Source organism: Sphingobacterium sp. JUb20 (assembly GCF_004342035.1).
GTDB classification, from domain to species: domain Bacteria; phylum Bacteroidota; class Bacteroidia; order Sphingobacteriales; family Sphingobacteriaceae; genus Sphingobacterium; species Sphingobacterium anhuiense.
Genome location: NZ_SLYV01000001.1, coordinates 346,029 through 461,371 on the forward strand (window position 1 = coordinate 346,029; position 115,343 = coordinate 461,371).

At 34.7% G+C, this 115,343-nt stretch carries 121 protein-coding genes (1 of these 121 only partly in view); 49 read left to right on the forward strand and 72 right to left on the reverse strand.

The window, feature by feature from the left end; translation table 11 throughout:
• From EDF66_RS01515 to EDF66_RS25965, 4 genes are all read left to right on the forward strand, one after another.
• On the forward strand, positions 1–407 hold the 3' portion of the coding sequence (locus tag EDF66_RS01515) for a GNAT family N-acetyltransferase (RefSeq protein ID WP_132840037.1). The gene continues 1 nt to the left of window position 1, outside the view; only the last 407 of its 408 coding nucleotides appear in the window; the start codon is cut by the window's left edge — 2 of its three bases fall inside, at positions 1–2; the stop codon is at positions 405–407.
• A 207-nt stretch (positions 408–614) separates the two neighbouring features.
• On the forward strand, positions 615–926 hold the full coding sequence (locus EDF66_RS01520) for a hypothetical protein (protein WP_132840039.1): 312 nt from the start codon (positions 615–617) through the stop codon (positions 924–926).
• Positions 927–1,157: 231 nt separating this feature from the next.
• Positions 1,158–1,364, forward strand: coding sequence for a hypothetical protein (locus EDF66_RS01525; protein ID WP_132840040.1), 207 nt, complete (start codon positions 1,158–1,160; stop codon positions 1,362–1,364).
• A gap of 112 nt (positions 1,365–1,476) precedes the next feature.
• The gene (locus tag EDF66_RS25965; protein ID WP_165902327.1) at positions 1,477–1,635 is read left to right on the forward strand and encodes a hypothetical protein; all 159 of its coding nucleotides are present in this window, start codon (positions 1,477–1,479) and stop codon (positions 1,633–1,635) included.
• 353 nt (positions 1,636–1,988) lie between these two features.
• On the opposite strand, the gene EDF66_RS01530 is transcribed toward EDF66_RS25965, so the two are convergent.
• Positions 1,989–4,169, reverse strand: coding sequence for a S41 family peptidase (locus tag EDF66_RS01530; protein WP_132840042.1), 2,181 nt, complete (start codon positions 4,167–4,169; stop codon positions 1,989–1,991).
• 1,229 nt (positions 4,170–5,398) lie between these two features.
• Between EDF66_RS01530 and EDF66_RS01535 the strand changes: the two genes are divergently transcribed.
• Positions 5,399–5,848: a GNAT family N-acetyltransferase gene (locus EDF66_RS01535; protein ID WP_132840044.1), complete on the forward strand. Its 450-nt coding sequence runs from the start codon at positions 5,399–5,401 to the stop codon at positions 5,846–5,848.
• Positions 5,849–6,135: 287 nt separating this feature from the next.
• Here EDF66_RS01535 and EDF66_RS01540 read toward each other — a convergent pair whose 3' ends face one another.
• The 3 genes from EDF66_RS01540 to EDF66_RS01550 all read right to left on the reverse strand — a co-directional run bounded on the left by EDF66_RS01540 (position 6,136) and on the right by EDF66_RS01550 (position 8,653).
• On the reverse strand, positions 6,136–6,690 hold the full coding sequence (locus EDF66_RS01540) for a hypothetical protein (RefSeq protein ID WP_132840046.1): 555 nt from the start codon (positions 6,688–6,690) through the stop codon (positions 6,136–6,138).
• Positions 6,691–7,007: 317 nt separating this feature from the next.
• Positions 7,008–7,544: a hypothetical protein gene (locus EDF66_RS01545; protein WP_132840048.1), complete on the reverse strand. Its 537-nt coding sequence runs from the start codon at positions 7,542–7,544 to the stop codon at positions 7,008–7,010.
• A 428-nt stretch (positions 7,545–7,972) separates the two neighbouring features.
• Positions 7,973–8,653: a carboxypeptidase-like regulatory domain-containing protein gene (locus EDF66_RS01550; RefSeq protein WP_132840050.1), complete on the reverse strand. Its 681-nt coding sequence runs from the start codon at positions 8,651–8,653 to the stop codon at positions 7,973–7,975.
• 1,132 nt (positions 8,654–9,785) lie between these two features.
• On the opposite strand from EDF66_RS01550, the gene EDF66_RS01555 reads away from it, so the two are divergent.
• From EDF66_RS01555 to EDF66_RS01565, 3 genes are all read left to right on the forward strand, one after another.
• A complete protein-coding gene (locus EDF66_RS01555) occupies positions 9,786–10,169 on the forward strand; it encodes a hypothetical protein (protein WP_132840052.1) in 384 nt (127 codons plus the stop codon).
• 94 nt (positions 10,170–10,263) lie between these two features.
• Positions 10,264–10,566, forward strand: coding sequence for a hypothetical protein (locus EDF66_RS01560; protein ID WP_132840054.1), 303 nt, complete (start codon positions 10,264–10,266; stop codon positions 10,564–10,566).
• A gap of 281 nt (positions 10,567–10,847) precedes the next feature.
• Positions 10,848–11,525, forward strand: coding sequence for a hypothetical protein (locus EDF66_RS01565; RefSeq protein WP_132840056.1), 678 nt, complete (start codon positions 10,848–10,850; stop codon positions 11,523–11,525).
• A gap of 604 nt (positions 11,526–12,129) precedes the next feature.
• Here the strand turns inward: EDF66_RS01565 and EDF66_RS01570 are convergent.
• Together EDF66_RS01570 and EDF66_RS01575 are read right to left on the reverse strand one after the other, a co-directional pair.
• Positions 12,130–13,032, reverse strand: a complete 903-nt coding sequence (locus EDF66_RS01570) for an alpha/beta hydrolase (RefSeq protein WP_132840057.1) — start codon at positions 13,030–13,032, stop codon at positions 12,130–12,132.
• Positions 12,977–13,756, reverse strand: coding sequence for a carboxypeptidase-like regulatory domain-containing protein (locus EDF66_RS01575; RefSeq protein WP_132840059.1), 780 nt, complete (start codon positions 13,754–13,756; stop codon positions 12,977–12,979). The genes EDF66_RS01570 and EDF66_RS01575 overlap by 56 nt, the downstream gene beginning before the upstream one ends.
• A gap of 211 nt (positions 13,757–13,967) precedes the next feature.
• Here EDF66_RS01575 and EDF66_RS01580 point away from each other — a divergent pair, with 211 nt between their 5' ends.
• The 3 genes from EDF66_RS01580 to EDF66_RS01590 all read left to right on the forward strand — a co-directional run bounded on the left by EDF66_RS01580 (position 13,968) and on the right by EDF66_RS01590 (position 16,147).
• The gene (locus tag EDF66_RS01580; protein WP_132840061.1) at positions 13,968–14,909 is read left to right on the forward strand and encodes a hypothetical protein; all 942 of its coding nucleotides are present in this window, start codon (positions 13,968–13,970) and stop codon (positions 14,907–14,909) included.
• A gap of 93 nt (positions 14,910–15,002) precedes the next feature.
• Positions 15,003–15,581: a hypothetical protein gene (locus tag EDF66_RS01585; protein ID WP_132840062.1), complete on the forward strand. Its 579-nt coding sequence runs from the start codon at positions 15,003–15,005 to the stop codon at positions 15,579–15,581.
• A gap of 56 nt (positions 15,582–15,637) precedes the next feature.
• Positions 15,638–16,147, forward strand: a complete 510-nt coding sequence (locus EDF66_RS01590; RefSeq protein WP_132840064.1) for a YfbM family protein — start codon at positions 15,638–15,640, stop codon at positions 16,145–16,147.
• 529 nt (positions 16,148–16,676) lie between these two features.
• On the opposite strand, the gene EDF66_RS01595 is transcribed toward EDF66_RS01590, so the two are convergent.
• A complete protein-coding gene (locus EDF66_RS01595) occupies positions 16,677–17,111 on the reverse strand; it encodes an SRPBCC domain-containing protein (RefSeq protein ID WP_165902328.1) in 435 nt (144 codons plus the stop codon).
• 220 nt (positions 17,112–17,331) lie between these two features.
• On the opposite strand from EDF66_RS01595, the gene EDF66_RS01600 reads away from it, so the two are divergent.
• Positions 17,332–18,156 (forward strand): hypothetical protein, encoded by an 825-nt coding sequence (locus EDF66_RS01600; RefSeq protein WP_132840067.1) that lies wholly within the window; start codon positions 17,332–17,334, stop codon positions 18,154–18,156.
• A 58-nt stretch (positions 18,157–18,214) separates the two neighbouring features.
• Here EDF66_RS01600 and EDF66_RS01605 read toward each other — a convergent pair whose 3' ends face one another.
• The 9 genes from EDF66_RS01605 to EDF66_RS01645 all read right to left on the reverse strand — a co-directional run bounded on the left by EDF66_RS01605 (position 18,215) and on the right by EDF66_RS01645 (position 25,128).
• Positions 18,215–18,940 carry a hypothetical protein gene (locus EDF66_RS01605; RefSeq protein WP_132840069.1) on the reverse strand — a complete coding sequence of 242 codons (726 nt, stop codon included), beginning with the start codon at positions 18,938–18,940 and terminating at the stop codon, positions 18,215–18,217.
• 18 nt (positions 18,941–18,958) lie between these two features.
• Positions 18,959–19,759 carry an SOS response-associated peptidase gene (locus tag EDF66_RS01610; protein WP_165902329.1) on the reverse strand — a complete coding sequence of 267 codons (801 nt, stop codon included), beginning with the start codon at positions 19,757–19,759 and terminating at the stop codon, positions 18,959–18,961.
• Between the two features lie 69 nt (positions 19,760–19,828).
• Positions 19,829–20,302 carry a hypothetical protein gene (locus tag EDF66_RS01615; protein ID WP_132840072.1) on the reverse strand — a complete coding sequence of 158 codons (474 nt, stop codon included), beginning with the start codon at positions 20,300–20,302 and terminating at the stop codon, positions 19,829–19,831.
• Between the two features lie 527 nt (positions 20,303–20,829).
• Positions 20,830–21,324 (reverse strand): GNAT family N-acetyltransferase, encoded by a 495-nt coding sequence (locus tag EDF66_RS01620; RefSeq protein WP_132840074.1) that lies wholly within the window; start codon positions 21,322–21,324, stop codon positions 20,830–20,832.
• A 100-nt stretch (positions 21,325–21,424) separates the two neighbouring features.
• Complete coding sequence (locus EDF66_RS01625; protein WP_132840075.1) at positions 21,425–21,679, reverse strand: hypothetical protein; 255 nt, start codon at positions 21,677–21,679, stop codon at positions 21,425–21,427.
• A 167-nt stretch (positions 21,680–21,846) separates the two neighbouring features.
• Positions 21,847–22,266 carry a hypothetical protein gene (locus EDF66_RS01630; RefSeq protein ID WP_132840077.1) on the reverse strand — a complete coding sequence of 140 codons (420 nt, stop codon included), beginning with the start codon at positions 22,264–22,266 and terminating at the stop codon, positions 21,847–21,849.
• A gap of 2 nt (positions 22,267–22,268) precedes the next feature.
• Positions 22,269–23,216, reverse strand: a complete 948-nt coding sequence (locus EDF66_RS01635; protein WP_132840079.1) for a hypothetical protein — start codon at positions 23,214–23,216, stop codon at positions 22,269–22,271.
• Between the two features lie 12 nt (positions 23,217–23,228).
• Positions 23,229–24,425: a LicD family protein gene (locus tag EDF66_RS01640; RefSeq protein ID WP_207898384.1), complete on the reverse strand. Its 1,197-nt coding sequence runs from the start codon at positions 24,423–24,425 to the stop codon at positions 23,229–23,231.
• The gene (locus tag EDF66_RS01645; protein WP_132840080.1) at positions 24,400–25,128 is read right to left on the reverse strand and encodes a 2-C-methyl-D-erythritol 4-phosphate cytidylyltransferase; all 729 of its coding nucleotides are present in this window, start codon (positions 25,126–25,128) and stop codon (positions 24,400–24,402) included. The genes EDF66_RS01640 and EDF66_RS01645 overlap by 26 nt, the downstream gene beginning before the upstream one ends.
• Positions 25,129–25,284: 156 nt before the next feature.
• Here EDF66_RS01645 and EDF66_RS01650 point away from each other — a divergent pair, with 156 nt between their 5' ends.
• Both EDF66_RS01650 and EDF66_RS01655 read left to right on the forward strand, forming a co-directional pair.
• On the forward strand, positions 25,285–27,468 hold the full coding sequence (locus tag EDF66_RS01650; protein WP_132840082.1) for a peptidase domain-containing ABC transporter: 2,184 nt from the start codon (positions 25,285–25,287) through the stop codon (positions 27,466–27,468).
• The gene (locus tag EDF66_RS01655; RefSeq protein WP_132840084.1) at positions 27,468–28,802 is read left to right on the forward strand and encodes an HlyD family secretion protein; all 1,335 of its coding nucleotides are present in this window, start codon (positions 27,468–27,470) and stop codon (positions 28,800–28,802) included. The genes EDF66_RS01650 and EDF66_RS01655 overlap by 1 nt, the downstream gene beginning before the upstream one ends.
• Before the next feature lie 181 nt (positions 28,803–28,983).
• Here EDF66_RS01655 and EDF66_RS01660 read toward each other — a convergent pair whose 3' ends face one another.
• Both EDF66_RS01660 and dinB read right to left on the reverse strand, forming a co-directional pair.
• Positions 28,984–31,920 carry a DNA polymerase III subunit alpha gene (locus EDF66_RS01660; protein WP_132840086.1) on the reverse strand — a complete coding sequence of 979 codons (2,937 nt, stop codon included), beginning with the start codon at positions 31,918–31,920 and terminating at the stop codon, positions 28,984–28,986.
• Positions 31,910–33,088 carry a DNA polymerase IV gene (dinB, locus tag EDF66_RS01665; protein ID WP_132840088.1) on the reverse strand — a complete coding sequence of 393 codons (1,179 nt, stop codon included), beginning with the start codon at positions 33,086–33,088 and terminating at the stop codon, positions 31,910–31,912. Before dinB ends, EDF66_RS01660 begins: the two co-directional genes overlap by 11 nt.
• Positions 33,089–33,504: 416 nt before the next feature.
• Here dinB and EDF66_RS01670 point away from each other — a divergent pair, with 416 nt between their 5' ends.
• Positions 33,505–34,968 carry an FAD-binding oxidoreductase gene (locus EDF66_RS01670; RefSeq protein WP_132840089.1) on the forward strand — a complete coding sequence of 488 codons (1,464 nt, stop codon included), beginning with the start codon at positions 33,505–33,507 and terminating at the stop codon, positions 34,966–34,968.
• A gap of 134 nt (positions 34,969–35,102) precedes the next feature.
• Here EDF66_RS01670 and EDF66_RS01675 read toward each other — a convergent pair whose 3' ends face one another.
• Both EDF66_RS01675 and EDF66_RS01680 read right to left on the reverse strand, forming a co-directional pair.
• A complete protein-coding gene (locus tag EDF66_RS01675) occupies positions 35,103–35,783 on the reverse strand; it encodes a carboxypeptidase-like regulatory domain-containing protein (protein ID WP_132840091.1) in 681 nt (226 codons plus the stop codon).
• A 570-nt stretch (positions 35,784–36,353) separates the two neighbouring features.
• Positions 36,354–36,587, reverse strand: a complete 234-nt coding sequence (locus EDF66_RS01680) for a hypothetical protein (protein ID WP_132840093.1) — start codon at positions 36,585–36,587, stop codon at positions 36,354–36,356.
• A gap of 760 nt (positions 36,588–37,347) precedes the next feature.
• On the opposite strand from EDF66_RS01680, the gene EDF66_RS01685 reads away from it, so the two are divergent.
• The 4 genes from EDF66_RS01685 to EDF66_RS01700 all read left to right on the forward strand — a co-directional run bounded on the left by EDF66_RS01685 (position 37,348) and on the right by EDF66_RS01700 (position 40,006).
• Complete coding sequence (locus tag EDF66_RS01685) at positions 37,348–37,659, forward strand: hypothetical protein (RefSeq protein WP_132840094.1); 312 nt, start codon at positions 37,348–37,350, stop codon at positions 37,657–37,659.
• 352 nt (positions 37,660–38,011) lie between these two features.
• Positions 38,012–38,461: a GNAT family N-acetyltransferase gene (locus EDF66_RS01690; protein ID WP_132840096.1), complete on the forward strand. Its 450-nt coding sequence runs from the start codon at positions 38,012–38,014 to the stop codon at positions 38,459–38,461.
• A 206-nt stretch (positions 38,462–38,667) separates the two neighbouring features.
• Positions 38,668–39,204 (forward strand): hypothetical protein, encoded by a 537-nt coding sequence (locus tag EDF66_RS01695; RefSeq protein WP_132840098.1) that lies wholly within the window; start codon positions 38,668–38,670, stop codon positions 39,202–39,204.
• A gap of 406 nt (positions 39,205–39,610) precedes the next feature.
• Positions 39,611–40,006: a hypothetical protein gene (locus EDF66_RS01700; RefSeq protein ID WP_132840100.1), complete on the forward strand. Its 396-nt coding sequence runs from the start codon at positions 39,611–39,613 to the stop codon at positions 40,004–40,006.
• A 468-nt stretch (positions 40,007–40,474) separates the two neighbouring features.
• On the opposite strand, the gene EDF66_RS01705 is transcribed toward EDF66_RS01700, so the two are convergent.
• From EDF66_RS01705 to EDF66_RS01740, 8 genes are all read right to left on the reverse strand, one after another.
• Positions 40,475–40,879, reverse strand: a complete 405-nt coding sequence (locus EDF66_RS01705; RefSeq protein WP_132840101.1) for a hypothetical protein — start codon at positions 40,877–40,879, stop codon at positions 40,475–40,477.
• Between the two features lie 575 nt (positions 40,880–41,454).
• The gene (locus EDF66_RS01710) at positions 41,455–42,426 is read right to left on the reverse strand and encodes an Rpn family recombination-promoting nuclease/putative transposase (protein ID WP_132840103.1); all 972 of its coding nucleotides are present in this window, start codon (positions 42,424–42,426) and stop codon (positions 41,455–41,457) included.
• A gap of 218 nt (positions 42,427–42,644) precedes the next feature.
• Positions 42,645–43,094, reverse strand: coding sequence for a nuclear transport factor 2 family protein (locus EDF66_RS01715; protein WP_132840105.1), 450 nt, complete (start codon positions 43,092–43,094; stop codon positions 42,645–42,647).
• 622 nt (positions 43,095–43,716) lie between these two features.
• The gene (locus EDF66_RS01720; RefSeq protein WP_132840107.1) at positions 43,717–44,667 is read right to left on the reverse strand and encodes a hypothetical protein; all 951 of its coding nucleotides are present in this window, start codon (positions 44,665–44,667) and stop codon (positions 43,717–43,719) included.
• Positions 44,668–44,799: 132 nt separating this feature from the next.
• A complete protein-coding gene (locus tag EDF66_RS01725; RefSeq protein WP_132840108.1) occupies positions 44,800–45,369 on the reverse strand; it encodes a hypothetical protein in 570 nt (189 codons plus the stop codon).
• A gap of 86 nt (positions 45,370–45,455) precedes the next feature.
• Positions 45,456–45,956: a HEAT repeat domain-containing protein gene (locus tag EDF66_RS01730; protein ID WP_132840110.1), complete on the reverse strand. Its 501-nt coding sequence runs from the start codon at positions 45,954–45,956 to the stop codon at positions 45,456–45,458.
• Positions 45,957–46,242: 286 nt separating this feature from the next.
• Entirely contained in the window at positions 46,243–46,893 is a 651-nt protein-coding gene (locus EDF66_RS01735; RefSeq protein WP_132840112.1) for a hypothetical protein, read from the reverse strand.
• Between the two features lie 260 nt (positions 46,894–47,153).
• The gene (locus EDF66_RS01740; protein WP_132840113.1) at positions 47,154–47,705 is read right to left on the reverse strand and encodes a hypothetical protein; all 552 of its coding nucleotides are present in this window, start codon (positions 47,703–47,705) and stop codon (positions 47,154–47,156) included.
• Positions 47,706–47,918: 213 nt separating this feature from the next.
• Between EDF66_RS01740 and EDF66_RS01745 the strand changes: the two genes are divergently transcribed.
• Positions 47,919–48,377: a DinB family protein gene (locus EDF66_RS01745; RefSeq protein WP_132840115.1), complete on the forward strand. Its 459-nt coding sequence runs from the start codon at positions 47,919–47,921 to the stop codon at positions 48,375–48,377.
• A gap of 321 nt (positions 48,378–48,698) precedes the next feature.
• On the opposite strand, the gene EDF66_RS01750 is transcribed toward EDF66_RS01745, so the two are convergent.
• The 5 genes from EDF66_RS01750 to EDF66_RS01770 form a co-directional block, all read right to left on the reverse strand.
• Positions 48,699–49,277, reverse strand: coding sequence for a Crp/Fnr family transcriptional regulator (locus tag EDF66_RS01750; RefSeq protein WP_132840117.1), 579 nt, complete (start codon positions 49,275–49,277; stop codon positions 48,699–48,701).
• 145 nt (positions 49,278–49,422) lie between these two features.
• Positions 49,423–50,016: a hypothetical protein gene (locus EDF66_RS01755; RefSeq protein WP_132840119.1), complete on the reverse strand. Its 594-nt coding sequence runs from the start codon at positions 50,014–50,016 to the stop codon at positions 49,423–49,425.
• Positions 50,003–50,497: an RNA polymerase sigma factor gene (locus tag EDF66_RS01760; RefSeq protein ID WP_132840120.1), complete on the reverse strand. Its 495-nt coding sequence runs from the start codon at positions 50,495–50,497 to the stop codon at positions 50,003–50,005. The genes EDF66_RS01755 and EDF66_RS01760 overlap by 14 nt, the downstream gene beginning before the upstream one ends.
• A 255-nt stretch (positions 50,498–50,752) precedes the next feature.
• Positions 50,753–51,580: a hypothetical protein gene (locus tag EDF66_RS01765; protein ID WP_132840122.1), complete on the reverse strand. Its 828-nt coding sequence runs from the start codon at positions 51,578–51,580 to the stop codon at positions 50,753–50,755.
• A gap of 74 nt (positions 51,581–51,654) precedes the next feature.
• Complete coding sequence (locus EDF66_RS01770) at positions 51,655–52,143, reverse strand: DUF6985 domain-containing protein (RefSeq protein WP_132840124.1); 489 nt, start codon at positions 52,141–52,143, stop codon at positions 51,655–51,657.
• Between the two features lie 428 nt (positions 52,144–52,571).
• Here EDF66_RS01770 and EDF66_RS25970 point away from each other — a divergent pair, with 428 nt between their 5' ends.
• Positions 52,572–52,727, forward strand: a complete 156-nt coding sequence (locus tag EDF66_RS25970) for a hypothetical protein (RefSeq protein ID WP_165902330.1) — start codon at positions 52,572–52,574, stop codon at positions 52,725–52,727.
• 586 nt (positions 52,728–53,313) lie between these two features.
• Here EDF66_RS25970 and EDF66_RS01775 read toward each other — a convergent pair.
• From EDF66_RS01775 to EDF66_RS01785, 3 genes are all read right to left on the reverse strand, one after another.
• Complete coding sequence (locus EDF66_RS01775; RefSeq protein ID WP_132840125.1) at positions 53,314–55,131, reverse strand: hypothetical protein; 1,818 nt, start codon at positions 55,129–55,131, stop codon at positions 53,314–53,316.
• Between the two features lie 290 nt (positions 55,132–55,421).
• Positions 55,422–55,661, reverse strand: coding sequence for a hypothetical protein (locus EDF66_RS01780; protein ID WP_132840127.1), 240 nt, complete (start codon positions 55,659–55,661; stop codon positions 55,422–55,424).
• 30 nt (positions 55,662–55,691) lie between these two features.
• A complete protein-coding gene (locus EDF66_RS01785) occupies positions 55,692–55,925 on the reverse strand; it encodes a hypothetical protein (protein ID WP_132840129.1) in 234 nt (77 codons plus the stop codon).
• Positions 55,926–56,322: 397 nt separating this feature from the next.
• On the opposite strand from EDF66_RS01785, the gene EDF66_RS01790 reads away from it, so the two are divergent.
• The gene (locus EDF66_RS01790) at positions 56,323–56,499 is read left to right on the forward strand and encodes a hypothetical protein (protein ID WP_207898388.1); all 177 of its coding nucleotides are present in this window, start codon (positions 56,323–56,325) and stop codon (positions 56,497–56,499) included.
• 53 nt (positions 56,500–56,552) lie between these two features.
• Complete coding sequence (locus EDF66_RS01795) at positions 56,553–57,026, forward strand: DUF1572 domain-containing protein (RefSeq protein ID WP_132840132.1); 474 nt, start codon at positions 56,553–56,555, stop codon at positions 57,024–57,026.
• Between the two features lie 557 nt (positions 57,027–57,583).
• On the opposite strand, the gene EDF66_RS01800 is transcribed toward EDF66_RS01795, so the two are convergent.
• The 5 genes from EDF66_RS01800 to EDF66_RS01815 form a co-directional block, all read right to left on the reverse strand.
• Positions 57,584–58,123, reverse strand: coding sequence for a GNAT family N-acetyltransferase (locus EDF66_RS01800; RefSeq protein ID WP_132840134.1), 540 nt, complete (start codon positions 58,121–58,123; stop codon positions 57,584–57,586).
• Between the two features lie 62 nt (positions 58,124–58,185).
• Positions 58,186–58,344: a hypothetical protein gene (locus EDF66_RS25975; RefSeq protein ID WP_165902331.1), complete on the reverse strand. Its 159-nt coding sequence runs from the start codon at positions 58,342–58,344 to the stop codon at positions 58,186–58,188.
• A 136-nt stretch (positions 58,345–58,480) separates the two neighbouring features.
• Positions 58,481–58,843: a PD-(D/E)XK nuclease family transposase gene (locus tag EDF66_RS26545; RefSeq protein ID WP_132840602.1), complete on the reverse strand. Its 363-nt coding sequence runs from the start codon at positions 58,841–58,843 to the stop codon at positions 58,481–58,483.
• A gap of 67 nt (positions 58,844–58,910) precedes the next feature.
• Positions 58,911–59,189: a hypothetical protein gene (locus EDF66_RS01810; RefSeq protein ID WP_132840135.1), complete on the reverse strand. Its 279-nt coding sequence runs from the start codon at positions 59,187–59,189 to the stop codon at positions 58,911–58,913.
• Positions 59,179–59,475 (reverse strand): hypothetical protein, encoded by a 297-nt coding sequence (locus EDF66_RS01815; protein WP_132840137.1) that lies wholly within the window; start codon positions 59,473–59,475, stop codon positions 59,179–59,181. The genes EDF66_RS01810 and EDF66_RS01815 overlap by 11 nt, the downstream gene beginning before the upstream one ends.
• Positions 59,476–60,006: 531 nt before the next feature.
• Here EDF66_RS01815 and EDF66_RS01820 point away from each other — a divergent pair.
• The 11 genes from EDF66_RS01820 to EDF66_RS01870 all read left to right on the forward strand — a co-directional run bounded on the left by EDF66_RS01820 (position 60,007) and on the right by EDF66_RS01870 (position 70,050).
• Positions 60,007–61,983, forward strand: coding sequence for an ATP-binding protein (locus EDF66_RS01820; protein WP_132840139.1), 1,977 nt, complete (start codon positions 60,007–60,009; stop codon positions 61,981–61,983).
• 343 nt (positions 61,984–62,326) lie between these two features.
• A complete protein-coding gene (locus EDF66_RS01825; protein WP_132840141.1) occupies positions 62,327–63,010 on the forward strand; it encodes a GNAT family N-acetyltransferase in 684 nt (227 codons plus the stop codon).
• Positions 63,011–63,058: 48 nt separating this feature from the next.
• Positions 63,059–63,586: a hypothetical protein gene (locus EDF66_RS01830; RefSeq protein ID WP_132840142.1), complete on the forward strand. Its 528-nt coding sequence runs from the start codon at positions 63,059–63,061 to the stop codon at positions 63,584–63,586.
• A 445-nt stretch (positions 63,587–64,031) separates the two neighbouring features.
• A complete protein-coding gene (locus tag EDF66_RS01835; protein ID WP_132840144.1) occupies positions 64,032–64,673 on the forward strand; it encodes a hypothetical protein in 642 nt (213 codons plus the stop codon).
• Positions 64,674–65,222: 549 nt separating this feature from the next.
• Positions 65,223–66,017 carry a sensor histidine kinase gene (locus tag EDF66_RS01840; protein ID WP_132840146.1) on the forward strand — a complete coding sequence of 265 codons (795 nt, stop codon included), beginning with the start codon at positions 65,223–65,225 and terminating at the stop codon, positions 66,015–66,017.
• 3 nt (positions 66,018–66,020) lie between these two features.
• Positions 66,021–66,698, forward strand: a complete 678-nt coding sequence (locus EDF66_RS01845; protein WP_132840148.1) for a response regulator transcription factor — start codon at positions 66,021–66,023, stop codon at positions 66,696–66,698.
• Positions 66,699–66,832: 134 nt separating this feature from the next.
• Complete coding sequence (locus EDF66_RS01850) at positions 66,833–67,786, forward strand: DUF2589 domain-containing protein (RefSeq protein ID WP_132840150.1); 954 nt, start codon at positions 66,833–66,835, stop codon at positions 67,784–67,786.
• Between the two features lie 12 nt (positions 67,787–67,798).
• Positions 67,799–68,548, forward strand: coding sequence for a hypothetical protein (locus EDF66_RS01855; protein WP_132840152.1), 750 nt, complete (start codon positions 67,799–67,801; stop codon positions 68,546–68,548).
• Positions 68,545–69,078: a DUF2589 domain-containing protein gene (locus EDF66_RS01860; protein ID WP_132840154.1), complete on the forward strand. Its 534-nt coding sequence runs from the start codon at positions 68,545–68,547 to the stop codon at positions 69,076–69,078. Before EDF66_RS01855 ends, EDF66_RS01860 begins: the two co-directional genes overlap by 4 nt.
• Before the next feature lie 5 nt (positions 69,079–69,083).
• Entirely contained in the window at positions 69,084–69,299 is a 216-nt protein-coding gene (locus EDF66_RS26230) for a hypothetical protein (RefSeq protein ID WP_132840156.1), read from the forward strand.
• A 13-nt stretch (positions 69,300–69,312) separates the two neighbouring features.
• Positions 69,313–70,050 (forward strand): trypsin-like serine peptidase, encoded by a 738-nt coding sequence (locus EDF66_RS01870; protein ID WP_132840158.1) that lies wholly within the window; start codon positions 69,313–69,315, stop codon positions 70,048–70,050.
• 427 nt (positions 70,051–70,477) lie between these two features.
• Here EDF66_RS01870 and EDF66_RS01875 read toward each other — a convergent pair whose 3' ends face one another.
• Both EDF66_RS01875 and EDF66_RS01880 read right to left on the reverse strand, forming a co-directional pair.
• On the reverse strand, positions 70,478–70,993 hold the full coding sequence (locus tag EDF66_RS01875) for a GNAT family N-acetyltransferase (protein ID WP_132840160.1): 516 nt from the start codon (positions 70,991–70,993) through the stop codon (positions 70,478–70,480).
• On the reverse strand, positions 70,986–72,197 hold the full coding sequence (locus tag EDF66_RS01880) for an MFS transporter (RefSeq protein ID WP_132840161.1): 1,212 nt from the start codon (positions 72,195–72,197) through the stop codon (positions 70,986–70,988). The genes EDF66_RS01875 and EDF66_RS01880 overlap by 8 nt, the downstream gene beginning before the upstream one ends.
• A gap of 125 nt (positions 72,198–72,322) precedes the next feature.
• Here EDF66_RS01880 and EDF66_RS01885 point away from each other — a divergent pair, with 125 nt between their 5' ends.
• Complete coding sequence (locus EDF66_RS01885; RefSeq protein ID WP_132840163.1) at positions 72,323–73,207, forward strand: LysR family transcriptional regulator; 885 nt, start codon at positions 72,323–72,325, stop codon at positions 73,205–73,207.
• Positions 73,208–73,222: 15 nt separating this feature from the next.
• Here EDF66_RS01885 and EDF66_RS01890 read toward each other — a convergent pair whose 3' ends face one another.
• Positions 73,223–74,011 carry a carbon-nitrogen hydrolase family protein gene (locus EDF66_RS01890; RefSeq protein WP_132840165.1) on the reverse strand — a complete coding sequence of 263 codons (789 nt, stop codon included), beginning with the start codon at positions 74,009–74,011 and terminating at the stop codon, positions 73,223–73,225.
• A 1,074-nt stretch (positions 74,012–75,085) separates the two neighbouring features.
• Between EDF66_RS01890 and EDF66_RS01895 the strand changes: the two genes are divergently transcribed.
• From EDF66_RS01895 to EDF66_RS01905, 3 genes are all read left to right on the forward strand, one after another.
• The gene (locus tag EDF66_RS01895; RefSeq protein WP_132840167.1) at positions 75,086–76,663 is read left to right on the forward strand and encodes a hypothetical protein; all 1,578 of its coding nucleotides are present in this window, start codon (positions 75,086–75,088) and stop codon (positions 76,661–76,663) included.
• Positions 76,664–76,956: 293 nt separating this feature from the next.
• Positions 76,957–77,592: an MgtC/SapB family protein gene (locus EDF66_RS01900; protein WP_132840169.1), complete on the forward strand. Its 636-nt coding sequence runs from the start codon at positions 76,957–76,959 to the stop codon at positions 77,590–77,592.
• A gap of 113 nt (positions 77,593–77,705) precedes the next feature.
• Positions 77,706–78,497, forward strand: a complete 792-nt coding sequence (locus EDF66_RS01905) for a hypothetical protein (protein ID WP_132840171.1) — start codon at positions 77,706–77,708, stop codon at positions 78,495–78,497.
• Between the two features lie 348 nt (positions 78,498–78,845).
• On the opposite strand, the gene EDF66_RS01910 is transcribed toward EDF66_RS01905, so the two are convergent.
• Positions 78,846–79,448 carry a nitroreductase family protein gene (locus EDF66_RS01910; RefSeq protein ID WP_132840172.1) on the reverse strand — a complete coding sequence of 201 codons (603 nt, stop codon included), beginning with the start codon at positions 79,446–79,448 and terminating at the stop codon, positions 78,846–78,848.
• 143 nt (positions 79,449–79,591) lie between these two features.
• On the opposite strand from EDF66_RS01910, the gene EDF66_RS01915 reads away from it, so the two are divergent.
• On the forward strand, positions 79,592–79,897 hold the full coding sequence (locus tag EDF66_RS01915) for a winged helix-turn-helix transcriptional regulator (protein ID WP_207898423.1): 306 nt from the start codon (positions 79,592–79,594) through the stop codon (positions 79,895–79,897).
• Between the two features lie 159 nt (positions 79,898–80,056).
• Here the strand turns inward: EDF66_RS01915 and EDF66_RS01920 are convergent, their stop codons facing one another.
• The 14 genes from EDF66_RS01920 to EDF66_RS01985 all read right to left on the reverse strand — a co-directional run bounded on the left by EDF66_RS01920 (position 80,057) and on the right by EDF66_RS01985 (position 90,156).
• The gene (locus EDF66_RS01920) at positions 80,057–81,157 is read right to left on the reverse strand and encodes a glutaminyl-peptide cyclotransferase (RefSeq protein WP_132840176.1); all 1,101 of its coding nucleotides are present in this window, start codon (positions 81,155–81,157) and stop codon (positions 80,057–80,059) included.
• Positions 81,158–81,353: 196 nt separating this feature from the next.
• Positions 81,354–82,079: a hypothetical protein gene (locus EDF66_RS01925; protein WP_132840177.1), complete on the reverse strand. Its 726-nt coding sequence runs from the start codon at positions 82,077–82,079 to the stop codon at positions 81,354–81,356.
• A gap of 209 nt (positions 82,080–82,288) precedes the next feature.
• Positions 82,289–82,468, reverse strand: coding sequence for a hypothetical protein (locus EDF66_RS01930; protein ID WP_132840179.1), 180 nt, complete (start codon positions 82,466–82,468; stop codon positions 82,289–82,291).
• Between the two features lie 184 nt (positions 82,469–82,652).
• Positions 82,653–82,874: a hypothetical protein gene (locus EDF66_RS01935; protein WP_132840180.1), complete on the reverse strand. Its 222-nt coding sequence runs from the start codon at positions 82,872–82,874 to the stop codon at positions 82,653–82,655.
• 32 nt (positions 82,875–82,906) lie between these two features.
• On the reverse strand, positions 82,907–83,365 hold the full coding sequence (locus tag EDF66_RS01940) for a GNAT family N-acetyltransferase (RefSeq protein WP_165902332.1): 459 nt from the start codon (positions 83,363–83,365) through the stop codon (positions 82,907–82,909).
• Between the two features lie 41 nt (positions 83,366–83,406).
• Positions 83,407–83,814: a GNAT family N-acetyltransferase gene (locus EDF66_RS01945; RefSeq protein WP_132767847.1), complete on the reverse strand. Its 408-nt coding sequence runs from the start codon at positions 83,812–83,814 to the stop codon at positions 83,407–83,409.
• Between the two features lie 23 nt (positions 83,815–83,837).
• Positions 83,838–84,173 carry an antibiotic biosynthesis monooxygenase family protein gene (locus tag EDF66_RS01950; protein WP_132840184.1) on the reverse strand — a complete coding sequence of 112 codons (336 nt, stop codon included), beginning with the start codon at positions 84,171–84,173 and terminating at the stop codon, positions 83,838–83,840.
• Positions 84,174–84,543: 370 nt separating this feature from the next.
• Complete coding sequence (locus EDF66_RS01955; RefSeq protein WP_132840186.1) at positions 84,544–85,257, reverse strand: DUF4397 domain-containing protein; 714 nt, start codon at positions 85,255–85,257, stop codon at positions 84,544–84,546.
• A gap of 125 nt (positions 85,258–85,382) precedes the next feature.
• Complete coding sequence (locus tag EDF66_RS01960) at positions 85,383–85,610, reverse strand: hypothetical protein (RefSeq protein WP_021189215.1); 228 nt, start codon at positions 85,608–85,610, stop codon at positions 85,383–85,385.
• 114 nt (positions 85,611–85,724) lie between these two features.
• Positions 85,725–87,098, reverse strand: coding sequence for a sensor histidine kinase (locus tag EDF66_RS01965; RefSeq protein WP_132840188.1), 1,374 nt, complete (start codon positions 87,096–87,098; stop codon positions 85,725–85,727).
• A complete protein-coding gene (locus tag EDF66_RS01970) occupies positions 87,095–87,781 on the reverse strand; it encodes a response regulator transcription factor (protein WP_132840189.1) in 687 nt (228 codons plus the stop codon). Before EDF66_RS01970 ends, EDF66_RS01965 begins: the two co-directional genes overlap by 4 nt.
• A gap of 124 nt (positions 87,782–87,905) precedes the next feature.
• Positions 87,906–88,382: a hypothetical protein gene (locus tag EDF66_RS01975; RefSeq protein WP_243655972.1), complete on the reverse strand. Its 477-nt coding sequence runs from the start codon at positions 88,380–88,382 to the stop codon at positions 87,906–87,908.
• Positions 88,383–88,410: 28 nt separating this feature from the next.
• Entirely contained in the window at positions 88,411–88,821 is a 411-nt protein-coding gene (locus tag EDF66_RS01980) for a Dabb family protein (RefSeq protein WP_132767836.1), read from the reverse strand.
• 9 nt (positions 88,822–88,830) lie between these two features.
• On the reverse strand, positions 88,831–90,156 hold the full coding sequence (locus tag EDF66_RS01985; protein ID WP_132840191.1) for a hypothetical protein: 1,326 nt from the start codon (positions 90,154–90,156) through the stop codon (positions 88,831–88,833).
• A gap of 595 nt (positions 90,157–90,751) precedes the next feature.
• Here EDF66_RS01985 and EDF66_RS01990 point away from each other — a divergent pair.
• On the forward strand, positions 90,752–91,489 hold the full coding sequence (locus tag EDF66_RS01990; protein WP_132840193.1) for a hypothetical protein: 738 nt from the start codon (positions 90,752–90,754) through the stop codon (positions 91,487–91,489).
• Between the two features lie 163 nt (positions 91,490–91,652).
• On the opposite strand, the gene EDF66_RS01995 is transcribed toward EDF66_RS01990, so the two are convergent.
• The 4 genes from EDF66_RS01995 to EDF66_RS25980 form a co-directional block, all read right to left on the reverse strand.
• A complete protein-coding gene (locus tag EDF66_RS01995) occupies positions 91,653–92,759 on the reverse strand; it encodes a serine hydrolase domain-containing protein (protein WP_132840195.1) in 1,107 nt (368 codons plus the stop codon).
• A 195-nt stretch (positions 92,760–92,954) separates the two neighbouring features.
• Positions 92,955–93,398, reverse strand: a complete 444-nt coding sequence (locus EDF66_RS02000; protein WP_132767828.1) for a hypothetical protein — start codon at positions 93,396–93,398, stop codon at positions 92,955–92,957.
• Positions 93,399–94,239: 841 nt separating this feature from the next.
• Entirely contained in the window at positions 94,240–95,139 is a 900-nt protein-coding gene (gene bla, locus EDF66_RS02005; protein WP_165902333.1) for a class A beta-lactamase, read from the reverse strand.
• Positions 95,140–95,190: 51 nt separating this feature from the next.
• Positions 95,191–95,355 carry a hypothetical protein gene (locus tag EDF66_RS25980; protein WP_165902334.1) on the reverse strand — a complete coding sequence of 55 codons (165 nt, stop codon included), beginning with the start codon at positions 95,353–95,355 and terminating at the stop codon, positions 95,191–95,193.
• 423 nt (positions 95,356–95,778) lie between these two features.
• Here EDF66_RS25980 and EDF66_RS02010 point away from each other — a divergent pair, with 423 nt between their 5' ends.
• The 3 genes from EDF66_RS02010 to EDF66_RS02020 all read left to right on the forward strand — a co-directional run bounded on the left by EDF66_RS02010 (position 95,779) and on the right by EDF66_RS02020 (position 98,751).
• Positions 95,779–96,714: a ketopantoate reductase family protein gene (locus EDF66_RS02010; protein WP_132840199.1), complete on the forward strand. Its 936-nt coding sequence runs from the start codon at positions 95,779–95,781 to the stop codon at positions 96,712–96,714.
• A 225-nt stretch (positions 96,715–96,939) separates the two neighbouring features.
• Positions 96,940–98,127: a GAF domain-containing sensor histidine kinase gene (locus tag EDF66_RS02015; protein WP_132840201.1), complete on the forward strand. Its 1,188-nt coding sequence runs from the start codon at positions 96,940–96,942 to the stop codon at positions 98,125–98,127.
• 138 nt (positions 98,128–98,265) lie between these two features.
• Positions 98,266–98,751: a DUF4385 domain-containing protein gene (locus EDF66_RS02020; RefSeq protein WP_132840202.1), complete on the forward strand. Its 486-nt coding sequence runs from the start codon at positions 98,266–98,268 to the stop codon at positions 98,749–98,751.
• A 68-nt stretch (positions 98,752–98,819) separates the two neighbouring features.
• On the opposite strand, the gene EDF66_RS02025 is transcribed toward EDF66_RS02020, so the two are convergent.
• Complete coding sequence (locus EDF66_RS02025) at positions 98,820–100,049, reverse strand: hypothetical protein (protein ID WP_132840204.1); 1,230 nt, start codon at positions 100,047–100,049, stop codon at positions 98,820–98,822.
• A 328-nt stretch (positions 100,050–100,377) separates the two neighbouring features.
• On the opposite strand from EDF66_RS02025, the gene EDF66_RS02030 reads away from it, so the two are divergent.
• Positions 100,378–101,217 carry a phospholipase gene (locus EDF66_RS02030; protein ID WP_207898389.1) on the forward strand — a complete coding sequence of 280 codons (840 nt, stop codon included), beginning with the start codon at positions 100,378–100,380 and terminating at the stop codon, positions 101,215–101,217.
• A gap of 118 nt (positions 101,218–101,335) precedes the next feature.
• On the opposite strand, the gene EDF66_RS02035 is transcribed toward EDF66_RS02030, so the two are convergent.
• Positions 101,336–104,020 carry a PAS domain-containing protein gene (locus EDF66_RS02035; RefSeq protein ID WP_132840206.1) on the reverse strand — a complete coding sequence of 895 codons (2,685 nt, stop codon included), beginning with the start codon at positions 104,018–104,020 and terminating at the stop codon, positions 101,336–101,338.
• A 428-nt stretch (positions 104,021–104,448) separates the two neighbouring features.
• On the opposite strand from EDF66_RS02035, the gene EDF66_RS02040 reads away from it, so the two are divergent.
• Positions 104,449–106,614, forward strand: a complete 2,166-nt coding sequence (locus tag EDF66_RS02040) for an ATP-binding protein (RefSeq protein ID WP_132840208.1) — start codon at positions 104,449–104,451, stop codon at positions 106,612–106,614.
• A 52-nt stretch (positions 106,615–106,666) separates the two neighbouring features.
• Here EDF66_RS02040 and EDF66_RS02045 read toward each other — a convergent pair whose 3' ends face one another.
• Positions 106,667–107,749 carry an NAD(P)H-dependent flavin oxidoreductase gene (locus EDF66_RS02045; protein WP_132840210.1) on the reverse strand — a complete coding sequence of 361 codons (1,083 nt, stop codon included), beginning with the start codon at positions 107,747–107,749 and terminating at the stop codon, positions 106,667–106,669.
• 69 nt (positions 107,750–107,818) lie between these two features.
• Positions 107,819–109,258 carry an SDR family oxidoreductase gene (locus EDF66_RS02050; RefSeq protein WP_132840212.1) on the reverse strand — a complete coding sequence of 480 codons (1,440 nt, stop codon included), beginning with the start codon at positions 109,256–109,258 and terminating at the stop codon, positions 107,819–107,821.
• A 592-nt stretch (positions 109,259–109,850) separates the two neighbouring features.
• Here EDF66_RS02050 and EDF66_RS02055 point away from each other — a divergent pair.
• Positions 109,851–110,045 (forward strand): cold-shock protein, encoded by a 195-nt coding sequence (locus EDF66_RS02055; protein ID WP_021188372.1) that lies wholly within the window; start codon positions 109,851–109,853, stop codon positions 110,043–110,045.
• 246 nt (positions 110,046–110,291) lie between these two features.
• Here the strand turns inward: EDF66_RS02055 and EDF66_RS02060 are convergent, their stop codons facing one another.
• From EDF66_RS02060 to EDF66_RS02070, 3 genes are all read right to left on the reverse strand, one after another.
• Complete coding sequence (locus tag EDF66_RS02060; RefSeq protein WP_132840214.1) at positions 110,292–110,492, reverse strand: hypothetical protein; 201 nt, start codon at positions 110,490–110,492, stop codon at positions 110,292–110,294.
• A gap of 35 nt (positions 110,493–110,527) precedes the next feature.
• Positions 110,528–110,680, reverse strand: a complete 153-nt coding sequence (locus EDF66_RS02065) for a lmo0937 family membrane protein (RefSeq protein ID WP_021188375.1) — start codon at positions 110,678–110,680, stop codon at positions 110,528–110,530.
• Between the two features lie 65 nt (positions 110,681–110,745).
• The gene (locus EDF66_RS02070; RefSeq protein WP_207898391.1) at positions 110,746–111,267 is read right to left on the reverse strand and encodes a ferritin-like domain-containing protein; all 522 of its coding nucleotides are present in this window, start codon (positions 111,265–111,267) and stop codon (positions 110,746–110,748) included.
• Between the two features lie 257 nt (positions 111,268–111,524).
• On the opposite strand from EDF66_RS02070, the gene EDF66_RS02075 reads away from it, so the two are divergent.
• Positions 111,525–112,004 (forward strand): hypothetical protein, encoded by a 480-nt coding sequence (locus EDF66_RS02075; protein ID WP_132840216.1) that lies wholly within the window; start codon positions 111,525–111,527, stop codon positions 112,002–112,004.
• Between the two features lie 57 nt (positions 112,005–112,061).
• Entirely contained in the window at positions 112,062–112,277 is a 216-nt protein-coding gene (locus EDF66_RS02080; RefSeq protein ID WP_021188379.1) for a hypothetical protein, read from the forward strand.
• 105 nt (positions 112,278–112,382) lie between these two features.
• Here EDF66_RS02080 and EDF66_RS02085 read toward each other — a convergent pair whose 3' ends face one another.
• A complete protein-coding gene (locus EDF66_RS02085; RefSeq protein ID WP_132840218.1) occupies positions 112,383–113,252 on the reverse strand; it encodes a DMT family transporter in 870 nt (289 codons plus the stop codon).
• A gap of 238 nt (positions 113,253–113,490) precedes the next feature.
• Between EDF66_RS02085 and EDF66_RS02090 the strand changes: the two genes are divergently transcribed.
• Positions 113,491–114,213 (forward strand): MBL fold metallo-hydrolase, encoded by a 723-nt coding sequence (locus EDF66_RS02090; protein ID WP_132840220.1) that lies wholly within the window; start codon positions 113,491–113,493, stop codon positions 114,211–114,213.
• Between the two features lie 29 nt (positions 114,214–114,242).
• On the opposite strand, the gene EDF66_RS02095 is transcribed toward EDF66_RS02090, so the two are convergent.
• Positions 114,243–115,019 carry a tryptophan-rich sensory protein gene (locus tag EDF66_RS02095; RefSeq protein WP_132840222.1) on the reverse strand — a complete coding sequence of 259 codons (777 nt, stop codon included), beginning with the start codon at positions 115,017–115,019 and terminating at the stop codon, positions 114,243–114,245.
• Positions 115,020–115,343: the final 324 nt, after the last annotated feature.

Sequence of the window (115,343 nt, forward strand, 5' to 3'; positions counted from 1 at the left end):
TGATTATCACCCTTGCTGAACGCAGAAACATTAAATCTGAAGAAATAATTGACTTGTACCGTGCTAATGAATGGAGTGCGGCTGATAAGCCTGTGGAGCTTTGTAATGCTTTAAGTAATTCACACTCATTGATCACTGCATGGGACAATGAACGATTGATCGGTTTAGGAAATGCTATTTCTGATGGCCACCTTGTTGTATACTACCCTCACCTACTCGTTCATCCAGATTATCAAGGTAAAGGGATCGGTAAAATGATTATGGATAAGATGCAGGAGAAATACAGTTCATTTCATATGCAAATGCTAACTGCTGATGGTGATGCGACAGAATTCTACAAAAAAATGGGATTCTCGCGCGCAGGCCACACCGTGCCTATGTGGATCTATAAAGGTAATGAGCATTGAGAGATTGTTAAGATTGTGAAAAATGTGATCACAGAAATGGTTGTTTTTAACGTAGAAACTTAAGCAGAGATAAGTAAGCAAAATAAGGGGTAAAAACATTATAAATAGAAAGAGCTTAAAATTGGATATCCATACTAATTTTAATACGTATAGCCGTATCTAGGTATCGCAAGCGCTCTATATTAAACAATAGGCAGATTAAAAAGAATGGAATTAAAACAAATTATACTCAACTGCAGAAACTACCAACCAAATGACGAAATCATTTCTGTGATATTTGCGAAAAGAATCGACGGACAATTTCGACCTGTTTCTGATGCTGTTTTATTGGAGGTTGAGAAAGAGGATTGGGCAATAAAGATAACTCAGATAGCCACTACAAAATATCCAGATTATGAATACTTTTTAGAAATGGACATTGCCCAATATTATTATGAAGATTTGCTAGCAAACGAAGACTATAAATCTGATGATAAAAAAGTTGAGGCAATAATCCATTATGCTGAATTTGATGCATAAATTTTATATCAGGTTTTTGTGAATAGAAAAAAGTAATAATACCTTGTTGCAAGAAATTAAAGCAGACAACTCCTCCCTTTAACAGTTTGGCTATCGAATAGATCCAGACGAACCTTGGGAGTTGGCAAAATGGCATTTAACTAACTTCGGAGAATAAAAAACAAGAAAAAACATCTAACAAACACAATATAAACTAAAAACTACAAATTATTTATGTTTTCAATCGGAATAATGATGATATATCTTTTCTGGGGCGGCTTCATAGCAGTGATGCTATACAAAGTCTACAGAATATTGCTGGCAATACTGGACAAATATTTGTACGCAAAAAATGATCATACAGCCGCTGTTCGTGAGCAAAACGAAGTACTTAAGGAAATTGCTACTGCCATCAGAGCGTCAAAAGATAACAACGCAATACCTCCAGAAACGAGATGAATTGGGAGGAGATCAAAAATTACAAAAGTCCAATTCTAGTTGTAGGAAAAATGGGGTACTTACAATAAAGCACAGTATTACATAAGAAATCAAATCTCAAAAAACGATCATTATGGACGAGGATGAAAAAGTACAACAATTATTAAACTATGTAAATCACATAGCTGACCTTTTGGAAATTGATGATGATAAAGTTCTATATGCTTTGTCAAATGGTATAGATGATTCTAGGCTTGATTACATTTTCGAGGAAGCTTTACAAAAAGTTTAAGTGGGAAAACAGAGTATCAAAAAACTTATAATTGCATAGCTGTAGATCTTCCGTGAAACAACAGTGACGAACATAACAACTAAATCTCAAAAAACGACGCATATGATGAAATCAAAAAGTATAAAAACTTAGTTCTCCGGAAATACTGAACATGGTGTCTATTGTGATGGAACTTATTATGACGAATCATCTGTAAAAGATACTCCAACAGTAAAAATTGAGAAATCTGGCAACATGATTCTGTGGGATCAGATCCATTTAAATTCAATGGAAAAAGATCTTGCCGATGAACCGAATGAGGCTTAAAAACTGTTTGCATAGTCATGGGATTGTCGACTTCAATCCTCTTCGTTCTAGTTTATAGATTTGATATTTCGCTCTTTTGCTAAGCTGATCGCTTTTTCTAACATAGGATCTCTTCCTGATAGAATATCGTTAAGAGTATAATCGATATAATAATCTGGTTTTACCCCAATCAAATGATGTTGCATTCCGTCTGAATTTAAGACCTTGACTCCGGAAAAAGTTACAGATGTATTTCCTATTAAATCAAGATTATTAATAGTGCCATTCGCCCCAGAAGTCGGGGTGCCAATAATTTTACCAATGTGTCCATACTTCATAATATCGAGGAAAGATTCTGGTGCACTTTGTGTAGAAGCGTCTGCCAAAAAGAAAAATTGTGCTTTAGGTCCTCTATTTTCCGGTATATAGGTATCGTTATCTGAAACAAATTCTTTTTTATCGGGTGATAAAATCTGTAAACCGTACATACTTTTAGCTACAACTGTGTCACGTAATAATTTTGAGATCATAGAACTTTCCAACATCTGCATTGAAATATACCCCCTTAAATCAAAAATAACAGTTTTACTTGGGTCGTCAATAAAACGGAGCAGCGTATCGGTATAACCACTTTGGGTATAATCAAAATAATAAATATTTGAATCGACTAAACGATTATTTCGATTCTGAACAAATGTACTTCCCTGAAATATATTTTGTTCTTGAAATGTTCGCTTTGTGACAATCTCATATACGCTATTATTTTTGTGATTTCTCAGCTTGAGCGTTACATCACTCCCTTCTTTTCCACTCAGAACAAAAAATGAAGTACGTAACATACGATTGGCTTCTGAGCCAGATGTTCTATTTTTAAATTTGGCAGTGACCTCTTCTATGGGTTTATTGTCCACAGCGATTACTTCATCACCAATGGACACCTTAGATGCTAATGCTTTATCATGTATTTTTTTAATGTAAAAATTTCCTTCCAAGGGCATTACCGTGAGGGGGGCTATCCATTTATATGCTGATTCAATTGTATCCATTGAAAAGAAGATGTGTGAATCTTTATACTGCGCCAACATCTGCCAAATCGTATCATAATAATCCTCACTGCTGGAAACATTTAACATTTTGCTCAAGGTATTTCTCAACAACTGGTCTTGTTCTTGGTCTGTGAATGTGTTGTAGACATAAGCTATACGAAACACATTCCAGATCCGGATGACATTAGCAAGGCGGGCCCAACGATTATCAATGGCTTTAGAATCATTTCTACTTTGTAAACTACTTTTAACATAAGGATAGGTATCCATAGTGGCCTTCGGATAGGTATGTTCATAATCACCATATACCGCTAACGGAAAAGATGCTGTGACATTTTTTGATAGCGCGAAATGCAAGGTATCTCCTATTTGATTTTGTGCTTCAAATAATGGAGAATCATTTCCACTGATTTTCATTTGGCGCATAAAAGTTAATGAATCTGTTTGCCGGCCATCATCAAAACTAGTCAACGCGATCTTTTTGCCATCGATCATAAAAGATGCTATTTGAACACTAATTTTTTTATCCAAATCCATTAAAGCATGAATAGCAATACGACTTTGATCGGCAGGAATAGTGAACTGCAACTCAAAAGTGGAATCAGAACTTGAAAGAGGCCTTACATGCAAAGTTTTCCAATTTTTCATCAAGGCCATCTTAATCTGCTGATCTGTAACCTGATATTGAATATCAATCGTTACCTTTCTATCTTTACCATTGGAAGGAACTTCTACATTTAATATAGGCACTTCAAATAGATCAATGTCTGACATTTCGGATCTTCGATTAAGTCGGATGCTTTTAAATCCCCTCTGAGTTCCTGAGAGAAGATCTAATCCTATCTGCTGTTTGCTGATAACCAAATCGCTCTTCTGCGAATGCTCGGCATGACTCCATATCTTTTTTCCATCTGTCACGAATAATGAGGGTTCTAAAGGCTTAAATATCCGAATCAATGAGTCGGTAAACGTATCTTCATCATGCAATTTATTTGCCATTTCGATTCCATTGATATAAATATGATCCCAACCTGAGTACCGATTTGCCCATGCAACTTGATCGGTTGGAGAAAAATATTCAATATTGCCCGCAAGTTTTGCGAACATCATCAATCGATCTATAAAACGTTGATTATCCTGCGCACAAACCGTTTGCACACATAGAATAATACATATAAAGAGAGAAAATTTAGCTTTAAACATCGCTTTTCATATAATTTATTACTTTAAACTCTTTGTTAGATATATAAAGATGGCGTTAGAAATTTGTTGCCCTTACCTTAAAAACCCCCTATTAATCGCTTTCAAAGCGTCTATTTGCAAGGGTATTTTTAAAATTTTTTACTATGATCGCAAAAAAATAACATATTTTCAGAAAATTCAGTACTGCATAGCATTGGTTTATAATCTTAATTCAAACATATCAAAAATTTAACTTTCGATTTGTTAAAAAACTATAAATCAGTTCCGTCCGAAACATTAAAAAAGTGGCGGTGCTTTACTATATCAAAGGTGCTATATTTAAATCGCTAAATTTTAACACACCGCCATGATAGATTTAAACGTTTTTAGTCCGATTTTATCCCTTATCGACCGCGAATTATTCAAAGATTTGTTCGCTAAACACAAGTTAATTTTAATATCTTAATGGAGTTAATAAACCAAAAACCTGAATGATGTTTTCAATCTCAATAATGATATATGTCCACAGTACATGAAACTCAATATCTAAAAAAATCTATAAAAATATTTAGATTTTATGCCATTGGTTTATTGGTATCCATTTTTACAATTATTTTTTTTAAACCACTAAAAGAAAATTACTCATTCCTTTTTGATATCCTTGTAGGATTGCCAATCTACATTACACTATTTCTAGCTCCTAGAGGTTTATATTATAATTGGAAAAGTTACAAAGCAAAAGAAGAGCCTAGAAAAAAACGAACATTGTTCTTCATGGGACACCTTTTCTTTTGTACAGCAATAATATTATTGCTTATGTCTGTAATTAAGGATCTGTCTTCTCTTAATTGGTAAAAAAGATTGCGATATTAGCTTTAAAAGTTTGGGAAATTGAAATTTAATCGAATAAGATTATAATAAACATTAAATAAACTTGAAACGATGCTTCCTCTAGACGATGAGTTTTTAATAATATATAGCGCTTATTTCCTGCTATTTTCCTATATGGTTTACGGGATTATAAAAGGTAAAAGATTAAACAAAATAGGTTTAACCTCGATTCTATTAATAAGTTTATCTTTGAATCTATATTTATATCTTGATCCAGATAACTTTAAAGGTGGTGGATCTTTAGGTGTGTGGTTTTATTCCTGGATCATATTTTTGCTGACTCTAATTATCACCATTATCTACCAGCTTTTTGTAAACAGAAGATATAACGAGAATTTAAATAAAAGAACACAGATAAAATGAAAATAATTTCCATAAGAGAAAATCCAGAATATAAGGAAAAAGCAATCCAATACTTCCAAAACAGTTGGTCTGAAGTATTACCAATTATCTATGAAGATTGTATCTTAAACTGTATAAATGCTCCGCAATCATTACCGCAATGGTATCTGCTAGAGAAAGATAATGAAATTATCGGTTGTGCAGGCTTGATTACGAATGATTTCATTAGCCGAATGGATTTGTATCCATGGCTGTGTGCGTTATTTATTGATGAAAAGTACAGAGGCCAGAATTATGGAAACCTACTCATTGAAAAGGCTAAGATGGATACAAAAAAATTTGGCTTTCCATATCTAAATCTCTCCACTGACCATATCGGCTACTATGAGAAATTAGGATTTGAGTACATTGGGCAAGGATACCACCCATGGGACGAGGAAACTAGAATTTATCAGATAAAGGTATAGTTCTCTAGACGTTTAACTGAAGATGAGCAAAAAGGTCGAAAGAAAAAGCAAACAATATTCTATCCAAATTAGTAAAGAATTAGTTTACCTGTCTCTTAATAATTAATAGTAAAGGCGATCTATAATTCGTAAAACTGTGTTCTTTCCCTGTTTATACCTCCTATTTATAGGCAGTACTACAATCCCGAATTTTCAACTTTCCATTTTTTTATAGTCAAGCCCATCTATTATTTTATTAAAGGATTCTGTTTTTTTCACGTGTATCCATGATATTATTTTAAACAGCTTTATTTCCGGAGTTTTTCTACCTCTTTTTTTAAAGATGTATCATTCATCTCATTAACAAAAGATACAACACTCATAAGATTCATATCCATTTCAATACATCCTCCAAACATTCCTAGATAAGTAGATGGAATGTCAATATAAGAAGAGCTTCCGTCAACTTTGATCTTGTTAAAACCTTCTCTAATTATTATTTTATAATTACCATTTTTATCTGTTTGCGTTTTAAATTCTGTTCCAGAATCGTGAGTAATTAAAATGGTTGAATTAGCAACCTTCATTCCTGTTGCACAGATCTTTATTTTTCCATATAAAATTACAGAATCAGGAATTTGCTGATACTTTGTTGTATGATTAAGTGTAAAACCACTACAATTATTTTTAATTATATCATTCTCATTTCTATTAACCATTTTTTTAGTATGACATGATATCAATAATAATCCGCTTGCAATAAAAAACAAAAATCTATTTATTACAATCCAATTCACGACCTTTTTGTGTTTGTCCATTTGTATTAACATTGTTTCCATATTGTTCTGCTTTAATAATTCCATTTACTCTCATTTTATCCTGTTGTGACAATTACCCAAAGGCCTGAGTATTAGTTAGTCCCCCCCCATGCCAAATCTGAATAAAACTGATCTGAAAGCGCGTATCCCGAATTCATACCATATGATTTTAATGTATTTGCAATATATAAAAAGCACGAATAATGTAAGGCAATATTTGAATTTTCTGAAGAGGACACGAGTTGCTTTAATCTACAAAAAGTCTCTAAGATTATAAATCACTTCATCGATGATATGATTTATAATCTTAGAACAGGAAAAGTAAGAAATGTAATCCTATACTTGCAAAAAATTAGACAAAATTATTTACTTTTCTTTTTTAGATGCTTTAATTCTTTTTCTAAAGATTTATCTTTAGAAGAATCGTCAAGAACAGGTACCCGGATTAGATCAAAGTCCATCTGTATTACATTGCCATGATCACCTAAATACATATCGGGAATTTGTAGATATGAACTACTTCCTGTTATATGAATTTTGTAAAAACCTGGAATGATCTTTACCTTATAATTTCCTTTACTGTCCGCTTTAGTTTTAAATTCCTTGCCGAGTTCACCGGTAAACAATACAGCTGCATTTGAAGATTTTTCACCGGTTGCACATATTTTAATGTTGCCATATATTGAAATAGAATCAGGAAAATCAGAATATACTTGAGAATAATTCAATGTGAATTTACCACAGTTTTCCTTGGTAACATCTACATATTTTCTACCATTAATATATTGCGATTGGCAGGAACTTATTATCAGAGTGACAATAAATAGTATCAATTTATTTTTTGCAATCCAATTTTTTGCCTTTTTGAGTTTGTCCATTTGTCGTAACGTTGTTTCCATATTGTTCTGAATTTACTATTCATTGAATCCTAAGTCTATCTTGTTGAGGTAATTGCGCAAAAGCTCTTGGTACTAAGGCATAACTGTCCTTTTCACCTTACTGTTTCTTCGGTTAAAGGTTAATGAAGCCTAACGTTGGGAAAGATATCCAGCTCACTTTCCTTCGTAGATTCTAATAAATGCTTCGTCGATGGGGCTAGAATACCCTCGTTTGGAGGTAAACTTTTGCCTTCAAAACAGTCCTGTGTTGCTTCATTTTAGAAGCGTTTGAAACGGTGAAGCCCTCTTCAATACCATCGAAAAAAAACACGAATGAAAAGTCAAAGGGTGTTTTGTCTTTCATCACTATGTCTTTAAATAATTGAATATGAAAATTTTGATCTAATTATTCCGCTGACACAGTTTAAGTTACACTCTCATTTATCTACTTATTTTGGATGTTTTAACAAATCTATGTTCTTATGTGGTCTCGCACGGGGATCAGTAACAATCACCTCTCCTATTTCATGGCTTGCTTCTGTTAACTCCACCTTCAATTTAGCGTTCTTCGAAAGGTCATAAATAACCTCTCTAATATCATACCCAACATAACTAAATGATAATCTTAAAAATCTAAAATTTTGTTCATTAGAGAATTTTAAAATAAAACGTCCCTTATCATCTGTAGTGCTAGATTCCTTCGTTAATATGTTGTAGATATGTACCCCGTTTAATGGTTTACGAGACTCATCTATCACAATACCTTTGATGGTAATACTATCTTTTAAATCCTTTTGCTCATTGAAATACTCATATAGAGTATTTTCTATGTGATATTCAGCCTTTACAAATTTTGTAAACAATAGTCCTGACATGATTAATCCGAGGTGTAGTTTAGAGAAATACAACTTATTCTTCAGATTGGATTTATACGAGGTATGCGATTGGGTATTCAGTAATTTCCCGCAAACTTTTGTCTTGGATCTTTGAACATAGGTAACTATATCTTCTGTTTTCCAATCAGTAAAATCTATCACCTCAATATTACATCTTGAACATAACATCCCTTGGGAAGTATGCGACATACTATCCCAATTCTCGTCGCATTTTACTGGAATTTTAATTGACATAATTTGTGTTGTTAGCTGAATAAATAAAGTCGTTAAAAGCAAAAGAGTACTCAGTATTTCGGATCGCTAGATTTGGATTTACCGAGCAATGCTCAATGCCGAATTGCTCTTCCTACAATAGCAATTATATTAATAGCGGTTGCGCGCATAAGCACAAAAGAATGATTATAAAACTAATATATAAAATAATATTTACCTATCCAAAGTAGATCGATCTGGTTATGAAATCAGAAATACAATAAATCAAAACTAAACATTTAAACACAGAAAGTGGTAGTTTTTACGTCCTAGAAAAACGGGCTTGATTGCATTTTAAATCTGGTTATTGTCGATCAATAATGAGCCGTCGTACAAATAAATCATCCCGTCTTGCATAGCCATAGTCCATCGCTTTCCGATCCTACTTTTAGAAAGTGTAGTCTTTATTTATTCGAAAATCAATTTTGCTAAGTTCTTTGATGGGCGGGTAATGATTCTTCCAGACAGTGCCCTTAGAATGTGGCGAAGTATATATTCTTTGAGTATTTGCTTTAAATTCATCTGTATAGTTTTTTAAAATTAATAGATCAATCAGAAAACCCTTAAGAATTTTCCTTCTAACACTTCTTCTGGAACGTCTAAAATCTGCTCAATCACTACTGTCGCAGACTCTTCCTTAAATTCACTCATAAACGCTCATTTGTCGTTTACTTTTGTCGGGACAAAATGCTGTCTAACATCATCCACACTATTGTCGGACTTCAGGATATTGTATCCCTTATGCTTTAAGTCCTTCAAAATCTCGATTGTCAATGGTACATTCATCGCGATAAGTATTTATAATTTTCGCCTTTTTACAACGGGTTGACATTTCAATCTTTAGTCCCTTTACTATAAAGTGAACCTACAGAACCCTCCCTGCTTGAATTTAATATTGAACAGGATGAACACGAAAGAATGTTGAGCAACCGGTTATCTTTTAGCGCGCCCATCCTTATTCAATAACCAAAGATAAACGACAAAACTAAATATATTAGCTTTTATATACTATAAATATTAGTTTTCATCTATTTTTATTTATAACCTCTGAATACCAATGATTTATTATATTTATACTGTAATAATTATTCAGTACAAGCATAATATCACCTTTATGAGTTGGGACATCGTTTTATTTAATTCGAAACAGAAAATAACAGATCTTGAAGAAATTCAGGAAGATTTGTTAATAGATACTGATTTTTTCACTCCAATACAATCATATTTCAAAAGAATTGAAGTTAAAGATAACTGCAGCACTATCATTGGAGATGGTTTTGAAATAGATTATTTTGTAGATGATAAGTTAAGTTCAAATGAACTTTTACATCTATATGGTGAAAATGCTATTTATGAAATGATAAAACTAGCAAAATTACAAGGCTGGCAAATCTACGATTCTGGATTGGATGGAATGATAGATCTGAATAATCCATCACATAACGGATACAATAGATTTAATGAATATGTGGATGAAGTTTTAAAGAAATCAGATTGAAAAGTATGAACTAAAAAGCGTAGAATGAAATTTATATCTTCGCAAGATTATAAAACTATTCAGGTCAAATACTAATCTTAACTAAATAACTATAATGAATAATAAATCTGGTTTGTTGAATAATATCAAATGGTTTAATTTATTTGAATTATTGGAACAATTAGGCAGACAATTTTCATTAAAGAGATTAAACCATAAAATAGAAATCGGAGTAACCCTTATTCGCGAATTGGAGTCTGACTGCCTCATCATAGATGATAAAAGCGGATTCATAAAATTTCTGGATATTGAAAAAATAACGTTGTTAGGTAACAAATCATTAATCTCATTTCTCGAAGATAAAAACTATCCATTCGACACTGATCAGGATATAATAACGATTTACGGTTATAAGTAGTTATTTCAGATTATTATTACCTTTTGCACACAATTTGTTATTATAAACCAGATCACACTCACTTTAAGAAATAACACAGGAATATAAATTATGACAGATTATTAAGTATTCATACCCGAGGAATCCTATTTAGTGTTAAATTTTAAGCAAGATAATTTTCCAGGTGTGGCCATGGTCAATACTGCTTTAAGGGATTTTCGATATCTAAGAAGTGGTCATTGTTATGAAATCAAATAATGACTAGTTTTATAGAGAAAACGAATTCACTGTTAAATAAAAGTATGAAATTGACAAAAGATAAATTAATTTCCAGAGTTAAAATTTCTATAGAAAAATTAGGATATAGTTTTTTTAAAGAGTCAATAACCGGTGCGCAAGGTTTCTTTTCAAAGAAATTGGAAAATGAGTTTTATTTATCTTTAGGCCTAACTATCGATCGGTACAGTGACGATGCTTTTTGCGGAACTTATTATTATTCCAAGACGGTGAAATGGTCTGCAGTGTGGGGTGATATTCCTGATGAAAGTTATATAAGACCTGGACATTTATTATCAGAGATTGAGCGAAAGGATTATTTTAATACTAACAACAAAAATCATTACGATTATTGGTGGAATGGGTTTGACGACCTATCTATAGCCCATTTTGTTGAAATAATTAAACTGACAGAAGTACGATTGCTGAACGATAATTATCTAAAAAACAGAATTGAGGATAGTACTGATGTCACGAAACTGAGTAATTACTCCAGTGAAGTAAAAAAAACAGTAGTAAAAATTAGTTCACTAAATTCTTCTTATTCATTCATCCCCGACAATGAAATAGATCGAATTCCGATGGAATGGTTTAAAGCGGCAGAATACACATTAAAAACCCATAAAGGAATTCTAAACAAGAATACTGTAAAATCTCTAGCTGCGGATGCATTTATTCAAAACATACTTGACAATAACACCTAAATGATAAGTGGGCAAAACAAAAATAATTGTGGCAATTACAACCTAGAGCATGATAATGTATGCCCTACCAAATTTGCTTATAGAGATGAATTAGCGATTGTTTTTATATATTAGTTTGGTTAAATTTAAGTAAACAAGTTAGTCATATCCTTCCCGCAAAAGAACAAATTGCATACTGCCTAACAGAATCTCATTATCTTCGACAACAAGGATTCTCTTTTTTTGTCCCACATAGTGTATGTGTTTAGTTTTTCTTAGTGAAACAAAATTTGATAAAAAAAAGAGAATTCCCTGTAGTTCCTCAACTACAGAGCTTTCTAATCCGTTTAAACCCACTTTTTTTACAAAAAAAAAGTAAGGTGACATCAAAATGATTAATAAAAATAGTATTGTAATAATTTAACTCTTGAGTTACTGTGTAAAAATTAAACTTTAAGAATCAAAAATATCACCACACTCCTATTTGTGATTTATCGCTACATTTATCTCGATATATATCCTTTTTAATGATTGCTAAAACATTATTAATCCGAGAGATATTTTAGGATTTGCTGAAATAATTAATGTTGCTAAGCAAACATCAGCTGTACTTTCTCCAGAATATTCAGTTGGGCTGATTATATATTTTTTCCAACCCTTTTATAAAAGAGACCAGTCCTACATCCATATGGTCTAAATGTGAATAGATTTCTACATCGGTAATTACTTTCTTTATCTCAGGATCAGCTAATTTTTTTGACAAATCCTTAATGGGCTGAACAGACCATTTAGGTTCTTCCTTATCTCCTACGCTTAAAAAGACATTGACGCTGTCTTTTAGAGCCGAAGCTTTCAGAACTTGGGACAGCTTAAAAAGGTAATAATCATTATACCATATAGATGGACTAGCGGAAACAAATCCTGAGAAATCATTTCTTCTATCTTCGACTTGTGTTAAGAGCGCCAAAAGAGAGAAGTATCCGCCAAAGGAATGTCCCAATAAGGTTCTTCGATCCCGATCTACCCTGTAGCTAGAATCTATTTTTGGCAACAGCTCGTCTGTTATAAAATGATAAAATTTTTGACCTCCACCGATAGCTTCCATTTCATCGGAAGGAATGGATGCCGGAAACATAAAATCTCTTACTCTTAAAGAATCCATTAGGCTAAAGGACTTATAACCGATCGAGACCAATATTAATGGTGGCAGCAACCCTCCTCTTTCATACTGGTGCAGTATTGGCGCAAGCATAGGACTATAAAAATTGGCGTCGGTTAAAACAACAACAGGATACTTCTTTTTAATTTGTTCCTGATATTCTAAAGGCAATTGTACGGAAATGTAGAAGCTGTCCCTTACATTTTTTGAATAAATACTATAGTCTGATTTTAAATCAATTCCAGTGTTTTCACTTTTATCGATATGATTACATGCAGTGATCATCAATATGCATCCAAGCAATATGAATATTTTATTTGTCAAGCAAATGGAAACTTTCCGGCTTGTAGGTTTTGATAAATTCATCATAGCTTTTTTTGATATATAATAGTAGTTGATAGTCTGTCATTTGTTTTACTTCTTCGATAGATGGACGATATGCATTCATAAAGTCTTGAAGTGAGTCACCTTTTAAAGTAGTTATCGATTGTACTTTTTTCCTTGAAAACACTTGATCAACATATTGATATTCTTCTTCCTTTAAAAGCTTTATCTTCATTTTTGACGTAGCTGTTTTATTTTTAGTAAGTAAACTAACTACGGATAACAGATTGACGCTAACTAAAGATGAAGTAGAATTTTGAAAAGGAGAATAATGTGTAGTTGTATTAAATGACTTAGGAATAAAAATATCTTTGACTGTAGGGGCTTTGTAAGCAAAGATGGAAGCATATTCCTTTCTCCGGTTTAGAGAATCCTGAATATAATTTCGTCCTGCTTTTATAGTTACTTCTTTTAATGCAATTGGACTGATTTTTAATAAGATCACTACAGTGTCTAATTTAGAAGTATTTTTATACTTGAAATGATAAGATTCATAACCCATAATGTTAACTGTTATGGTTTCTCCAAAAGGAACATTTTTCAAATTAAAGCTTCCTGTTGCAGTGGTAAAAGTGCCGTAAGAAGATGTGGCTACTCTGGCGTTTACAATAGGTTTTTTTGTCTTTTCGTCAAGCACTAGTCCGTTTACCTGTTGCGCAAAAAGCTGATTTGATAAGTAAACAAGAAATATTAATATTATCAATTTCATACTGAAGGTACGGTTAGAGTTTCTATTTTTTTAAAACTAACAATCAATAAGTTGACTACCTAAAAGGTTAACACACTTTAACATTAAAGTAATATTCGACTTTAAAAATGGTTACACTTTTGTATCTTCGATACAGATAAGCTACTTAGCAAAATTGCCTGGACCATTGGTACCAAGATTACCGAAATTCAGAAACAGATAGAAATTAATTATGAAACAGATATTATTATTTACTATTTTTCTAATAACATTCTCAACAATTTTTGGACAAATAAAGACAACAAATGTTTTGACTGCTAAACATATAAATATTGAAGGGACAAAAATTAGTTTAATTCCACCAGACGGATTTATAAAAGCAACTAACTTTTTAGGACTACAACAAAATCAAAGCGGTTCAACAATTATGGTTTTAGATATTCCAGCTCCATTTTCCGAAACTTCAAAAGGTTTGACAAAAGAAGGGTTTTTGAGTCAAGGTGTTGATGTAAAAGAAATTGAGAATTTAACACTTAATAACTTACCCGCAGTTTTAGTGACAGGCGAACAGAATGCACACGGAAATGTTTATACAAAATATGTTTTGTGCTTTGGTACAGAGAATGAAACAATGATGATTAATGCCTCAATCTCAAACAATCTAAAAGAAATTGCAATTGCAGTGAAAAACTCAATTCTTACAAGTTTTTACGAAGCAGACAAAAAAATAAATCCATTTGTAATAATAGATTATGCTATTGACCTATCAAAAAGCAAACTACAATTTGCAAAAAGTGTGGCAAATTCTTTAATTTTTACAACAGATGGAATTATACCAACAAAATCAGCAGACAAAACTTATCTAATAGTTGCGAAATCATTTTCGACGACAGATGTTAAAGATAGAAAATTATTTTGTTTAAACAGAGTGAAACAATTGCCCGTAGAAATCACAAAAATAGAAACTACTACCGAAATTTCAATTGATGGAATTTCAGGATATGAAATTATCGCATCAGGACAGGATAAAAAGACAAGTGCGAATGAAAAAATATGTCAAGTAATCTTATTTAGTGACAATTTATATTATATACTTTTTGGTTCGACAAACAATGATTACGACAACAATATTTCCGAAATCAAAAACTTAATAATGACATTTAATCGAAAATAAAAAATACTGCCCCGGGTGGTCAATAATTCGCTAAAGCTTGTGCTTACACTTCTTAATCAGAGTAAAAACTGTAAATTAAACGAGATGATAAACATGAAAAAAATAATACTGCTTCTACTGACTATTATCACACTGAAAAGTGCATTTGGACAGGAGGACAGGCTGGGAAATCCCATATTCAACAGTGAGGTTATTAGTGAAGAAAAGTTTGATAAATTTGAGTTGACTTCATCCTATTACCTGATTGACAATAATATTTCAAATAAAGAGTCATCGGTTTATGTAAGCGAAAAACCAACGTTAACTGAATATTTGAAATTCTCTCGGGAACTTCCATCATACGGATTCGTCATTCATCAAGGTGGAGATGTGCTGTATATGATCATATTGATACAAGAAATTGAGGGTTCGAATACCACACTATCGTATAATATTGTAAATCCTAGTAACGGAAAAAGCATAAAGGTACCGTGTAAAGTATGGGGAGAGATCAGTGAAAAACGTGCAGACGAACTTTTAAAGCTTAAAATAGATAGTTCGTCAGGCACTATTGACTTTCCAAATAATGGAAAGGGATTTATATTTGGAGGCATTGCTTATAGGGTGCAGCCTTATGACCGGCTCAAAGTAGAAGTGATCGACATCGCAAAAAAACTGATGAGTCATCAGTAAAAAGAAATTTAACGTTCATTCAATACAATCAATATTGCTAAACTAAAATAAAAATCATGAGTTGTTTAGGTGTACTCTTTTCGCTTGATGAAAAGGAAGTAGAGAAATTGAAGTCATATGACGCTGATTCGGAGCGTTTGGAATATCTGCAGCACAGTATCGAAGAAATTTACTTTGAAAAATTTCCAGATAGAATTGCTGAGCTGGACAAATCATGGGATGGACTACATAGAAGTTTAACGGACGGAAAATACGGCTGGAATAATGGTGAGTTTCCTCTAAATCATGTAATATTGGGCGGAGAAATTTTATATAATGGGGATGATTATATCATGACCCTGAAGCGTCCGAAAGAAGTGCAAGAGATAGCTAAAGCCGTCAAAAATATAACCAAAGTAGTCTTGAAAAAGGGGTACGAACAAATTTCGGCTGATGATGAAGACTATGCCGATTTCATCAGTGAGGAAGACTTTCAATACACTTGGGATTGGTTCAGTAATTCAATAGCATTCTGGGAACTAGCGGCGAAGGAAAACAGATTTGTACTATTTACCGCTGATCAATAAGAATGTATTTAATAGAGTCGCTATTATTCTACTGACTATAAATTTCTATTTGTAGTCGGTTCAAACATTAGATGAAATAATTTAATAGAGAAACAACAGCAGAAGATAAATATAGGAAGAAGGAAAAAAAACTAGTTCCTATTCATCCCAATTTAAAAAAATGATTAAAATCCAACAAGCTAATATTAATGACTTAAATAAACACGGTATTATTAGTCAACCATTCTCTTCTTTAGATCTTCCAACTCCCCTGCTATCATATCTGGCCAACAAGCAAAACCTTGTCTAATAATCTCTTCCCAATCAGCTATGGTAAATGATCGGGATCAAATTTAAAATGACCAAAGAACCAACTTTATTCAAATCGGTTCTTTGGGGGAAGAAATAGTTTTAGTAAGCTTACAAGCAACAAATAATGTTTGTATATCTACTTGGATAAGCGATATACCACATAAATATCACTGACTTGTTTGCAACCTGAATTTTAATTTTTTCAGTCATTTTAGCCATGAAAGTAACTTTTAAACTTCTATTGGTTACATAATTGCTCTATGCCAGGCAAAACAAAGTTGTCCCAACCTTTAGCAATATGTTCAATTCTATTAGGATCTCCATTAAAGTTTTCAATAATAGTAGTTAAAACAGTTTGTTCTTCTTGAGAGTCCAAATGATATGAAATATGGAGATAGTTTTCAGGAATAATTTCTATTCCAAAGTTTGGATCAATTGAAGAGTATTTTAAATACTTATTGTGTATAATATCTAAGATTTTTCCACGATCCCCGCTTTCATATCCTTGAAAATTACCTTTCCAAGTTATCTCGCTTCCTATTTCCCAACTTGATGAAACCTCACAATTGAACATGTATTTTTTAGTTTCGGATGGGGTTGTTAAAATCAACCAAATTTCATGAGGACTTGCATTTAAGACTAATTTTCGTGTAACTGTGTTATTGTTCATCATGCTAATTATTTCGTTAAGATACAAATGTATAACGCAGATACGACAACTGTATGTCAGGAGTAGATAAACATTTCTCGTTTGTTCTTTGCTCGGATTGATAACGTAGCCCATATTTTAGTAAAAATCTTAATAGATTTGTCGTTAATACTTGTTCTGTTGATATACCTGGTAAATAACGAGTATAATTAGACCTCATTTATTTGAAAAGTATTAGAAATATATGATAACTAAGAGTAAGAATGTAAGCGTTGATCAAGCAATATCAAAGGGAAATCGAATGGTAAACTATCCGGTCGTTGTTATTATTTTGACCACACTAGGAATTAGCTTTTACTTATGTATCCATTTACCTTTCTGGATAGTTCCAATTGGTTTTGTTTTTGCAATTGCATTTAGTTGGCTTTGGTGGAGTATAATGATCACGAAATGGCGACTTTGGGCATTCGAAAATGTTAGAAATGTACATGAACTTAAAAAACGAGCAATACAGGAAAAATTAATTTGGCCTGATGATGTAATTTTTAATAAAACGGAAATCTCTAATGCTACAGAAAAAGAAAAGTGGAATGTACTAAAGCAAAAGTTTCAATATGAAGACATTTTTCAGGACGACTTATCGGTACCAGATGAAACAAATATCTACTTTTCTAAAAGAAAGAGCTTTTTACATTTGTTAATAATGTTAATAGTTGTAGGATGTTGTATTTTTTTAATTAACAGCTCTAATCATATCGCAGGGTACCTTATAGTTGTCTTAGGGGTATATTTTACATTCAAAGAATTTATGAAGATAATCAATAAACTACCACAAATTACGATAAATGCTGATGGAATCAGAACAATATCAACAGACTTTTATAACTGGAATGAAATAAAAAACGAGGAAGTAATTGATGAAAGTTCAGGAAAACACATCCGACATTATTTAACCTACGAACATCCAAATGGTATAGAGCAACTGTTAATTAATGACTACGCAATAGATAAATCTAGTTTGAACAAATTGCTAATTCTATATCGTGGACGAAATAATCAAAAACAATGATGCTTAATATGCATAAATCATAAAATAAATTTACCCATATTATTAAAATAATGATCCTTTAATTTATCCTTGGATCTATCCAAAATAAATCACGGAGTCGCAGTAGTTCTTCTATGTCCATCAAGTTATAAACCAGCTCATCTTTCTCTTCTAAAGGAATCGTTATTTGTTGATCCGTTTCAAGTAAAAAAATGGTTAAAATAGCATCCTTGTCATATATCGAGATATCGGATTGTACCATAGTAACATCATGTTTGCTAAACCATTCTCTTGCCTGTTCTTGATCTAGACAGATCAGGGAACGGGTTAGATCTTCAAGATCTCGCATCTCATCGATGATATGAGTGGGATAATTTACGCCAATATAAGCTAAATACAGAAGATGATTGCCTGTACGTAAGGCATAATTGCGTATTAAGACCCGCTTCGGATCGAATGAAAAAACATAATATTCTGGATTGGAGATAAACTTATACTGCTTGCCGTAAAACTGGATTTTATCCTCCAATTCTTCTAAATGATCTATTTCTATAAATACTTCTCCTAAAAGCTGCCCCTCATCTATATTGGCAAGTGCATCGTCAATGACCAATAGCGCTTGCTCTTCCATAGGAACAATGCTTCCACTACAATCTAGGTGTAACAAATAATCATCAACATCAGGTACAGTTAACGGATACCATGTTGGGTTTTCGTCGTCAACTGTATTTTTAGATGTTAAAATGTTATAACCGTTACGCTTTAATTCTAATAGTATAATTCTGCTCAGGGGGACAAACTTCATAAGATCTTACACATATCACTAAAACAAACTTTGCTGCATGGGTCCATCCTGTCCTAAAGGTGGCAGATCTGACCATTGATAGGGTTCGTACCGATGTTTCCCATCTGGCCTGTTGGGATATCCTCTTAAAGTGTAAACGGGATAATAATCCAGTTCCTGATCGGAGATTTCGTAATTGAAAATAGGTATCAGCGCTTCTTCATCTTTGGCGGATAGCCATTGATGTTCAAGTTCAGGGGTAAGGAATAAGGGCATACGTCTTTTGTTCGGTCCATCGTTATGGATCTGTCCCATAACGGTATTGGCTTCACGTGTGAGCATACCAAAGCTTCCTATTTTATGGATCTCTCCTTCCTGGTCAACAATCTCGTGCCATTGGTATAAACCTGGGATATAGAAGATTTCCCTTCCTTTCTCTCCAATGAAATAGGGTACTTTCTTTTTCCATCCGTGCACTTTGCGGTGCTCAAAGGTGCCGGATACAGGGATAAGACAACGTTGGTTTTTGAGTCTATGCCAATACGACTTGCTATCGGCAAGAATCCGTTCACTGCGTACATTGATCATATTGCGACGACGGTCTTCCTGTTCTTTGGGATCTTTGATATAGGTGGGCAATACGCCCCACTCCATTTCAAGTAAGCCCAGCTCCTCTCCTTCTTTGTCTTTGTATATAATGGGATATGCGGGAAAGGTAATGGCCTGCACATTTTCAAAATAACGGTAGTCGTAATCGAGCTGTTTGCGTTCGTCCCTTAGCTTAGGGAATGCTTTCTTGACGATTTCAAGATCGGTATGGAGTGATATGTCCCAGCACATAGTTGTTTTGATTGATAGTATGTTTCTTGTTAAACACGGTGATGTATTCATTTGTTTTGCCTGCGGCTATTAACTGATGAGTTCAATAGCCCTGACTTTCTTTTGTGTCTTACCATCGGTAATGATCGCCCATACGCGGCCATGCTCGAGGGTAAAGAGGATATCGATCGGATCTTTCCTCTTGAAGGTGGTCTGGTTACGGAGGTAACCGACAATCTTGCTTTCGTACATGCGCAACATGCGCTTGTCCCACTTTTCTTCGCGAAAGCGGTTGTTGAAGATGCGATAGCCGGAATTGGTTTCCAATAACTGCTGTATGCTATGGGCATCTGTCGGTATGTGTATGGCTTTCCCTTCCTTGGGTCCCAGTTCTGCAGCATGTGCATGTGCTTCTTCGGCTGACCAATACGGCGAAAGCAGAAAACCTGTTCCTTTTGTAACCTCGGGCCACTCGAAACGCTGCAATACAAAATCACGGTAGCCCTGTTCCAGAAATTCCTGAAAGGTACTACGGGTGAGTTGTTCAAATGGATTGTATAGCATAACGGTATCAAGTTGTTGATACGAATATAGGAAAATGACGGTTTAGTCTGCGTGTAAATTCTTCAATATAAACTTTTGATTAATATCATTTATGGATGACTCAATTGTATCTGGTTTTGAATTTAAAAGGTTTAAAAAAGATGTTAGAACTGGATCGACAATGTAGTCATTCTGGCAACAATACTTTGAAAGAGATCCCAATGGAGCGTATCTGCTACAAAGGTTATCTAATCAGTCAGACAGTGTCTGACCAATTACAAAACATTAATTTTGAAAACGATACATATCAAAAATCAGTGCATCAACAGTTTAATTCTGACCTCATAAAGTCCGAAGAATTGCTTACAAAACTATCATATTCCCATTTCTTGGAATTGATTATAACAAAGTTATCTATGATAGCTTAATAAACACTGACGATAGCCCTGTTCCAGAAATTCCTGAAAGGTAGCACGGGTGAGTTTTTCAAATGGATTGTAAAGCATAACGGTATCGCGTTGTTGATACGAATATAAGAAAATGACGGTTTAGTCTGCGTGCGGATTTTTCAATATAAACTTTTCAGAAAACTTACCATCTTCCATTCCTCTGAAATAGCTTTCAAAACCATTTTTGCAAAGTAATTTTCTTGAAGCCTCATTCTCCGGATCGATAATCGCAATCACATCCATGCTTGGGTATGAATTATTGGCTTTATAAACGAGCTGTTGTAAAATTGCCGTTCCATAACCCATTCTCCAAAATTCTCTCTTAAGGACATAGCCAATTTCAAGAATTGCAGCATCATATTTGTAGTATTCCAGTGAACAGTTTCCTATAAATTCGTTTTTCTGATTGACTACTTTAAAAAACCCTAATTTTTCCTGTTGAGTATTCATTTGCAGCATTGCATCGAACTGTATTCTTGCATCGTCTTCTGTCCAAACTATTCCGGTTATGAATCTCATTGTCTCCGCATCACTTACCATTCTTTTAAAAGAATCAAAGTCATCTTCTATATATTTGACCAGGGTTATATCCATTTTTTATTTTTTTGAAAATATAGCAATTCGTGAATATATATGCGAACAAAAACTGCATAAAGTTATCAAAGAACAATAACTAAACGCTAATTAAAATTGTTTATATACTCCTTGGATCTGGCTTAAGGGGCATCTTGGCACAGCGGATCACTTCCAGTGACGGACAGCCAAACTCCTGCACGACCTTACCTTCGATAAGATAGATACCAGCTCCTCTTAAAGGATATTGTGCCAACGTGGGTGGAAAATGCACGGTGTCGAAAAACTTGCCTTCGATATCCAGGAAGGTCCCGAATTTCATCAGTTCACCACGTTTTGTCTTCACAAACTTTTCGGCCACAAAATCGCCTACCATACTTAGGGTCTTACCGACATGACTGAAATCTCTTCTCAAAATATCAAAGAGCCCCGAAGGGCTCTACGAAACTTAATACTAACTAAATTGTCTTCTCATTTACTATCAGTAAGTAACTTTAGATAATAAAACTACTGATATTACACTCAATACAGCAAATGCTTAAGTTATTGGGGCTTTTCTTGCTTAGCTTTTAGGTCTTCCAACATCCTTTTTCGAAGTTTCTCTTCTCTAATGGGATCTATACGCTCCAAAACAATGATTCCCTGTAGATATCTTGTACTGTGATTAGTAAATTTATCAAAGACAATCTTAATATCATATTCTAAGTAATTCCAACGGGGGGAAGTTAGGCTATCAAATGGAACTGCAACCAAGGAGTCACCTTTTTCAATGTAAACATCGTCTACCCAAGTCGCCGAAGCCGTATATGGTACTCCAGATTTTGTTGCAACATCCCGAATAGTTTGATGTGTGCGCTTTACAATATCTTGTAATATGGATATTTTTTTATCTGTCTGGGCATAACTTGACATAAGCACTAATGATAGTACTGTAGTCAGAAAACAATATTTTATTTTTTGCATATTTAATTTGGATTTGATGAAACACCGTGTACTGGACAGTTACCTCCATTTCCTAGTGTTTCATATGGTTTATAAGTTGTTTCAACACCGTCTTTAGTTACCTTAATTTCTTGATTTTTTACCCAATCACTCGTTATATGTTCTGTAGAACCACCAAAAGATGAAAAACTTTCTGCGAATGAAAAAGCTTCCACCTCATCTTCAACACCATAATTTAAAAGTTTTTCATTATCAAAGGACTCAAATCCTATTCTGCCGTCTAAAAATTGCTCTACATGCTTAAGCTCGTGAACCAAAACATTATTTACTAAGGAGTTATTTAGCTCTCCTTGCTTATTCATAACAATATTGGTTCCAGGTACAAAAGTATCATTTTCATATACTAATTTTGATCTGTCCAAAGTCACTATCAGATTTTTATTATCTTGCAGGCTTGTCAGGCCATCGGAACCCTTGGCATCACCAAACTCGATAACTAAATTGAAATTACTGTCTCCAATCCGATTTAAAATAGTTTGGATACCATTCAATGTATTTTTAAAAGACTGATTTGTATCGGGATTGTTCAAATCTGCAGTGATAGCCGCAGATAAATTCTTTTCTACACCTGTAGAGTCCATTAATAATCCTGAACCCTGACCTACAATTCCTTGAGAACAAGTACATTCATCCTGCTCTTCTTCTTCATTATTGTCTCCTCCCCCGCCATGATCTTCCCAATCATCTTCGGGTTCATCCCAAGGATCTTCCTGATCATCCCAAGGATCATCTGTTCCCCAATCATCTCCAGGCTCATCGCGATCTGGAGGAGTAATTTCAACCTCCTCTAGATCTCCGCCATCAATAGTGCCATCACTATAGCCACCTTTCAATTCAAAAAGTTCATTTTCAGGCAGTTCTTCAATATTACTCGAAATATCAAAAAAGTGTAAATTTGTTTTCCTTTTCATTTTTTTATTAATCTATTTGAATCTTACAATATGTCCGCTACTACTGGTCTCAATTGGAATTGTAACCTGTTTTACGGAATGATTTTTATATTTATGTGACCATGAAAATATTTTAATAACACTTTCCCATCCTAAATACATCTTGTTCAATATATCTGTTGAAATATGGGGATGATAAAATTTACAGCCTTCGAATTGGATCTCTTTCAGAGGAAAGTAGCTTTCTTTTCTAAAGGTGTAACCATCATTAGTTTGAACTTCGTTTCCTACTTCCTGAGCCCACCAGATATCTACAAATGGAAATGTGTAGGCGTAGCCTTCAACCTTATATCCTCCTGGTTTCCATACTTTATAATAGACCTGTCCTGTCTTTTTCCAAGTCCACTCCATTACCTCATAAATACCATCTTTCTTTATTTTTTCGATTAAAGACTTAACGTCTACACCCATGACCATCAGATCCACGTCATCATCCCAAGGCATTATTCCGCCATGTCGTATTGAACCCAGCAAGGTGCCCGCATGTAAAAATATTTTCACATCTAAATTAGTTGCTACTTCAGAAATATAATGTAGAATTTTTCGAACTTCAATCAACTCATCTTCAGTCCATGCCGAATAATTTGATAGAAAATCCAGAATACTTGATCTCCTTGACAAATAGCTTGGAGATGTTGAAAAATCATAATCTATCCAATTGGTATCTGAACAGATAAAGCGAATACTTTTTTTGATCCCCAAATCCAATAGTTGCTCATCTAGTGGGTAGTATATTTTCTGACATGTAACGAGCAACTCACTTACCGTTTTTCTTGATATAAAATACGCATCACTCCCCCAAAAAAAGCCAAATCGGCTAAGTGCTATAGAAGGGCTGATCTTACGGTTAGCATTAATGAGATCATATGGGAAAAAAACATGGAAAAGAGGATCGCATTCCAGTAACATACTCTCCATAATATCTACGGTGCTGTTCCAGACAACATCTACTGAAGTAAGCAAACAAAATTCCTCTCTTGAATGATCAAGAAAATCTTGCCAGATGGCAAAATGGGTATTAAACCAGCTTACTTCAAATGGAGATATTGCTATACCATATAGATCTTTGAAATCATGATCTACTTCTAGAAATACCTGACTGGCTTTCTCTCCTATTTTATCACTGTTTTTATAATAGGTCAATTCACGCGTTACTGTATAAATATCCATTTGATGTAGCTTCTAAATCAATTAAAAAATTATCTAATCCCTGTCCTATATAGATATCTTGTGGATGGGTAATTTTTATATTTTCATAATTACCGTGGCACAATTGAATCGTATAGCCTGCTTCTTCTACAATAGTGGCGTCATCTAGAAAAACTGGGGAATATGGCAACTTGTAAGCATCCTTTATAATATCTGACCTAAAAACTTGCGGATTTTGCACAATTTTTATCTCAGCTCTATTGAGGGCTTCGTTAGCTATACCTTTTTCTATTCGTATTGTATTAACAGCATCAAAATAGGGAACTGCGTTTCCCAGTCGCTCCGCAGTTTGAAAAGTATTGGAAATTGTTTCATAGGACACAAATGGTCGTACACCATCATGAACTCCTATCAGATCATGCTTCTTTGAATCGATAGTCTCCAATGCATTTTTAACAGAATGATATCGTTGAGCTCCTCCATAAACAGTGGGTATATCAGCTATAAAAGGATACTCACTTTTTATCTGTAACCATTCCAAATGATGATCAGGATTGATTACTAACCGCAAACTTGGTGGAGGAAATAATTTTAAAAATTTGCATAAAGTTTTCACAATTATGGGGCAGCCGTTAATCTTATGAAATTGCTTACTTAAGACAGCTCCATACCTGCTCCCAACTCCACCAGCTAAGATGATAACATACTTCTTTATATATGACATAAGATCAATTAAAAAACCATCTCTACAGAAGATAAAAATTTAATACACTATAATTAATGATGAAAATTAAGCAACATTTTTATCAAAAACACAGGAAAATAGATTGTTTAACAGAAAATTAATATTCAGTTAAAGAGATAGTGTGATATTCGGGCAATGTTTAACAAATTCCCTACAGAGATTCAGTACGATAAGATGGATTGTGGTCCTACCTGTCTAAAAATAATAGCCAAGCACTATGGCAGATTCTACACCTTACACTTTCTAAGAGAATTATGTGGAAAAACCAAAGAGGGTATTTCAATTCTCAATTTGATTTATGCTGCAGAAAAAATAGGTCTTAGATCCCGGGCTGTTAAATGCACGCTAAACCAACTTCAAAACGACATTCCACTACCTGTAGTCATACATTGGAATGATTCACATTTTATGGTCGTATATAAAACCACAAAAAATTATATCTATGTTTCTGATCCTGCACAAGGTCTTGTAAAATTTCCTGCTAAATTGTTTGTTAAAAAATGGATAAAAGAAAATTCGAAGAAGGGAGTTTTAATTGGTTTTGATCCAGATATTAATTTTTCAGAAATCAATCGTGAGGATAGCCTTGTAAAACATAAAAAATTTAATTCCATATTTAGTTATTTTAAACCATACAAAACCAGTATGGTAAACTTACTGATCGTCATGTTGTTTGTGACAAGTTTACAGGCAATTGTTCCATTTATTACCAGATCTATCATCGATGTGGGCGTAAGTACGCAAAATATGAATTTTGTGAACATTATGCTTACTGCAAACATTGCTATACTTTTGGCTACGACTTTTTCAAATGCCGTTAGAGATTGGATTATTCTACATCTGACCAGCAGGATCAACATATCATTGATATCGGACTACCTTCTTAAACTAATGAAGCTTCCAATGTCGTTTTTTGAAAACAAAACGATTGGGGATATATTACAGAGGGCACAGGATCATCAAAGAATAAAGGATTTTATAATGGGTAGTTCTCTGAATTTATTATTTTCAGGGATGACATTTTTAATCTTTGCCGTTATATTAGCGATTTACAACAGTTTTATTTTTTGGGTATTTATTGCTGGAAGTGTAGTATACCTTATATGGGTCATGGCTTTTCTAGCCATTCGAAGAAGACTTGATACAAATTATTTTAGTCTGATGGCGAAAGACCAAAGTTATTGGGTGGAAACCATCTCAGGAATGCAAGATATTAAAATTAATAATTATGAAACGGAAAAAAGATGGAAATGGGAGAATTTGCAAGCCCGCCTATACAAAGTTAATTTGAAACTTCATTCTATAACGAATTATCAAAATCTGGGTGGTCAGTTTATTGATAATCTAAAAAATATCATTATTACCATCATATGTGCAAAAGCTGTAATTAATGGTGAAATGAGTTTTGGAATTATGATCTCTACACAGATAATTATCGGTATGCTGAATTCGCCTATTCAGCAATTTATCCAATTTATAACAGCGGCTCAATCTGCTAAAATATCATTTGCTAGAATAAATGAAATTCACGCACTGGAAGATGAGGAACAGATTCAGGAATTCAATGATGCAGTGCTGCCTCAAGACCGAAGTATTATATTGAAAAATGTTTATTTCCAATACGCGCCAAAGCATCCATATAGCGTTAAGGGTGTTAATCTAACTATTCCATTTGGAAAGATAACAGCAATTGTGGGAGATAGCGGAAGTGGAAAAACGACTTTAATGAAATTAATCTTAAGGTTATATGGCCTAAGTCATGGTGAAATCTGTATCGGTCCATTGAACGTAAAAAATATACCGCTAAGCTACTGGCGTTCTAAATGTGGGGTTGTACTTCAAGATGGCAAAATATTTAATGACACGGTGATTAATAATGTGGTACTTAATGATGAGGAACTTGATTTTGAAAGGTTCAAAATAGCGATCGAAATTGCCAATATTCGTCAAGAGATCGAAGATATGCCCAAAGGATACAAAACAATGATGGGTGAACAAGGCAGAGGATTAAGCGGTGGTCAAAAACAACGTATACTTATTGCCAGAGCAATATATAAAAATCCGGACTACCTGTTCCTGGACGAAGCTACAAACTCATTGGATACATTAAATGAGAAAAAAATAGTTGAATCCTTAGATAAAATTTTTAAGGATAAAACGGTTGTGGTTATCGCCCATCGCCTGAGTACCATCAGAAAAGCAGATCAGATCATCGTAATGAAAGATGGAAAAATCATAGAAGTGGGTAACCATAAATTATTGATGGATAAACAAGGCCATTATTATGATTTAATTAATTCCCAAGCCAATTTAAACTAATGAAAGATATTAATAAAATAAAAAAGGCAGAAGAAGTTGATCATATTATTAATAGGATGCCCAAAAAATTTGGTATTCAAATTACTGTTATTGTAATGTTGAGCATCTTATTGTTATTACTGTTTGGTTTCATAATATCCTACCCCGATGTACAGACGGGCACCGTCTCAATAAATACAAAAAACCCTGCTATCAAAATTATAAGTCCAAATTCGGGAAAGATTATTTTGGTTAAAAAAAATCAGCAACATGTTTATAAAGATGAAATCATTGCTTACATAGATAATCCTGCAAAAATGAATGATGTACTGCAGATAAAAGCACTTATTGAACAAATCAATGTGAGCAATAGCAATTTATTGATGGATCTGGAACCTTTACCAAACAGAATATACCTTGGCATCATTAACAATAAATATTACACGTTTTTAGATGCCTTACAACAATTTAAAAATTATCATCAAAATCGAACTTTTGATCATCAATTGAATACTTATCGAGAATTATTGCACGAGCAGAATAACATTTTAACCACAACAAAACAGAAAGCAGAGTTATCCAATAGAAGCATCAGTTACATGAACAAATTTGCGGAACGTGATTCTATTCTTTTACAGAAAAAAGTGATCAGTACAGCAGAATTTGAAAGAAATAAAATAAGCTATCTAAATGCCGCATATAGTGTTGTGAATAATAAAAATGAAGCATCACAAATTATGTTAGAACTTTTTAGAACGCAAAATGCAATAACTGAAACCCAGATCAAAAAAGAAGAAATAGAAAAATCACTATTATTAAATTTAAATTCATCGTATCACGAATTCTCAATGGCTTTAAAATCATTTGAAGAAAGCTATATTTTCAAAAGTCCTCAAACAGGGACTTTACAATACCTTAATTTTTGGAACGACAATATTTATGTTAAAGCTGGAGAACCTATTTTTTCAATTGTTCCAGCTAATAATAAAATAATAGCTCAAATATTCCTGCCCAATTCAGGGGCTGGAAAAGTAGCTCAAAATCAAAATGTAGTAATTAAATTAGATAATTACCCATATAACGAATATGGCTCGATAAAAGGAATCGTAAATGATATTTCACTAGTAACAAACACCCAAGAAACTGCCCAGGGAAGTATTGAAAGTTATCTCATTCAAGTAGAACTGCCCGATGGCTTAAAAACTAATTATGGTAAAACGCTAAATTTCAAATATGAATTAAAAGGAATCGCAGAAATTATAACTAAAGATAGACGATTAATTGAACGAATTTTTGACAATTTAAAATATATGCTTACAGATAAAAATCAGCCTCCCTCCGAGAATGTAAATTAAAGTGTATCATTAATAAAAATTAATAGTGAATAATTGCGATATTCTAATTTTATTCGCAAAGTAAAGATAAAACACAACTTGATTTTTCATGCGTGTTTTATTCTATTGGTATTCACGAGGGCTTTGCCGTTTGAAGAGTTTCATATAAGGAATATCAGTAGAAATTCTACGTCATTTACCGCTATATACTCCGTGGATCTGGCTTAAGGGGCATCTTGGCACAGCGGATTACTTCTAGTGATGGACAGCCAAACTCCTGCACGACCTTCCCTTCTATGAGGTAGATGCCGGCTCCTCTTAAAGGATATTGCGCCAACGTGGGTGGGAAATGTACGGTATCGAAAAACTTGCCTTCGATATCCAGGAAGGTCCCGAATTTCATCAGCTCGCCACGCTTTGTCTTCACAAACTTTTCGGCCACAAAATCGCCTACCATACGAACGGTCCGACCGACATGATCCATCAGTTCACGACTCTGAACATCGCCTCGAAAATCACTCCGGGCAAGATCAAACAGGGTACCGCTGACACAGAAACCTATAAGCTCCATCTCATCATAATAGTCCTCCAGGATATGGCTATCCAAAGGGGGCAAAATGGGTTTACGGCTATTGGATTCAAACAGTTCGGCACTTGGACTCGCTTTTGTATGCTTGTTCAGCAAAAGATGTGCTTCCCAAAGGAGTTCTTTCTTGCTACTACCGAAACTGCGGAATGCACCGATACGGATAAGAATGATCAACTGCTCGAGTCCTGTGCCTGTTCGCTTGATAAACTGCTCGAGATTCTGATACAACCCATTCCGTGTACGTTCTTCTATCAATCGTTCAACTTGTTTGGATTCTACATGCTGCATGCAGTCAAAACCGAGATAGATATCGCTGCCATGGATACTGGTCTGATACTCCGACCGGTTGATACAGGGCAGACAGATGGTAGCGCCCGCAACACGGGCTTCGTTGACATAGACTTTGCGGTTATAGAAACCGCCATAATTGTTGAGCACGCTGACCATAAATTCGAGTGGAAAATAGGTCTTGAGGTAGAGACTCTGATAGCTCTCGACAGCAAAGGAGGCAGAATGGGCTTTGTTGAACGAGTATCCTGCGAAACTCTCCATCTGACGCCAGATCTCCCGACTCACTTTTTCGTCATACCCTTTTGCCCTGCAGTTGTCAAAATACTTCCCCTCGATCTCGATGAGGTGGTCTTTGCTTCGGTATTTACCGGACATCATACGACGGAGGACATCGGCATCGGCCATATCCAGCCCACCGTAGGCATTGGCGATCTTCATCACGTCTTCCTGATAAACCATGACACCATAGGTTTCTTCCAGCTGTTCTTTGAATACGGGATGCGGATATACCACCTGACTGGGATCATGGTGCCGTTGGATAAAGGCGGCCATCATCCCGCTGCTCGATACTCCTGGTCGAATAATCGAGGATGCGGCAACGAGCGTAAGGTAATCGTCACAGTGCAGTTTGGTGAGCAGCTGCCGCATGGCGGGGCTCTCGATGTAAAAACAACCGATGGTATTGGCCGAGCGGAGCTGCTGGGCGATATGGGGGTCTTCGAAAAAACGTTTTGGCTGACGGGTATCAATCGTGATGCCCTGATTGGCATGCACGATCTCCCGGCAGTCTTTAATATGCCCGATACCACGCTGGGAAAGGATATCGAATTTTTCAAATCCAATTTCTTCGGCGACATACATATCAAATTGCATGGTCGGCAATCCTTTAGGCGGATAGTCGAGCGCACAATAACTGACCAATGGCTGTTCGGAAATAAGCACTCCGGAGGCGTGGATGGTCCGCTGATTGGGAAAATCGGCCATACGGTTGTAGACGCTCAAGATGGTATTGGTCACTTCATTTTTATTGAGCATATGCTCGGGCTCGTGTACCAGACGGTCAATTTCGGATTTGGGAAGACCATAGACTTTGCCAAGTTCTCGAAGGATACTGCGTGACCGAAAGGTGCTCATCGCTCCCATGAGGGCGGTATAGCCGTGCTGGTAACGATTGAAAATATAGTCGTACATATCGTCACGGTCCCGCCAACTAAAGTCAACATCAAAATCGGGTGGACTTTTCCTTTTGGGATTTAGGAAACGTTCGAAAGGCAGTTTGAGGGCAATGGGATCGACATCGGTGATACCCAAGCAGTAAGCAACTGCGGAATTGGCACCGGACCCCCGACCTACGTAATGGTAATCGCGATGGCGGGCATAACGGCAGATATCGTCGGTGATGAGAAAGTAACTGGAGAAATTGAGCTGTTCGATGATCTCCAATTCGCGTGCAATGCGTTCCCGGGCTACGGGGTCGTTCTTGGCATAGCGGTGTTCGAATCCATCTCCGGTATATTTGAGCAGGAGCTGTTTATCATTGTAGCGATTTCCGGTAAAAGTGGCCTTGTTCTTCACGCTCTGGAAATCCATCTGAAAGCGGCATTGTGCCAACAGCCGATGGGTGTTGTTCAAGAGCTGTGGCAGATCGGCATAGATTTTCATCAGCCTTGCCTTGGGTACAAAGACTTCATCTACGGGTGCTACTTGTTCGTCCGAGAGCTGCGAAATGAGCAGATTGTGATCAATGGCTCTGAGCTGACGATGAAAGGTATGATCTGCTGTACGGAACGTCACCGGTGCCAGTATAACGGCTTTGGAAAGCAGCTGCTTATCCATCAGGATGGCCTTGCTCCGCTCCGATGGACGGATACCGATATATTCGTAGTCTTTCAGAGCAAAACTGCCCATGCGCTGCAACGGGTAAATGACAAATACTTCCTTGAACTCTGGTGCCTGCAATGGAACTTTTGCGTTCTCGAAGTTGAGCTGTGTACGGTAAGCATTGATCTCGCTAAAGCCCCGTTCATTCTGCGCAATGGCGATAAAACAGCAGGTGTCGTCCTGACGGAATTCCATGCCGGCCAATATGTTGAGTCCTGCCTGCTGGCCTTTTCGGATAAAGTCTATGGAACCGGTACTGTTGTTGATATCGGTGAGCACGGCAGTATCGTAGCCATTGGCAAGCATGCCTTCCAACAGTTCGTCGAGACTGAGCGTACCATGGCGTAAGCTGTAATAGCTGTGCAGATTAAGGAGCATGGTCACCTCCTTTCCTTGATGGTGGTTCTGGAGCGCAGATGCCTTTCATCAGGTATTGACTGCCGTAGCGTAAGCGGATCTTGTCCATGGCCTGCAACAGGTTGACTTCGTCACTGCTGTCATTGAACAGATCGGTCTGATAGGCGCCGTAGATGAGGTTGGAAAACTTGATCCCGATAAGGCGGATAAGCATGCGCCGGCTGTACAGCTTTTTAAAAAGTGCCATTACTTTTTCGGTAATGAGCTTATCCGAGTTGGTGAAGGCTACCCTGACCTGCTGGGTGTGGGTATCGAAATTGCTGTAACGGATTTTGAGCGTGATACTACTGGTGAGTTTCTGATCTTTGCGAAGCTCAAATGCAAGGGTATCGACCATACCGATCAGTGTTCGGCGCAGCAGATCCATATCAATGGTATCCTGCTGAAAAGTTGTTTCCTTGCTCATGGATTTCTGCTCCCGAAATGGCAGCACAAGGGAATCATCGAGACCGTTTGCTTTTCGCCAGATGGTGACCCCGTTCTCCCCCATCACATGTTTCATGGTGAAGGCTTCCATCTGTTGCAGCGTGCCGATCTTGCTGATACCCATATTGCGGAGCAACGTATAGGACTTCTCGCCTACCATCGGAATCTTGCGTATGGAAAGCGGTGCCAAAAAGCCTTTTTCGGTACCGCTGTTGACAAACAGTTCACCGGACGGTTTGGCCTGACCCGTAGCGATCTTGCTGACGGTTTTATTGACGGACAGTCCAAAACTAATGGGTAATCCTGTTTCTTTTATAATGCGCTGCCGTAATTCCTGCGTCCACTGCCAGCAACCAAAGAAGCGGTCCATACCGGTCACGTCAAGGTAATGTTCATCGATACTGGCTTTTTCAACCACAGGTGTCACTTCTTCGATAATCTCGGTGACCATAGAGGAATAATGACTGTACAGGTCATGATCGCCCCTGACAATAATGGCTTCGGGACACATACGCAAGGCCAGCCGCATGGGCATGGCACTGTGTACGCCATACTTCCGGGCTTCGTACGAGCAGGATGCCACCACACCCCGATCGGAAGTCCCACCGATAAGCACAGGTTTATCCACCAACCCTACGTTGAGCAAACGCTCTACGGACACAAAAAATGTGTCAAGATCACAATGCACTATATTCCGTTCCATTTCCTAAAAAATCATCTCTATCCCGTCTGTTGTTTATACTTTAAAGGTATAAATACTCGATCAAATATACTAACATATTTAGCTAAAATAGGTGTTAAATTTACACAATCTGATAAACAACTGAATTACAAGACTAAAATATTTAGCCAAAGATAATGTAAGGATTGATTTTTTAAAGGAAAGATTGAGGATTTAGTGACTGACGATAAAACTGTATAAGCTGGTGGAATTTAAGAATTAGCAGCAGTGATACTTCAATGAAGTAGAATCATTTTAATTTTCATACTTTTAATCCAATAAGTGTCCTTTTACTCTATGATGCTATAGACAATTACCTTTTCGTAAGCTACAGGTGTAAATAAACGGAAAGGAAAAGTGTTTTATATTGGACTAACACTTTATAATTAAATCAACAAATGAAGAAAAAACATCTTTGGACAATCGGGCTTTTGACAATAATCATATTTTTATCTATTCCAATTTTTCATATTTTAAAAACAAAATGGAATGAAAAGGACCTTATTATTCAAATCCCAAAAGGGTTTACAAATGATGCGAGTCAACTGAACTTAACCAAAGTTGATACCATTATTCAAGTTCCGAATGACAAAAGAGAAATTGAAATTCAACTGAAAGATGTTTTGAAATATGCAAAAGAAAATAATCTAAAAATATCAATTGCTGGTGCTAAACATAGTATGGGAGGCCATACCATGTATCCGAATGGAATTATGCTAAATATGCTCCCCTACAATCAAATGGAGCTTGACACAATAAATAATATTTTGACAATCGGTGCTGGTTCTTTGTGGGAAAATGCTTTAGAATATTTAAATAAATACGATAAATCAATTGCTATAATGCAAGCATTCAGTTCGTTTTCTATTGGTGGTTCAATAAGTGTAAACGGGCATGGCTGGCAAAAAGACTTACCGCCAATTGCTGCAAGTGTAGTCTCATTTACTTTAATGAAAGAAAACGGGGAGATTATCAATTGTAGTAGACAGGAAAACCCGGAACTTTTTAAGTTGGTAATCGGAGGATACGGTTTGTTTGGAATTGTTTTAGACGTAAAGTTAAAAGTGGTAGAAAATGAAGCTTTACAATACAAATACATTCGTTTAAGTCCCGAGAATTATTTAACCTATTACAAAAAATACATTTCGGAAAATCCAAATGTAAATCTAGTTTTTGGCAGACTACGTATTTCTGACAAACATTTTTTAGAAGAAGCAACATTAAACTTTTTTGAAAAGGCTGACGTGGAAATACCTGTTTTACAAAACGGAAAAAGTAAGGAAACGCAAAGATTGGTATTTAGGGGTAGTGTAAACAGCGAATATGGAAAACGACTTCGCTGGGATTTGGAAACAGGAATGAATAAAGTTTCCAAAAATGAAATTTATTCAAGAAACGAACTTTTAAACGACCATGTTTCACTAATTGAAAACAAAGACAGTTCTTCAACCGACTTACTCCAAGAGTATTTTATTCCGGAGAGAAATTTTAATCAATTCATTAGGGATATGAAACCTATTCTAAAAAACTCAAAAATAGATTTACTCAACATAACTATTCGCGGCGTTCATCAAGACAATGACAGTTATTTAAACTATGCTAGAGAAAATGTATTTGGTTTTGTAATCTTGTTCAATCAAAAGAAAACAAATAAACAAGAGGCAGAAATGAAAAAATTGACAAACTTACTTGTGGATATTGCCTTGAAAAACAATGGTACTTATTACTTGCCTTATCGTTTACATATTGACAAGGACAAAATGAGAAAATCTTATCCTAACGCTGACCGTTTTTTTCAACTTAAATTAAAATACGATCCAACTGAATTATTTAACAATAAGTTTTACGAGCATTACAAATAGAACAGCATGCAGTAGCAGTTTTAAGAGGTTCGGAATTAGAAAACCTGTTGTCTCGCTTTGAATTTAAAGTTGCTAGTTTTCGGTTTCAGAGGCTCTTTCAACTCATGCTCATAGAGTAGCATTCATTTATCTACTTATTTTGGATGTTTTAACAAATCGATGTTCTTATGTGCTCTCGCACGGGGATCAGTAACAATCACCTCTCCTATTTCATGGCTTGCTTCTGTTAACTCCACCTTCAATCTAGCGTTCTTCGAAAGGTCATAAACAACCTCTCTAATATCATACCCAACATAACTAAATGATAATCTTAAAAATCTAAAATTTTGTTCATTAGAGAATTTTAAAATAAAACGTCCCTTATCATCTGTAGTGCTAGATTCCTTCGTTAATATGTTGTAGATATGTACACCGTTTAATGGTCTACGAGACTCATCTATCACAATACCTTTGATGGTAATACTATCTTTTAAATCCTTTTGCTCATTGAAATACTCATATAGAGTGTTTTCTATATGATATTCAGCCTTTACAAATTTTGCAAACAATAGTCCTGACATGATTAATCCGAGGCGTAGTTTAGAGAAATACAACTTATTCTTCAGATTGGATTTATACGAGGTATGCGATTGGGTATTCAGTAATTTCCCGCCAACTTTTGTCTTGGATCTTTGAACATAGGTAACTATATCTTCTGTTTTCCAATCAGTAAAATCTATCACCTCAATATTACATCTTGAACATAACATCCCTTGGGAAGTATGTGACATACTATCCCAATTCTCGTCGCATTTTACTGGAATTTTAATTGACATAATTTGTGTTGTTAGCTGAATAAATAAAGTCGTTAAAACCAAAAGAGTACTCAGTATTTCGGATCGCTAGATTTGGATTTACCGAGCAATGCTCAATGCCGAATTGCTCTTCCTACAATAGCAATTATATTAATAGCGGTTGCGCGCATAAGCACAAAAGAATGATTATAAAACTAATATATAAAATAATATTTACCTATCCAAAGTAGATCGATCTGGTTATGAAATCAAAAATACAATAAATCAAAACTAAACAGTTAAACACAGAAAGTGGCAGTTTTTACGTCCTAGAAAAACGGGCTTGATTGCATTTTAAATCTGGTTATTGTCGATCAATAATGAGCCGTCGTACAAATAAATCATCCCGTCTTGCATAGCCATAGTCCATCGCTTTCCGATCCTACTTTTAGAAAGTGTAGTCTTTATTTATTCGAAAATCAATTTTGCTAAGTTCTTTGATGGGCGGGTAATGATTCTTCCAGACAGTGCCCTTAGAATGTGGCGAAGTATATATTCTTTGTGTATTTGCTTTAAATTCATCTGTATAGTTTTTTAAAATTAATAGATCAATCAGAAAACCCTTAAGAATTTTCCTTCTAATACTTCCTCTGGCACATCCAGGATCTGCTCGATAACAACTGTAGCAGACTCTTCCTTAAACTCGCTCATAAACGCCCATAGGTCGTTTACTTTGGTAGGGACAAAATGCTGTATAACATCATCCACACTATTTTCGGACTTCAGGATATTGTATCCCTTATGCTTTAAGTCCTTCAAGATCTCGATTGTCAATGGTACATTCATCGCAATTAGTATATATTATTATCTCCTTATTCCAACAGGGTTGACATTTCTATCTTAAATTCCTTTACTATAAAGTGAACTACCAGACTCTTCTACCCTGCTTTAATTAAATATTGAACAGGATGAACACGAAAGAATGTTGAGCAACCGGTTATCTAATATCGTGTCCATCCTTATTCAATATCCAAAGAGAAACAATAAAACTAAATATATTAGCTTTTATTTGCTGCAAATTTCAGCCATATGTTTTTTTGAATAAAAAATGCATGTTAGAAATACGGTTTCCCGTAAATCTTTCTTTCCATTTTCTATTATTTTCGCAAATTAAAAGAAAATTGGAAGGCAGGAACATAAAATCAGCAATTTGATTTGATTTGTTTTTCACAAAATGTCTTAATATCTTAGATCAACCTCAAAATTATAACTTAAGACATTTAGGAATTCTAAGAAAGTTTTCGGTTTCAAAAGTTTAGATGGCTTTTTCCCAGATGCCACTCCTAAAGATGAACAAATCATCATTAGGTACAAAAAAGAACCCAAGAAGAAAGCTGATGGTAGCGATTCTAAATTAATGGATAATGTAGTCATAGAAATAGTTGTTGTCGATGGTGAAACAAAAGCAGAGGTCAATAAGGAGAATAAGAGATAAAATATTATAAATATTAAGAGCTTAAAATTAGATATCCATACTAATTTGATAACTATACGCCGTATCTAGGGATCACAAGCACACGATATTAAACAATAGGAAGATAATAAAATGGAATTAAAACAAATTATACTCAACTGCAGAAACTACCAATCAAATGACGAAATCGTTTCTGTGATATTTGCTAAAAGAATTGAAGGAAAATTTCAATCTGCTTCTGACGCTGTTGTATTGGAGGTAGAACAAGAGGATTGGGAAATAAAGATAACTCAGATAGCCACTACAAAATATCCAGGCTATGAATACTTTTTAGAAATGGATATTGCCCAATATTCTTATGAAGATTTGCTAGCAGACGAAGGCTATAAATCTGATGATAAAAAAGTTGAAGCAATAATCCATTATGCTGAATTTGACGCATAACCTGTAAACTTGTAATTGGGTATATTTCTTTTAAAACAGATGAAATAATTCAATAGATAAGCAAATAACAGAAGAAAGAAGTAAATAGCACTAATGTATGGAGGTTACTGAAGAGTTTCAAGAAAATCTACAATCCTGATTTTTTAAAACCTCTCCAATTGTATGTAGCTGCATCTAAAAATAAAAAGTAGTACTTACGAACAATTATAAAAACCGGGGAATTATGAGTAAGAATAAAAAGATTAAGGTAGAGAGCAATGAGATTACTATATTAAAAATTAAGTAGAGCTCATACTTCGCGGTTTTATGACGTTTAAATAAGATGAACTTATTTAAAATAATGATGAATAAAATGAACATAATTTCCATAAGAGAAAATCCAGAATATAAGGAGAAAGCAATTCAATACTTCCAAAACAGCTGGTCTGAAGTATTACCAATTATCTATGAAGATTGTATCTTAAACTGTATAAATGCTCCGCAATCATTACCGCAGTGGTATCTGCTAGAGAAAGATAATGAAATTATCGGTTGTGCAGGTTTGATTACGAATGATTTCATTAGCCGAATGGATTTATATCCCTGGCTGTGTGCGCTATTCATTGATGAAAAATACAGAGGCCAGAATTATGGAAACCTACTCATTGAAAAGGCAAAATCAGATACAAAAAATTTCGGCTTTTCATATCTAAACCTCTCCACTGACCACATCGAATACTATGAGAAATTAGGATTTGAATACATTGGACAAGGATACCATCCATGGGACGAGGAAACTAGAATTTATCAGATAAAGGTCTAGTTCCCTAGCGGTTTAACTGAAGATGAGCAAAAAGGTCGTAAGTAAAAGCAAACTGTATCCTTTCCAAATTAATAAATAATGTGTTGGTGAATATACCTGTTGTCGACTGTGAAACAACAGTAGAGGTGAATAAGGAGAATAAGAGATAATTACGTTAAAAAAGTAAGAATATAATCATACAATAAGTGAGCGTAAAATAAAACATTATGGCAAAATCATTACCATTAAAACTTAAAAATAGTATACTAATTCTATTCTTATTTTTTTCATTTGCTACAGCAGTAGCTCAAGAAAAAGAATCCGAATTTGGCGGTCCACCAAAACTTTCTGAATTAATTGGTTTTTGGAAAAAAGTCGAAATTCCTGATGAGGAAAAAATGAATCTAACAAACCCTTGGCCACAAAAATATCAATGGTTTGCATTTTATGAAAATGGAAAGATCTATTCAATGATGTCTGATGAGGACAGCAATTACTCAGTGAAAGAATTAAAAGAAATATTCAGTAATTTACCTGTTGACAAGACTCCTAACTACAAACTGGAAGGACAATTTTTAACTGTTGATAATAAAGAGGATAAAAACTACAAAGAGTTATGGGGAGTAAATTTATTTGCTATTGATATCAATGAAAATTTGAAAAAAGGAAATTTAATGATGACGCTGGATGGTGGAAATGACAACATCATCTATTTCAGGTTATTAAAGAAAATAGAAAACGAAGAGGTTAAAAATAAGCACTGATAATAATAGGAACCGATTATGGATGCTGTCATTGAATATTACGCTAAAACATTCTTCTACGGCTTTATTCCCACTTTAATATCAGGTGTCATCATTGGAAAGTTATTAAGAAAATGATCATCACGGCACCTACTGCAATTGCCCTTATATTAAGCTACGTAATATGAAACGTGAATCGAGTTTATTAACTTTTTTAAAACTGTATTTAAGACTCCTTATTGGATTTATTATTATTTCAATAATTACTGGTAAAATTCCTTGGAATGACTTACATGGTTTAATTAAGTTCGCGTTATACTTTAGCTTAGCTATGATTGCTATTGCTTGATATTTAGTGCGTTATACTGGATTGTTAAAATTATTAAAAGACAATAAAAAGCATAGAATTTTAGTAAACACGCGACCTATGACAGTAAAACTTTACGAGATATTTCTTGACAACAAAAAAATTGCAACAACTGAACTAGAAAATGCAGATGCTCCAATGGGTGTTGTTTATGGTCGCGTAACGTTTGATCATATTGATTCAGGTTATGACTTTTTAAAAACTTATTGCTTAACAAACAATATTGTAATCATTTCTGACTATCCAGAAGACAAATTGATTGGAACAGCGAACATTCCTAATTTAAAAGTAGTTAATCTAAATGGAATTGAAATTAAAGGCCAAGTAACAAATATTGAAGGAATGGACAGTGACGTTTTTGAAATTATAATTTGTGGTATATCATATCCCTTTTTTGAAGAAGAGTTTCCACATCACGTAAAAACATATAATGACCAATTCAAAGACATCCAATGAATATAGACAAAATTTAATTTCTTACATATTGACTGTAAATAACTAGCTATCTAAAATGGGATCTATTGGATTGTTATTAAAGTGTTTTAAAAACTAAAATCTACACCCATATACTTATATGAAAGAATTAAATCTGCTTATTAAAGAAATTCAAGCTTTTGAAAATAAAGCAGACGACATGTAAAACAAAAACTCTGATGAATATCTTTGGAAATAACTTTAGAAATAGAGTGGAAATTCAAAGTGAAAAACCTTCAAAACTACTCAAATTAGATCGCCCGCTAGTTAAGTATTTGCAATAAGCAAAAGATTAAATGTGTTGAGGGATTTTGTCACATGAGTAATTAATATAAAAGATTTTTCAAATTATTCGTTGACACAGTTCGCGTTACAGTCTCCAGTTTTTATTTGAAAATCTAGATGAAATATTTTTTTGTAAATTACCTTCTAAATATTGTATAATCTATTTTACAGTTGAATTTCATAAATTAGGCAAATTCCCGTGATAGTGTCACGCAGATATCTTGAACCTTGGTCGAAGTTGCCTCCGCCACCAAATCTTATAGAATTGGTAGATGGAATAAACCACGTTGGTGCATCATCAGGTATAGCCCAATCCTCCTTGTCTACCAAAATATTGTTTTGTTTTATAAATTCAGTCCACCACTTTTCAGTCGGTTTAAACTTTAAATACATTATGTATTCATTTGACCAATTTCCAGATTGCCAATACTGTCCTTTTAGTAGTTTTAAATCTGTCGATGGTTGTGTTCCTGACCAATATATAAAAGTTTCAAGTGCGTCATTCGAATTTTTCTCAGAACAACCAGTTAGAACAAAAAATGTTAAAAATAAAATTAATAGTCGATTCATAGTTTATTCTACTACATCATTGGGATTTTTACTATAACAGCTGTACCCTACCTTCGGTTCTCCTCTTGTCCGAAATTTCGAAACTTACCAATGAAGATATCTATTTTTAAATCGAGTGTAAAACAAAGAGTAAGATAATATCCTCAGTTTTGACTTGTATATGTTTAATTTCATTGAGCAATACGGGTGTATCGATAGCAGTGATCTTAAATGATTGGTGTTCCTTTACCCAAGAGCTCATCAATATTGACGCTGAAGCCTATTTCGGCATCTGCCCGATAGCAATGTGCATTTTGCTTTAAAGTCTCTACTACGCTCTTATTAAGCTGCTGTTTTTGTTCTCACAATTGCGGGATCGCCCACTGAAGAATCCCGAAGGAATCTGCGAAGCAAATGCAAGAAAGCTGAAACCGAATTGCACTCAAAGCATCGGCTCCAATGACAGCTGTTGCTGAAATGGGATTTTTGTACTGATCAATTTGATTAAAAAATACGGGAAGCCATAAGGATGGTATTAAACTTATACAGCCATTCTTAACAGAATGGCTGTATACGTTTTTTATATGATCTGAAATTTATTTCAGTTTTTCGATCTTGTCGATGGTAAGGCCTGTAGCTTTAGCAATCTGATGAGTAGACAGCCCCATCTCTTTCAAATTCAAAGCTGTTTCAATAGCTTTTTGGTGTTGGCCTTCAGCTTTAGCTTCAATTGCAACTTGTTTAGCCTCTATTGCAGCTTTCTTAGCCTCTTTCAATTGTTTTTCTAGTCCTCCCAATTGTTTTTCTAGTCCTCCCAATTGCTTTTCTAGTCCTTCAACTTGTTCCTGTTGATACATCCGCACTGCTTCGGCATCCCATTTTCGTTTTAAACTAATATCATACATAGTTCGTTCCTCCTTTGTCAATTTTGCGTAGCTGGCCAATTGAAAGAATCGTTGAAATACCGCCGATTTCATGATCCGTGGCAAGGTCTTTAACGTAGACATATTTTTGAGCATAAAGAATACTTTATCCAGTTCGTCTTCAACCTCAGCTTCGCTTTTAACAAAGTTAATAATTTCTAAATAGATAAACCCCAAACCCTCGTAAAAAATTTGCCCTGAATCTCTATTACACAGGCAAGTATTATGAAAATAGGTTTTATGATCACCTCCTGGCATATGAAAACCATCCATCAGGACAATGGTATAAACTTCGGGAATGGCATAACCCCAGGCTTTACGGTTTCCTTTGGGCGCTGTATCTGAAATAACCTTACTGGCATAATAAAGCATGCGTTGCTTTAGATTAGACTGGCTGCTCGTCTGCATCTCAATGATGATCTCTTCGCCTGTACTGATCTGAACTACAAGATCAAAGATAACTTTGCCGATTTCTTCGGTTACACCGATACGCTCTGTATCTCGATACGTCAGATCAACAATGGTTTTTCGACCTCGAAAGATGATGTTAAGAAAGTTGATCAGGTTGATCTTGTCTCCGAATAACCGTTTGAAGCCCTCATCGGTGGTCGGGTCAATAAAAACGGGTTGAACGTGATTTTTCATAATTTCAGCTTTTGCTTAAATAATTAATGTTGTTAAGCAAACATCAGAAAAACTAAAATTATTAGCCGGTTATTAAACGTTTGTAGTCGACAGTAGTCGTTTGTTGTCGGCTAGCTGGCAACAAAAGCATCAACTTGTTAACCTAGTCTTGCTTTCCGGACACAAAAAAAAGCCACATCTTACGACGTGGCTTCTACTTATTATATGATTAAACTTGATTACTTATAAGAATTGATCGATTGGAATACTTTCCAGTTACCTTCGTCATTTACCAGTGTCACTAGATCAGTTTTAGTAAATCCTTCAAACTGCATCGTTACTTTGGCGATCATATAGTCCGCAGATTCCTGTACGATGGTGGTGCTAGTTTTACAGTTTAACTGCTCTCCTTTTTGCTTTTTCAAGAAGGAAATAACTTCAGAACGGCTATTGGTTTTATCTTCTACTGCCTGTACTTTTTGGCTGAAGTCTGTTGTAAACAATTGCTCTACTCCTGCCGATTGTCCTTCTGTCATAACCGCAACGTAATGATCAATGGCTAGATCTGCTGTAGATAAATTGACCACTGCTTTTTTAGGGTTTGCTACCTCTGGTTTGCCTGCTACCATAGTGAAAGTAGAAACTGCGATCAAGGCTGCTGCTGCGAATGTTTTTGCTAAAGTTTTCATAATGTCTTTATTTTATAGTTTGTTAGTTCTTATTTGTTGATTCAAAAGTAGGGTGTAAATCGTCCCTACCCTATGGCAATTAGACTAAACCAACTAAAAATTCGGTGAATGAAGGAAATGAATAGGTGAAATTATTTTAAACTTTTTTGAACTATTCTATTCGACAGGTGTTCTTATTATACAAAGCGATAACAAACATACTTTCAGCATGAAAGTGTAAAACGATAAATGACGTAGTACAGTAAATAAATCCAATTGCTTGAAAACAATTTGGATGACGAAACAAAAAAGAGGAAACGATAGGAAACATAAAACTTACTGTGCAGTTAAACGCCAAGATAAAGGGTCTAATGAGAATTAGGCCCTTTTGATGTTTATTAACACCAACGGTTTGCTCCTATAACGACTGTTGCTGATATAGGATCAAAATAACGCAGGACTTCTCTCCCCTCGATGATATTGGTACTGGTAACGATCATGGTGTATGATGAATACTGTTTTAAAAGTCCGAAAATAAAGCATTTGTTTGATTAAAAAATACGGGAAGCCATAAGGATGGTATTAAACGTATACAGCCATTCTGTTAAGAATGGCTGTATACGTTTTCTATATGATCTGAGTTTTATTTCAGTTTTTCGATCTCTTCAACGGTAAGACCTGTACCTTTTGCAATATCTGCAATAGGCAAGCCCATTTTCTTGAATTCTAAAGCTGTCTCAAGGGCTTTTTTTCGTTCGCCTTTTTCAATTCCTGACTGAATTCCTTTTTCGATTCCAGCTTGGATTCCTTTTTCTCTTTCTTGTCGTTTGATTGTTTCTATTACACCCATTTGAATTGTGCCTCCTGTCACTTGATAAATGTATTGATCAAAGTTACTATTTATTTCTTTATCTCGTATAAAAAGAAAACTCTTTAAAAAAACTAAAAAGCTCATTATACGATCTTTACTATACTTATTGGTCTCGATGAGCCTTCGAGCGATTGTACTACGTTGCTCGGCGAGCTCCTGCTCTGGAATCTTATCTTCATCTAAAGCTTTCTGGCATGCCAAAACAATATACGCAAATATATTGTCCATATCGAGTAGCTCTGATTCGTCATGATCAAAAATTTGATAGCTCAAATACTGAAAGCGTAATGACGTACGGAAAACTGCAAAATGGTATTCATCAGTACATGGCTGTGAACGCCCTCCAGTAAAAACAGCAATGGTCTCCACAGGAACACGGTAACGATCTAGTAGTCTGTAAAAATACTGAAAGATACGATGTGAGAAATCGGAATCATGTCCGCCTTCAATTTCCGTATTCACTAAAATCCACTTCTCGCTTCCGTCTTTTAAATAAACCTTGACCAGAAGATCTGCCACACGCTTCCCTTTCTTACGCTCACGATAGGGAATAATCTCCAACAATTCTTTATCCATAAAAGTCAATCCACGCCCGAGATCAAAGGTAGCATCGGCATCTGGATACATAAACCGCAAAAAATCAGGAAAATTATCCTCAAAAATGGCTTTCAAAAGCTCATCATTCTTCTTAGGCGGCTTTAAACGTCTTGAATGTACACTCATAACTGTTTATCAATTGGTTAACAGTAATAAAGATACGAATAAAAACTAAATATATTAGCATTTATTTTATTAAACCATTGGATCTTTCTATAAATGTCTTGTAGCCACAACAGGGGCAAGCAAACTTTTCTGTTACCATATTTTCCACCAAGGTTTTTTATTCTCAAAATGAATAAAGCTTCCACCCGTCAAAGTTTTTGTGTCAAGGTCATACTGAAACTCAATCCATTCGTCAGCATCATTCATTGGATAAAACGCTAATCCCGATACTAAATTATTTTCAACTTTAATTTCTTTTAATCCATCACACGAAATTGGTTCTGTATTCCAATGTGTTCCATCTTGCTCAAAAATTGTCAGGTCGATCTGGTCCTGAAATACATATCTATTTTTACTTGCTTTAAAAATATTACAATAGCCAACTCCGAAAACGTCGATAGGTTTTGTGTCGTTGGGATTCATTATGTAACACGCGCCACGAGCAATTACTAACAAGTTTTGAGTTTTTTCTAGTTCTATAATTTCTGCAAAGTCTGTCCAACCTGGTTGAAAGTTCGCTACCCATTCTGTGCCGTCATTTTTATAGAAACGAACAGGAAAACCTTCGGAATAAAATGGTTCTCCATTTTCTGTTACTGACACATACATTGGTCCATAAACTGGCAAAGATGCCAATACTTCATATGCCTTTTTTGTCGTCATTCAGTTTTTTGTAGTGCAATACCTGCCGTCAAGCATATTGTCAAAACTTTTTTGTTATTTACTCCAACTCATAATTACCTTAACAGTTATTTCTTTTTGAGAACCACTTCAAGTTCAAATATTGCATTTTCCTTTATAATTGGGTCATCAACTTGTGTTAACAACTTTAACTTTTGAACTGCTTCAGGTGTATTAATTGCACTAAATGCCCATATACATTTTTTTGCTATAGCTCTCATTTCATCGTAATCAGGAACATCAAGAGCAACTTCATATAATTTGTTCACACTTTTAGGGTCTTTAATTAATTCAAGAACGGTTATAATGTCCTCTTCAGAAATGTGCCATTTCTCATCTAAAAGTTGTAGCAAAATATCTGTATAATCGCTATCTGCTCCATCACTACAAAGAACTGCTAAGGTATTAGCTAATCCCTTTTCATCTTTATTTGCAACATTGTTTTTCAGTAAAGAAAGTGTTTCTTTTTTAAACTGTAAATTTTCCCCCTCAGGGAACTTATCCCAATAATTATCGAAATGGTCATCCCTATTAAATAGTCCTTTATAAAATTTCCAAAAATTAAACATTACTTAATTACTTTAAAGCTATTAATCCAATTATTAAATATATGTGTATTAGACTGTATACTTAAATTCATTACTACTTATTCTGATTTCCACAGTAAACTTCCCGTACCTGCTCAATTGCATGCAATTGCTGCTGTTCTATGCATTACACCAACTTGATTAAAGTAATTCATTGCATCTGGCTTCATATTAAACTTAACCAATACATCATAACCTTATTCCTGTAACTGAGCTCTTGAAGAATCTGCACTGGAAGAAAAAAATCACTCTTTTATTGATCATGTGTTTAGGTTATCCTTTTCATTATTTTGTAACCGATATAGTCCTCTATTTTTTTGTAATTTGGATATCTGTAATACTCGTTCCAATAACTTGTAACTCTACTTTTTGTTTGTTCCCAATATTTTATATTATTAAATATCAACTGTTTATACTGATTAATATTGCTGCCATTTATATGCTTATCAAGTTCAAAAAGTATTTCAATAACATATTCTCCAAGTAATTGCAATTTAAAAAATATAACCCATTCGTGGTCAGAACCAAATAAGTGTTTTAGCCGCTTTTCTCTAATGTATCCATTGTGATGTCTCGAGTATATGCAATTTAGGATTTGTTTCTGCGTTTCGGTCAGTTCATTTTCAAGTTCTACACTTGGTTCCGCAAAATAAATTCTTGAAATTAAACAAATGACTTCACCTGTCGTCAATTGAATGTCTGTTAATTTTCCATGTATTCCATTTTTAACTTTATATCGTTGTTCATATGGATCACTATAAATTGGTTCTGCCAATGGCATTATAGCTAACACTTTTTCAACGTCTGAACACAAAAATTCTGGAAATAAATTTTTCAATTTTTGGCGATATTCATTCGTCAAGTCAGTTTCTTTGTTTTCTTGTCGAAAAAGTACTTTCCTATATTTTGAATTGTCCATATTATGACGGCTAAAGATGATATACTACTGTTCTTCCCCTATAAAGAATAAATCCTAATTCAAGCTGGTGACCTAACAATATTACTTCTTTTTTATTAGACTTTCACTTTTCTTAATATGGACTCTCCGTTGCCACAATAAATGACTCTGCAATAAGCAAAATGATATTTTATTGAACTTTTGATTATAAACATAATCCTCATCGTCTGTCATTTACTCCATCGCAACCATTAACAAATAAATATTGAACTAATGATCCTTTAATTTATCCTTGGATCAATCCAGAACAGATCACGGAGTTGCAGTAAGTCTTCTGTATCCATCAAATTATAAACCAGCTCATCCTTTTCTTCTAAAGGAATCGATATTTGTTGATCCGTTCCAAGTAAAAAAATGGTTAAAATAGCATCCTTGTCATATATCGAGATATCGGACTGTACCATAGTAACATCATGTTTATTAAACCATTCTCTTGCCTGTTCTTGATCTAGGCAGATCAGGGAACGGGTTAGATCTTCAAGATCGCGTATCTCATCGATGATATGGGTGGGATAATCTACGCCAATATAAGCTAAATACAAAAGATGATTGCCTGTACGTAAGGCATAATTACGTATTAAGACCCGCTTCGGATCGAATGAAAAAACATAATATTCTGGATTGGAGATAAACTTATACTGCTTGCCGTAAAATTGGATTTTATCCTCCAATTCTTCTAAATGATCTATTTCTATAAATACTTCTCCTAAAAGCTGTCCCTCATCTATATTGGCAAGTGCATCGTCAATGACCAATAGCGCTTGCTCTTCCATAGGAACAATGCTTCCACTACAATCTAGGTGACTATTAAGAAATGCTCATCACGACACCTACTCCACTTGGCTTGATAACACATTTATAAGAAAATGATAAGCTATCCATCTTTTTTAAAGTAATCACTCCTCAAAGTAAATAAGAAGTCCGTTCACAAAATGAATTCTTAGAGAAATTATTGCGTATATTTAAATCAAAGTAATTTATTTACAATGTCAAATCCGATTGAACATTTATGGTTATATAATGACTGGGCCAATAAATCAGTCATCAGTATAATAAAATCTCAAGGAAGTATAATTCCTCCCTCCTGTTTACGACTAATGAGTCATATTGTTAATGCACAAATAATCTGGTTAAGTAGATTAAATGGTGAAAAACCATACCTAGGCGTTTGGGATGAACATAGTATTATGGAATGCGAACAATACCATAATTTGGCTTCAGCTGGCTTAGGTGAAAAGATCAAAAAACACAACGATTATGACAAACATAGCATTCAATATAAAAACACTAAAAATGATAAATTTGTAAACTCCATTGAAGAGATATTATTACATACCTTTAATCACGGAACTTATCATAGAGCTCAAATAGCAACAGAGATGAGAAAGAATGGTCTTGAGCCGGTCAGCACAGATTATATTGTCTTTGTCCGAAAGCAACATTAGCATATTCACTATCGCTTTACCCTCAAAAAGATTGACCTCTGACCTCCTCTAAAAAATTTGAAAATTTTAAAAGTATAGAATTCAGAGATGAATTACTAATTCTAAATAGGAGAAAATTAGATGAAAAGATCGAAGTGGACCGAAAAATACCTGATCCTCCCCTGTTTCATTCTTCCCTTTGAATAGCAAGGGTAAAAATTCGGTCAATCGGGGCTGAGTGAATTTACAGAACCCTCTCCTGCTTTAATCCATTTATTGAACAGGATGAACAAGCGATAGTGTTGAGCAACAGAGTTTTTCACACTAACTACTGAACTCAAGTTAAAATACACGCTTGCGTATTCTGCTTAGGGCTTGTGGAGTTATTCCAAGATAAGATGCAATATCTTTTAGTGGTATAAAATTTAATACACTACCATATTCAGCCATCAACAGTAAATAATACTGCTCAGGTGAATATTTAATCAAGTCAATATTTCTTTTTAAGATTCTACTTAACAATATAGCCGTCATATCATCAAAAATTGCTTTTAAGTGGGGAATTTCTTCATAAATTTGGATTACGCTATCTTTGTCGATTCTATAAATTATACTATCTACAAGAGTTTGTACGTTGAAGTCCGATTTCTTTTTTAAGGTAAAGGATATATTCGACATGGAAAATGTTCCTTCTTTACAAAACCAAAAAGTTTGTTCTTCGCCTTTATCATTTAATGTCCAGCAGCGTGCAATTCCATCAAAAATAAAATAACTGTACTTTTCTAACTCCCCCTCCCGAATTAAGAAGCCGTTACGTTTGACAAGTATTTTTTCAAAAGAATTATCAAATAATTCTGCTTCTTTTGAAGTAAATAAGCTCGTATCAACATCAAATTCCTTAAATAATTTTTCTAAAATCATAAATTTGATAATCTAAATGTGCCAAAGGTAAAGCTTATTTTCTATGCATATAGTATAGTACGAGTTCGTTTCTTTCGCAGATTGTACATTTTTCCATTACTTACATGATCGGAAATTACTATTGATAGGTACTAATTGAATACATTTATTCCCCTAAATCTTTTTCAATAGTTTCCAGAGAATCGATAATCTTTGATATCTTTTGGTTCTGCTTTCTGATCTGTCTGGGTCTCAGGAAAAACCATACGATTGCCAACCATAAGAAAGTTGATCCATAAGCTAAAAACGCAAACGTTGTTGACATGAATAAAGCAAATTCATAAAAATAAAAGGCAAAGCCAGCACAAAGCAAAATGTAATAGATACTAATCCCTTTCGTCTGCATATAAAGCTGCTGACGCTGTAGTTTTTTTAGAGAAGAAAGGTATTCCTGATTGCTGATCGATGGATTTATTGTCCTGATCACGTTGACGTTTTGATAAGATAAATAAATGAAAAGAGCCAGCGCAATAAGAATTAATATAATTCCTAAACTGGTTGTAAACATTTTGAAATTAATGACATTCCAAATGAAAATCATTCCGAATGCTGTTGCCAAAAAACAAAGCATCATTAAAACTGTTCCGCTCAATTGTTTTTTTCTGTATTTTTCTGCAGTAGTTTTTATTTGCTGAATATTAGGAATATCTGCATTTTTATTGTTCCAAATATCTCGGAAATTGATGTTATCGGTTTGCATAATTCTTAAATTTTTTGGTTAATTTTTCTTTGATTCTGTGTATTTTTACTCTGACATTGGTAGGCGAAATCCCTAAGACTTCAGCAATTTCAGCCTGTTTCATTTCTTCCAGTTCCAGAGAGATGATGATCCTTTCCAATTCAGGTAATTCTGAGATACATTGATAAAGAAAATCGGTCATTTTATCTTGTTCCAGTTTGTTATCTTTTTCAGAATTATCTTTGATCTCAACAGGGAGCTCGCTTTTTGGCATTCTCTTGTCGATATTCATCTGTCTTAAGCAAATATTGGTAGCAATTCTATAAATCCAAGTTCCGACTGATGCTTCCTGCCTGAATTTTGGCAATTGCTGAAAAACAGCCACAAATGTTTCCTGACAAAGATCTTTTGCCGCATCATGATCATTCACATAACCCATACAAAGACGAAATATTCTCTTCCAGTACTCGTGGTATATCTCTTCGAAATTTAAAACCTGCATTGCTGTTTTTAGGATTTAGAGCATAAGAAACAGAAAATGTTACACATTTAAATAAAAAAAGCGTCTGAAATTTCATAACGCTTTGATTTTCTAATAAGTATATCTTATTTTTTCAGATCAGCTGACCGCACATGTTGTTCTGAGTTTTCATGATATTTTCTTTGCTATGAAGCACTAAAGTTCAAGTTTATAAAAAAATATCAGAGAAATATTTCAGGTACGAAATTCTTAATTCAACGTTGTGAGTTCGCTTTTTTACATCATATATTTTCCAAAATATGTATTCAGAGCTTCTTCATTATATTTGTCTTCTCCACGCCAGTATTCAACAAAAGTCCAATCGTGCTTGCCTCTACTCGGTCTGTCATAGGAAGTTGGTTTAAGAATGTTAATACAAGCTAAAATTTCAATTAATATTTTTCGCTCATCTTTCGTTGATTTCAAAACAGTAGATAAGTTTTTTTCTAATGCACTTGGATAATCGTTCGGTTGAGAATTTTTGATAATCGATAATATATTTATAAAAATCTCAACATCTTCCGTAGAAGGTTCCGGGATTTCTGCTATTTGTAGTTGTTGAAGGTCGAACAAAGTGTAAATAAGGTTTCCGTGTCTAATTCCGCCCCATTTTATTCGTTCAAAATTCAATACATTTAAGTCTTCATTGATATAATCCTTGTCTCCTATAATGCCATATTTTAAATCTCTGCAAATTCCACAAGTATAACTCTCGTGTGTTACTTCTCCATTTTCTCCAAAACTTTGTCCACTTACTGCTTTTGTATATTGATGAGGAACCAATTGTTTCGCTATAAAATAGGAAGCCAAACTGGAACGCCAATCTAAACGCCTATTGGAAAGACTACTTAAAAATGCTGTTGAAACTTTATCGATTGAAATTTTTGGAAGTATCTCAAAAATCTTGTCCAAACATTGGTCATGAGAAATGGTTAAAGGTTCAAACATCAAACCTTTTGATTTTGCATACTCAAAGTCAGCAGCATCTATTTGTATTTCATTAGCATCAATCCAACCATTTTTCCAATACGTTTTGAACAATATGTTTTTGGCTTTTTTATCCATAGATTTCTTTAAATTTTGTTTTTGTGTTCTCTTTTAAAGTGGCTCACCCCCCTTATTAGTGGAGTTTTTTATCGTTATGTTTCTGCAATTCCACCAACATCTTTTATTTGTCCACCTACAAACTTAAATTCAAGTCCATGTTCTGAATCCAATTTGTAACGAATAGATACTTTAATTGTCTTATCATCCAAAACTCTCAAATACATAATCTCTTTAATATGGTCATTATGTTTATCGGTGTTGTCAATATTCAATGCTGGTTCACCTGATTTTTCAGAATTTTCATAGAAATGTGCATATAATTTTAAATATCTTTCATAGGCTTTGTCTTGAATACTTTTGATATTCGTTTCAATATCCGCTATAAAATTTTTATAAGTTTCTGCAAATTCTGTCAGCTGATTTTCGCTCGGTAGTTCATCAATTTCTTCTCCATCTTCATCATATTCATCTCCCAAAAAAACTTCAACATTTCGGGTGTCAAAAAAAGGATTTGAGAAAGTTATGTCGGACGAAAATCCAGCCCAATCTGCTTCAACATTTCCCCAATATCTATGTGTCATATTTTTTATTCTTTATTCATTTTTCCTGTCATTGTCGTCAGTTCTATAAAAATACATTTACATTTCGGTCGGTGGCATGCCGAAATTAATTATTCTTACTGGCCAGTATTCATGAGAATACAGATAAACAATATAATTCTTTTTTCTTTTTATATCTCCTTATTGCGTTAATAATTTATGAAATCATGAAGGAAAACCCTTTCATTGACATGAGCGAGCTCTTCTAAGCGTTTCCCTCCCTCACGTCACATTCCTAAAAGGAACGTAGGGCATTACTATTCAATATGTCTTTTGCTTAGCAAAGGGATACCGTTTCTATCACCTACGCTAAGACAGATTTTTCGTGATATTTTTTTCTTTAATGGGTCTTAAAGGATTCTACTCGAAACTTCCTTACTACATGCAATTCACCATGAACTTGACTGAGCATGATTTTACCGTATAGTGGAGGAAGAGATAAAAAAGAAATAGACCCGATGACATTCCTTTATTCCAAAGAGGCTCCGGTATTTGATAAATATGACGATATCCTGCCAGAGGAGCTTACCCGAAAAGGTCTTGCCTATGGAGTTTTTACATTATGAGAGCGCTATCTATTATACTTCTGTTTTTTGTTAAAATTACTTCCTGATCATAAGCTAAACCCCTATTAGTTTTAATTTTTTGGTTAGTTATTTATGGTTGTTTTATCACCATAAATAGCAATGCAACGTTAGCTATCACTCCTGTTGATAAAAGCGGGTCTATTATTAATACGCATTTTTTCATAATCAAATTTTACTATTAATTGCTTTCAAATTGTCTGTCTTTTCTTCCAAAAAACGGATTAACTTATCGGTATGGTTCGTAGTTGTTTCATAGTTTATAAAGGTTGTTCTCAAGTAGACATTTTCGATTGTTGATTATGAGTGATGGAAAGACCAAAAGTGGTACACCAATATACTCTCCAAATGCAGCGAGTGGCTGGGTTAGCGGATTGTCCTTTGACTTAAGCAGATAAAATAAAAAAGTCACGGGAACCTGTGTTCCCGTGACTCGCTAAAAGTAAAGCATATGCATCATGATGCTATGAATAATACTTAATAGTTGTTTAAACGGCTTGACGAATAAAATATCCTGCTATTGAGCAAAGTCTTTATTTAATAAAGCAGTACATTTATAGCGATGCTCTTACTTGGTATAAACACGAACACCACGCCATGCTCCGTTTCTTTTTGAAGCTCCAAATACATCGGCTCTGGTAAATTTAAAGCCATTTTTTATCGATTTCTTAAGATTATCAAGTGTTTTAGGATCGAATTTTATGTTCGTAAAATCTGTTGATACCTTAATTTCAAAGTCCTGAATAGCAAACGCGAACTCTTTCTCGATTTTATCCTGATTATATTCTTTAGCTGCATATGGCATCAAAACACATTTAACTTTGCCATCTGCTCCTGCTGTTTCTACCTTTTTATAGATCAAGCCTAAAGTTGCTTTGTCCAGATCTACCAGTGCGACTTCTTCAATAGTCCCATCTTTAACATTGATAGTCTTCACTTTGCCACCCCCAGGGGTTTCTAGTTTTTTCTTAAGTGCATCCCACCCTAGTTTCAAAAGAGGCTTTATTGTCTTTTCATTAATCTTGAATTCTCCCGCAATATTATCGGGACCAATCGGAAAGATATTAGGAATATCATAGGGAACTAGAATCTGAAAGATATCACCGGCTTTATATACAGGAATATAATCGGGCTTATTCCAGGTAGGATCGGTAAAACTGCGCCAAGCATCTGAAGTTAAGCTCATAGGCGGAATAAGATCTAATGTCTCAAATTCTACCGCAGTCCAACCGGCAACGATTTCTTCGGCATTGACCTTACCCCAGATTCCGAGTTGAAAAAATCCACCCGCTTTTTGCTGTTTTACTTTTATTCCGACACTTCTTGCAAAGCCATAATTTCGGTTGTATAGTAAAACACTGGTTCTATAATCACTATCGTCAAAATAATTGTATTCTGTACTGTTTTCAAATATTGTTTTCAATATTTTTCCTTCAGGATTATTCATCTGGCGGGCCACTAGGTTCTCAAACATAGCAGGATCAAGCTCATTACTCGATGTGACCGGTGTTCCTGCGTTACGAGGCGGGCGTGGTGTACCGTCACCACCGCGACTTGGACGAGGACCATTCGTTACGGTAGTACCACCACCTTCACGGGGAGGACGTGTGCCACCTGTTCCATCGCCACCACGGCTTGGACGTGTAGTGCCATCCGTTCCATCACCGGAACGGCTAGGTCGTGTAGTGCCGTCATCAGGGCGACTTTCACGAGTGGGACGACCTGTATCGGCTTCATCTTCCATGAAACCTTCTAATCTATTTGGTCTTGTAGGTAAATTAAGTGATTTATCATCGACAAAAGTTGGAATAAAGCCGATATTATCCTTTAAAAAAACTACCTCATCACCAAGACCTAAATCTGCATTCTTATCCATGAAAGCAGTAAGATCGAGACGTTTATAAGAGTCATCATCTGTTGTAATGGGATAGGCAGAGGCAATTGACGCATACATTTTATTGAGGTTGTCGGTATTGTTTTTACCGGCAAAGAACGTTCCATAAGGTGTCACTTTATAAAGCACATCGCTGACAACAATTTCGCCGTTGCCATTCAGTACATCTTCCATGTAATTATCATCGATCACGGAAACAAGCATCTGCGCGTTGGGATCAGTGCTTGCCAGTGCTCCCAAAGAACTAAAACCTTCAGGTCCCCCAGAAGAAGAGGCTTTCAACTTTTTAACTCCACTCGCATCTTGACTCCTGGCATGATCGAAATAATTCTTTAATTCTGCGGTAGAAAAATTTAAAACTTGAGAAGATCTTATAGAACTGAGCTGGTTCTGATTATCTTTCAATGTTTCTACAAGTTCCTTTTTACAGGATGCTAATACAACAATACCTGCCATAAGGCAAAGCATGGTCCGGGTACTTCTCTTCATCATTTTTGTGGTTGATTTATATATTTAAATGTACAGTGGTATAAATGGTTATATTATAGTCGTACAAAACGCTGGGAAATTGTCCCTCAAGTGTTTGCACGACCTGACGACACAAATATGATGCCTAATTTTCCGCACTGATTTAAAAAATAAAGTAAAAATTAACCAATATATATAGATTAGAAAGTTCAGATAAGCCTCCCCTGCATTGTTAGTCTTTTTCTTAAGAAAATGTCATTATTCTACATAATGAAAAGTTTCTGCTGAAAACGAAAACTCTCCCATTATACATGTTAATCGACCAATCTCTTCTTGAGCAGTTCCAACTCTCCTGCTATTACATCTGGCCAACGAGCAAAACCTTGTCTAATAATATCTTCACCATCTGCTATGGTAAATAACTGAGAGATACTAAAGGCTGACTCTCGGATACCGGCAATCTGTCTAAAAGTTAGCTGTGATCTACTTTTACCTGTTCTGACAGCTGTAGGATGATTGAGTATATATTCTTGGTGTATTTGCTTTAAATTCATCTGTATAGTTTTTAAAAATTAATAGATCAATCAGAAAACCCTTAAGAATTTTCCGTCTAACACTTCTTCGGGCACATCCAGGATCTGCTCGATCACGACTGTCGCAGACGCTTCCTTAAATTCACTCATAAACGCCCATAGGTCGTTTACTTTTGTCGGGACAAAATGCTGAATAACATCATCCACACTATTGTTAGACTTCAGGATATTATATCCCTTATGCTTTAAGTCCATCAAGATCTCGGTTGTCAATGGTACATTCATCGCAATTAGTATTTATCATTTTTCACCTCATTCAAACAGGTCTAAATTTTGATCTTAAGTCCTTTACTATAAAGTGAACTTACAAAACTCTCTCCTGCTTTAACCCAATTATTGAACAGGATGAACACGCAAGAATGTTGAGCAACCGGTTATCTTTTAGCGCGCCCATCCTTATTCAATATCCAAAGATAAATAATAAAACTAAATATATTAGCTTTTACTTACTATAAATTTTAGCTTAATTGAGTTTTATTTTGTTCGCCTTGAATATCAATGATTTGTTATATTTAGATAAATTTTAGTTGCCCTCCCATATATGAAAGAAGATATTAACAACTTTAAGGTCACGGATAGAAAAAGTTTTATCGAATTCCTTAATTTATTAAAAAAGGACTTTGTGGAAAATAACGAGAGTTGGGAAAATAAATCAATACCTGACTTACTGGAAGCACTAAGTATATATGCAGAAGACATACAGGGATATTATGATAACACGAAGAAAAATAAAAATGCTGATCAAGCAGATTGGTCAACATTTGCCGATATTTTTAAAGGAGCTAAAATATACGAGTGATAGAATTCTAATGTAATGACATATTACTTGATTGATTGAATAAAATTATACTAATGGAAAGAAACTTACTTATTGCTAACCGACTTCGTGAGGTTCTACTTAATGGGCAATGGATTGCCAATACAAATTTTAAAGAACAGGTCCTAAGTCTAAATTGGAAGCAAGCAACTCAAAAAGTTGGAGAATTAAATACTATTGCGGCCATAACCTTTCATATCAATTATTATTTGAAGGGACTGTTGCATGTTTTTAATGGTGGAGAACTTAATATTAGTGATAAATATAGTTTTGACATTCCAGAGGTTCATTCTGAAATGGACTGGAAAATTCAAGTAGATGATTTTTTAAGCAATTCTGAAAAGTTTGTGGAACAGGTGGAACAATTACCTGATAATCTTTTGGACCAACCTTTTGTTGATGAAAAATATGGAAGTTATTTACGAAATATTGAAGGTGTTATTGAGCATAGCTATTATCACTTAGGTCAGGTTTCTTTATTAAAAAAGATAATTTCTAATTTTGAATAGCGATAAATCAAATACAATCAATATTGCTCAAATAAAATAAAAATCATGAGTTGTTAAGGAGTATACCTTACCATCAATTGAAGCTAAACTTTTGATTTAAAAATGCCCTGCATAACTTAATTTTGAAGCCCTCGAACGGAAAATTTCTACCTTAGCTATCTCGTATATATAGGTTTTCCTGGAAACCAATCAATTCCGTTGCCACCACATGTAAATAGAAAGTACAGCATGACAACAATGTACAGAATTATTGTTATCCGCCATACTATGTGTAGCCTTCCAGAACCTTTATCTTTCTGTTCTTTATTTTTACTCTTTATAAAATTTCGATTTTTAGTCATTATAGCAAGTTAACAACCTATATCCGGAATTAAGCTAAGTGATTCCCTTGTCTGCTCTCTTCTATCGGTCTTAATTTTAGTACAGTTTATTACATCTATAAAATCTTGCTTTTTTTCTGTGAATACTGATATATCCATTAATCTTAGATTAGAAACTATACGTTCGTTGACTTGGCTATAGACCTTTTTTTACCTGCTAAAATATTTATTAGAGATTTAACTTTTATTCGACCAATTTGTTCTTGATAATTCAAACCAATCCGTGAGGTCGCCTTCATAATCAAAAGTTTCTTGCAATTCAAAGCCTAATTTAGTTAAAACCTTCTTTGAATTTATATTTTTCGGATCTGTTATTGCATAAATTTTGTCTACATTGAGGGTTTTAAATCCATAGTCAAGTATTGCAGTTGACGTTTCGGTCGCAAAACCTTTGCCCCAATATTTTCTCTTAAACCTATAACCAAGCTCGTAGAAATTAACGTGATTATTCAAATGTTCTCTGAAATATTTTAATCCAGCCCAACCAATACATTCGTTAGTTAATTTGTCAACCACAGCCCAACGAGCAATCCCATTTTCAGCATATTGCTTTTTTAGCATTGCAATTACTTTCGTTATTTCGTCAATAGATTTAACAGGACTGTTTTCAATATACAAATGAACTTCTGGGTCAGAATCCATTTCAAACAAATCACTTTGGTCTCTATATTCTAACTCCCTTAAAATTAGTCGTTCAGTTTCTATAAATATATCCATTATGAATTGGTAAAGTTATTTTATCAGCACCTAATTTACAAAAAAAGCCAATGTGATTATGATTAAACTTTCTTGACAACTTTATCGGTTAAATTGCCACCGTCCCCCCCTTTTTCATTCATCGCTTTAAGTTTGTTTTCATAATTGCGGGAGCGTCCACCGAAGAATCCCGAAGGGATCTGCGAAGCAAACTTAACAAAACTCGATCCTACTTCTCTCAAAGCTTTGACTCCAATAACAGCTGTTGCGGATATATGATCAAAATAATGCAGGATTTCTCTCCTCTAGATGGTATTAAACAAAGAAAGCCATCCTTGACAGATTGGCTTTCTTTGTTATTTTTTTGATCTATTTGATTTATTTCAGTTTTTCGATCTCGTCGATGGTAAGACCAAATACCCGCTTATCCAAAAAATCCGGTATTCTATCAAGTTTACTCATATTTTTCAATAGATATAACCACATATCCATATCCGTCTTTATATCAGCCTCATCCTTCGTAAAATTTGGTAATACTAAGAGCTTATAACCAAGCTTTTCATAAAAAACACGATTACTCTGCTTATCGCAAAGAGCAACATCATAAAAATACTTACCGCGTTCAGTTTCTCCTAATTCAAACTCTAAGATACCAATAAAATATACTTCGGGAAGTTCGTATGTATTTCCCTTATAGCCCTTAAGTATAAGTTTATTGATCAGCCTGGATGTATAAAAAATGGTTCAATAATCAGACTGTTGATACGGGAAAGTTTACCCATCTATTCTTTTTAAAATCAACACACCACTAAAGCCAAACTCTGTTATACAAAATATCGTCTTTTTGGTTACTTAAATTATCCAGCTCTATCCAATTTTTACCATTAACGTATTGATGATTCCCTTGATATAGATTGGCGATTCCTCCGCCACAAGGATTAGATTCTTGTTTCAGATAAAACGTGACAGCTCCCTTATTTATCTTTCCTTTATAGAGAGTATTGGCCACTTGTTGTGCAACTAACGGAAAATATGGGATAGCACTGAATAGTAAAATAAATATTTTGAGCGTTTTTTCATAACACATGTTCTAAATACATAATGAATAAAAATACCACAACTAAAATGACAACTGCACTAATACTACATAATCCATAACCGATTCTACCTTTTATAAGATGATTAAGCCCTTCAATAATTAGAAAAGAAACATAAATTAAAATTAGGCAAACCGGTAAAAATTTCTCCAAGTTTGGTGACATACCATTGTTACCACTCTGTCCTTTAGCAAACATTCCTATTGCAAAAAAAAACAAAGGTGCTGCACCAATTAAAAGTCTTACACAAAAATGCTTGATTAGTTTTTCTTTCATTTGCTTTTTAATGTTTAACGTACCACTAAAATACAATTAGTTTTATTCATTTTTTAAAGAGATATCTATTCGCATGATGCACTTGATTATTCGATAGATGAAATCTTTTATTTACTAAAGCTTGACAAATATAATAACTAGCAATTCATCTAAAGTTTAGATGAATACTTTTATCAACCATTCCACATCAACAAAAAATAGTTATGCACCAACAAATATCTCGATATCCCCCACGAATAATCATCTTTCCAAATTGCTTCATTGCTAATCTGTACTTGCCATAGCTTGATCTTTGTTCAGGAAATCGAAATAACGAAAGTGCGCAGCTTGACGATATATAAATATTTGATCCTCCACTATTTCATTCATCTCTTTGAATAACAGGGATACAAATTCGGAAAGTTGAGATATGGATAAAATTCGGCTGTAGTATTGTCCATTTGTATAGATAAAGGAATAGGTCTTTACCCCAAAATAATATTTTAAAAACCAGTATATATAAATTAATTATCTTTCATATTTTTGTTTGTAATGAATTCCCAAGAAAGTCCAAATATGATTCCCTTTAGCTCTGATTTAATTATTCAGGCACTGGCATCTTCGCCTTCACCTACAGCCATTTATAGCGGTGAGAATATGATCATCCGTTTTGCTAATAAAGGAATGCTGGCTGTTTGGGGCAAAGATGCTTCGGTGATCGGCAAACCTTTGATAGAAGCAATACCTGAATTGGAAGGACAGCCTTTTTTAGAGCTGTTGCAAGAGGTTTGGCGGACTGGGAAAACGTACTCCGTTTCTGCGGCTCCTGCAAAGTTAATAAAGAACGGAAAGGAGACGCTTGACTATTTCGATTACGAATATACAGCTCTTGTTGATGACAACAATAGGACATGGTGTATACTGAATACGGCCCTGGAGGTGACCTCTCGCCATGAGTTTTTAGAGCAGATCAAACTTAAAGAAGAAAGAGAGCAGATGCTCAACGAGGAAATGGCCGCTACTCTCGAAGAATTGACATCTACGAACGAAGAGCTCAACAGATATATTAAACAACTTGCCGACAGCAGGGAATACATTCGGACAATTATAGAACAGGCGCCTGTTGGTATCGCCATGTTAAAAGGGCCTGAACATCATATTGAAATCGCCAATCCTGCGATTCTTAAGATATGGGGTCGAAAGGAGTCTGAAGTCATTGGATACCCGCACGAAATTGCCCGTCCAGAAATGCGTGGACAGCCTGTTAACAATTGGTTTAAACAAGTATACCAAAGTGGTGAGCCTAAGATAAACACTGAATTGACAGTAAAGCTGTTTGATAAAGGCGGATTGAGAGAGGCAATCGTCAATTCCATCTATCAGCCCATATTTTCTAATGACGGTACTATTTCAGGTGTTTTGGTCATCCTTGAAGAAATTACCCAGCAGATCATGCTGCGGAAGAAGAATGAAAATGATCAACAAATGCTGAACCTAGCAGTAGATGCTGGTGAGCTCGCGACCTTTTACTATCAAACTGAAACAAATCTCTTTTCCGGAAATACGCTTCTAAAGAGTTGGTTCGGACTTTCATCGGACAAAAACATGGATCTTTCTCTGGCCATCGCAGTTATTTTGCCGGAAGATCGGGATCGGGTTTCGCTGGCCATCGAGCACGTGTTAAGTAAAGATTCTGATGGTCAATATTTCATAGAATATCGGATTCAAAATAATGTTGATAAAAAAATTAGACTGCTGCAGGCCAACGGAAGAGTGTTCTATGACAGTAATGGTAATCCACTCAGCTTAAATGGAACCTTGAGGGATATTACTGAACAAAAAAAAGAGGAACAGCGAAAAGATGATTTCATTGGAATGGTAAGCCATGAACTTAAAACACCACTAACCTCTCTTAAGGCTTATCTGCAGATATTGCAACGGATGGATCTACCTACAAAAGATCCTATGTCGCAAAATATGCTGGGGAAATCTGTAAAGCAGGTACACTATATGAACACCATGATTAATGGGTTTCTTAACGTATCCAGGCTTGATTCGGGTCAGCTGCATCTAATGAAAACTGTTTTTGATTTTCAATCACTGTTTGCCGAAATTGAAGATGAAGTGCTGTCGACGATCAAAACTCATCATTTTCTGTTTAAAGCACCTGGAAAAATAATGATACATGCAGATCGTGAAAAAGTAGCGCAGGTACTCCATAACCTTGTTGGAAATGCGGTCAAATATTCGCCTCTCAGATCGACGATTAGAGTAGATTATGCTGCCAATGATAACAGTTTAAAAGTAAATGTTCAAGATCTTGGAAAAGGGATTGCAGAGGAAGATCAGCAACGGATATTCGATCGCTATTATCGCGTGAAGGAAACTAGTGGCGGCGTGATATCGGGGTTCGGTATTGGACTTTATCTTTGTAGAGAAATCATCGAACTGCATGATGGAACCATTCAGGTTCAGAGTGTAAAAAATGAAGGAAGTATATTCTCCTTTACCTTACCATTCAAGCCCTAACGCAGTCTGAAAAACCAATAGTTTTGCTTGTTAAAAGCTAACTGCATTTTGCTTTAAAGACTCCACTACGCTCTTATATAGCTCCTGTAATTTGATTTCATAATTGCGGAAGCGCCTACCGAAGAGTCCTGAAGGTATCTGCGAAGCAATCTAAACGAAGCTGGCTCCGATCCCACTCAAAGCATGGGCTCCAATCATAGCTGTTGCTGAAATGGGATCAAAATACGGATTTCTGAATATATAGATCCAGGATAACATCGGTGGGAAGAGAAATCAAGAATTTATCAAATAAAAGTATGACAGTGAGAAAATATTTTTTTAAAAGAAAGTACTATATTTAAAAATGGAAATAAATAAATTAGATAATCCAGCATGGTATTCCTTAAATGAAACTCACAAAGATTTTGTAGTTGACTATGAGAAAATAAAATTTTACGACCCTAATTATTGTCCTTTTGGAGGAGCGTTGAATGATGAAGAGACAGCATCAGGAATTGCAAAGTACGCCTCTCTTACTGACAGTTTTTTTGTAATAGGAAATAGACCTGATATCACTGATAAAGTTCGGGTGGAAAGTGAGTTAATCTGTAATCAAATGGTTCTTGACAATCGAATTGACATGGACATTCACGAAGATATTACTAAACTTCAGACAGAAATACATAAGAATGACCTATTTAAGCTTGTTAATCTTGTGCAGCCAGGCTATTTCAAAAATATGACAGCTGATCTGGGAAATTATTATGGTATCTACAAAAATCATCAGCTTGTTGCTGTTGTCGGAGAGCGGATGAAAATGGAGAGCTACACTGAACTGAGTGCAATCGTGACCCACCCTGAACATACAGGAAGAGGTTATGCTAAACAACTCATCGTACATGCTAGCAATAGGATTTTCAATGAATCCAAAATTCCATACCTGCACGTCGCTAATACTAATGTTAATGCCATTAGACTGTATGAGAAATTGGGATTTTTAACAAGAAGGAAAATAAGCTTCTGGAAATTATATGCACATGTTTTGTAAAGTATTTCTAAAATGTTGGAATCAAATATTTACATTAAAAACAAATGGATGCAATCATTGAAAATAGAAGAAAATATGAATTTAATTTTTAATAAACAGTTTGTTACCTTATCACTAATCGCAATTTTTGGATTAACAATTTTATCCTGCGATGCAGATAATAAGTCTACAAATAATGAGACAATGAACGTAAATGATTTGACTTTGGGACCAGTTGTTCATGACACATTAAATAATGACCAAATTGAAAAAATAACAAAAATTCAGATAGCCTTTTCGGAAGTCGATCCAATTACTTTAGAAGAAACAATATCAAACTTTAAGAGAGACCAAAATCCTGATAATGAAATAGCTATTTGGCTAGCGATGGCTAGGGCATATGAAAAATTCATGTTAACACATAAAGAAACTAATCTAGAAAAAAAGAAAGAAGTATTTCAACTCGTCCTGATGCGTTCAATGGATGATGAGAAAACGATACTCGCGAAAGCAAATTTTACATTATTGAACAACGAAGAAATAGCTGAAATATTCAGTTACTACAACTTCGAAGCGAAACCGATCGCGGTCAAATAAAAAAATAGCAAAGAAGAGTTTTCTTTATTAGTGAAACATTTAAAATTTTAATCCAATTTGATCAATGTAATTTGAATAACATCGCCCATGTTTTGAATTGACAACGAAAAATGGCACTATTGGTTTGGCGAAAAATAATCTTTTGACGTTACCGAAGTTATTTAGATCAACAAGCTATATAGAGTAGAGAAGAGATTGAAAAAAGAACAGTATTCGAGACAACTTTAAATTATAAGAAAAAATAGAATTGTTGCAAATGCACCCTTTATATTAATACTTTGCTATTAAACTAGAGTTTGCCTCATTGTTCCTAGATAGATGAAACTGTTAATATATTTATAATTAAAAAAATATTACAATACTATTAAAAAAGATACCTTGCTTAAGATAGATAATTTCTATATTTTTAGGACTTTAATTATAAACCTAAAGCACCAATCGAAGCATGAAATTAAAAGAAATTAAAAGAAGTTTAGCGAAGTGGGACAAATTGATCCATGACAAATCCGATCATTTTAAAAAACTTCAAAATTTAATATCGGATGTACGTTATTTCAAGTTTAAAATCAAATATTCGGATAAAACAAAATTCATACATGCCTATCCCGGTATTGACGATGGAAAACTGAAGCTATTCTTAATAGCAGATGAATATGATAAGAAGGAATATCAAGATCAATTAGAAAATTATCTACAAGTAAGCGATGTCGTCACAGCCGATCAGGTACCAAGTCTTGGGGATACTATACAACGGGACGAAGCTTTAAAAAGAATTCAAAACTGGAATAAAGATTGTAAAAAGTGGATCCCGGAACAGGCGGCTTCTCCTACAGGCTTTTTAAAATGTTACCTGATACCTATTGACGATATTAACCAAAATAATGACTGTGCTTCTCTTGCATATTTTGCATTAAAAAATGAGGATAATAAAATAGGATTTGCAGCAGATCTTATACTTAAAGATGATGATGACAGTTCATTGGAGGGTGCTTCTGAATTTTATGACACGGTAAAACTGGTGCCTCCTTTCAGCCCTATTGAAGAGATGTACCTTCTCTCTATCACTGAAAGTAATGCCTTGGATTAAATTTATTGAAAATCTAACCCTGTTAATTCCTATCGAAATAGTTTTAGGAATAGTCATTGTCCATCATGGAAATAGGAGATACAGCGGATATGCGCGTATCTTAATTCATTATTTAATCATTGCATTACTGGTCGATCTAACCAGTCGATGGCTGGGTAAATACTTCCAAAATAATCTACTTTTGGTACCTATATATGCCCTATTGGAACTATTGATTCTCTCGCAAATCTATCTACAATTTATGCTAAAAAGACGACGTCAGTTATTTCTAATATTGTCGAGAGTCTCTATACTCTATATTTCTTTGGAAATTTTATATTTAAGTTCAAGTTCAACTATAGCATTTCAATCCTATTCCCGTACCTTATGTTCTTTTATAATGACGCTATATGCGTTGAATTATTTTATAGAAGGTATTAAATTCACCAATCACAACAAAAATCTAATAAACCTGAATACTGTTTTCCTATTTTATTTTGCCTGCAATTTTTTCATTTATCTTCCCATAAATTTTTTTATAAATGCCACAACTGACACAAAATATTTGTTATGGATATTCAACTTGTTTATAATTTTCATCTACTATTTGGCAATTTTAAGAGCAATTTGGCGATCTGGCGGCAGCAAGAAACCATTGTACTATGGATCTTCCTAGCAATATTATTCGTTTGTGTAGTATTAGGTTTTTTGATAAGAATCTTCTTTTTGAGTATAAAACATCAATTTGAAAATAAACTCGCCTCTTCCAATCTTATACATGCACATGAAATACAACTGCAACTGGCAACTATCAACTCAGTAGAACATGAAAGAAAGCGCTTGGCAGCTGAATTACATGATGCCATCTTATCTCAACTGACAATCATAAGAATGAAAATCCAAATGGATACAGATCTAGCTCTAATCGATCAAAAGCTTGAATATTGCATAGAGGATACCAGAAGAATATCGCATGATCTTTTCCCTCCAATGCTCGAAGAAAAATTATTAGAAGAACTTCTGTGGGAATGCTTATCTGTTTGGAAAAAAAAATTCACGATCAGTATTAGAAATGATGTAAGACATCAAAAAATATTCGCTATGATCATAAAACTACATGTTGTCCGCATCATGCAGGAACTCTGCATGAATATTTTTAAACATGCTGACGCGTCTACAATAGATGCTCGCATTCGCATTACCGAAAAGCGAAATATCATCTATATTGCAGACAACGGAAAGGGGTTTGATACAAAAAAAGAAATTGGACTGGGATTGAAGAATATACAAAATAGAATAAAATTGATCCATGGAAACTATAAGATAAAACATGGAGGGGGGACGCGTTTCATTATAATTTTTTAACTTATGACAACACAATACATAAAGATTGGAATAGTTGATGATGATCAACTTATCGTTGAACTGCTTCGAGATTATTTAGATTTACAACTTGGATTTAATGTCATATTGAAGGCTAATAGCGGGCAAGAATGTTTAGATACACTCGCCAATGATCTTGTTAGTCATCCTGATGTTTTACTTGTTGATCTTAGAATGAAACAGATGGATGGCACTGAACTGATTAAACAAATACGCGATCTCTACCCTGTTATAAAAACAATAGTTATTTCTTCTCATTATCAAGATTCATTTTTGGGATTTATGGTCAAAAATGGAACCGCTGCATTTTTACCAAAAGGAATTGCAGCATTTGAACTCGTGAGAGTGATACGAGAGGTTTGTACAAATGGATTCTTTTTACTTCCCTCCCAGGTGGAAATTTTACGTGAACAGATCTCTTCAAGAGCTGTAAAACCCAAATTTGCTACTGATCTTTTGACTGATCGAGAAATCATGGTCATCAAATTAATAGCACAACAGAAAACTGCCAAAGAAATCGCCGATGTACTTTTTATCACACAACGTACTGTAGAGGGACATAAAAATAATCTCTTTGCTAAAACTGGTACTAAAAACATAGCGGGGTTAGTCCTATTTGCTATACAACAAGAAATCATAGATGCAAATGAATTTCCCAATTAATGGTAAAAATACCTAAATATCAAATACAGGTAATTTCTACCTAAAATAAGCTGAATTTAAGTTGAAAATTTGTTTAAAGCTTTTCAAGATGCGCGTCGATGAAAAAATTATAAACAAATTTAAAATTTAAAATTATGTCAGCAATAGACACCACACCATCAGTAGTAGCGACAAATGCGCTACAGGCTCTTCCGTTCTCTTCATTAATAGGAGGTCCATTAGATGCAGCAATTAAGGCACAGGCCATGGCTGCAAAAACAAGTTGGGAATTTATCCAACAAGTCGGATTAAATATTGACCCGGTGACTGGAAATAAGGAAGCAATCAACGTGACTTTCTTTTACAATAAAAATGGTCAAATGACCAAATTAATTGTTCCTTTATTAACGATAGTACCGATTCCATATATCGCGATAGATACTATTGATATTAATTTTACAGCTAATATTTCTGCTGCAGCTTCGAGCGTTTCTGAAAACACGGAATCTACTGCTTTAGACGCTGGAGGATCTGCTAAAGCCAGTTTTGGAATTGGCCCTTTTAGTGTAAGCGCAGAATTTAAGGCAAACTATTCAAGTAAAAAAGATTCGAAAGCATCACAAGAGTCCAAATACTCGGTCGAGTACACGATGAACGTGGCCGTACACGCAGGTCAATCGGATATGCCTGCTGGATTAGCAACAGTACTCAACATTTTGCAATCGAGCATTACTGATGCGAATGCTAAAGGTACTTTTGCACTCAGTCCGATTTCAACAATCGATGTTTCAACTTACAAGCAAAACACCCCAATCAATTTTCAAGTAAAGGCCACTGTGAAAGATGGAAATGGTGTGCTTGTCGCGAACAAGGAATTCTCGCTTACTCCTGACGATACCACAAAACCTGCTAACTTAACTTTTAATTATCCAAATTCGGGAGCAAACTTTGTTGGAAAAACCAATGATCAAGGTCAGCTTACTATTGATGTCACGGCAACAGTAACAAATGGAGACGCTATCGATGCTGCTGTATCATTTATCCTAAAAGATGATAGCGATTTGAGTACAAACGGAACTATGAATTTTATAGGAACTGCTACTAACTAAACACATTAAGAGATGACTGTAAAAAATGTTTTTACAAAATTCCTTGAAGATTTAGTCCAGGCACAGTATAATTCATATGTGTATTCGCAAAGTTTAGGTGAGCAGGGTAATTCCCTGCTCTCTATTCCTTTTGCGGAAATCAAGGAAATAACACTGGACTTAAACTATGCTTATGACGGTAACAATGCGCCAACAACATGTTTTCAATACAATATTGATAGCTTAAAAAATGAAACGTTAGCGCTATTGCAAATGAGATTGCAAAGTATCATAAAGTTAATTACTGAGGTAATAGAAGAAAACGGCATAGTTAATAATGATGAGTGGACCACAATAAAGAAGGGACTCAAATCGGAAGAGTTAAAAGATTTTTTAACTGACTCTTATAAAAATGGTTTTCAAAAAAATTTAACACCCCTTATTATGACCTGTAATGATATGCAAACGGAACTGAATCCTAATAACTGGAGTACTATGATTAATCTACTCGAATTAGATTCGTTGCAACAGGAGATATTAAGCCATAAAGATCTACAGAACTGGCTTACTCCCCGTATCAGTCAAAAGATTACAAATCAGGTAAAAGATAATCAGACAAATGATGAAACAAACTGGCTCATCTCATTAAATTTAGCAAAAGAGATCGTTCAGCAAGGTCTGAATGTGGTAGTTGATGCGGACCAGCTTAAAAAATATCCGGCAGAATCTATTCAAAAAGCAAAAGTAGTCATGCGAATGAAAAATTTAACTATTGAAAAATGAAACTCATAGCACAAAATACCGGAGCTCATAAATTGATGGAAATATTTAAAGCTCCAATGCAGGCAGTAATTGACGCAGATATTGATCTGTCTAAAAAAATATCTGATTTTATCATCAATTATGGGTTTGAATCTGACGAGCAGGATATAAGTTCTATTCGTAAGCTTAAGATGGTTAATTTTTCATACAATTTAAATGGAAGTACAGTCGAATTTAGTATGCCTGTTCTTTCTCTTATTCAATTACCATTATTACGCATCAAATCGGTAATATTTGATATGAATGTGAAACTCTTTACTGTAGAAAATATTCAGCCAAAACAAATTCCTTCTTTATTAAATATTAAACAAACACAGGATAATACTCCTGCAAATAAAATCATCGCCTACCTTGCTCCTAATAGTAATGATTCATATGAGAAAATCAAATCCAATATGAACGTCAAGTTAAACATGGTCGACGGTGATATGCCAGCTGGTATAATTCAGTTATTGGGGTTACTAAACGAATTAAATAAAGTAAAAAAATAAAAACAATGGATAGATCAACTAATTCTAGTGGACTTAGATGTCCAAACTGTGAAAAAAATATTAAACTTTCATTTGAAGATCTACTTTTTAAAAGCAAAATAGAATGCCCATTTTGCTTGATGGAGATGGATATGACAGTTCCTACAAGTATAAAACATCATCTTCAAGAAATTATGATGGCAGAACAGAATGTAAATAAATCGAAATCATTTAATCGGTAAAAAAAAACATATTATGAAAAATCAAACAATCTTTATACCTATAGATGGTAATTACCCAGAGCATGTAAAGGATACAACATTATACCCGTATAATACCGTTGGACTTTTGCGATTTAAATTTGGCGATAAGCCTTTTATGGGAACTGCAACCTTGATTAGGTTTAACTCCGACAAGGACAGTAAATTTCTCTTAACTTGTGCTCATAATCTTTATGACAAGAAACTTGGATATGCTAGAGATGTAACATTTACCAGAGCTTATAATGATCCTAAAAAACCTTTTGAACCAATAAAAGCAAAAGCTTTTTATATCCCCGAAATCTATAAAGATGTTGCACTTCCTTTATTGACGAATCCAATTGATATTATTGAAGCTGATTTAGCAGAACATGCTAAATATGATTACGCACTTATTAAATTGGATGAAAGTATAAGTTGTGATAACATCTATCAACTACAGGTTCCTTCAGATTCGGATCTACTCAACCTCATGGTTCATATCGATGGATATGGCTATTTTAAAAAAGAGATGAGCCATGCATTTGGAGTAATTAAAAGTTTTGATCAGAATAGGCTTTATTATGGTATATCAACTAAATCAGGATCCAGCGGATCCGCGATCGTAAATACAAAGTCTAACCAAATCGTAGGTATTCATACGCATGGCTTGGTTCAAAAAAAAGTAAATGCTGGTGTACGAATGACAGATGAGATATATCAGGAATTATTAGAATGGAGCACATTTGTCTAGTATAAAACCCATCATTCTAATCAGAAAAATGATTTAAAAGGAGATGTCTAAATTGACACCTCCTTTCTTTTTTAATCTTTATTATATATTAGGATTGATAGTCATGTTTCCGAAAAAACTAAACTTTAGGACTTCTAAATTGTCGTTGGCATATAAAACAAAAGAAATTCTTCTAAGCTGAGACAACCATCTGTATAAAAAAGTGTCTGTGGTTATGTAATATTATAATACTCTTGCAAGTGCTCCATCTTTAATCACTAAAGTTGAATTTTCCCGAAAATCGCTTTCTGTTAACTCAACTATCAAGCTAATTGAAATATAAATCATTGCAAGCATGTTAGTCTCTGAATTCTAATCGACTTTTCAAATATGATACAATAGACGCAAACTTACCAATGCTATAATTTCGAACACAATTTAATCTACCTTATCTTAAAATTTTCTCAAAAGCTTTTCTTGGACTTCCTCTAAATGTAACTTCACCACAATAGTGATAACACATTTTTTGCAATATCCAGAGCATGCCCGTATTATCAAAATTAGTATCAACCTTGACGCTATCAATATTGTGTTTAAGTGCAAAATCTTCGATATGCTGTAAAATCCTCTGCGCCAATCCTTGACCAAGATACTTTTCGGAAATTGCAACTCTATGGTAAACCACAAAATCACCATTAGTCAACCAAGCTCCTTTTATATTAGCATACGCTGGTTCATCATTGATCAAAATAGCACAATAACCAGTGATGATATCATCATCCACCAATACGTAACCAACACTATTCTTAATATCATTTTCAATAACAGATAGATTGGGATAGCCATCTTGCCATTGCGTACTCCCATCCTCTTTTCGTCTCTTGATCGCTTTTTCTAAAATTTTCCAAATTTCAACAGCATCTCCTGCTGTAGCCTGTCTAAAAGAATATTTTATATTATTCATGGATTGAAATTAATTTATACTGTTCTATTGATTGTTTGATGAGTGCAATTAAAAAAATATTTATGATTGCCATAAAACTGATTACACATAAAAAAAATACCATACCAAATTGCTGAATAAGATATCCTCCGAGGAAAGGAGCTGTTGCTTGTGCTAGTAACGGCATCCTTGCAAGTCTTCCAATAATCAAGGCATAATTGTCCCTCCCGTAAACCGACAATGGCAAGGTTCCTCTCAAAACTGAACGCATCCCGTTTCCTATGCCAAAAACTATTACTCCTGGTATTGCAAGTATTGGTGATATAAAAATCAATACCATACCCAAAAAAATGATTATGGTAGAAATAAAGGACATTTCAATAGCAGTCCTTTTTCCAATGATCAACTCAATAACTCGTGCCATGGCTTGGCTTGGGCCTAAAAAAGCAATTATTACTAGTACCATTGACATCTCAATCCTGCCGTGTAGTAATATTTCGATTAAGTATATGATAACGGTGGTACTTATGACCGAACCAAGAGTAAAATTTGCTGATAGTAAATAGTACAATTTAGAACGGAAGAGCTCGACTGATGATCGGAAAGTCTCTTTTTTTAAGGTGCTTTTGTTTCCTTCCTTATTTTTGAAAACATACAGATGAATCGGGAATATAGAAATTATCAGCAATATAGCATATATATAGCAAGTATTTCTCCATCCAAAACTATCCAAAATATAGCTTGTAAATATCCAAGAAACGGAAGGTGCTAAACTGGATACCAGAGTGATCCAAACGAGTGATTTTGCTACGTTAAAAATATACCTCTTACCAATTGCGGCAAACAATGCATCATATAGCCCCATTGCCATGGCTGTACCGATAATCACCCACCCTGAAGCAAACATCAGAAAATTACTTGAGCTGCCGATCACGATCAAACCTATCGCCATCACTAATCCCGAAAAAAGTAATACAGCATGACGATCAGAATGCTGTATAGTTCTACCCACTGTAGGTAACAGCAATCCTGAAACCAATAGGGCAAGTGAGAGGCAACCATAAACTTGCTGATAAGACCAGTTCATTTCCGCCATAATATCCTTTGCTAAGACAGAAAGTAAAAAATACGAACCACCCCAAAGTACGATTTGCGCTATACCCAAATTCAGAACTTTAAAAAAGTCCAACTTTTCACTTTCTATAGACTGAGATGCTGATTTCATATAATGACAAATCTCTGTCCTTTTTTCAAATCGGCAAAACGTTTTTATTCGATCACATCGATCGGTTTTTTCGATGGATTAATGATACTTTTTATACCTTTGGACGAGCAAATCATATAAGTAAAATGGAACTTAGACAACTTAAATATTTTCTTAAAGCACAAGAATTACTGAGTTTTACTGAAGCTGCAAAACGCTTAAATATCAGCCAGAGTACATTATCACAGCAAATCAAACAACTGGAGATGGAATTGGATGTATCTCTTTTTAACCGTATTGGTAAGCAAATAACGCTAACAGAACCTGGTAGATTATTTACTGAATATGCCGAACAGAGTGTCAGAAAAGCTGAAGATGGAAAATTGATGCTCCAGGATTTAAAAAAGATAAAGGCTGGCACGATTACCATAGGTGTTGCATATGGTCTTAAGGATTTTTTTGTAGAAACTTTAATAAACTTTACAGAGAAATTTCCTCAAATAAAGATTAAAGTTATCTATGAGCCATCCCACAGTCTGTATGAGAAGCTTCAACAAGCTCAGGTGGATTTTGTTTTGGCTCTTCATGAAACCGAAATAGCCCCCTATTTTACCTATAAAAATTTATTCAGCTGTCCAATGGTACTGGCAGCATTAGCGGGTACGGAAGTATCTTATAAAACTAATATTACCCTCGAAGAGATCTGCAAACTTCCTTTGGTCATTGCAACAATGGGATATGATATGACTCATACGGTTCACAGGGCGTTCTCAGCAAAAGGGTTAAGTCCAAAATTTACGATTGAAGTCAATGATATACCCACAGCGATTAGACTCGTCAACTCCGGAAATTGGTACAGTATCTTTATTAAAACAAGTGTTTTGGGAACCACTTTGGCTTCCATTGCAATCCAGGATGAGGGTTTGATAAGATTTGCAAAGATTATTTCATTAAAAGGTATTTATGAAACGGAAGCTGTCAAAGAGTTTAAAAAAATGTTAACGGTAGCTGCTAAAACTATCATGAGGTAAACGCTAGCTTAAACACTACATTTCAACCCTATATTTATTGTGTTCCGTCACAAAATCTTTTGTAATAAAACTACCAAATGCCGGATGATTGACTTCTGCCAGGTCTATATCTATAATACGCAATGACTCTTTGTTATCAGCTTTGGCTATCACTTTTCCGTCAGGACTAACAATCTGACTTTCGCCACGATATGCTTCTTCCTCTCCTTCAAAAAATTCTGTTCCTACTCTATTGCAATTGATATAAAAGCACTGGTTTTCGAGTGCGCGAATAGGAATGATGGTTGGAGTAACCTCGCCGCCAAAGTTTGCAGAGTTGCAAATAATAGCTGCACCTTGATTTCTTAGCAGGGAAGAAAGTGGAGCAAACCAAGCATCGAAACAGATGGTCAATCCCACTTTTGCATCTCCGCATTGTCCCCATATCGGTTCATTGCCTGCTGTAAAAGCTCGTTTTTCATAATCTGTGACATGAATTTTTCGGTACGATGCGGCTAATCCGTCTCGACCTACGAGGATAGACGAGTTGTAAAACTTGCCATCGTAAAGTTCTGGTATACTACCGGTGATGTAACCTCCGCATCTCTGCATCAATTGGGTGAAGAATTTTATTGTTGGACTGTTTGATAAATCTTCGCCAAAAGGAAGTAATTCTTTCCTGTCATCATAGGCATAACCACTTGTAAACAATTCGGGCAGCACTAATAGATCGAATTTCTCATCCTTTATTTTCGATTCTATATAAGATAAATTGGCATCTCTATCACGCCAAACAACTGCATATTGAAAGAAACCGACTCTCATACATCATTCATTCTATTAAGTAAAATAGAACAAAACTACTATTATTAATGCTATTTAACAATATCATCCTTTGTTATTCCAGTCTTCGCTTTTTTACTCTTTTAGTTAAAATATATTTCACTTATTTTACAGTAAACTTGACAGATTGGCTTTCTTTAGTATTTCTATTTGATTTATTTAAGCTTTTCGCCTTCTTCTCTGGTAAGTCCTGTAGCTTTGGCAATTTAATGAGTAGACTAATACCATCTCCTTCAAATTTAAAACTGTTTCAATAGCTTTTTTGTGCTCGCCTGGGGCAATACCTTCTTTTAAGCCTCGATCATGTCCAATACACTGAGCAGTAGAATAGATATTCTTTGCATCACGCTTATCTATTAAAATTGCTTTGTACGCAATCTTATCCTCCGATGTTAATTTTACGTAGTTGGCAAACTGAACAAATGTTGAAATACTTCGAAATGGATGATTCGTGGCAAGGTCTTTAACGTAGACATATTCTTGAGTTTATAGAATACTTTGACCAGCTCATCTTCACTATCAGACTAACTCTTAACAAAAAATAATCATATGTTTTTTTGTTAATGATAGAGACCTTCGAAATTCCCAGTATTTAAAAAAATGGCTACAAAATTCTATCGAACTTATATGCTTGGATTTCGTTTTTTGTGAATTAGAATACACGAAAGTATTTCATTTACTCATTTTAGCAAACTCGTAAGAATTTCCGTTCTAACAATTTTTCTGGCGCATGCAGGATCGGTTCGATCTACGGTAACAGGCTCTTCATTAAACTCACCTATGAACACCAATAGATCATTTACTTGTCACAGGACAAAATAGTGTTAACATCACTTACATTAATCTAGGGCTTCGGTATATTATACAATGGTTCACTTTTCTTATAGTAAAATAGTTAAATAGCAAGTCCGCCTATTTAAAAATAATATCATATAATTTAGACGAAAGAGTTTGTAACTTTGAGCTGTCATATAGTTAAGACTTAGTTTATCGTATCAGTAAGAATGAAAAGATAAATTCAATATATTCACACAAGAAATACAATAAAAAAAATTCATGAAAAGGACTAAATTAGCATTTTTTAGTAAGATTTTAGTTTTGATCACTGCTATCGTAGCAAGTTATAAACCTATAATTGCACAATCTAAATTTATAACATTCCATTCTAACGACGAAAAGAATTTATTTGAAAACCTTCATGTTAATGAAGATTATTTAAGACTTATACTACTAACCGAATTAACGAAAGAAGGTGCCGATGCGTACATATTAGATCTTAATCAATTTATACAAGGTATAAATTGGATTGATGAGGATAAAATGAAGCCGAATAAAAAACTTAAACAAATATTTAAACAAGTACATCAAAAATTCTTGCGTAAATATGAAGAAAAAGCCTCTGTAAAAGATATGTTCTCAAATGGGAATTATCAGTGTGTGAGCGCATCAATTTTGTATGCCTATATATTTGAAAAACTTAATATTCCATACGAGATAAAGGAACAGCCCACTCATGTCTATGTAATTGCATTTCCAGAAAATGCAAATATTTTAATTGAAACTACCGATCCGACTTTAGGTGTATATGTTCCTAATACTAAAGTTCAAAATCAATATGTTCAAAATCTTATTAAAACGAAATATCTCGACCAAGACTATGTAAACAAAGTCGGCGTCGAGAAAGCTTTTAATGAGTTCTTATATGGGAAAATAAATGTCTCTTTTCAAGAACTGATTGGCCTTGCTTTCTATAACCTAGGTGTATATGATGCTGAAGACCAAAATTACGAATCTGCTTATGCAAATTTTTACAAAGCAAATAAATTATATCCTGCTCAAAAACATGAGTTTTTACAGTATTCCATATTGGCAGAATTAGTAAATCGCAGTAAGATCGAAAAATTGGAGGACTGGGATGCACTTATTGTACTGGCTAATTTACAAAATCGCGAAGACGCAAAACTCGTTTTAAAAAGCAGGTTCTACAATCAGATTGGTAATGACCTTTTACGTGGACAAAATAGAAATAATGTTAGCGAGGTTTATAATAAAATTACAAATGAACTAAAGGATACTATATTACTAAATGAGCTAAGGGATCATTATATGATCGAAAGCTCCAGAAGTTATATTTTATCAAAGGATTTTAAAAGTGCCATTCCAATTTTAGAAGATTGTTTAAAAAATAATCCTAATTCGCCTATCGCACAAGGATTTCTTTCTGATTGTATTTTCCAAGAATATACGTATGAAACACCTACTGCTGCTATTGTAGAAAAAATGGTAGCATACGGCGAAACATATCCTTTCTTAAAAAAAGATATGTCTTACCAGCATTTTATAACCTACTTCTATGGCTTAGAAACTATTCAGAATTTTGAAAAGGAAAAGTATAAAGAAGGCATCAAATACTATCATTTGATGCTTAATGCACTACAGAACAACCCAAAAGTAAGAGAGCGAGTGAAGGAGATTGCTTTCGGTGCATTTAAGTTTACTACAATCTATTACTCAGTAGTCAAGAAGGATAAAAAGAATAGCTTAGCTACCATTGAACAAGGTAAATTAATCTATCCAGATCTACTCGATAAAAATGACCTTAATATGCTGGTAAAACATATCAATAAGATGTAAAATAATACAAGTAGTGTGTTATAATAAAACCTATCACACAATATAATCTTCAACTGATTTAGCTATATTCGTAAACTATAGATATCAAATAATTTGATCATTATGGATAAATGAAGTGGGTCGTAATTTTTACTACTTGTACTCATATTGACCGAAGGGTCTTTGAACAAATACGGGCTTGATTGCTATACATCTCTGTCAACAGGTTTGCAAAATAGCTAATCTTTTTTTTCAGCCTGAATAAAAACATCCAAAACAGTTAAAAGAAGCAATAAATATAAGAGGATTTACGAATGGATTTTACAGTAGAAATTAATGACATGGTAGCAATGGCTATTTCTATCATATGTGGAGGAGCCATTGGCTTTGAACGGGAATACAAAAATAAGTCTGCCGGCTTTCGAACAATAATTCTAATTTCACTGGGCTCAACCATTTTCACTATAGTTTCGCAGCATGGTGTAGGTACTGATGACCGAATTTCGGCAAATATTATTACAGGTATTGGATTTATTGGGGCTGGTGTAATTTTTAAAGATAAAATTTCTATTCGTGGCTTGACGACTGCTGCTGTGATCTGGACTTCTGCTGCAATCGGAATGACAGCAGGAATAGGTTATCATGCGCTTGCACTATGCCTTACTTTAATTACTCTTGGGGTATTATTAATGGTTACCAGGGTGGAAAGACTGGTTGCTCAACTACAAAAAGAACAGCTCCTGAGTGTAACCTTTCGTAATCCTGACTTTGATCAGATCCCGCAATTGGAAAATATTTTAAATACGAAAGGACTTACTGTAGAACGGATGGAAATTGTAAAAGAGAACGATCATTTAATGGTAAACTTCAAAGTATCAGGTAAAAAAAGATATTTATTGGAAATGAGCGAAACACTTGCTAACCGATCAGAGATCTTAAGCTTCACTTAATCACACAAAAAGTTGATCGTAATGTTAGATTGATTCAAATATTTATCCCTTTGCAATGGATAATTAAGAATAATAAAGTAAGCGTTGATCAAGCAATATCAAAGGGAAAGCGAATGGTAAACTATCCGATCGTTATTATTATTTTGACCACACTAGGGATTAGCTTTTACTTATGTATCCATTTATCTTTCTGGATTGTACCAATTGGTTTTGTTTTTGCGATCGTATTTAGTTGGATCTGGTGGAGTATAATGATCACGAAATGGCGACTTTGGGCTTTCGATAATGTTAGAAATGTACATGAACTTAAAAAACGAGCAATACAGGAAAAATTAATTTGGCCTGATGATGTAATTTTTAATAAAACGGAAATCTCTAATGCTACAGAAAAAGAAAAGTGGAATGTACTAAAGCAAAAGTTTCAATATGAAGACATATTTCAGGACGACCTATCTATACCAGATGAAACAAATATCTACTTTTCTAAAAGCAAGAGCTCTTTACATTTGTTAATTATGTTAATAGTTTTAGGATGTGGTATTTTTATAATTATGGATAATAATTATATCCCAGGGTCTATTATAGTAGCCTTAGGCCTATATTTTACAATCAGAGAATTTCTGAAGATGATAAATAAACTACCACAAATTACGATTAATGCCGATGGAATCAAAACAATATCAACAGACTTTTACAACTGGAATGAAATAAAAAACGAGGAAGTAATTGATGAAAGTTCAGGAAAATACATACGTCATTATTTAACATACGAACATCCAAATGGTATAGAGCAACTGTTAATAAGTGACTACGCAATGGATAAATCTAGTTTGAACAAATTACTAATTCTATATCGTGGACGAAATAATCAAAAAACAAAGACACTTAATATGCATAAATCATAAAATAAATTTACCCACATTAAGGCATATAGATTTATACAATATATACTGTATCTCCTGCTTAGTAAATAGTACAAGGAGGTCGCCAAGCGAGCAATATACCTACAGTCGTTCAGCAAATTGTTCAAAAACAATGCGAAATAGACACCCTTCTAGTTTAGATAGTTGTTTAATTGATTTATAGGATACTTACAACAAGTCGTAAAAGCAGCTTGCGAAAAAGAGATCGCGCAATTCATACGAAAACGGTTTATAAAAGCACCTTTTACAAATGAACAAACTAAAAGGGGACAGATGTAAAAGGTGCTAACGCCATTTTGAAAACCAACTTAAAGGTATTTGTTTATCTTTTTAGATGGATTGCACCACTTCTTCCAATTCAAAACGTGATTTTGGTAAAACAGTCGGGTGAGCCCAATCAGTTTTATCGGCATAACCTACCGTAACAGCGAATAGCGGAGAAAAACCATCTTGTGCTAAAATCCCTTTATAGGCACTGCGGTCAATACCTTCCATCGGTGTAGCATCCAATCCCATACTTATACACGCACTCAAAAAGTAGCCCAAGGAAAGATAGACCTGATTTTCCATCCATGATTTTGTGGCTATATCCCCATTGGACTTTATAATTGGTTCGTAAAAAGCCGTCCGCCACAGTTCCGGCAAAATGGAAATATTGCGTTGCTCAAAATGTTCAATATCGTCCATTACACTGAACACAACTAAAAGACCAACATCGTTAATCGAATTTTCGTTCATATAGGATTTAGAAGCCAGTTCCTTTTTTACAACTTCGTTTGTAACAAATGCAAATCTCCAAGGTTGGCTATTAATGGAAGACGGACTTAACCGTATTATCTCTTTCAGTTCCTCAATTTGGTCTGCCGAAACTTTTTTCGCCGGATCATACATTTTGGTTGCGTATCTACGTTTCGCAAGGTCTAAAAAACTCATCATTTTTAAATTTAAATTAAACTATACTTTTTATTGTTGCAAAACTAAGTATAGTGTTTTACCTTTGCAATAACGGTCAAAATTGATAGTAACTGATGTATAATATAGACGATAAGCAATATCCTTGCAATACCAGCCTCACCATGAAGTATATAGGTGGAAAATGGAAAGCCACAATACTCATTCATTTAATCAAAAAAAAACGATACAGCGAACTGAGAAAAGCGTGTTATGTTATAACCGAAAGAACGTTGAGTCTGCAACTAAAAGAAATGGAAGCAGACGGACTGATTACCAGAACCGTTTATACCAACAAACCACCTCTAAAAGTGGAATACGAACTGACTGATTTTGGCAAAACTCTTATTCCCTTACTTCATTCTATTGCTGAGTGGGGAAATGAAGCGGCTAAAACGAATAAGAGAATAACTATGGTAGAATATGAGTAGCCATCAAAATTGATCTATGGAATATTTAGAAAAAAACATATCAAAACAGAAAAACGAAAATAGTCATTGGGTAGACTTATGATTAACGAATAAAAAGAAAAACGATGCTCTTTTAAGAGAATACTCTTCGCTTAAATTTACTTTAGAAACGCAATCAGTTTATAAAATCTCATTCACAATCTTAATTTCAAATATTTTATCCCAGTTTTTTCCTGTTATAAAGAACGTATCCGACTTTTTATTATATGCAATACCATTCAGTACATCAAGATCAATGTGCTGGGTTACTTTTTGACGTAGTTCTGAAAGATCCAGCACCGCTTCAATAGTGCCGGTTTTTGGCTCAATAATGCCAATCATATTGGTCATAAAGAAATTTGCATATATCTTACCTTTTACCCATTCCATTTCATTTGTACCTGTAACTAGGCCTTCATCTGATGCTACGGTGATTTCGTTGCTTCTATTAAAATTATTCGGATCAATGGTATATATCTTTTCTGACCCATCTGTCATATAGAGGTTTGTCCCATCATTAGTAAGGCCCCATCCTTCCATATTTTGAAAATATGGGAACCGCCCTATTCTTTTTAAGGTATTAACATCATATACATAAGCTTCATTATTTTTATAGGTCAATTGATATAGTTTATTATTCAGCACGGTAGCACCTTCACCAAAAATAGTTTCATCCAGTTCCGCTATTTTAAGTACTTGTCCTGTTTTGGGATTTACGATTCGAACACTTGAGATACCATGTTTATCACTTACAGTAGTCCCGTTGCCAGTACTCTCAACTAAATTATCTTTATAAAACTCAAGGCCCTGGGTAAATGCTTTAATATCGTGTGGATAAATATTTATAACTTGATAGCTAAGCTTACTCGGTACTTCTGAAGGTAAAATATCGAAGTTGACAGCTACATCTTCTATTTCGCTTTTTCTGTACACTTTAGCTTTTAAAACCTGTTTTCCAAACTTTTCGTTTTTTAAGCTATACTGAACAATATCATGTACTAACCCGGTTGATAAAGGTTTATCATTAATGGAATATTGAACAGAATCAATCGGAACTCCTTCTAGTGCTTCAATCTGAATAATCAATTCATCGGTTAGAGCATATTTTGCTTTAATATTCACAAAATTAATTCTATTTTCCTCATGCTTATTAGTTATTGAAGGTGTTTTGGTGTTATTGTTACCCCCACATCCATAAATTACACTTGAACAAAAAATCAATAGAACAGCATTTAATCTCATATACAACTTATTTTACAAGTGCTAAATATATCAATAAATGTTTTATAAAGTACAATTATTAAATTTATACTTAAAAACTACCGAAACAATGAGAAAAGAAGCAACTTTTTTATAAAATTGCAAGTAAAACATCTGAAGATTGATATTTGACCGAAACACATTATATACAATAATTCCGAAACAAAATAATGAAGTATTAATCTATCCGCGGATCTATCCAAAATAGATCACGAATTTGCAACAGGTCTTCTATATGCATCAGATTATAAATCAGCTCATCTTTATCTTCTAAAGGAATCGTTATTTGTAGATCCTTTTTAAGTAAAAAAACGGTTAAAATAGCATCCTTGTCATATATCGAGATATCTGATTGCACCATAGTAATCTCATATGTCTGAAACCAATCTCTAGCCTGGTCTTGATCTAAGCAGATCAACGAAACGGTAAGATCCTCAAGATCTTGGATTTCATCTAAAAGATGATTGTTATAATTTAAGCTGATATAAGCTAAATATAGGAGATGATTGCCAGTACGCAAGGCATAATTACGCACGAGAACCCGCTTTGGATCGAATGCAAAATCGTAATATTCCCGGTCGGAAATACATGTGTATCGCTTGCCATAAAAATTAATTTTATCCTGCAATTCTTGTAAATGGTTTATTTCAATAAATACTTCGCCCTGCAGCTGCACTTCATCTATATGATTAAGGGCGTCTTCAATAACTAATAGAGCAGACTCTTGCATTGGAAAAATGCTCCCTTCACATTCCAGGCTTAACAAGTAGTCATTAACATCAGCCACAGTTAACGGATACCATGTTGGGTTTTCGTCTTCAACTGTATTTTTAGATGTCAAAATGTTAAAACCGCTCCGCTTTAAATCTAAAAGTATGAGTTGGCTCAAGGGTACAAACTTCATAAAATCTTATTGATATAATTAAAACAAGTTTTGCTTTATCAGGTCATATTGTTCTAAAGGAGCAAGATTTGATCATTGATAACGTCCTGGGTTATAAAAGATTTCTTTTCTTTTGTCTCCCATGAAATAGAAACCTTTCTTGTTCCATCCGTGCACTTTTCGAAGTTCAAAGAGACCGGATATGTTTACTACTCACCACTCCATTTCACTTAATCATAACTCCGCTCCTTCATTGTCTTTATAAATAATGGGATATTCGGTAAAAGTGATGACCTGATCGTTTTCAAAGTAAGGTAGTCATATTCGAGTGGCTTAGGCTCTTCTCGCAACTTAGGGAATGCTTTCTTTACGATCTGCAGATCAGTATGGAGTGATATATTTCGGCTCATTGTTACTTTAATTGATAATATATTTATTATTAAACAAACTAAAGTGTACATTTGTTTTTTCTACTGATAAGTTAGAGCCTTAACGTTCTCTTGTATCTGGCAGTCGCTGATGAAAGTCCATACGCGACCATGTTCAAGGGTAAAGAGGATATATGGATCAGATCTTTCCTTGTGAAGTAGTTGTTTACTTAGGTAGCCTTATAATCTTAGTTTCGTACATACGCTTATCCTGCTTTTCTTCTCGAAAGTGGTTGTTGAAGATCCGATAGCCGAAATTTATTTCTAATAACTGTTGTATACCATGGCATTTGCTGTTATCTGTAAAGACAGCTTCTTTCAACCCTAGTTCTACGGCATGTACATGAGCGGATTTAGTAAAATCATCCTTCAGAATATGGCTATCCAAGTATGGATTTCAGAAAATAAAAAAGCTGTTATTTATTCTTTGAACAGTTGCACCATATTGTCCGGTGTAATTGTCCAGCGAATCCATTTATTGTCAGGGTTTGCTCCAATGCTTAGATAGAATTTTTGGGCATCAACATTACTTCCGAGTACAAACCAGTTGAATTTTTTATATCCATGTTTCATGGCATATTGTGCAAGACCACTAAGCAATTTTCGACCTACACTTTTTCCTCTGTGATTGGTATCAACGTACAGCCATTTGAGCATCAATGAGGGTTTGTGGTTATGCATAAAAGGAATGTTATAGTGAACTGCTATGCCTATGAGCTGGTTCTTCTCTCCTTGTGCAACGATAGCACCAAACTCGGGTCTATCGCCAAAACCACGTTTCAACAGGTCATTTTCCGTAAGACTAAAATCGGTGTCCCCCTCAAAAACAACTATTGCCTCCATTAATCTTAATACTTCGGGGATGTCCGCCTTTTGCATTTCCCTAATTATTACAGGCTTTTCCATTATCCTTTGACAACTTATTTTAAATCCTCAACATTATCCAATACGTAGCATTGTTCCCATTGGGTCATACCAATTTTAGGATAATAACCCACAGCCTTTGGTGCTGCTAGTAAAATAAGTTTTGCTTTTGGGCTATGTTCTTTTGTAAGACGTATTAATTCTTTTCCGATTCCCATCTTTTGATAGTTCTCATCGACTGCTAAGTCTGAGAGATAGGTGCAGTAAACAAAATCAGTCAAAGACCTTGCTACACCTATCAATTTTCCAGAATCTCTTGCGGTGGCAATAAGATTTGCATACTTAAGCATTCCTGCTATTCTCTCAGGCTCATCGACTGGTCGTCTCTCTCCTAGTGTGGAATTTATTAATACTTCTTTAAATTCCTCTGCTCCGACTGTGTCTTCAATTTGGTATGTTAGCATTTTCAGTTTTTTTTATGGTTACGTTAAAAAATATTATCTGCAGGAGCTTCGTCTCGTGGAGTCATACCATAATCCCTAATTACTGCTGCTACACGTAACCTGTAGTCGTCGAACACCGAACTTCTGCCTGCTTGCTGTGCGTTTCTATGATTCGTAAGGTTACGCCATTCTTTCACACTCTCTTCATTTTCCCAAAACGAAAGCGAAAGAATTTTTTTGGGGTCAACAAGACTTTGAAACCGCTCTATGGAGATAAATCCCGGAATATTGTCCAACTCTGGTCTTAATGCCTTTGCTATGTTCAGGTACTCTTCTTTTTTTCCCTCTTTGGGAACTACCTCAAATATTACTGCTATCATATCTTCTTTTTTATTACATGAGAAATCGCTGCAATATTTGGATGCAGCTACTTGACCTAAATATTATAAATGACCAGCAAATCATTTGTCCTATAAAGGTTGAATAATTTGAAGGTTCTATCTTAGACAGCAACGTATATATTTTGATTGCCAAGTCAATTGCTTCATTCCTTCCGATGTAAATTTATTTTAAAAAAAGACTTTCTTTATCATCCAGTTTGAATAAAGCGGATAGTCCAGATGCTTTTATCCGGCATATGATTTAAACGAGGCGTATATGAAGCTCTTATAATCTTATACTTTAAAAATAAAGCCCTTATGGTTAAATAAGGGCTTTGTTTGCTTTTAAAATAGATGAGATTAAATTTGACTAATTTGCATGTTGCTCTACTAATCCTAAATATACGGATTGACTGTCCTGAGCTGGATCACCGACCAGAATAAAAGAATAATAGTGATTTTCAGCTAATTTAATTTGCTCACGTGTTGCGAGCGTCTTACCTGCTTTATTTTTAGCAACTACTGTGAAAGTGCCACTTTTTTGTGCGATAAAACCTTCATTTGCAGTCACAGATTGCTGTGTTTCTTTAGCACGGTCGGTCCATGCTGCAGGCGCTGCTTGATCTCCGATGTGAAGCGTTACTTGATCACTACCTTCAGAGAAATTAAAAAAGCGTAATCCAGATTCTGTTTTTTTAATCTCTTTGTTGACACGATCTGTCGTAATTGCCTGTACTGGCTTTAATTTACTTCCGTAAAGAAAAGAACTATAAATGGTACTGTCTTTAACCACAATCGTACTATCGATCAAATTACCTTCTCCAGCAGTAATGGTTATTTTGCGTGATCCCGGATATAGGGCTACTTTACTCTGCGATTTATATAACAGCGGAAAATTAGGATTTTGAAGGATATTTCGGTCTGCATAATACAGTACAGCCTTTGCTCCACTATATCCATTTACCATCGTAAATAAAGCTGCTGGTACAGGTTGATGATCGTCCTTATCTTTGCTGCAACTGGTCACAAAAATTCCTGCAGTAACAACAGTTATTAAACTTAGTAATCTTAAGTATTTTTTCATAATATGTTAACTTAAATCTTATATTTAAAAAATACACATTGCGCTAGTGTTATCATAATAAACGGGGGTGCAACAGTTAGTGCTACATATTGTATAAAAAAATTGCGTGATTACGGTATGACGGATTATTTTCGCATATCTTTTATTGGGGCATTTTTAAAATATCGTTTTCCATCTTTTGCACCATCCCAGACATTAGTGATACTGTGAATTTTAACAGGAGCTTCTTTTTCAAGGCGAATTAATTTTCTACAAACTTTTCTAAAAGTTCTATTCCATCTTCTCTTATCTTGTTTCTCTGTCTTTGCGTTTGTAATTCCAAATATTTTCGTTTTCCGTACTGATCTTGACATAATTTTACAAATTAAAACAAATGTGTTAATATCATCTCCCGAGACCGAATTGAATATGGTTTACCTTGGTAAGGTTTGAATAAAATTGTCGATAACGTTTATCCTTCCCACAAATTAAGAAATTCTATTAAATTGTACCGTAAATGTAGAGCCCTGACCAAGTTCGGATTGCACCTGTAATTGACCTTTATGCATATCAATAATCCGCTGAACAATAGAAAGTCCAATACCATGTCCATGCTGCCCTGGCGAAGATGCAGATTGGTAAAAAAGTTCGAAAATATGTGGTAATTCTTCTGACGAAATGCCTCTTCCCTTATCACAAACCTGTACAATAGCTATCCCTTCATGGTATATAATATCTACTAGACAGTGTTTATCTGAACTGTATTTACAGGCATTTTCGATTAAATTAGCAAAAGCTACTTTAAGTAAATAGGCATTTCCCATGACCAAAATTTCTTCTTGATCCTCTGCATTATGCAACAGGTCATAATTAAAAGATATGCTAACACGGTAATCTTTATCTTTATCCTGGACCATAAATTTTGATTCTACAAGAATTTCATCCAGTCTCAAAGAACTAAAGCTAACTTGTGAACTATCATAATTGGCACGGGCAAAGTCCAATAAGGAACTGGATAATATTGTTGCTTCCTTAGCATCTAATAAAGCGGTATCAATAGAATGCTGGTAATCTGCTAAGGTTGTATTTAGCTCTTTTGCGAGTTCGAGTTCTGCAATCATAGCTGATAAGGGAGTACGAAACTCATGGGATATAATGGAAACAAAATGCCTTTGGTTGTTAAATGACTTTTCTAATCGATTGAATGTTCCATTAAAGGTATCAATTAATTCAGAGAGCTCATCCTTTGCTTTTCGATAATATACCCTTTTACTAAGATTATGTTCGGAGACATCCCGTATTTCATTAATGATATGTTTGATGGGTTTTAAAATGTACTGGGCAAAGAAAAAAGAGGTTATAAATATAAAAATAATGGCAACAAAATAAATACTGATGAGGAGCTGCTTCAAACGTTGCATATGGGCATAACCTGTCTGGTCGTATGCATGTCCAATCAGATAGTATTGTTTACCTTGAAAAGGATAATGCATGCCCATAAAGAGCTCATCGCCCTGATTCCAGGTCATAAAATTTTTATTCCGAATCTTTTCTAATAAGGCACGATCATAATGTTGTTCGCCAACATCAACAAAGAGCTCTTTAAATTGATTGTCAAAAACTGTTATCTGCGCTTCATTTATCTTTTTTTTATTTTGTTCATGAATCTGACGCAGTTGCGTTTCACTGACTTTGGCATCAAAAATAAATTCAGCACGCCAGGTAATTTTATACCGCAAGCGGTCTATAAATTCTTCCTCTCTATTTTTTTCAGAAAAGAAATAGATACTGTAGGCGAAAAGAAATAGTATCGCCGCAGAGAATAACGTTAATACTAAGGAAGTACGAGAAGCTATTTTCATTCTTTATTTGATAAGATAAAACCATGCCCCGATTTGTTATGAATGAGTTTAGTAATAAAGTCTTTATCAATTTTTTTCCTGAGATAATTGATATAAACATCAATGTAATTGGTTCCGGTATCAAAATTCTTTCCCCATACATTTCTAGCAATCTCATCACGGCTCAATAACGTTTCTTGATGCCGCATAAAAAATACAAGTAAGTCAAATTCTTTTGGAGTCAATTTAATATCGATGTGATCGCGACTCACATTTTTACTTCTCAAATTCAGTGTTAAAGAATCATAGTTTAAAGATTCATTATTTTCCCAACTGCCAAACTCTTTATTTCTTTTTAAAACAGCTGCAATACGGGCATATAATTCGCGAAGATCAAAAGGTTTTACCATATAATCATCTGCACCTGCATCAAATCCTGCAATTTTTTCATCGATTTGACCTAGGGCTGTCAACATGATAATCGGGATTTTAGGATAAGTGCATTTCATACGTTTGCTCAATTCTATACCACTCATACGAGGAAGCATGATATCAATAATAAGAAGATCGTAATCTAACAACTTTATCTGTTTTAAAGCTGATTCAGCATCAAGCGCAATACTTACCTGATAGTTTTGACTCTTTAATCCTTTTTGCAATACCGCACACACACGTTCATTGTCTTCTACAACTAATACCCTCATATTAACAAATGTAGATACTTTTTAAATAAAAATAAATCTTGAAATCTCAGATAAATAGTGACATACAATTGCTTTCCTTGATGTACCTAACAGCAAGGAAAGCAAAAGTTAATGATTCATTTGATTAGTGATCTGAGACAAACAGATCGTCAGCTCCATCTTGTATTGGTATATATAAACGTTCCCAGCTTTTCGAGTGTACCATTTCCCAACTATGGCCTTTACCTTTTAAATCTTCAGCAAGTAAGATAACACCTGGCTTGATCAAAAATGTAGAGCCGTCACTCACCTTAAAGCGAATATTGCCTTTTAATGTTACGACGTATTGACGTCTTGGAGCTGGATGTGCATTTCTCTCCCAATCTTCGGTCTTATTGCTCGACCAAAAAGTGGTTGTACTCGCGTGTTTCAAGGTTGGAATATAGCCTTTTTCAAAAGTACAAGTTCCATCTGCATTATTGATTAATCGAATAGCAGGCATTTTACCTTCACCTTCTTCAACTTTTACCGATCTGATGTTTCCATGATTTTCCTTAGCATGTAAAGATGGAGCAATAAATGCTAAACAGAAAAATAGTACTGTTTTCGAGATAATTTTCATTTTTATTAATTTTAAGATCTATTATTTTTTACAAATTTTCAAATACAGTGTCATGAACCATCATACGGTCAAAATAGGGCTTGTACTTAGCCACCAAAGCAAGATGTTGTGGTAATTTGCCGTACGCTTCCAGCTCCTCGAGACTATCAAATTCCATAGCTGCATTATAGGTAAAGCTATTATCTAAAACCGTACGTGGACTTGAAGCAGCTGGTTTGCCGTAACGCACATTTTTGACATATGGCAATTTTTTAAGTCCTTCAAAAAATTCTTTAAATTCTTCAACTTGCGTTACTGAAAGCTCAGGTTTTAACCAAAAAAGTAAATAATGAAAAAACACAGGTTTCTTTTTTTTATGATCAGCAGCTAATAAGGTAGAACTTGTAACGCCTAAAACGCCAACTGTTCCTAATGTTTGTATGAAATTTTTCCTTTTCATGTTATATATTTAATTAAAATCAATTCGATATTTAAGAATAAATGCCCATTTATGATCTGTTATCAAACTTTCGTTTGCCGCATTCGAATTATAAATTGGTCTATTTTGTGCATCAAAAGTCAAGCGACTACTATTTCCGTGAAATAATAGCGATATCCCGGCATCGTATATTGCACTATTATCTTTTAAAGCATTGTAGTTTGCAAATTGTACGGAGACTGCTGGCTGTAGTTGCAGGTTGTGATTATTGCGACTGAAATAAGGTAATGTACCTCCTATTTGGGCATAAAATGTATTACCCGTTCCCGCAGTAGGTAATGCATTTCCGGATCCATTTAAACTTGCATTCGCTGCAACTATTCCCGTAGCTGGATTATTTGTTCCAGAGAACCGGATATAATTAGGGCCATAGTCATTGTGCATAGCCATAGCATATGCACTGATAGAAGTTCCTTTTTCCTTATTAACAGGAGCATCATAGAAGACATCAAGAGCAACACTTTTCATATCATCATTTTGTATTGCTTTATCAGCATCTAAATGCCATAATGCATTGTGCATATATTCAAAACCTCCACCTACGCTTAACACCTTTTTCTTTCCTACATATGTTCCTGCATTAAAAGGTGTTTCATTATTTTCCTTGTCAAAAAATGCATATCTAAAATAGCCGGATACATCTTTGCGGGCTTCATTTTTACTGAATTTAGCAACATTCAATGCTGGATCTGCAGTCGTAGCGGTATAGGGATCAGCAAGGACTAAGCGATAATCAAATCGTCCCAATTGACCTTTAATATAAGCACTCATCTCACGAACAGTCATATCTGTAATGCCGGTGTTTGATGTAGCATATAGGGGTAGATCATAGAGCAAAGTTGCTTGCGGGCCTGTTGTAAAACGGGATAGTCCTCTCCAGGTCGAACGTCCGGCACCTATTGCAAGCTTTGGACTAAAGCTATATTCTGCATACGCATCAAGTAAATCCATATAGGTGTTATTTTTACTGTTCACATTAACATTTGTAGGCCCCATCTGTAATACGAAATATAAATTTTCAGTTGGTTTATACGTCATCTTGGCACGAATGCGACGAAGGGACAAATCGGACACACTACCTACCGGCTCATTATTAACAAGACTGCCTGAATTTAATTGTGTATAACGTGCCCAAAGTTCTGCATAGCCACTGAAGCTAACATAACGGGTATGCTCCTTATTTAGATAGTGTATGAGTTTTGGATTTCCAAAATCATTTGTCTGCGCATTACTTGTGTGTATACCAGTTAGACCTACGGTCAACAACAACGACGCTAATAGCGGCTTTTTATTCATGATAATCTGTCTTTAATTTGATTCTTTTGTTAAGACAAATTTAGTTTGGAATATAGAGGCAAATAATTAGAAATCTATTAGAAATATGAATTAATAAGGTGCTTTAAATAGGCATTGCAAAGATTTATGTATTCAGATAAATCTTTATTTAGGTTTTTTACAAAAAACGAATAATACACTTTGAGAAAAAAACGTTAAATTTTAATGAAATTGAAAAAAAATTTAATCTTCGAGCTCCTTGATTTTTTAGTAGATCTGTACACAAATCTATTAGGACTCTCATAAAATGAATAGGGAAACGCTAAGCTGATTAAAGAATTGCTTTCAGGCCTTAAGTATTCAACAAAAGTAAAGTGATGCTACTCGCTGCATTAAGGGTTACAAATTTTAGATGATTTGGTGATATATACTATATTTGCACTTATACCATTGGATAGTAGCATGATAGAAATGGGTCAAATAATCCTAATTTTGGTAAAGGGATTCACGAGTAGACATGCTCACTAAATGCTTAAAGATGATAAAAATTTGTTTACTAAAATTAATGTTCCTACTAAATATGGTAGCGTATGGACAAATGAAAAATACATTTGAAATGAAAAACAGCTTTTTATTTAATGAATTTTGGTCATGGTCTAAAGGCCCACTCTTTAAAAACTTTTATTTTGCTGATGATGGAAGTTTTGTCTACAACAATGGATATTCTGGTGGTATATGGTCTGTAAATACCAGTGAAGGAACGTACACCTACGATCCCTATATAAAAGAAATTAGGCTGCGTGTAAACAAGAAGTATAGCAGCGGACTAACTGTCTCTAAAGAAGAAACTCCGAGCAAATTAACGTTGAAAGACTTTAACGATACCAGAGTAGCGGTATCATTTGGAAATGATCGCTTGAACGTAATCGAAATGGGAAGAACCGTTGGGTTAACAACAGACCAATACTGGTTCAAAGGTCCGAATTCATCGCATGATTTAATTCAGTTTACAACATTTGGCCAAGCTACTGTAATACAGGAAACAGATGTTAAAAGAACGTATTTCTGCCATTACCATATTTATGATCATCTTTTGCTTTTGGAAATTAACAGCATGACTACAGAAGAAGATGGGAAAGAAAAGAAAATTAAAACGTTTGAACCTGCATCTAAGACTTTCCTAAAGATCGATATTCATAAAGAACTTGTAAGGGTCGAGAAAATGGACTTAACAAAAGTTATTGACGGAACACGTAACTGGCAATTTCGCAATCAGAAATTTCATATAGAAAATATGGTCTTAACAGAAAATGAAATACTATTGGAGGAATTCAACAGGGTTGTTAAGCAGTAAAAAAATGAGCACTTCCTTAGTACTTTGGGTAATTTCAATATTGGATAGCATAACGCTACTATATAATTTTGATGAATGCTCAAGGAATACCACAACCCTACCCCAAGCCTCCTTGTTTTAAAACTGTTGAGATAGGTGAATTTTAGAAAGAAAGTACCCCACCTTAATATTCATCCGATAGGCGTACAAACTCTTCACTCCAATTGGTGCCTACTTTGTGTCCCAGTCTAACGATAACCAAGTTTTTTTGTGGATTAACATAAATATATTGTCCAAGGATACCCCGCGCCATAAAATCGCCATTCTGTGTAGGCAACCACCATTGGTACTGATAGTTTTTAGAGCTTCCACCGGTACTGTCAACTCGTATAGATTCCTTCACCCAATCTGCGGGAACCAACTGCTTTCCTTCCCAATTCCCCTGATGAAGGTACAACCGTCCCAATTTTGCAAAATCACGTGCTCGCGCATTCAGGCAACAAAAGGTTTTCTCTATACCGTCTTTCTTTTGATCGATACTCCAGGAGGCAGCATACTCCATCCCTACTGGTTGCCATATCTTTTCTTGCAGATAATCAGTAATTGATTTTCCTGCTAATGCATGGTCCAGCACCAACCCTAAAATCTGGGTATTACCACTCGCATAGGCAAAGCGGGTTCCGGGCTCTGCTTCCAGCTTTAGATTCTCGGTACTCTTGCGCAAACCAAGGCCATAATAAAATGTGGCGACTTCTCCAAAAGGATTGTAGTAACCTTCATTAAATTTAAGACCTGAAGTCATTTGTAACAAATGCTCTATCGTCACCTTATCAAATCCATTTTTTGCCATTTCAGGGACATATTTACTTACCGGATCTTGAACAGAACTGATAAGCCCGTCGTCAATGGCACAACCGATGAGCATCGAAGTAACGGACTTAGCCATAGAAAACGAAGGCACAATTGAAGCGGTATCATAGTCATCAAAATAACGTTCATAAAGAATACTATCATTGCGGATAACCAAAAAAGCGACAGATTTTGTCTGATCTAAAAAATTATCAAACGAAAGCTCTACTTCTTCATATATTCTATTGCTCGGAACCGATTCCTTACTTGCAGTATAGAAAGTAAAAGGCTTTGTAGAAGCTTGTAGCTCCCGGGTGGGAAAAATTTTGTAATCATCAATGTCTGCAAAATTATACCATATGAAACGACCAAATTTACAACTTGACAACATGGTCAGCATACAAATTGCCATAAAAATGAATACAAATTGATTTCTGTTCATATAGAAGAAACTTAAAGGCGAAAACAGTTAATTATCTAATATACAACTTACTTACTAAAGACCAAATCGTATTGAAATTTATTTAAAAAAGACTTCAGTTAAAAATTTATTTGGCCAACAAAGGAAAAGGATTAGCTCATTTTTGTCCATCAAAGCTTCAATTTTTAACGTCGGTTATTTAGCATCAAAACGAATTTAAAGCTTTAGCTTTGCTTCAATCTGCAGATTTCTCTTTTCAATTTCCTCTAACATATGCATGATTTCGATAACAAAGGGATGACTAACAATTGAAATAACAGGTTTTTGGCCTAACTCATTAATACAATAGAAATCCAATAGCTGCAACAAACTTCGAATTGTACCGACAGTGCCCTGCCAATAATAAAAGTTTTCTTTTTTATGATTGATATTGCTTAATACCACATCTTTATTTATAATCAGTGATAAAGGCTTACCAATATTATCTTGTACGTAACTAATTAATAATTCCCCTTCTTCATTTTTATCTGCCGCCAAAAATAAACCAATTGCCTTACGTCTTTCTTTATTTAGAAATATGCACATCGAAAGCTGAAGTTGATCTACTAACTTTTTAGTATAAAATGATCCTAAGATTAAATCACAATTATTATCCATCATCAAAAAACAACTTTGTAATCCTGTTCATTATAATGTAACAACCACAAAAATAAAGCTTTAAATTAATAATGCAATAGAATACTCTCAAATAAGGGAAAATTAATATTTAAAAAGTTCATGATTATGATGTTTTCATATATAGAAACAACTTGATTTATTGGAATTCGTACTTTTAGCTATGTCTCAAAAGAGTGGAAATATGATTTTAAAAAATACAAATCGATTTATAGTGAAATTGTATTAACGACAATTAAATTTGATTTTCTTAACTTTTTCCAATGGAAACGAAAATAGTCTCCAGCTTTTCAGAATTCAATAATGAACTTAAATTGCAAGGTTTTGCAGCATTTCAAATTGATGATGACAGTAATGCTAAGCGTTTATACGGCCACAAGTAGAACAAGATATTACCGAAAGACTTGCTTGTGGTGCCACATAATATTTGACCGCATATTAAAATCATCAATAAAAAACTGCTTTAGATGCCTCTGACCAACTATTAAAGAAAACTCGATGAATGAAGGAAATAGATTGATGTAATTCTTTCAAATTTTTTCAAACTATTTTAGGCAACAGGTGTTCTTATTATAAGAAACAAGAACAAACATACTTTCCCAAAAAAGTGTAAAATGATAAATGACGTAGTACAGTAATAAATCCAATTGACCCATAATCTTTTGGATGACGAAACAAAAAAGAGGAAACGATAAGAAACACAAAAATTACTGTGCAGTTAAACGCCAAGATAAAGGGTCTAATGAAAATTAGGCCCTTTTGATGTTTATGAAGGGCATATACTTTTCATTAAAGATAGCCATTACTAAAAAAATTATGGTTCTCCTTATGGATTTGATACATAGTAATCCCAGATCTCCTTCGAAATTGCTGCAATTACATTTATGCCTCTTTGTTGGGGCGCATTAAAATCAGAGACAAATACTGCTATTGCGAGATGTTGACCATTGGGTAATGTGATAATACCGATGTCATTAAATGCAGCCATTATCCCCTCTTTGTTAACTCCTGACGCACCCGTTTTATGAATTAATTCAGCTGTCGGTGGTAGAAGAACTGTAATTCTTTTGCCCCAATCAGGCAATTCTCTCATTATCTGTATGAGAAAATCGTTGCTCGTTTTTGAGAGTAATTGCTGGTTATATAAGAGCTGCAGCAATCTAATCGCTCCTGCAGGTTTGCACCAATTTTTATATTGTAAGGCCCAATCTTTCTCCATCTCTCCTTCGGTATAGACGATCGAGATATCTTTTACACCTGCATAATGGAGATATTGATTTACCTCAACTGGGCCACCAGCGACTTTTGTATATAGAAAATCACAGGCATTGTTATCACTCTTTGAAACGGAATAAGTTAACAGATCAGCTAAAGTGACATCAAGATCCTGATTAGGGAAATCTTTTACCATCGGACTCCATGTGTTGGTATCCAAAGATGCTTTCGGCATATGAAATTTATCACTGAGTTTCAGTTCGCCCTTATCTACCTTATCTAGAATAGCAAAAGCAAGCGGAAACTTGAAAACACTCATCATTGGATACTCATGGTTCCCGTTTATAATGAAACCACTTTTAAAATCCATTCCCTGTACCCCTACTCCGATATTTCCTCCAGTAGTATCTATAATATGTTTTATCCTTTCTTGAAGTTGCTGAATAGACTTCTTTTGTTGACCGAGCATCAGCTGTGGAATAAACAATAGTACAACTAAAATGTACTTCATATTTTTGAAATTGACCATAAAAGTAAAAGTATAAAAAACAGCATGTAAATCTTAATAAACCAAACTCCTGTCAGAATTAGTACATGAATACCATCCGATACGCTGTAAGTATATCATATTTAGTGGCAACAGTCCCCACAAAGAGCAGGCGTATATAAGCTCGCCAAGTTGACTTGGAGAAAGCGTGCTATTGATCGTTGGAAATTTGTCTGTCATAAATTGTCTATTTATCGATGATTATAGGCAGTTTTACAGAGAAGGCTAAAACACAAATATATGCATTGCCTTTATATTATTTATAAGTGCATACACTCTTCCTTTTTATAAATTTATAAGCCATTGATTTAGGATAGCTCGGTTTTAAAAAGAAACTACAATCGTATTGTCGGACTTTTGGATATTGTATCCTTTAAATCCTTAAAGATCTCGATCTTTAATATGACATTTATCGCAATTAATACTTATTATTTTTCCTCCTATTCCAACTGGTTTATTTTCCATATTAAGCCTCTTTATTATAGCGTATTTTGAGCAGGATGAACACACAAGGATAAGGAGAAAAATGAATAAAATGTATTTTTTTTCACTTATCAAGTGATAGTTCCAAATTTGAAACCCATATTTGTTAAAAATAAATTTATGAGCAAGAAACATATTGTAGTGCTTGGACAAGGTGGTGTAGGCGGATATTTCGGTTTTAAAATAAACCAGGCAAATGAGACTTCCAAAAAGTATAAAGTAAGTTTTGTAGCAAGAGGAGAAACTTACCAGAGAATACAAGAAAACGGACTTGTTCTTCTTTCTCCTGAGCATCCTATTGATCATACCTATCCTGATGCTGTTGAACAGAACATCCGGAATCTAAAAGATCTGGATCTTGTCCTGATTTGTGTAAAAGAATACGACCTGGAAAATATTTGTCGGGAGCTCAAAGAGATCATCAGTAACGAAACGGTATTACTTCCTATGATGAACGGTGCGGATATATATGAAAGAATAAGAAAAATAATTCCCGGTAATATTATTCTTCCAACCTGTCTGTATGTTGCTTCCCATATCAAAGAAAAAGGGATTGTTGAACATAAAGGAAAAGTAGGAAAAATGATCGTAGGAAGAGATCCGGAACATTTCTCTGCTGATGTAGAGTGGATTGTTGATGTATTGAAAGAAAGTAAAATTGATTTTGATTTCAAAGATAATTCAATAACTGATATTTGGACGAAATACATCTTCATTGCCAGTTTTGGATTGGTAACAGCTAAACATAATTCTTCCATTGGAACGGTATGTACGGATGAAACTCAGAAAACCGAAGCTTTAGAGATTATGAAAGAAATAAAACTGATCGCTGACAGTAAAAGGATTGCTCTCGACAAAGAGATTATTGAGAAAACATTTGAAAGAGCAGCTACATTTCCTTTCGAAACACCAACTTCTTTACAACTTGATATCAACTCCAGAAAGGAAAATAATGAACTTGAATTGTTGGGTGGCGCCATTTTGAGGTTTGGAAAAGAATTAGCCATAAATACTCCTTTCACCTACAAAATTTATAATGAAATTAAAGTATTGTAAATTGCTAACATTTCTTTGTAAAGAGAATTTGTAGTCCCATGACACCACTTGTCTAAAAATCATTAAGATTTGCAGGCAGGTGGTTTATCAGGAACTATTATGTTTAACAGACTTTGTTTTTCAATTATTACCGGAGATATTAACACTATAATTATTTTTATATCTTTAATCATTAGAAATGCTGTCTAATCATGCAATCTAAAGTGTTAAAAATCATTCATTTATATGTACAATATTCCAAAACCACAAGATTTTCAAACTGATATAGAGCAAATTAGCCAGATTCCTGCCGTAAGTAAAATACTTGAAGTTATTTGCAGCACAACCGGAATGGGCTTTGCTGCAGTTGCCAGGGTTACAAAAGATCGTTGGATCGCTTGTGCTGTCAATGATAAAATCAATTTCGGTCTCGGAGTGGGTGGAGAATTAAAAGTCAAGACCACTTTATGCCAGCAGGTGATGGATGATCACAAAGAAGTTGCCATCGATCATGTATCGGAAGATCCGATCTATTCAGATCACCACACTCCAAGAATGTATGGGCTTCAAAGTTATATTTCGATCCCACTTTTTCTAACAAACGGAGATTTTTTTGGAACCTTATGTGCTATCGATCCGAATCCTGCACTGGTAAATAATGAGAAAATAATTGATATGTTCAAATTGTTTGCTGAATTAATTGCCCTTCATTTGGAAACTCTCCAAAATCTAAGTGAAACTCAAACGAAGTTGGTGGAAGAAAAGACAAATGCAGAAATAAGGGAACAGTTTATTGCCATTCTAGGACATGACCTTCGCAATCCGGTCGGAGCAATCTCTAGTGCAGCCCAGCTTATTTTTCGAAATTCTTTAGATGAAAAAAACTTAAAATTAGCAAAAATCATCCAGGATTCCAGCATACGTGTAAGAGGATTAATTGACAATATGCTTGATTTTGCACTTGGACGTTTAGGAGGCGGAATTGTACTGAATTATGATAACGATAAGGATCTTGAAGAAACCCTTTTTCAGATCATTATTGAACTCAGAACAGTATATCCTGATAGAAAAATATCAGCCAATCTAAATATAAATCACCCAACTAAAGGAGATTATAAACGCATAGCACAATTATTTTCTAACCTTTTAGGAAATGCTATCTCCCATGGAGCAAAAGATTCACCAATCATTGTTACAGCAAAAAGCGAGTCAGATTTTTTTGAATTGCGTGTCTCCAATAAAGGAAACAAAATTTCTTCAGAAACAGAAAGCCATTTGTTTAAACCCTTTTCACGAGGAAAAGTACATGCAGGACAAGAAGGGCTTGGTTTAGGTTTGTACATTGCTAGCGAAATAGCGAATGCGCACAAAGGTCAGATTTTAGTTAATTCTACTGATGAAGAAACCTGTTTTACATTTCAGTTCAATCAATAATATACAAGATCATCATAGTCTGACCTGAAAAGATAGTGCTCGAACGAAAGACATTAATTTAAAGAGAAATTCAGGTAATTTTTTATCAAATGATCGATAAAACAAACTGTAGGCACTTTGTTTTGTTTGTTAATTATTATGAGCAATGACAAACCAAGCTACTTAAACTTCCGATCAGAAGATTACGCATGGAAGTCCGATATTGATTATAGGTTGCAACCTAAAAAATATATGGTTGGAAAAGGGGAACAGGGCGTTTTGATCTGTGAACCCTATAAAACGGAGATCGGAAAGTTTTGGCGATTTAAAAATACCGAAATGGCAATTGAAAGTTCGGAGAAGATATTTTCAATGTTTATTGATTATCTGGATAGCGATGACTTTGTCGGTGCCGATATGGCAAGAAAGTATCTTCAGATGGGTTTTACAAGGGCAAGAAGATATTTCAATTACAAAGGCGGTAAAAAATATGATAAAGAAAAAGATTACCGTAAACTGGAACGCGGAACCGGAGACCCTGAAAAGGCAAAGGCCACTTCTATCTTTTATAAAAAATGGAAAGAGGCCGAAGATAATGAGAAGTATTCACAGTTAAAGACTCAGTGGAAAATGGTGCATGGATAAACCAATGGATAAATCGGTTTTAGCCAAATTAACTTAGGAAGACACATGGAGATCTCAAGTGAAAAGAGTTACATTTTGGTCAAGGATTTTTTTTCTTTATCATAGCTATATTCGTAACTCTTCTCTTCATCAGATGGCTGTCCTCTAAATATATTCTTATTTCCCCAGTTAGCATTTAATTTTAAAAAACTTGGTGCGATGATCCAGTTTCCATCTAAACCAATAATTCCAAATAATTCGGTTTTTTTATCCTGTGCTACAGCGCAAGCACATTTTTCATAAAAAGTTTCAGGCACTCCATCAGACTGGTCAACGGAATTACGAAAATAGTGCTTTCTGTCTACTTGTGTTTTATCCCAAAATACGATAGATGCTTTTTTAAAATCAGAAACAAAATATTCAGTTAGAAACAAAGAGTTCTCCTTGCGCTGTAAGTCTGCAATAATCCGCTCATATGAAAACTTATTATAGGCTTCCGCACATGTAATTTCATCGTTCTCAAGTTGTGTTATGGCATTTTTAATACCTGCTACATAAGATTTGAGGTACTCACTTTTATAAGCAGCTTCGTTTCCAGACATTACTTTTGACAATTTGTGGCCCTGTGCATTTTCTGCTTCAATTTTTATGACATGCCGCATTGATTCAGGAACTTTGACGCGTACATATCCATTGCCATAGTGTACAATTTCGATTTGCCCTGCAGGGGTCTGTATGGTTTGTCCTGCTGTACTAATTTCATAAATAATTTCCTTGCTTAAATTGGTCTCCATACTATAGTCAAAGCTTTTGATTGGTTTTGTGCCTTTAAGCACCAAAGTTTGATCTCCAAAGTGCGGGGAAATTATTTTATCAACCGAAATGTCTTCGCCCCCTTCGATTGTTCCATCTAAAAAGTATATTTTTTGTACTTTAAAAATTGCATCTGCGATGTTATCTAAGAAATCTAAGGTAAAATTATATCCATCTCCAAGGATATTGGATATATTAAATCGATCAAACCGGACTTCAATTAATGTATTAGGATATACATATTTTGTTATTGGCGGATATCCTTTGGGAAAAAGATAGCTTTCGTCTATCTTGCTATCATTTTGCATCTGTTCTTGCAGATCACTAAAATTAGCCCGTAAATCTCGGAGATCCGAGGGTTCATATTTATCGGCATGCAAGAAGTTATCAAGCAACAGTAGATTATCATTGAGCATATCAAGACATTCCTGCTTGGATTGACCATTTGAACAATTACTGCTGGTTAGAAAAAAAAGTATAATAATTATTTGATATATTCTTTTCATCTTTATCTTTCTAAATTTTTAATGATCTAAACTATTGGTAATTTATTGTTATTGGCTCAGATATAATCCTTAACAAGGACTAAATTAATGTATGAAATGATAAAACAAGAAGATATTTACAATACGTTTTATCCCTTTTACGATTTGATCAGGTTCACTTGTTTACACTTCACGCTCATTGCACTCCAATTCCCATAATCCTTTTGAAGGAGTATGTCTTTTGATCGTAACCAACCATCGTGAAGTTGATTAAACTGCTCTTAAACAATATCTGATGGAGTCAGATTAATAAAAAAATGTAATTTAGTCAACCTAACTAGAAAACGAAATGTATAACAACAGTGTCCGAGTGCAAATCATCTTTTTTTTCAATATAATGATTTGCACTTTTTCCCATGCGCAAACACATTTATTTAACGAAATGTCTATTGATATCACCAAGTTCTCAGAGACTAGAAATATACTCAGCGCATTACCGGTAGAGATATTTCAAAAAAAAGTATTTACAAAAAAAAGAACTAAAATCCCCTATCGGTTCCTTTTTCCGAAGAACTTTAGTACAACTAAAAAATATCCGCTTGTAATTACATTTCATAATTCTTCAAGACAAGGCAATGATAACGAAAATCAATTGGAACATTTAGCTCGAACTTGGGTAAGGGATGATATCTTTGACAAATTTAATTGCTTTGTATTAGCACCTCAATTTGAACAACGTTCCTCTACCTATTTACAAAATTCGGAAGGGATGCTGTTAGCTAGTCCATCAAAAGATGCTATTCAAATTTTGACACTGATTAAAAAACTAGAGAAGGAACATCCAAATATTGACTTAAATCGAATTTATCTAATTGGCTATTCTATGGGCGCATCGACAGCTCAAAATTTGATCAACCTAGCCCCTGAAAAATTTGCGGCAATAGTTTCTATAGCCGCTGTTCCTGACTTATCTAATCTTCATAAACTAAAGCATAAAGATATTTGGTTAATTCATGGAGAAAAAGACACAAGTAATTCATACATCGGAAGCGAAGTATTATATAAAAAATTAGACGGTAATGCCAAACTTGTTTTCACAACGTTTAAAAATCTAGATCATAACAACATTGTAATCCCTTATTTACTAACAGATGAACTTCAGAAATGGTTATTCAGTAAACAGCTATAGATTTCAGGAAATAGAACCGTTTGCATTGTCTATAGGTCCTCTAGTTGTTCTGTTTTAAGTCCTCAGCAAAAAATTATAGCTGCCAGCTGTTTGGAAAAGCATAAAATGATCCTTTTTATCAATTTTGATAGATATCCAGTTCAAAAAAGAATGTAGAACCTTTTCCTAATTCACTTTCTGCCCAGATCTTTCCTCCATGCCGCTCAATAATTTCCATGCTGAGATATAACCCAATACCGAATCCCGAAACAGTCGTATTGCCCACTCGGTAATATCTCTCAAAAAGCCTTGATAAATCTTCCTGTTTTATGCCGATGCCCTGGTCAGATACCATAACCCTTGCCCTTGTACCAATTTGCTCAACAGTTACCCAAATACCACTAGCTGCTGGTGAATACTTGACTGCATTTCCGATCAGATTGTTAAACACCTGTGCTATTTTCTGCCGGTCGGCATACACTGGAATTTCTTCGTCACTCAATTTGGCTGTGATTTTATTATTCGGAAATAGAATGCGATATTCATCACAAGTTTCCTTAAATAATCCACGAAGATCAAATGTGGATTTTTCTATGTGCATCTTTCCAGATTCCAGACGTGATACGTTTAAAAAACCATTTGTCAAGGAGGTCATTAGCCGGACTTGTTTTAATGAACGCTCTAGCGCATGTTCGGCGAATGTTAAACCATCATCCTGCTTTAACTTCAACTGTAAGATCTGGAGATAACCGTTTAAGGATGTAAGCGGGGTTTTTAATTCATGGGAAACCATACCAATGAAATCATTCTTCCGCTGCTCCTCTTCTTTGATTGCCTGAATATCTGTGGTAGAGCCGACCCACATGATCAACTCTCCCTGCGCATCGAGTACAGGAGAAGCTACATTAATGTGCCAGATGTACTGACCATCTTTATTCTTAAACCGCATCTCCGAAATAAAGGGAACTCCGGTTTTGGACGCTTGTAAAAGTCCTTGCTGAAAACTCTCAAGCTCATCGGGGTGCAACATCTGAAAATATCCGAAATCGCGGAGATCTTCGAAGCTCAACCCTGAAAAATCGAGCCATCCCTGATTGAAAAATGTTACTTCTCCGTTTGGAAGTGCATTGGATATTTTAACAGGAACAAGATCAGATAACTTGCGAAAATGCTGCTCGCTGATCTCTAATGCTTTTCGTGAATTTACCTGCTCGGTTACATCAACTGCTACAATTACAATATCAGAAACGTTATCATGCTGATCAAAAATAGGCTGGTATACGACATTGAAAAATAATTGTTTTAATTTTCCTCCATGTTCAAGCAATGCTGGTATTTCATTGGCATAGAATGGTTCTCTTGTTGCAAATACATTATCCAATATTTCAAGAAAAGGCTGACCATCAAGTTCAGGTAATGCCGACGCCAATGGAAGACCCACAATTTCCCTGGTCTTACCCCAGACATCAAGTATTTTATCATTAGCGGTCTCCACGATCAGTGTTTTACCCTGAAGCACTCCAATTGCCACGGGTGCCTCTTGAATGAGAAACTTAAATCTGGATTCACTTTGGGCAAGCAGTTCATTTGTTGCTGTAAGCTCGTTTGCGTATTGCTCCAACAGCTTTCTTGCGTGAACGCGGTCCGTAATTTCGAAAGACATCACCAATACACCATTTCTATTTCCATCTAGATCCGATAAGGGCTGATAGGTATAGTCTACATAGGTTTCTCTGATCGATCCATCAGCGTTTGTGAAAATAACCGGACTTTCCTTCACATCGATCACCTGCCCTGTTTCCATGACCTGACGAAGCTGACTTGCAAAAGGCTGGTCGGCAAGATCAGGAAGGATTTCAAGAAAGGGTTTACCGACGACTTCCTCTCTTGTTTTCTTCCAATAAGCAAGATTGGAGTCATTAATCATTTCTACAACTAGATCAAATCCCCGGATCACGACGACAGAAGCGGGTAGCATATCCAATATCTGTGCCATGTTATTACTTTCCTGTTGTGCTTTTCTTCTGCTGTGAACGAACGCGGTCACTTCGAAAGCAAAATTAAAAACCCCATCTACTTGTCCGTTAGAATCAAACCGGGGAACATAACTAAAATCGAAATAACGGTCTGTTGTCGGTCCATCTTCTTCTTTTGAAATAGCGACTAAGCGATCACGAAAAGAAACAGGAAGACCTGTTTTAAAGACATCGGTTAAAGCTTGTGCAATATCGGTATCAACAATTTCGGGAAGAGATTCGAAAAACGGGCGGCCAACAAGTGAGCGACCTGGCAACATGGCCTGATAATTGGGATTTACAAATTCTATTAATAGATTATCGCCAGTCATGACACTAATCCCAACAGGTGCCTGAAGGAAATAATCGTGCAGACGGTCACGATCTATTTTCATTGCATTATTAAAAGCGGTATCTTTTTCACGTTCCATTACCTCTTTCGTATTTTCCTGAACCCAGATCGCTACCTTATGCACTTTACCGTCAAGATCTACCATCGGTGCATAAACAAATGTTACATAAATAAGCTCCTGCTTACCATTGCGCATAAGAATCATTGGCACCTGATCGGCATGATAGGCCTTATTATTAGAAACAACATGACATAAAATATCCTCAAATTGCTCCCTCACTTCTGAAAATGTTTCCCAATAAGATTTACCGATTAAATCCTCTTCCCTTCTACCTGCTATCTGGAGAAACTTCTCATTGGCTAATTCGGCGATAAAACCGTCCGAATTGAGAATACAAATTCCAGATGGTGCAGTGTCTACCAAGGCTTTTAGTAGATGGTTATCATTAAAATTCATTCATTACAAAATAAAATACGAAAGTAGCTGATTGTTGCGCAGGAGATGTATCAAAAATTTGCTATTATGCTATAGTAAAGTCCAAAAGCCTGCCCTTCTTAGGCAAATAATATAAACGGTCAATGTCAAAAAAACTGCTATGCTATGTTCTGCTGGTCAAAAATATCATGAATATCTTTATTGTAGAACTATAAATAAAAAATTAATGAAATATACGTATTTATACCTTTACCGCACGTTTTAATTCGTATTATAGCAGTACGAGCAGGGTGACGCTTAAAATGATTTCATTTTTATTTCTTAAATTTACTCTCTGTTTCTGATTGAAATAATATTCTGAAAGAATAAGCTTGTAAAAAAATCTAATTCCTCCTCGATATTACATCAAAATAACAATAATATATTATTGAACGTTTTTAATAGCTCTTATGGAATTTTTAGATTGTGAAGATGAGAAAATTACACTATGTGGTCTGATCCAGGATCTCGGTTTTCTATTTGTATTCAATAACAATAAAAGATGCATAGCTGCTAGTGAGAATGTTACTTTACTGTCTAATACTCCTTTAGAAAAATATTTAGATCTTAATATCGATATCATTCTAGCTGCTTTAACGGGCAATGACAAATTAGTCTTTGAAACCGTAGAAGATAGTTTCAATACCTCTATTTTTTACAGATTTACAGAAAAAATAATCATCAATAATGAAAATTATGATTTAAGTATTTATCGCTATAATGATCATACCTATGTGGAAGCGGAGATTTGCAATAAAAATCTGTTAAAACCTAATCGATTGTATTATTATGCTAAATATTTAGAAGAGAATAAAACAGATATCTGGAAATCGCTTACGAATATCATACGCCAGATTATTAATTATGACCGGGTAATGGTCTATCAATTTTTGGAAGACAGCAGTGGGAAGGTTATTGCAGAATCAAAATCGGAAAACATACATTCACTGTTAGGCTATCGCTATCCTGAATTTGATATACCCAAGCAGGCCCGCGAATTGTACACCATCTTTCTTGCCAGACATACTGCAGATATAGATGGAGCTACACATAAAATCATCAGTAATGATCGCGCGGATATCGATTTAACAAAAACAAGCATTAGAGCGCTATCTCCCATCCATCTCCAATATTTAAGAAATTCTAAAGTTAGCGCTAGTGCAAGCTTCTCTATTATAAAAGATGGCAAATTATGGGGACTGGTTACCTGTCAGAATAATACACCGCTACATGTGGATCTTGCCCAGAGGCATCTTTGTACTTTTTTGACCCAATTTGCTACGAATCATCATATTTCTAATTTATTAAAAAAAGATATAGAATTGCAGAATACAATGCATATTCTAGAGAAAGATCTAAAAGGTGATCTTTTAATAAACAGAGATACACATGATGTTCTTGAAAGGTTTGGCGAGAAGATCATGCACATCATGAATGCTGATGGACTGTATTTAAAATATGCTAAAAATGAAAAATCTTTCGGCATAATTCCCGACAGAAATCAGTTGCAGGAAATCCATAATTTCATAAAAAATGACATTGGAATAATTTCCAGCAATCAATATAAATTCAGCAGTGGTATAAACCAACTTCCTGGCGTGATGGCTACAGAGATATTACCACAATCAGATTGGAAAATATACCTGTTCCGCAAAGAGCGCTTAATAGAAGAGATATGGGCAGGAAAACCTGAAAAGCATCTTCAGTACGATGCAACAAAAAAAATAAGCTTTCCTTCTCCAAGAACTTCTTTTGATGCATGGAAACAAATAACGGGCAATACATCCTCACCATGGCTTAAGATCGAGATATCATTCTTAGAGCGTATTGTTTTCCTTATTCAACAAGCAATTGCCAAAAGGAATGCCGAAATAGAACAACTTAACAAAGATCTTGTCCGTTCTAATAATGCGCTCGATACTTTCAGCTATACACTGACACACGACCTTAAAAATCCGTTGTCATCCATCAAACTGGGAGCACAGATGTTATTGATGAAAAATGATATTCCAAGGGAGCTTTTACTTAAACTGGCGAACAATATATTAGATGCATCAGCGCTTATTACCGAAATGATCGATAAGGTTCATGAATTATCTAAATCGAATTCGGTTGCATTAAACCTTGAAATCTTGGATCCAAAAAACAATATCATTTCCATTACTGAAATTGCGAAAAATCAATACGCTGTTGATGGTCTGGATTTTAAAATGGGGGAAATTATTCCTATAAGAGGCGAGCGAACTCTGATCTATCAACTTTTTTTAAATATTATCGGAAATGCGGTTAAGTACAGCAGCAAGCAAGAAAACCCAAAAGTTGAAGTATACAGTACACAATCTGGAACGATGGTAACCTACTTTATTGTAGATAACGGTATTGGAATGGATCTTCAGAAAGAAAATAATATTTTTGATATCTTCCAAAGACTTTCAAACTCCTCAGGATATGATGGTTCTGGAATCGGACTTTCTATAGTAAAAAGAATTATTGATCGATTAGGAGCGGATATTCGAGTTGAAAGTGCTGTAGGAAAAGGAACAACATTTGAGATTATATTTGAGAATGCTGAATAATGTATTCTTCTTGTCTTGATCTTTAAGGAACACGATCAGAAATCGTATCTCCTTATTTTCTATCCTCTTTAATGCTATATAAACTCTCCACTTCTGTGATCAGCTTTTTAATAATTTCAGCTGTAGATTTCCCACTATACCCATTATTAGATTGACCTGTCCAAATACTAACAAACTGGCTATTATTGTTCGCTTTTGCGACTCTTCTCAGTTCGCCGGTTAACTTATTCTGATAAGGATAGGGCAATATATGTCCTTCATCTACTAGATTTGTAAAAACATTCTTGATACCTCGTGCATAACGTCCCGAAAAACTTTTAGTAAGCGCAATAGCTGTTTCATCGACATCCCTTAAACGCTGTTTTTCAAATTGTTCTAACGCACTTTCTGAAGATCCTAAGAGGAGGCTTCCGAGTTGAAATCCTTGTGCTCCCAGGAGTTGCGTAGCCAGTAAGGTCTTGGCATTGTAGATACCGCCTGCATAAATAATCGGTATATTGACGCTATCATAAACTTGAGGTAACAAAGATAAACCTCCTATGGCAGGTATGTCATCGCTACTAAAACTACCCCGATGTCCGCCAGCCTCAAGTCCCTGCACACAAACAATATCAACCCCAGATTTTTCTAAAATAACCGCTTCGCTAACAGATGTACAGGTTCCCAGAAGCATGGTGCCATTATTTTTTAACTTATAAATACTTGGTTCGTCAAGATTACCAAAAGTGAAACTTACAAACCTACATTTTTCCGCAATAAGAGCATCAATTTGGTCATGATAGCTATTGATCTGTATTTCTTCAATGCTGGGCAGATGAACATCGAGATGGTGCTCACGTGCAATATTTTCAATAAAATCTTTGGTTTCAGTATATTTTTCTCTTAACGCATCCGTCAGTTCAGGTATATCATTTACAAAAATATTCACCGCAAAGTTATTTTTTGTCAACTGCTTTGTTGCGCGCATATGTTCAATACATTTTTCAGCAGGCAGGTCACCCAAGGCAAGAGTACCTAAGCAATCTGCATTAGTCGCCGCAGCTACCATTGCTGGAGTTGTAACACCAAACATTGGTGCTTGTATAATGGGATACTCAACGTCTAATAGTTTGGTTATATTATTTTTCCAATTCATGATATGGGGTGTTAAATTCCAGCTTTACATCTTATTTAAGAGGTTCATAAACAAATATAAAGCATAATTTTACATCTTTTTAGTCGTTTTTTTTGCTATGTTTTGCATCATACCCTTAAAAATGAAAGCATGGAAAGGCAAAACAGAATACCAGTACAATCTACCGGATATACCCAGTGGCCGGAATGTTGCTGTTTGGGTAAACGTATCATCTTGATCAATCTTAAATTCTAACCAGGCCTCTCCTGGCAATTTCATTTCGGCATATAACAGTAGTCTACGTTCTTTTTTATCTGCAAGAATTACTCTCCAAAAATCAATGACACTGCCTGTAGACAAGGTATCTGAATTTGTTCTTCCTCTTTGTAAACCAACCCCGCCAACAAGTTTATCCAAAAATCCACGAATACCCCATAACCAATCTGCATAATACCATCCTGTTTTGCCTCCTATTGACCAAATATTACGCAAGGCAAGATCCACATCATCCACTTTCATTGATCTGACATCTTTAAAACACCCGTCTTGCGGAACTTCAATAAGTTTAACAAAGCTGTTGGGATACCTTTCTATATTCAGTGCATCTCGCCAGCTCGATATGACTTGATTTTGTTCGATCTTACCAAAGGCCAATTCAATAGCTTGTTCATAACGCATAGGTTTTACATTAATTTTTTCCTGTAGATCATTGGGTTTTGCTATTACATCTACCCGCATACTCTCAACTAAACTACTTGCTAATGGAAACGAAGTAGAGGTAACAAAATATAGCCAATAAGAAGATAACTTGGGTGTCATGACAGGAACGGTAATGATCCAGCGTTTAAGTTTTCGCACTTGTGCAAAACGGAGTAGCATGTCCTTATAAGTCATTACATCAGGCCCACCGATATCATAGGTTCTATTAAAGGTAAATTCCTTCATAAGCACTCCTTCTAAAAATGAGAGGACATCACGAATGCCAATTGGCTGGCACCTTGTTTTTAACCATTTCGGAGCAATCATAACCGGTAGCTTCTCGACCAAGTCTCTTATGATCTCGAAACTCGCACTACCCGACCCTACGATAATACCAGCTCTTAAAGTAGTTAAAGCATAATGGTGCGATTGTAAACGTTCTTCAACATTTAAACGTGATTGCAAGTGTTTTGAAAGCTCTTTGCTATTAACAATACCACTTAAAAAAATAACTTGTTTAATATTTGTTTGTTCGATATTTGCTTTAAAATTAGCAGCTACAGTAAGTTCGGCCTCTGTAAAATCGTTTTCTGAGGATGACATCGAATGCATCAGATAGTAAGCGACATCAATATCCTGCGGAATTTGATCCAAAAAATCATTCTTCAAAAAGTCGACCTCTATCAGTTCAAAATCAAAACCGTCATATTTGCTCCTATCAAAGCGATTCACATCACGAACACAGCATACAACTTGATGTTTTTTGTCAAGCAAGACTGGAAGTAAGCGTTGAGCAATATAACCTGTGGCTCCTGTCAATAGTATTTTCATCTGTAAAGATTTTCATTAAGAAACATATAATCCACCACTTCGTAATAGAATTATCTTCAAGCGTCCTGTGATCGTTCAAGAGTCAGCCCGTTAAATACAACATCAATAAGTATTATCCATGGCCCATGTACATGATAGATCTTGTACTGGACATCTAAAACATGGAGTAATGTACGTTCACATTTCCATTCCGCCAAGTAAAGATAATAACAATTTGTATCGGTAAAAGTAAGTCTTCCGCTATTTAATTTATGTATTTTTCAATTTTACCTTAAATAAAAACTGATAACTTTTGAAAAAATAATTTGATTATAGTTTATTTATATTTATATTTGAGATAGTATCGGGCATTGTAGTGGTTATTTAGTCCAAGTAAGTACCTTACGTGATCATTCACCACATCACTTGCCGATTTTTGTTATTCATAAAAAGTGCGCAGTACTCTGTAGAGCTTGATTCCAATCAACCTTTACTAATACATACATCCTTTTCTTGCTAGCAGATCGATCGACTTCCGCAAGTTATCAAGTTATATCTTATGACATGAAGGGTGGCACAGAATTAAATAATTTTTAATAAAAACTATAATATAATGCAAGAAGGAACAGTAAAATTCTTTAACGTTACCAAAGGTTTCGGTTTTATTACACCATCAAATGGTGGTCAAGATGTATTTGTACATTCAACAGGTTTACTAGATGACATCCGTGAAAACGAGCGTGTTACTTATGAAGTAGAAAACGGTCAAAAAGGTGTTAACGCATTCAATGTACGCGTAGCAAGATAAAAGAATTGGGGAATTATATTGTAATTCTCTCTATTTTTGATGTAGTGATTAGCAATTATGCTAATTAACTACATTTTTTACAATAACCACTCCCACCCACAAATAGTATGGTGCATATCTCATGTGCTTATCCTGCGAAACCTCTACAAACTCATAAAAAACTGTATTCAATTGGCCCTCATTCATCTATCGGCAATGCACATTTATGATAGAAACCTGATCATAAGCAACTTAAAGCTAATAATACTATTCTTTATTTAAAAGATTCTCCATTTCTAAAACCGCTATTTTTCTATTTTCATGATATCGCTCAACTTCAACATTTACGACTAAGCCATCCACTATAACCGGGCTTCTGATTTCAACAATTTTTGAATCATCATGTAATATCCAAGCTAAAAATTGTCTACCATTATTTAACTCCTTATAAATATCGGGTTTTCTCATAGCACTAAAATCTAAAATTCAGCTATAAAGGGGGATTATACACCCCCTCGGATAACACGCAATAAAATAACGATGATGGCAATCACTAATAGAATATGAATAATCCCACCAGTAAAAAATCCTCCAAAAAAACTGATCGCCCAAATAATTATCAAAATTACGGCGATTGTGTATAATATATTTCCCATAGTAAAGTAATATTAGATTTAAAATAAAGAAGCCGGTAGTATATACCGGCCTGTTCTTGATCAATTTATTTTGCTGCTCCGAGATTAGCTTCGCTCATTGCAATTTCAGTCAATAATACATCTGTATCCTTTTCCTCCGCTAATGTAGCCGCTAACAGTTCTTCTGCTTCACTGTGTTCCATCAATTTCGCATAAGTAACAAGACAGCCATAGGTTGCAATCTCGTAATGCTCCACCTTTTGTGCAGCGGCGATCAAAGCAGCATCCAGTACTTCAGGGCTATCCTGGAATTCTTCCAAAATTTCATCAGCCTCGTTTAATAGGCCTTCCATCGCTTTACATTTTTTACCACGAGCGGTCATATCCAGACTCGAGAATACCGATTTTAATCTTTCAATCTGCCCTTCTGTCTGTTTATAGTGCGTTTTAAATGCTTCTTTTAAACTATCACTATGAGCTCCGTCTGCTAACTTTTTTAAACCTTTAAGCAGTTGCTTTTCCGCACCCAGAATATCTTTCAACTCATCTACAAATAATTCATGTAAGTGCGCATTTGGCATTTCGCCATCTTTGTTTTTTTTAGCCATGATCTTAAGTTTTAATTTAAACTACACTAATAACTTATGGGACAGATAATAGTTCATTACGAAATATAGAACGCGTATAAAAAAGAAGATATTAGGTAAAAATCTCGTTATAAAAAATTTAATACTTCGTATTCAAATGACTTCTGAAATCGAAGTATTATTAAGAATAATAATATATAAGAAAAATTGATAAGAAAAAAGCAAACCACTTCTTGTCCTATTTGTTTTATAGATGACAATTATAAAATAATACATATATGGAAGAGGAAAAAATGAATTTGGAAGGTCGACTTATCAACTATCAGGAGTATTATGAGGCTCTAGAACAACCTAAAACTTTTAGCTTTGATTATAGTCCGCAACGATTAATTATTAAAAATTACACATTACGAAATAAGGATAAATCTCTTTATGCTAAATTCCTCAATACTTTTTTTCCTGATAAGGAAGAGGAAGAGCTCTTAAATTATGATAAGGAGTTATTATATCTCAAAAGATTCGGAAAGGATGAATTGGCGAGATGGCTGATCGATTATAATGTACGCCTATTGCAATCGGATATTAATTCGACAGATAAAGATGCCATTTTTAAGGTTGTAGCAATCCCTGCTGAAGATGATGTAGATAACTATTTAGCAAAGGATCACCTGATACTCCATCATATATTACCGCTTGATGTATTAGAATTCCCATATCCGGTGTGGATAAACATTAAATTGCCACATACAGGATCATAAGCAACTTCATGTTGGAAAAGTCTTTTTATTATTCTACTAAACTTAAAAATTATAGCGATGTTGTATATTTTAAACGAAGACACTTACGACCTTACTCCTACATTTAGTGAAAATCTGCTGATAGATGGAGCTAATGTGGTGAAAACAACTTTTATTAATTCTAAAAATGAAAAATATTTTATGATTTCTTCCGCTGATGTAGCAGATGCATTTTTTGATGACAACAACGTTGAACTTGATATTTCAGATGCCATCAAAAGAATACAGGAATAAGTTGTTGCCTTTACCGACCTGAATAGCCCGACACACCAAAGGTTACAAAATAATCTAAAACACAACAATAGAGCCGATTACATCAATTGCAATCGGCTCTTACCTTTAGACCTGCTTTGGTTTTGAAAATACACTCTGTAAGATAACAGATAACATAACAAAAGCACAACCTAAATAAAACGAAGTATTGACCTCTTTACCCTCATTAAAAAATATAAATGCTAAGACTATGGAATAAATAGGTTCTAAATTGAAGCTTAGATTAACCGTAAAGGCAGGTATTACCCGTAAAACTTCCGCAAACAGGACATACAACGTGACGGTACAAAAAGCGGCTAGCAATAATAGGTAGAGTAGATCTGTTGTAGAAGGAAGCAACGTTGTCACTGGAAAAAAATAGAGATAAAATGGTAATAGTATTCCCAAACCGATTGTCCCTCCTACCATTTGATAGTAATTGATGACGATGCTATCATGCTTTTTTACCAACCGCTCATTAAATACAGTATACAATGCTGCAAATGCGGCTGATATAACTCCAAGCCATATCCCAAGCTGATAAGATGAATCAAAATGAAATATTAAACTGATGCCTAATAAAGTTAGGCAACTTAATAAAAGCTGTGGGACTGAAAAAGGTTTTTTGTTGATCAGAGGTTCGAAAATTGCTGTAAATAAGCTTGTCAAACAGTAACAGACCACTCCGATTGATATGTTTGCATATTTTATACTGGCATAGAAAAATATCCAATGGATGGTAATCAACATGCCTACGGAACTTACAGTAAGTTTTTCGGGCATGGACTGCTTGATATCTTTTTTAAAGAACTTTAAAACAAAGAACAATATAATTGCTGATAAAAGTACTCGGTACCACACTAATAAACCCTCGTTTAAGGATATTAATTTACCGAAAACTCCCGTAAAACCGGCTAATATAACAGCAATGTGTAAGCGTAAATATGATTTTTTCATGAAAATGAGCGTATTTCTTTTTTATAGTTAATATCTAAATTTTTGACATACTGATGCGCACGGCTTATCAGCCGAAAGTATGTCAATCTATTTTACTAGGACATTACGCTATTGGAGGAGGAAGGCTACTTTTTCTATTCATGATTGATTCAAAAATAACTATTTTTTATTAAACATAAGCAAGATATTGTATTTCTCTGCTTGCTAATATCCCTGAATAAAAGTATTTTGCTGTTATATGAAAATTCATGTATTAAAAGATGGTGACTTCTGCGTCGACAAAAACAAGGTATTTACTCCTTTGGAAGAATTAGCAAGCGCGACAGGCCTTAAAATGGCTGTCCAGCCTTTTCTAATTGAGGTTGAGGATCATGTTGTTTTGCTGGATGCAGGGCTAGGGAGATATCATAAAGGATCTCCCGTAATACTTAATAACCTACTAGCCCTCGGTTTCAATCCCTCATGTATTACAACTATTTTATTGTCACATCTCCATAAAGACCATATTGCTGGCTTAGTCAATACACAAGGAAATGAATGGTTTCTGAATTTTCCTGATGCAAAGATTTATATGCAGAAAAGAGAATATCTTTTTGCTAAAAGTAAGACCAATAATCCCTCTTTTGATTTTGACATTTTGGATTTTATGACCGAAAATGCCACCATTGTTTGGATGGACGAAGATAAAGGTATTATATGCTCAGAAATTTCTTTTGAAGTGACAGGCGGCCATACACCCTTTCATCAGGTGTTTTTAATTCGCGACAAAGAAAGCATTGCTTTCTACGGTGCTGATAACCTCCCAACAGCAGGCTATTTAAAATATCCAATTGCATTTAAGAGCGATTTCAATGGTAAGAAAGCTATGGAGCAACGTACTGAATGGGAAAAACTTGCAAAAGCGGAACATTGGAAAGTGCTTCTGTATCACGACATGAAAAGAGCTATCTTACAGTTCTAAAATTTAAGCTGACCATTTAATCCTGCTATTTAAATTTCATTTCCAAAACCGCGAAAGTTTTTGATGCCATGAATCAAGCAACTTGTAGCAATAACTGCTGCAGTACCCATGCTAACAAGGAAGATAGCTGTTCCGTTATCTCTATTGGCAACCCCTACAGCTATTAATGCCCATACTCCTACTAAAGCATATTCGCGCATATTACGCTTCCAGGTCATAAAAACATTAACAATACCCGCTACAATTACCATGATCATTGTCCAGTATACCGGTGAAATATTCCATCCATTCCAATCAATTTTAACGAGATAAGCGGCTATGTTTGCGATTAATGCAACCGATATCCACCCTGCATATAGCGAGAATGGCCACCAAACAAATGCGACAATACGAAATGGAGGATTAGTCAGTGCTACGTTAACATTCACAACAATCTTCAATAACGTTAGCAGTAACAAAATCATCAATAATACAGAAATTCCGATATAATCTGTCAACCAAGCAATAACCCATATACTATTTAACAGGCATGAAACCGTAAACCATGCTCCTACCCGATCTATAATTTGGCTCTCTTTCTTTGCTTTCAATATGAAAAATGAATACGTAACAAAACCGATCAAAAGCAAATAAATCAGTCCCCAGATAGAGAAAGCAAACGACGCGGGAGTAAAAAAGTTATGATAGTCATCGGAAACAATTTTCATTGTTCTGCCATTTATGAAACCGGTATTTGATAAGTAATTAATAACGATCGTAGTTAATAGAGCCACAAGATTAGTAATCGCAAGGGTAATATTTTTCATAGTATGTTGATTATAATTCAATAACAATCAAACAACGTAGTCGTTTGCCATTCATATGTTAAAATTTACACCTCATGGGATCAAAGCTTCTTTTGCCAATTTATTTCACCTTCATCGAACTTTTATGATCCTAAAAAGGTTCTAAAGTGATAAAAGAAATATAATTAAGATGGGATCAAATGAATTTGTATTCAAATTTCCGATGAATTCGAGACTTTGCCTAGTGCAGAAAGATAGCGTAAGCAATTCCAGTCAGTTGTATAATTTTCACTGAGAAGCATGAATTTTATTTTAAGTAAAACATAACTCTACACGTTGCTCTAC

Bases quoted from the DNA above. Each gene is read 5' to 3' on its own strand.
- EDF66_RS01520 (WP_132840039.1), top strand. From the start codon at position 615: ATGGAATTAAAACAAATTATACTCAACTGCAGAAACTACCAACCAAAT.
- EDF66_RS01525 (WP_132840040.1), top strand. From the start codon at position 1,158: ATGATGATATATCTTTTCTGGGGCGGCTTCATAGCAGTGATGCTATAC.
- EDF66_RS25965 (WP_165902327.1), top strand. From the start codon at position 1,477: ATGGACGAGGATGAAAAAGTACAACAATTATTAAACTATGTAAATCAC.
- EDF66_RS01530 (WP_132840042.1), bottom strand. From the start codon at position 4,169: ATGTTTAAAGCTAAATTTTCTCTCTTTATATGTATTATTCTATGTGTG.
- EDF66_RS01535 (WP_132840044.1), top strand. From the start codon at position 5,399: ATGAAAATAATTTCCATAAGAGAAAATCCAGAATATAAGGAAAAAGCA.
- EDF66_RS01540 (WP_132840046.1), bottom strand. From the start codon at position 6,690: ATGGAATTATTAAAGCAGAACAATATGGAAACAATGTTAATACAAATG.
- EDF66_RS01545 (WP_132840048.1), bottom strand. From the start codon at position 7,544: ATGGAAACAACGTTACGACAAATGGACAAACTCAAAAAGGCAAAAAAT.
- EDF66_RS01550 (WP_132840050.1), bottom strand. From the start codon at position 8,653: ATGTCAATTAAAATTCCAGTAAAATGCGACGAGAATTGGGATAGTATG.
- EDF66_RS01555 (WP_132840052.1), top strand. From the start codon at position 9,786: ATGAGTTGGGACATCGTTTTATTTAATTCGAAACAGAAAATAACAGAT.
- EDF66_RS01560 (WP_132840054.1), top strand. From the start codon at position 10,264: ATGAATAATAAATCTGGTTTGTTGAATAATATCAAATGGTTTAATTTA.
- EDF66_RS01565 (WP_132840056.1), top strand. From the start codon at position 10,848: ATGAAATTGACAAAAGATAAATTAATTTCCAGAGTTAAAATTTCTATA.
- EDF66_RS01570 (WP_132840057.1), bottom strand. From the start codon at position 13,032: ATGATGAATTTATCAAAACCTACAAGCCGGAAAGTTTCCATTTGCTTG.
- EDF66_RS01575 (WP_132840059.1), bottom strand. From the start codon at position 13,756: ATGAAATTGATAATATTAATATTTCTTGTTTACTTATCAAATCAGCTT.
- EDF66_RS01580 (WP_132840061.1), top strand. From the start codon at position 13,968: ATGAAACAGATATTATTATTTACTATTTTTCTAATAACATTCTCAACA.
- EDF66_RS01585 (WP_132840062.1), top strand. From the start codon at position 15,003: ATGAAAAAAATAATACTGCTTCTACTGACTATTATCACACTGAAAAGT.
- EDF66_RS01590 (WP_132840064.1), top strand. From the start codon at position 15,638: ATGAGTTGTTTAGGTGTACTCTTTTCGCTTGATGAAAAGGAAGTAGAG.
- EDF66_RS01595 (WP_165902328.1), bottom strand. From the start codon at position 17,111: ATGATGAACAATAACACAGTTACACGAAAATTAGTCTTAAATGCAAGT.
- EDF66_RS01600 (WP_132840067.1), top strand. From the start codon at position 17,332: ATGATAACTAAGAGTAAGAATGTAAGCGTTGATCAAGCAATATCAAAG.
- EDF66_RS01605 (WP_132840069.1), bottom strand. From the start codon at position 18,940: ATGAAGTTTGTCCCCCTGAGCAGAATTATACTATTAGAATTAAAGCGT.
- EDF66_RS01610 (WP_165902329.1), bottom strand. From the start codon at position 19,759: ATGTGCTGGGACATATCACTCCATACCGATCTTGAAATCGTCAAGAAA.
- EDF66_RS01615 (WP_132840072.1), bottom strand. From the start codon at position 20,302: ATGCTATACAATCCATTTGAACAACTCACCCGTAGTACCTTTCAGGAA.
- EDF66_RS01620 (WP_132840074.1), bottom strand. From the start codon at position 21,324: ATGGATATAACCCTGGTCAAATATATAGAAGATGACTTTGATTCTTTT.
- EDF66_RS01625 (WP_132840075.1), bottom strand. From the start codon at position 21,679: ATGGTAGGCGATTTTGTGGCCGAAAAGTTTGTGAAGACAAAACGTGGT.
- EDF66_RS01630 (WP_132840077.1), bottom strand. From the start codon at position 22,266: ATGCAAAAAATAAAATATTGTTTTCTGACTACAGTACTATCATTAGTG.
- EDF66_RS01635 (WP_132840079.1), bottom strand. From the start codon at position 23,216: ATGAAAAGGAAAACAAATTTACACTTTTTTGATATTTCGAGTAATATT.
- EDF66_RS01640 (WP_207898384.1), bottom strand. From the start codon at position 24,425: ATGGATATTTATACAGTAACGCGTGAATTGACCTATTATAAAAACAGT.
- EDF66_RS01645 (WP_132840080.1), bottom strand. From the start codon at position 25,128: ATGTCATATATAAAGAAGTATGTTATCATCTTAGCTGGTGGAGTTGGG.
- EDF66_RS01650 (WP_132840082.1), top strand. From the start codon at position 25,285: ATGTTTAACAAATTCCCTACAGAGATTCAGTACGATAAGATGGATTGT.
- EDF66_RS01655 (WP_132840084.1), top strand. From the start codon at position 27,468: ATGAAAGATATTAATAAAATAAAAAAGGCAGAAGAAGTTGATCATATT.
- EDF66_RS01660 (WP_132840086.1), bottom strand. From the start codon at position 31,920: ATGCTCCTTAATCTGCACAGCTATTACAGCTTACGCCATGGTACGCTC.
- dinB (WP_132840088.1), bottom strand. From the start codon at position 33,088: ATGGAACGGAATATAGTGCATTGTGATCTTGACACATTTTTTGTGTCC.
- EDF66_RS01670 (WP_132840089.1), top strand. From the start codon at position 33,505: ATGAAGAAAAAACATCTTTGGACAATCGGGCTTTTGACAATAATCATA.
- EDF66_RS01675 (WP_132840091.1), bottom strand. From the start codon at position 35,783: ATGTCAATTAAAATTCCAGTAAAATGCGACGAGAATTGGGATAGTATG.
- EDF66_RS01680 (WP_132840093.1), bottom strand. From the start codon at position 36,587: ATGAATGTACCATTGACAATCGAGATCTTGAAGGACTTAAAGCATAAG.
- EDF66_RS01685 (WP_132840094.1), top strand. From the start codon at position 37,348: ATGGAATTAAAACAAATTATACTCAACTGCAGAAACTACCAATCAAAT.
- EDF66_RS01690 (WP_132840096.1), top strand. From the start codon at position 38,012: ATGAACATAATTTCCATAAGAGAAAATCCAGAATATAAGGAGAAAGCA.
- EDF66_RS01695 (WP_132840098.1), top strand. From the start codon at position 38,668: ATGGCAAAATCATTACCATTAAAACTTAAAAATAGTATACTAATTCTA.
- EDF66_RS01700 (WP_132840100.1), top strand. From the start codon at position 39,611: ATGACAGTAAAACTTTACGAGATATTTCTTGACAACAAAAAAATTGCA.
- EDF66_RS01705 (WP_132840101.1), bottom strand. From the start codon at position 40,879: ATGAATCGACTATTAATTTTATTTTTAACATTTTTTGTTCTAACTGGT.
- EDF66_RS01710 (WP_132840103.1), bottom strand. From the start codon at position 42,426: ATGAAAAATCACGTTCAACCCGTTTTTATTGACCCGACCACCGATGAG.
- EDF66_RS01715 (WP_132840105.1), bottom strand. From the start codon at position 43,094: ATGAAAACTTTAGCAAAAACATTCGCAGCAGCAGCCTTGATCGCAGTT.
- EDF66_RS01720 (WP_132840107.1), bottom strand. From the start codon at position 44,667: ATGAGTGTACATTCAAGACGTTTAAAGCCGCCTAAGAAGAATGATGAG.
- EDF66_RS01725 (WP_132840108.1), bottom strand. From the start codon at position 45,369: ATGACGACAAAAAAGGCATATGAAGTATTGGCATCTTTGCCAGTTTAT.
- EDF66_RS01730 (WP_132840110.1), bottom strand. From the start codon at position 45,956: ATGTTTAATTTTTGGAAATTTTATAAAGGACTATTTAATAGGGATGAC.
- EDF66_RS01735 (WP_132840112.1), bottom strand. From the start codon at position 46,893: ATGGACAATTCAAAATATAGGAAAGTACTTTTTCGACAAGAAAACAAA.
- EDF66_RS01740 (WP_132840113.1), bottom strand. From the start codon at position 47,705: ATGGAAGAGCAAGCGCTATTGGTCATTGACGATGCACTTGCCAATATA.
- EDF66_RS01745 (WP_132840115.1), top strand. From the start codon at position 47,919: ATGTCAAATCCGATTGAACATTTATGGTTATATAATGACTGGGCCAAT.
- EDF66_RS01750 (WP_132840117.1), bottom strand. From the start codon at position 49,277: ATGATTTTAGAAAAATTATTTAAGGAATTTGATGTTGATACGAGCTTA.
- EDF66_RS01755 (WP_132840119.1), bottom strand. From the start codon at position 50,016: ATGCAAACCGATAACATCAATTTCCGAGATATTTGGAACAATAAAAAT.
- EDF66_RS01760 (WP_132840120.1), bottom strand. From the start codon at position 50,497: ATGCAGGTTTTAAATTTCGAAGAGATATACCACGAGTACTGGAAGAGA.
- EDF66_RS01765 (WP_132840122.1), bottom strand. From the start codon at position 51,580: ATGGATAAAAAAGCCAAAAACATATTGTTCAAAACGTATTGGAAAAAT.
- EDF66_RS01770 (WP_132840124.1), bottom strand. From the start codon at position 52,143: ATGACACATAGATATTGGGGAAATGTTGAAGCAGATTGGGCTGGATTT.
- EDF66_RS25970 (WP_165902330.1), top strand. From the start codon at position 52,572: ATGATTTTACCGTATAGTGGAGGAAGAGATAAAAAAGAAATAGACCCG.
- EDF66_RS01775 (WP_132840125.1), bottom strand. From the start codon at position 55,131: ATGATGAAGAGAAGTACCCGGACCATGCTTTGCCTTATGGCAGGTATT.
- EDF66_RS01780 (WP_132840127.1), bottom strand. From the start codon at position 55,661: ATGAATTTAAAGCAAATACACCAAGAATATATACTCAATCATCCTACA.
- EDF66_RS01785 (WP_132840129.1), bottom strand. From the start codon at position 55,925: ATGAATGTACCATTGACAACCGAGATCTTGATGGACTTAAAGCATAAG.
- EDF66_RS01795 (WP_132840132.1), top strand. From the start codon at position 56,553: ATGGAAAGAAACTTACTTATTGCTAACCGACTTCGTGAGGTTCTACTT.
- EDF66_RS01800 (WP_132840134.1), bottom strand. From the start codon at position 58,123: ATGGATATATTTATAGAAACTGAACGACTAATTTTAAGGGAGTTAGAA.
- EDF66_RS01810 (WP_132840135.1), bottom strand. From the start codon at position 59,189: ATGTGTTATGAAAAAACGCTCAAAATATTTATTTTACTATTCAGTGCT.
- EDF66_RS01815 (WP_132840137.1), bottom strand. From the start codon at position 59,475: ATGAAAGAAAAACTAATCAAGCATTTTTGTGTAAGACTTTTAATTGGT.
- EDF66_RS01820 (WP_132840139.1), top strand. From the start codon at position 60,007: ATGAATTCCCAAGAAAGTCCAAATATGATTCCCTTTAGCTCTGATTTA.
- EDF66_RS01825 (WP_132840141.1), top strand. From the start codon at position 62,327: ATGGAAATAAATAAATTAGATAATCCAGCATGGTATTCCTTAAATGAA.
- EDF66_RS01830 (WP_132840142.1), top strand. From the start codon at position 63,059: ATGCAATCATTGAAAATAGAAGAAAATATGAATTTAATTTTTAATAAA.
- EDF66_RS01835 (WP_132840144.1), top strand. From the start codon at position 64,032: ATGAAATTAAAAGAAATTAAAAGAAGTTTAGCGAAGTGGGACAAATTG.
- EDF66_RS01840 (WP_132840146.1), top strand. From the start codon at position 65,223: ATGGATATTCAACTTGTTTATAATTTTCATCTACTATTTGGCAATTTT.
- EDF66_RS01845 (WP_132840148.1), top strand. From the start codon at position 66,021: ATGACAACACAATACATAAAGATTGGAATAGTTGATGATGATCAACTT.
- EDF66_RS01850 (WP_132840150.1), top strand. From the start codon at position 66,833: ATGTCAGCAATAGACACCACACCATCAGTAGTAGCGACAAATGCGCTA.
- EDF66_RS01855 (WP_132840152.1), top strand. From the start codon at position 67,799: ATGACTGTAAAAAATGTTTTTACAAAATTCCTTGAAGATTTAGTCCAG.
- EDF66_RS01860 (WP_132840154.1), top strand. From the start codon at position 68,545: ATGAAACTCATAGCACAAAATACCGGAGCTCATAAATTGATGGAAATA.
- EDF66_RS26230 (WP_132840156.1), top strand. From the start codon at position 69,084: ATGGATAGATCAACTAATTCTAGTGGACTTAGATGTCCAAACTGTGAA.
- EDF66_RS01870 (WP_132840158.1), top strand. From the start codon at position 69,313: ATGAAAAATCAAACAATCTTTATACCTATAGATGGTAATTACCCAGAG.
- EDF66_RS01875 (WP_132840160.1), bottom strand. From the start codon at position 70,993: ATGAATAATATAAAATATTCTTTTAGACAGGCTACAGCAGGAGATGCT.
- EDF66_RS01880 (WP_132840161.1), bottom strand. From the start codon at position 72,197: ATGAAATCAGCATCTCAGTCTATAGAAAGTGAAAAGTTGGACTTTTTT.
- EDF66_RS01885 (WP_132840163.1), top strand. From the start codon at position 72,323: ATGGAACTTAGACAACTTAAATATTTTCTTAAAGCACAAGAATTACTG.
- EDF66_RS01890 (WP_132840165.1), bottom strand. From the start codon at position 74,011: ATGAGAGTCGGTTTCTTTCAATATGCAGTTGTTTGGCGTGATAGAGAT.
- EDF66_RS01895 (WP_132840167.1), top strand. From the start codon at position 75,086: ATGAAAAGGACTAAATTAGCATTTTTTAGTAAGATTTTAGTTTTGATC.
- EDF66_RS01900 (WP_132840169.1), top strand. From the start codon at position 76,957: ATGGATTTTACAGTAGAAATTAATGACATGGTAGCAATGGCTATTTCT.
- EDF66_RS01905 (WP_132840171.1), top strand. From the start codon at position 77,706: ATGGTAAACTATCCGATCGTTATTATTATTTTGACCACACTAGGGATT.
- EDF66_RS01910 (WP_132840172.1), bottom strand. From the start codon at position 79,448: ATGAGTTTTTTAGACCTTGCGAAACGTAGATACGCAACCAAAATGTAT.
- EDF66_RS01915 (WP_207898423.1), top strand. From the start codon at position 79,592: ATGAAGTATATAGGTGGAAAATGGAAAGCCACAATACTCATTCATTTA.
- EDF66_RS01920 (WP_132840176.1), bottom strand. From the start codon at position 81,157: ATGAGATTAAATGCTGTTCTATTGATTTTTTGTTCAAGTGTAATTTAT.
- EDF66_RS01925 (WP_132840177.1), bottom strand. From the start codon at position 82,079: ATGAAGTTTGTACCCTTGAGCCAACTCATACTTTTAGATTTAAAGCGG.
- EDF66_RS01930 (WP_132840179.1), bottom strand. From the start codon at position 82,468: ATGAGCCGAAATATATCACTCCATACTGATCTGCAGATCGTAAAGAAA.
- EDF66_RS01940 (WP_165902332.1), bottom strand. From the start codon at position 83,365: ATGCAAAAGGCGGACATCCCCGAAGTATTAAGATTAATGGAGGCAATA.
- EDF66_RS01945 (WP_132767847.1), bottom strand. From the start codon at position 83,814: ATGCTAACATACCAAATTGAAGACACAGTCGGAGCAGAGGAATTTAAA.
- EDF66_RS01950 (WP_132840184.1), bottom strand. From the start codon at position 84,173: ATGATAGCAGTAATATTTGAGGTAGTTCCCAAAGAGGGAAAAAAAGAA.
- EDF66_RS01955 (WP_132840186.1), bottom strand. From the start codon at position 85,257: ATGAAAAAATACTTAAGATTACTAAGTTTAATAACTGTTGTTACTGCA.
- EDF66_RS01960 (WP_021189215.1), bottom strand. From the start codon at position 85,610: ATGTCAAGATCAGTACGGAAAACGAAAATATTTGGAATTACAAACGCA.
- EDF66_RS01965 (WP_132840188.1), bottom strand. From the start codon at position 87,098: ATGAAAATAGCTTCTCGTACTTCCTTAGTATTAACGTTATTCTCTGCG.
- EDF66_RS01970 (WP_132840189.1), bottom strand. From the start codon at position 87,781: ATGAGGGTATTAGTTGTAGAAGACAATGAACGTGTGTGTGCGGTATTG.
- EDF66_RS01975 (WP_243655972.1), bottom strand. From the start codon at position 88,382: ATGAAAATTATCTCGAAAACAGTACTATTTTTCTGTTTAGCATTTATT.
- EDF66_RS01980 (WP_132767836.1), bottom strand. From the start codon at position 88,821: ATGAAAAGGAAAAATTTCATACAAACATTAGGAACAGTTGGCGTTTTA.
- EDF66_RS01985 (WP_132840191.1), bottom strand. From the start codon at position 90,156: ATGAATAAAAAGCCGCTATTAGCGTCGTTGTTGTTGACCGTAGGTCTA.
- EDF66_RS01990 (WP_132840193.1), top strand. From the start codon at position 90,752: ATGAAAAACAGCTTTTTATTTAATGAATTTTGGTCATGGTCTAAAGGC.
- EDF66_RS01995 (WP_132840195.1), bottom strand. From the start codon at position 92,759: ATGAACAGAAATCAATTTGTATTCATTTTTATGGCAATTTGTATGCTG.
- EDF66_RS02000 (WP_132767828.1), bottom strand. From the start codon at position 93,398: ATGATGGATAATAATTGTGATTTAATCTTAGGATCATTTTATACTAAA.
- bla (WP_165902333.1), bottom strand. From the start codon at position 95,139: ATGAAGTACATTTTAGTTGTACTATTGTTTATTCCACAGCTGATGCTC.
- EDF66_RS25980 (WP_165902334.1), bottom strand. From the start codon at position 95,355: ATGACAGACAAATTTCCAACGATCAATAGCACGCTTTCTCCAAGTCAA.
- EDF66_RS02010 (WP_132840199.1), top strand. From the start codon at position 95,779: ATGAGCAAGAAACATATTGTAGTGCTTGGACAAGGTGGTGTAGGCGGA.
- EDF66_RS02015 (WP_132840201.1), top strand. From the start codon at position 96,940: ATGTACAATATTCCAAAACCACAAGATTTTCAAACTGATATAGAGCAA.
- EDF66_RS02020 (WP_132840202.1), top strand. From the start codon at position 98,266: ATGAGCAATGACAAACCAAGCTACTTAAACTTCCGATCAGAAGATTAC.
- EDF66_RS02025 (WP_132840204.1), bottom strand. From the start codon at position 100,049: ATGAAAAGAATATATCAAATAATTATTATACTTTTTTTTCTAACCAGC.
- EDF66_RS02030 (WP_207898389.1), top strand. From the start codon at position 100,378: ATGTATAACAACAGTGTCCGAGTGCAAATCATCTTTTTTTTCAATATA.
- EDF66_RS02035 (WP_132840206.1), bottom strand. From the start codon at position 104,020: ATGAATTTTAATGATAACCATCTACTAAAAGCCTTGGTAGACACTGCA.
- EDF66_RS02040 (WP_132840208.1), top strand. From the start codon at position 104,449: ATGGAATTTTTAGATTGTGAAGATGAGAAAATTACACTATGTGGTCTG.
- EDF66_RS02045 (WP_132840210.1), bottom strand. From the start codon at position 107,749: ATGAATTGGAAAAATAATATAACCAAACTATTAGACGTTGAGTATCCC.
- EDF66_RS02050 (WP_132840212.1), bottom strand. From the start codon at position 109,258: ATGAAAATACTATTGACAGGAGCCACAGGTTATATTGCTCAACGCTTA.
- EDF66_RS02055 (WP_021188372.1), top strand. From the start codon at position 109,851: ATGCAAGAAGGAACAGTAAAATTCTTTAACGTTACCAAAGGTTTCGGT.
- EDF66_RS02060 (WP_132840214.1), bottom strand. From the start codon at position 110,492: ATGAGAAAACCCGATATTTATAAGGAGTTAAATAATGGTAGACAATTT.
- EDF66_RS02065 (WP_021188375.1), bottom strand. From the start codon at position 110,680: ATGGGAAATATATTATACACAATCGCCGTAATTTTGATAATTATTTGG.
- EDF66_RS02070 (WP_207898391.1), bottom strand. From the start codon at position 111,267: ATGGCTAAAAAAAACAAAGATGGCGAAATGCCAAATGCGCACTTACAT.
- EDF66_RS02075 (WP_132840216.1), top strand. From the start codon at position 111,525: ATGGAAGAGGAAAAAATGAATTTGGAAGGTCGACTTATCAACTATCAG.
- EDF66_RS02080 (WP_021188379.1), top strand. From the start codon at position 112,062: ATGTTGTATATTTTAAACGAAGACACTTACGACCTTACTCCTACATTT.
- EDF66_RS02085 (WP_132840218.1), bottom strand. From the start codon at position 113,252: ATGAAAAAATCATATTTACGCTTACACATTGCTGTTATATTAGCCGGT.
- EDF66_RS02090 (WP_132840220.1), top strand. From the start codon at position 113,491: ATGAAAATTCATGTATTAAAAGATGGTGACTTCTGCGTCGACAAAAAC.
- EDF66_RS02095 (WP_132840222.1), bottom strand. From the start codon at position 115,019: ATGAAAAATATTACCCTTGCGATTACTAATCTTGTGGCTCTATTAACT.